The sequence below is a fragment of the Pseudomonas sp. B111 genome (assembly GCF_026428275.1).
Taxonomy (GTDB): domain Bacteria; phylum Pseudomonadota; class Gammaproteobacteria; order Pseudomonadales; family Pseudomonadaceae; genus Pseudomonas; species Pseudomonas aeruginosa.
On record NZ_CP097857.1, the window covers coordinates 394,445 to 505,251 of the forward strand.

Annotated in this window: 104 protein-coding genes, 1 tRNA gene and 2 pseudogenes (1 of these 107 cut by a window edge); 53 read left to right on the top strand and 54 right to left on the bottom strand. The window is 66.1% G+C overall.

From position 1 onward, the window contains the following. The 6 genes from glp to M6E97_RS01840 all read left to right on the top strand — a co-directional run. Positions 1-391, top strand: partial view of a gephyrin-like molybdotransferase Glp gene (glp, locus tag M6E97_RS01815; RefSeq protein ID WP_003114306.1) — the 3' end only. Its footprint begins 833 nt before the window's first position; 391 of the gene's 1,224 nt are visible here — the last part of the coding sequence; its start codon lies off the left edge, out of view; its stop codon occupies positions 389-391. 114 nt (positions 392-505) lie between these two features. Then, positions 506-1,501 carry a ubiquinone anaerobic biosynthesis protein UbiU gene (gene ubiU / locus M6E97_RS01820; protein WP_003132620.1) on the top strand — a complete coding sequence of 332 codons (996 nt, stop codon included), beginning with the start codon at positions 506-508 and terminating at the stop codon, positions 1,499-1,501. 11 nt (positions 1,502-1,512) lie between these two features. Next, positions 1,513-2,403: a U32 family peptidase gene (locus M6E97_RS01825; protein WP_003110916.1), complete on the top strand. Its 891-nt coding sequence runs from the start codon at positions 1,513-1,515 to the stop codon at positions 2,401-2,403. Continuing rightward, complete coding sequence (gene ubiT / locus M6E97_RS01830; RefSeq protein WP_009313406.1) at positions 2,397-2,909, top strand: ubiquinone anaerobic biosynthesis accessory factor UbiT; 513 nt, start codon at positions 2,397-2,399, stop codon at positions 2,907-2,909. The genes M6E97_RS01825 and ubiT overlap by 7 nt, the downstream gene beginning before the upstream one ends. 233 nt (positions 2,910-3,142) lie before the next feature. Further along, on the top strand, positions 3,143-4,705 hold the full coding sequence (locus M6E97_RS01835; protein ID WP_009313407.1) for an alkaline phosphatase D family protein: 1,563 nt from the start codon (positions 3,143-3,145) through the stop codon (positions 4,703-4,705). Between the two features lie 36 nt (positions 4,706-4,741). After that, positions 4,742-7,084 carry an endonuclease/exonuclease/phosphatase family protein gene (locus M6E97_RS01840; protein ID WP_009313408.1) on the top strand — a complete coding sequence of 781 codons (2,343 nt, stop codon included), beginning with the start codon at positions 4,742-4,744 and terminating at the stop codon, positions 7,082-7,084. A 320-nt stretch (positions 7,085-7,404) separates the two neighbouring features. On the opposite strand, the gene tsiT is transcribed toward M6E97_RS01840, so the two are convergent. The 6 genes from tsiT to M6E97_RS01870 all read right to left on the bottom strand — a co-directional run bounded on the left by tsiT (position 7,405) and on the right by M6E97_RS01870 (position 12,166). After that, positions 7,405-8,124, bottom strand: a complete 720-nt coding sequence (tsiT, locus tag M6E97_RS01845) for a type VI secretion system immunity protein TsiT (RefSeq protein ID WP_021265234.1) — start codon at positions 8,122-8,124, stop codon at positions 7,405-7,407. Further along, positions 8,121-8,906, bottom strand: coding sequence for a type VI secretion system effector protein TseT (tseT, locus tag M6E97_RS01850; RefSeq protein WP_003104240.1), 786 nt, complete (start codon positions 8,904-8,906; stop codon positions 8,121-8,123). The genes tsiT and tseT overlap by 4 nt, the downstream gene beginning before the upstream one ends. Then, a complete protein-coding gene (locus tag M6E97_RS01855; RefSeq protein ID WP_003104238.1) occupies positions 8,903-9,286 on the bottom strand; it encodes a hypothetical protein in 384 nt (127 codons plus the stop codon). The genes tseT and M6E97_RS01855 overlap by 4 nt, the downstream gene beginning before the upstream one ends. Next, on the bottom strand, positions 9,279-9,806 hold the full coding sequence (locus M6E97_RS01860; protein ID WP_003093008.1) for a DUF4123 domain-containing protein: 528 nt from the start codon (positions 9,804-9,806) through the stop codon (positions 9,279-9,281). Before M6E97_RS01860 ends, M6E97_RS01855 begins: the two co-directional genes overlap by 8 nt. Next, entirely contained in the window at positions 9,803-10,198 is a 396-nt protein-coding gene (locus M6E97_RS01865) for a PAAR domain-containing protein (RefSeq protein ID WP_003093006.1), read from the bottom strand. The genes M6E97_RS01860 and M6E97_RS01865 overlap by 4 nt, the downstream gene beginning before the upstream one ends. A gap of 384 nt (positions 10,199-10,582) precedes the next feature. Further along, positions 10,583-12,166, bottom strand: a complete 1,584-nt coding sequence (locus M6E97_RS01870; protein ID WP_003093004.1) for a peptide chain release factor 3 — start codon at positions 12,164-12,166, stop codon at positions 10,583-10,585. 220 nt (positions 12,167-12,386) lie between these two features. Between M6E97_RS01870 and ivy the strand changes: the two genes are divergently transcribed. Beyond that, positions 12,387-12,848: a lysozyme inhibitor Ivy gene (gene ivy / locus M6E97_RS01875; protein ID WP_003093002.1), complete on the top strand. Its 462-nt coding sequence runs from the start codon at positions 12,387-12,389 to the stop codon at positions 12,846-12,848. Positions 12,849-12,943: 95 nt separating this feature from the next. Here ivy and fecA read toward each other — a convergent pair whose 3' ends face one another. The 4 genes from fecA to mdrR1 form a co-directional block, all read right to left on the bottom strand. Beyond that, positions 12,944-15,298, bottom strand: a complete 2,355-nt coding sequence (gene fecA, locus M6E97_RS01880) for a TonB-dependent Fe(3+) dicitrate receptor FecA (RefSeq protein WP_033939656.1) — start codon at positions 15,296-15,298, stop codon at positions 12,944-12,946. A gap of 94 nt (positions 15,299-15,392) precedes the next feature. After that, positions 15,393-16,346 carry a FecR domain-containing protein gene (locus tag M6E97_RS01885; protein WP_009313412.1) on the bottom strand — a complete coding sequence of 318 codons (954 nt, stop codon included), beginning with the start codon at positions 16,344-16,346 and terminating at the stop codon, positions 15,393-15,395. Next, complete coding sequence (locus tag M6E97_RS01890; RefSeq protein WP_003092999.1) at positions 16,343-16,852, bottom strand: sigma-70 family RNA polymerase sigma factor; 510 nt, start codon at positions 16,850-16,852, stop codon at positions 16,343-16,345. Before M6E97_RS01890 ends, M6E97_RS01885 begins: the two co-directional genes overlap by 4 nt. A gap of 100 nt (positions 16,853-16,952) precedes the next feature. Continuing rightward, positions 16,953-17,834, bottom strand: coding sequence for a transcriptional regulator MdrR1 (gene mdrR1 / locus M6E97_RS01895; RefSeq protein ID WP_003132628.1), 882 nt, complete (start codon positions 17,832-17,834; stop codon positions 16,953-16,955). Between the two features lie 125 nt (positions 17,835-17,959). On the opposite strand from mdrR1, the gene M6E97_RS01900 reads away from it, so the two are divergent. Continuing rightward, positions 17,960-18,862 (top strand): DMT family transporter, encoded by a 903-nt coding sequence (locus tag M6E97_RS01900; protein WP_003092997.1) that lies wholly within the window; start codon positions 17,960-17,962, stop codon positions 18,860-18,862. 17 nt (positions 18,863-18,879) lie between these two features. Here the strand turns inward: M6E97_RS01900 and M6E97_RS01905 are convergent, their stop codons facing one another. Next, on the bottom strand, positions 18,880-19,857 hold the full coding sequence (locus M6E97_RS01905) for a 2-hydroxyacid dehydrogenase (protein ID WP_003137762.1): 978 nt from the start codon (positions 19,855-19,857) through the stop codon (positions 18,880-18,882). A gap of 94 nt (positions 19,858-19,951) precedes the next feature. After that, positions 19,952-20,905 (bottom strand): LysR family transcriptional regulator, encoded by a 954-nt coding sequence (locus M6E97_RS01910; protein WP_003092994.1) that lies wholly within the window; start codon positions 20,903-20,905, stop codon positions 19,952-19,954. A gap of 245 nt (positions 20,906-21,150) precedes the next feature. Between M6E97_RS01910 and M6E97_RS01915 the strand changes: the two genes are divergently transcribed. From M6E97_RS01915 to M6E97_RS01930, 4 genes are read left to right on the top strand one after another with little or no spacing between them, the layout of a single operon-like run. Further along, a complete protein-coding gene (locus M6E97_RS01915; protein WP_003108854.1) occupies positions 21,151-22,641 on the top strand; it encodes an efflux transporter outer membrane subunit in 1,491 nt (496 codons plus the stop codon). Beyond that, on the top strand, positions 22,638-24,833 hold the full coding sequence (locus M6E97_RS01920) for an FUSC family protein (RefSeq protein WP_033939653.1): 2,196 nt from the start codon (positions 22,638-22,640) through the stop codon (positions 24,831-24,833). The genes M6E97_RS01915 and M6E97_RS01920 overlap by 4 nt, the downstream gene beginning before the upstream one ends. Next, entirely contained in the window at positions 24,823-25,023 is a 201-nt protein-coding gene (locus M6E97_RS01925; RefSeq protein ID WP_003082823.1) for a DUF1656 domain-containing protein, read from the top strand. Before M6E97_RS01920 ends, M6E97_RS01925 begins: the two co-directional genes overlap by 11 nt. A 36-nt stretch (positions 25,024-25,059) precedes the next feature. Continuing rightward, entirely contained in the window at positions 25,060-25,968 is a 909-nt protein-coding gene (locus M6E97_RS01930; RefSeq protein WP_003113767.1) for an HlyD family secretion protein, read from the top strand. A 127-nt stretch (positions 25,969-26,095) separates the two neighbouring features. Here the strand turns inward: M6E97_RS01930 and M6E97_RS01935 are convergent, their stop codons facing one another. Genes M6E97_RS01935 through M6E97_RS01950 form a run of 4 tightly spaced genes read right to left on the bottom strand, consistent with a single transcriptional unit; the run spans position 26,096 to position 29,582 of the window. Beyond that, the gene (locus M6E97_RS01935; RefSeq protein WP_023111397.1) at positions 26,096-27,259 is read right to left on the bottom strand and encodes a betaine/proline/choline family ABC transporter ATP-binding protein; all 1,164 of its coding nucleotides are present in this window, start codon (positions 27,257-27,259) and stop codon (positions 26,096-26,098) included. 12 nt (positions 27,260-27,271) lie between these two features. Continuing rightward, complete coding sequence (locus M6E97_RS01940) at positions 27,272-27,934, bottom strand: ABC transporter permease (protein WP_003092985.1); 663 nt, start codon at positions 27,932-27,934, stop codon at positions 27,272-27,274. Continuing rightward, the gene (locus tag M6E97_RS01945) at positions 27,934-28,860 is read right to left on the bottom strand and encodes a glycine betaine ABC transporter substrate-binding protein (protein ID WP_031685398.1); all 927 of its coding nucleotides are present in this window, start codon (positions 28,858-28,860) and stop codon (positions 27,934-27,936) included. Before M6E97_RS01945 ends, M6E97_RS01940 begins: the two co-directional genes overlap by 1 nt. Further along, positions 28,860-29,582 carry an ABC transporter permease gene (locus tag M6E97_RS01950; protein WP_003092982.1) on the bottom strand — a complete coding sequence of 241 codons (723 nt, stop codon included), beginning with the start codon at positions 29,580-29,582 and terminating at the stop codon, positions 28,860-28,862. Before M6E97_RS01950 ends, M6E97_RS01945 begins: the two co-directional genes overlap by 1 nt. A 441-nt stretch (positions 29,583-30,023) precedes the next feature. Here M6E97_RS01950 and M6E97_RS01955 point away from each other — a divergent pair, with 441 nt between their 5' ends. Further along, a complete protein-coding gene (locus tag M6E97_RS01955) occupies positions 30,024-31,298 on the top strand; it encodes a cation:proton antiporter (RefSeq protein WP_003092979.1) in 1,275 nt (424 codons plus the stop codon). A gap of 58 nt (positions 31,299-31,356) precedes the next feature. On the opposite strand, the gene M6E97_RS01960 is transcribed toward M6E97_RS01955, so the two are convergent. From M6E97_RS01960 to narX, 10 genes and pseudogenes are all read right to left on the bottom strand, one after another. After that, positions 31,357-31,602: a YgjV family protein gene (locus M6E97_RS01960; RefSeq protein ID WP_003092978.1), complete on the bottom strand. Its 246-nt coding sequence runs from the start codon at positions 31,600-31,602 to the stop codon at positions 31,357-31,359. Between the two features lie 30 nt (positions 31,603-31,632). Then, positions 31,633-32,532 (bottom strand): TIGR01459 family HAD-type hydrolase, encoded by a 900-nt coding sequence (locus tag M6E97_RS01965; protein WP_019726670.1) that lies wholly within the window; start codon positions 32,530-32,532, stop codon positions 31,633-31,635. A 104-nt stretch (positions 32,533-32,636) separates the two neighbouring features. Further along, positions 32,637-33,293 (bottom strand): tyrosine phosphatase TpbA, encoded by a 657-nt coding sequence (tpbA, locus tag M6E97_RS01970; RefSeq protein WP_033939651.1) that lies wholly within the window; start codon positions 33,291-33,293, stop codon positions 32,637-32,639. A 94-nt stretch (positions 33,294-33,387) separates the two neighbouring features. Further along, positions 33,388-33,774, bottom strand: a complete 387-nt coding sequence (locus tag M6E97_RS01975; protein WP_009313425.1) for a hypothetical protein — start codon at positions 33,772-33,774, stop codon at positions 33,388-33,390. A 20-nt stretch (positions 33,775-33,794) separates the two neighbouring features. Then, positions 33,795-34,625, bottom strand: coding sequence for an SDR family oxidoreductase (locus M6E97_RS01980; RefSeq protein ID WP_014604019.1), 831 nt, complete (start codon positions 34,623-34,625; stop codon positions 33,795-33,797). Positions 34,626-34,712: 87 nt separating this feature from the next. Then, positions 34,713-35,462: pseudogene (locus M6E97_RS01985) on the bottom strand (class I SAM-dependent methyltransferase). A gap of 15 nt (positions 35,463-35,477) precedes the next feature. Then, a complete protein-coding gene (locus M6E97_RS01990; RefSeq protein WP_003092973.1) occupies positions 35,478-35,942 on the bottom strand; it encodes a hypothetical protein in 465 nt (154 codons plus the stop codon). A 160-nt stretch (positions 35,943-36,102) separates the two neighbouring features. Continuing rightward, on the bottom strand, positions 36,103-36,498 hold the full coding sequence (gene anvM, locus M6E97_RS01995; protein ID WP_003092971.1) for an anaerobic/virulence modulator AnvM: 396 nt from the start codon (positions 36,496-36,498) through the stop codon (positions 36,103-36,105). An 84-nt stretch (positions 36,499-36,582) separates the two neighbouring features. Beyond that, positions 36,583-37,242, bottom strand: a complete 660-nt coding sequence (gene narL, locus M6E97_RS02000) for a two-component system response regulator NarL (protein ID WP_009313427.1) — start codon at positions 37,240-37,242, stop codon at positions 36,583-36,585. Beyond that, on the bottom strand, positions 37,239-39,107 hold the full coding sequence (narX, locus tag M6E97_RS02005; RefSeq protein WP_033939647.1) for a two-component system sensor histidine kinase NarX: 1,869 nt from the start codon (positions 39,105-39,107) through the stop codon (positions 37,239-37,241). The genes narL and narX overlap by 4 nt, the downstream gene beginning before the upstream one ends. A gap of 174 nt (positions 39,108-39,281) precedes the next feature. Here narX and M6E97_RS02010 point away from each other — a divergent pair, with 174 nt between their 5' ends. From M6E97_RS02010 to moaA, 8 genes are all read left to right on the top strand, one after another. Next, positions 39,282-40,577 carry a nitrate/nitrite transporter gene (locus M6E97_RS02010; protein WP_016263131.1) on the top strand — a complete coding sequence of 432 codons (1,296 nt, stop codon included), beginning with the start codon at positions 39,282-39,284 and terminating at the stop codon, positions 40,575-40,577. 12 nt (positions 40,578-40,589) lie between these two features. Beyond that, positions 40,590-41,996: a nitrate/nitrite transporter NarK2 gene (narK2, locus tag M6E97_RS02015; protein WP_003092963.1), complete on the top strand. Its 1,407-nt coding sequence runs from the start codon at positions 40,590-40,592 to the stop codon at positions 41,994-41,996. Positions 41,997-42,071: 75 nt separating this feature from the next. Further along, positions 42,072-45,857, top strand: coding sequence for a nitrate reductase subunit alpha (locus M6E97_RS02020; RefSeq protein WP_003092960.1), 3,786 nt, complete (start codon positions 42,072-42,074; stop codon positions 45,855-45,857). Between the two features lie 11 nt (positions 45,858-45,868). Continuing rightward, positions 45,869-47,410, top strand: a complete 1,542-nt coding sequence (narH, locus tag M6E97_RS02025; protein WP_003092958.1) for a nitrate reductase subunit beta — start codon at positions 45,869-45,871, stop codon at positions 47,408-47,410. A gap of 5 nt (positions 47,411-47,415) precedes the next feature. Then, entirely contained in the window at positions 47,416-48,156 is a 741-nt protein-coding gene (gene narJ, locus M6E97_RS02030; RefSeq protein ID WP_003092956.1) for a nitrate reductase molybdenum cofactor assembly chaperone, read from the top strand. 2 nt (positions 48,157-48,158) lie between these two features. Further along, positions 48,159-48,842 (top strand): respiratory nitrate reductase subunit gamma, encoded by a 684-nt coding sequence (narI, locus tag M6E97_RS02035; protein ID WP_003092953.1) that lies wholly within the window; start codon positions 48,159-48,161, stop codon positions 48,840-48,842. A gap of 54 nt (positions 48,843-48,896) precedes the next feature. Beyond that, the gene (locus M6E97_RS02040) at positions 48,897-49,715 is read left to right on the top strand and encodes a peptidylprolyl isomerase (protein WP_003159377.1); all 819 of its coding nucleotides are present in this window, start codon (positions 48,897-48,899) and stop codon (positions 49,713-49,715) included. Between the two features lie 56 nt (positions 49,716-49,771). Then, positions 49,772-50,761 carry a GTP 3',8-cyclase MoaA gene (gene moaA / locus M6E97_RS02045; protein WP_003092949.1) on the top strand — a complete coding sequence of 330 codons (990 nt, stop codon included), beginning with the start codon at positions 49,772-49,774 and terminating at the stop codon, positions 50,759-50,761. A 6-nt stretch (positions 50,762-50,767) separates the two neighbouring features. Here the strand turns inward: moaA and M6E97_RS02050 are convergent, their stop codons facing one another. Both M6E97_RS02050 and M6E97_RS02055 read right to left on the bottom strand, forming a co-directional pair. Beyond that, a complete protein-coding gene (locus M6E97_RS02050; RefSeq protein WP_016253036.1) occupies positions 50,768-51,316 on the bottom strand; it encodes a molybdopterin-dependent oxidoreductase in 549 nt (182 codons plus the stop codon). Further along, positions 51,289-53,292 carry a TonB-dependent receptor plug domain-containing protein gene (locus M6E97_RS02055; protein ID WP_033939645.1) on the bottom strand — a complete coding sequence of 668 codons (2,004 nt, stop codon included), beginning with the start codon at positions 53,290-53,292 and terminating at the stop codon, positions 51,289-51,291. The genes M6E97_RS02050 and M6E97_RS02055 overlap by 28 nt, the downstream gene beginning before the upstream one ends. A gap of 444 nt (positions 53,293-53,736) precedes the next feature. Here M6E97_RS02055 and M6E97_RS02060 point away from each other — a divergent pair, with 444 nt between their 5' ends. Next, positions 53,737-54,528: an ABC transporter substrate-binding protein gene (locus M6E97_RS02060; RefSeq protein WP_033939644.1), complete on the top strand. Its 792-nt coding sequence runs from the start codon at positions 53,737-53,739 to the stop codon at positions 54,526-54,528. 23 nt (positions 54,529-54,551) lie between these two features. Here the strand turns inward: M6E97_RS02060 and dauR are convergent, their stop codons facing one another. From dauR to rhlB, 4 genes are all read right to left on the bottom strand, one after another. Further along, positions 54,552-55,184: a transcriptional regulator DauR gene (dauR, locus tag M6E97_RS02065; protein WP_009313430.1), complete on the bottom strand. Its 633-nt coding sequence runs from the start codon at positions 55,182-55,184 to the stop codon at positions 54,552-54,554. A gap of 62 nt (positions 55,185-55,246) precedes the next feature. Further along, a complete protein-coding gene (dauA, locus tag M6E97_RS02070; protein WP_003092942.1) occupies positions 55,247-56,374 on the bottom strand; it encodes an FAD-dependent catabolic D-arginine dehydrogenase DauA in 1,128 nt (375 codons plus the stop codon). A 22-nt stretch (positions 56,375-56,396) separates the two neighbouring features. Then, the gene (dauB, locus tag M6E97_RS02075) at positions 56,397-57,344 is read right to left on the bottom strand and encodes an NAD(P)H-dependent anabolic L-arginine dehydrogenase DauB (protein ID WP_003137803.1); all 948 of its coding nucleotides are present in this window, start codon (positions 57,342-57,344) and stop codon (positions 56,397-56,399) included. A gap of 160 nt (positions 57,345-57,504) precedes the next feature. Then, positions 57,505-59,028, bottom strand: coding sequence for an ATP-dependent RNA helicase RhlB (gene rhlB, locus M6E97_RS02080; protein ID WP_011666560.1), 1,524 nt, complete (start codon positions 59,026-59,028; stop codon positions 57,505-57,507). 283 nt (positions 59,029-59,311) lie between these two features. Between rhlB and M6E97_RS02085 the strand changes: the two genes are divergently transcribed. Continuing rightward, entirely contained in the window at positions 59,312-61,210 is a 1,899-nt protein-coding gene (locus M6E97_RS02085) for an acyl-CoA synthetase (protein ID WP_033939642.1), read from the top strand. A 15-nt stretch (positions 61,211-61,225) separates the two neighbouring features. Here M6E97_RS02085 and M6E97_RS02090 read toward each other — a convergent pair whose 3' ends face one another. Then, positions 61,226-61,873: an alpha/beta hydrolase gene (locus tag M6E97_RS02090; RefSeq protein WP_004355695.1), complete on the bottom strand. Its 648-nt coding sequence runs from the start codon at positions 61,871-61,873 to the stop codon at positions 61,226-61,228. A 296-nt stretch (positions 61,874-62,169) separates the two neighbouring features. Here M6E97_RS02090 and M6E97_RS02095 point away from each other — a divergent pair, with 296 nt between their 5' ends. The 9 genes from M6E97_RS02095 to M6E97_RS02135 all read left to right on the top strand — a co-directional run bounded on the left by M6E97_RS02095 (position 62,170) and on the right by M6E97_RS02135 (position 69,183). Beyond that, complete coding sequence (locus M6E97_RS02095) at positions 62,170-63,195, top strand: amino acid ABC transporter substrate-binding protein (protein WP_023095241.1); 1,026 nt, start codon at positions 62,170-62,172, stop codon at positions 63,193-63,195. A gap of 113 nt (positions 63,196-63,308) precedes the next feature. After that, a complete protein-coding gene (pcsA, locus tag M6E97_RS02100) occupies positions 63,309-64,025 on the top strand; it encodes a phosphatidylcholine synthase (RefSeq protein WP_003129573.1) in 717 nt (238 codons plus the stop codon). Between the two features lie 70 nt (positions 64,026-64,095). After that, positions 64,096-64,578, top strand: a complete 483-nt coding sequence (locus M6E97_RS02105; RefSeq protein WP_003092923.1) for a nuclear transport factor 2 family protein — start codon at positions 64,096-64,098, stop codon at positions 64,576-64,578. Between the two features lie 66 nt (positions 64,579-64,644). Continuing rightward, positions 64,645-65,346 carry a glutathione S-transferase C-terminal domain-containing protein gene (locus M6E97_RS02110; RefSeq protein WP_003092922.1) on the top strand — a complete coding sequence of 234 codons (702 nt, stop codon included), beginning with the start codon at positions 64,645-64,647 and terminating at the stop codon, positions 65,344-65,346. Further along, a complete protein-coding gene (locus tag M6E97_RS02115; protein WP_003119275.1) occupies positions 65,339-65,653 on the top strand; it encodes a GIY-YIG nuclease family protein in 315 nt (104 codons plus the stop codon). The genes M6E97_RS02110 and M6E97_RS02115 overlap by 8 nt, the downstream gene beginning before the upstream one ends. A 28-nt stretch (positions 65,654-65,681) precedes the next feature. After that, a complete protein-coding gene (locus M6E97_RS02120) occupies positions 65,682-66,371 on the top strand; it encodes a CatB-related O-acetyltransferase (RefSeq protein ID WP_003111880.1) in 690 nt (229 codons plus the stop codon). A 120-nt stretch (positions 66,372-66,491) separates the two neighbouring features. Then, the gene (locus tag M6E97_RS02125) at positions 66,492-67,427 is read left to right on the top strand and encodes a glutathione S-transferase family protein (RefSeq protein ID WP_034005000.1); all 936 of its coding nucleotides are present in this window, start codon (positions 66,492-66,494) and stop codon (positions 67,425-67,427) included. Between the two features lie 3 nt (positions 67,428-67,430). Then, positions 67,431-68,183 carry a VIT1/CCC1 transporter family protein gene (locus M6E97_RS02130; RefSeq protein ID WP_033939638.1) on the top strand — a complete coding sequence of 251 codons (753 nt, stop codon included), beginning with the start codon at positions 67,431-67,433 and terminating at the stop codon, positions 68,181-68,183. Positions 68,184-68,271: 88 nt separating this feature from the next. Further along, positions 68,272-69,183 (top strand): hypothetical protein, encoded by a 912-nt coding sequence (locus tag M6E97_RS02135; RefSeq protein WP_003092910.1) that lies wholly within the window; start codon positions 68,272-68,274, stop codon positions 69,181-69,183. A 42-nt stretch (positions 69,184-69,225) separates the two neighbouring features. Here M6E97_RS02135 and yejK read toward each other — a convergent pair whose 3' ends face one another. The 3 genes from yejK to M6E97_RS02150 all read right to left on the bottom strand — a co-directional run bounded on the left by yejK (position 69,226) and on the right by M6E97_RS02150 (position 72,222). After that, positions 69,226-70,230, bottom strand: a complete 1,005-nt coding sequence (yejK, locus tag M6E97_RS02140) for a nucleoid-associated protein YejK (RefSeq protein ID WP_003092908.1) — start codon at positions 70,228-70,230, stop codon at positions 69,226-69,228. Positions 70,231-70,322: 92 nt separating this feature from the next. Then, positions 70,323-71,678, bottom strand: coding sequence for a TAXI family TRAP transporter solute-binding subunit (locus tag M6E97_RS02145; protein ID WP_019485972.1), 1,356 nt, complete (start codon positions 71,676-71,678; stop codon positions 70,323-70,325). Positions 71,679-71,751: 73 nt separating this feature from the next. Beyond that, positions 71,752-72,222: a hypothetical protein gene (locus tag M6E97_RS02150; RefSeq protein ID WP_003092903.1), complete on the bottom strand. Its 471-nt coding sequence runs from the start codon at positions 72,220-72,222 to the stop codon at positions 71,752-71,754. A gap of 103 nt (positions 72,223-72,325) precedes the next feature. Between M6E97_RS02150 and M6E97_RS02155 the strand changes: the two genes are divergently transcribed. Then, positions 72,326-72,868: a hydrolase gene (locus M6E97_RS02155; protein ID WP_023097262.1), complete on the top strand. Its 543-nt coding sequence runs from the start codon at positions 72,326-72,328 to the stop codon at positions 72,866-72,868. On the opposite strand, the gene M6E97_RS02160 is transcribed toward M6E97_RS02155, so the two are convergent. Beyond that, entirely contained in the window at positions 72,858-73,754 is an 897-nt protein-coding gene (locus M6E97_RS02160; protein ID WP_003100573.1) for a LysR substrate-binding domain-containing protein, read from the bottom strand. The two genes, M6E97_RS02155 and M6E97_RS02160, sit on opposite strands and share 11 nt — an antisense overlap. Before the next feature lie 123 nt (positions 73,755-73,877). Between M6E97_RS02160 and M6E97_RS02165 the strand changes: the two genes are divergently transcribed. Beyond that, positions 73,878-74,489, top strand: coding sequence for a glutathione S-transferase (locus tag M6E97_RS02165; protein WP_003092897.1), 612 nt, complete (start codon positions 73,878-73,880; stop codon positions 74,487-74,489). Positions 74,490-74,645: 156 nt separating this feature from the next. On the opposite strand, the gene M6E97_RS02170 is transcribed toward M6E97_RS02165, so the two are convergent. Then, positions 74,646-75,638, bottom strand: coding sequence for a zinc-dependent alcohol dehydrogenase family protein (locus M6E97_RS02170; protein WP_034005001.1), 993 nt, complete (start codon positions 75,636-75,638; stop codon positions 74,646-74,648). Positions 75,639-75,703: 65 nt separating this feature from the next. Further along, positions 75,704-76,006 carry an ArsR/SmtB family transcription factor gene (locus tag M6E97_RS02175; protein WP_003092893.1) on the bottom strand — a complete coding sequence of 101 codons (303 nt, stop codon included), beginning with the start codon at positions 76,004-76,006 and terminating at the stop codon, positions 75,704-75,706. Positions 76,007-76,207: 201 nt separating this feature from the next. Between M6E97_RS02175 and M6E97_RS02180 the strand changes: the two genes are divergently transcribed. Further along, positions 76,208-76,693 (top strand): DUF2165 family protein, encoded by a 486-nt coding sequence (locus M6E97_RS02180; RefSeq protein WP_003111147.1) that lies wholly within the window; start codon positions 76,208-76,210, stop codon positions 76,691-76,693. Positions 76,694-76,984: 291 nt separating this feature from the next. Here M6E97_RS02180 and M6E97_RS02185 read toward each other — a convergent pair whose 3' ends face one another. The 6 genes from M6E97_RS02185 to M6E97_RS02210 form a co-directional block, all read right to left on the bottom strand. Beyond that, positions 76,985-77,335 carry a CesT family type III secretion system chaperone gene (locus tag M6E97_RS02185; protein WP_003092889.1) on the bottom strand — a complete coding sequence of 117 codons (351 nt, stop codon included), beginning with the start codon at positions 77,333-77,335 and terminating at the stop codon, positions 76,985-76,987. Between the two features lie 187 nt (positions 77,336-77,522). Beyond that, on the bottom strand, positions 77,523-78,533 hold the full coding sequence (gene rlmF, locus M6E97_RS02190) for a 23S rRNA (adenine(1618)-N(6))-methyltransferase RlmF (protein WP_034005002.1): 1,011 nt from the start codon (positions 78,531-78,533) through the stop codon (positions 77,523-77,525). 91 nt (positions 78,534-78,624) lie between these two features. Next, the gene (locus tag M6E97_RS02195; RefSeq protein WP_034005003.1) at positions 78,625-80,457 is read right to left on the bottom strand and encodes an SLC13 family permease; all 1,833 of its coding nucleotides are present in this window, start codon (positions 80,455-80,457) and stop codon (positions 78,625-78,627) included. A gap of 118 nt (positions 80,458-80,575) precedes the next feature. Next, the gene (locus M6E97_RS02200) at positions 80,576-81,370 is read right to left on the bottom strand and encodes an ABC transporter ATP-binding protein (protein WP_003092883.1); all 795 of its coding nucleotides are present in this window, start codon (positions 81,368-81,370) and stop codon (positions 80,576-80,578) included. A 2-nt stretch (positions 81,371-81,372) separates the two neighbouring features. Then, positions 81,373-82,263, bottom strand: coding sequence for an ABC transporter permease (locus tag M6E97_RS02205; protein WP_003092881.1), 891 nt, complete (start codon positions 82,261-82,263; stop codon positions 81,373-81,375). A gap of 83 nt (positions 82,264-82,346) precedes the next feature. After that, complete coding sequence (locus M6E97_RS02210) at positions 82,347-83,324, bottom strand: ABC transporter substrate-binding protein (protein WP_003100588.1); 978 nt, start codon at positions 83,322-83,324, stop codon at positions 82,347-82,349. Positions 83,325-83,875: 551 nt separating this feature from the next. Between M6E97_RS02210 and M6E97_RS02215 the strand changes: the two genes are divergently transcribed. The 6 genes from M6E97_RS02215 (at position 83,876) to M6E97_RS02240 (ending at position 88,636) form a co-directional block, all read left to right on the top strand. Continuing rightward, a complete protein-coding gene (locus M6E97_RS02215; protein ID WP_126620844.1) occupies positions 83,876-84,697 on the top strand; it encodes a putative adhesin in 822 nt (273 codons plus the stop codon). Between the two features lie 7 nt (positions 84,698-84,704). After that, the gene (locus tag M6E97_RS02220; protein WP_153574086.1) at positions 84,705-85,148 is read left to right on the top strand and encodes a hypothetical protein; all 444 of its coding nucleotides are present in this window, start codon (positions 84,705-84,707) and stop codon (positions 85,146-85,148) included. 828 nt (positions 85,149-85,976) lie between these two features. Then, positions 85,977-86,327 (top strand): hypothetical protein, encoded by a 351-nt coding sequence (locus tag M6E97_RS02225; protein ID WP_003159393.1) that lies wholly within the window; start codon positions 85,977-85,979, stop codon positions 86,325-86,327. Positions 86,328-86,649: 322 nt separating this feature from the next. Continuing rightward, positions 86,650-86,949, top strand: a complete 300-nt coding sequence (locus tag M6E97_RS02230; RefSeq protein WP_126620845.1) for a hypothetical protein — start codon at positions 86,650-86,652, stop codon at positions 86,947-86,949. A gap of 851 nt (positions 86,950-87,800) precedes the next feature. Further along, positions 87,801-88,184, top strand: coding sequence for a hypothetical protein (locus M6E97_RS02235; RefSeq protein ID WP_124136454.1), 384 nt, complete (start codon positions 87,801-87,803; stop codon positions 88,182-88,184). A 146-nt stretch (positions 88,185-88,330) separates the two neighbouring features. Beyond that, a complete protein-coding gene (locus tag M6E97_RS02240) occupies positions 88,331-88,636 on the top strand; it encodes a hypothetical protein (protein ID WP_052154485.1) in 306 nt (101 codons plus the stop codon). 46 nt (positions 88,637-88,682) lie between these two features. Here M6E97_RS02240 and M6E97_RS02245 read toward each other — a convergent pair whose 3' ends face one another. The 4 genes from M6E97_RS02245 to M6E97_RS02260 all read right to left on the bottom strand — a co-directional run bounded on the left by M6E97_RS02245 (position 88,683) and on the right by M6E97_RS02260 (position 93,948). Next, on the bottom strand, positions 88,683-91,535 hold the full coding sequence (locus M6E97_RS02245; protein ID WP_003092872.1) for a valine--tRNA ligase: 2,853 nt from the start codon (positions 91,533-91,535) through the stop codon (positions 88,683-88,685). A gap of 120 nt (positions 91,536-91,655) precedes the next feature. After that, positions 91,656-92,024, bottom strand: coding sequence for a hypothetical protein (locus tag M6E97_RS02250; RefSeq protein ID WP_003112023.1), 369 nt, complete (start codon positions 92,022-92,024; stop codon positions 91,656-91,658). Positions 92,025-92,035: 11 nt separating this feature from the next. Beyond that, entirely contained in the window at positions 92,036-92,464 is a 429-nt protein-coding gene (gene holC / locus M6E97_RS02255; protein WP_034005007.1) for a DNA polymerase III subunit chi, read from the bottom strand. Further along, complete coding sequence (locus M6E97_RS02260; protein WP_009313447.1) at positions 92,461-93,948, bottom strand: leucyl aminopeptidase; 1,488 nt, start codon at positions 93,946-93,948, stop codon at positions 92,461-92,463. The genes holC and M6E97_RS02260 overlap by 4 nt, the downstream gene beginning before the upstream one ends. Positions 93,949-94,284: 336 nt before the next feature. Between M6E97_RS02260 and M6E97_RS02265 the strand changes: the two genes are divergently transcribed. The 4 genes from M6E97_RS02265 to lptG all read left to right on the top strand — a co-directional run bounded on the left by M6E97_RS02265 (position 94,285) and on the right by lptG (position 98,474). Further along, a complete protein-coding gene (locus tag M6E97_RS02265) occupies positions 94,285-95,097 on the top strand; it encodes an AraC family transcriptional regulator (RefSeq protein ID WP_003129596.1) in 813 nt (270 codons plus the stop codon). An 83-nt stretch (positions 95,098-95,180) separates the two neighbouring features. Then, entirely contained in the window at positions 95,181-96,104 is a 924-nt protein-coding gene (locus M6E97_RS02270; protein WP_034005009.1) for an alpha/beta hydrolase, read from the top strand. Between the two features lie 191 nt (positions 96,105-96,295). Then, the gene (lptF, locus tag M6E97_RS02275) at positions 96,296-97,414 is read left to right on the top strand and encodes an LPS export ABC transporter permease LptF (RefSeq protein WP_003092864.1); all 1,119 of its coding nucleotides are present in this window, start codon (positions 96,296-96,298) and stop codon (positions 97,412-97,414) included. Then, entirely contained in the window at positions 97,407-98,474 is a 1,068-nt protein-coding gene (lptG, locus tag M6E97_RS02280; protein ID WP_003092863.1) for an LPS export ABC transporter permease LptG, read from the top strand. Before lptF ends, lptG begins: the two co-directional genes overlap by 8 nt. Before the next feature lie 131 nt (positions 98,475-98,605). Here lptG and M6E97_RS02285 read toward each other — a convergent pair whose 3' ends face one another. Next, positions 98,606-99,103, bottom strand: a complete 498-nt coding sequence (locus M6E97_RS02285) for an RDD family protein (RefSeq protein WP_003092862.1) — start codon at positions 99,101-99,103, stop codon at positions 98,606-98,608. 129 nt (positions 99,104-99,232) lie between these two features. Here M6E97_RS02285 and M6E97_RS02290 point away from each other — a divergent pair, with 129 nt between their 5' ends. Beyond that, positions 99,233-100,813: an EAL domain-containing protein gene (locus M6E97_RS02290; RefSeq protein ID WP_003092861.1), complete on the top strand. Its 1,581-nt coding sequence runs from the start codon at positions 99,233-99,235 to the stop codon at positions 100,811-100,813. Positions 100,814-101,349: 536 nt separating this feature from the next. On the opposite strand, the gene M6E97_RS02295 is transcribed toward M6E97_RS02290, so the two are convergent. Further along, complete coding sequence (locus M6E97_RS02295; RefSeq protein WP_023091068.1) at positions 101,350-102,333, bottom strand: hypothetical protein; 984 nt, start codon at positions 102,331-102,333, stop codon at positions 101,350-101,352. Continuing rightward, the gene (locus M6E97_RS02300; protein WP_016562225.1) at positions 102,330-102,689 is read right to left on the bottom strand and encodes a nucleotide pyrophosphohydrolase; all 360 of its coding nucleotides are present in this window, start codon (positions 102,687-102,689) and stop codon (positions 102,330-102,332) included. Before M6E97_RS02300 ends, M6E97_RS02295 begins: the two co-directional genes overlap by 4 nt. A gap of 197 nt (positions 102,690-102,886) precedes the next feature. Here M6E97_RS02300 and M6E97_RS02305 point away from each other — a divergent pair. Further along, positions 102,887-104,048 (top strand): annotated as a pseudogene (locus tag M6E97_RS02305) (IS3 family transposase). Positions 104,049-104,051: 3 nt separating this feature from the next. On the opposite strand, the gene M6E97_RS31100 reads toward M6E97_RS02305, so the two are convergent. Both M6E97_RS31100 and M6E97_RS02310 read right to left on the bottom strand, forming a co-directional pair. Further along, a complete protein-coding gene (locus M6E97_RS31100; RefSeq protein ID WP_016562224.1) occupies positions 104,052-104,237 on the bottom strand; it encodes an Arm DNA-binding domain-containing protein in 186 nt (61 codons plus the stop codon). A 164-nt stretch (positions 104,238-104,401) separates the two neighbouring features. Further along, positions 104,402-104,488: transfer RNA gene (locus tag M6E97_RS02310), tRNA-Leu, on the bottom strand. 102 nt (positions 104,489-104,590) lie between these two features. Here M6E97_RS02310 and queA point away from each other — a divergent pair. The 6 genes from queA to M6E97_RS02340 all read left to right on the top strand — a co-directional run bounded on the left by queA (position 104,591) and on the right by M6E97_RS02340 (position 110,732). Further along, positions 104,591-105,634 (top strand): tRNA preQ1(34) S-adenosylmethionine ribosyltransferase-isomerase QueA, encoded by a 1,044-nt coding sequence (gene queA / locus M6E97_RS02315; RefSeq protein WP_003110922.1) that lies wholly within the window; start codon positions 104,591-104,593, stop codon positions 105,632-105,634. Positions 105,635-105,646: 12 nt separating this feature from the next. Next, positions 105,647-106,765 carry a tRNA guanosine(34) transglycosylase Tgt gene (gene tgt, locus M6E97_RS02320; protein ID WP_003100607.1) on the top strand — a complete coding sequence of 373 codons (1,119 nt, stop codon included), beginning with the start codon at positions 105,647-105,649 and terminating at the stop codon, positions 106,763-106,765. Between the two features lie 43 nt (positions 106,766-106,808). Then, complete coding sequence (yajC, locus tag M6E97_RS02325) at positions 106,809-107,147, top strand: preprotein translocase subunit YajC (protein WP_003092856.1); 339 nt, start codon at positions 106,809-106,811, stop codon at positions 107,145-107,147. A gap of 59 nt (positions 107,148-107,206) precedes the next feature. Next, positions 107,207-109,069, top strand: coding sequence for a protein translocase subunit SecD (gene secD / locus M6E97_RS02330; RefSeq protein WP_023105985.1), 1,863 nt, complete (start codon positions 107,207-107,209; stop codon positions 109,067-109,069). Between the two features lie 10 nt (positions 109,070-109,079). Further along, positions 109,080-110,000 (top strand): protein translocase subunit SecF, encoded by a 921-nt coding sequence (gene secF / locus M6E97_RS02335; protein ID WP_003092852.1) that lies wholly within the window; start codon positions 109,080-109,082, stop codon positions 109,998-110,000. 183 nt (positions 110,001-110,183) lie between these two features. Next, positions 110,184-110,732: a glycine zipper 2TM domain-containing protein gene (locus M6E97_RS02340; protein ID WP_003092848.1), complete on the top strand. Its 549-nt coding sequence runs from the start codon at positions 110,184-110,186 to the stop codon at positions 110,730-110,732. Positions 110,733-110,807 lie beyond the last annotated feature (75 nt).

Here is a 110,807-nt window from a genome sequence, read left to right on the forward strand (position 1 = left end):
GCGCCTGGCGATCCAGCCGGGTAAGCCGTTCGCCTTCGGCTCCGTGGCCGGCAAGCCCTGGCTGGGGCTGCCCGGCAACCCTGCAGCGGCGCTGGTCACCGCATTGCTGGTGGCGCGTCCGTTCCTGCTTCGCCAGCAGGGACTGTTCGACGTAGTGCCGCGGCCGCTGGCGCTGCCGGCGGCCTTCGACTGGCCGCAACCGCGGGCGCGTCGCCAGTACCTGCGGGCGCGGCTCGATGAACGGGGGCGGGTGGAAATCCACCCCCAGCAGGGCTCGGCGATGCTGCTTGCCGCCAGTTGGGCGGACGGGCTGGCGGTGATCGAGCGCGGCGCCACCCTGGGCGTGGGTGATGCGATCGACTTTCTGCCGTTCTCCGCACTGATGGCCTGAGGCCTTCTTGATCCCGGTCAAGCGCCGACCGGGAGCGTCTTTCTAGAGTGTGGCGCTTGTGCCCCGGGGTTGCCCACTGCCGCGGAGCGCGTTTTTCGCCAGAGGAGCAACCCCATGCAACTGGTCTGTCCGGCGGGCAGCCTGCCCGCCTTGAAGTCGGCCCTGCGACAGGGCGCCGACGCCATCTACGTCGGTTTCCGCGACGACACCAACGCCCGCCACTTCGCCGGCCTCAACCTTGACGAACGCCAGTTGCAGGAAGGCCTGCGACGGGTCCACGAGGCCGGGCGGCAGCTCTACGTAGCGGTCAACACCTATTCCAGCGCGCAGGGCTGGGAGCGCTGGCAGCGCGCGGTGGACCAGGCCGCCGATCTCGGCGTCGATGCGTTGATCGCCGCCGACGTGGCGGTGCTCGGCTATGCCGCGAAACGTTATCCGCTGCTCAATCTGCATCTGTCGGTGCAGGGCTCGGCAACCAATGCCGCGGCCCTGGCCCTCTATCACGAACGCTACGGCATCCGTCGCGCGGTCCTGCCCCGCGTGCTATCGCTGGCGCAGGTACGCCAGGTGGCGGCCGGCAGTCCGGTGCCGGTGGAGGTGTTCGCCTTCGGCAGCCTGTGCATCATGGCCGAGGGCCGCTGCCACCTGTCCTCCTACGTCACCGGCGAGTCGCCGAACCTCTGCGGCGTCTGTTCGCCGGCCAGGGCGGTGCGCTGGAGCGAGGAACCGGAGGGATTGACCTCGCGCCTCAACGAAGTACTCATCGACCGCTACGCCGCCGGCGAGGCGGCCGGCTACCCGACCCTCTGCAAGGGCCGTTTCCTGGTCAATGGCCAGCGCTTCCATGCGCTGGAGGAACCGACCAGCCTGAACACCCTGGACCTGGTCCCGCAACTGGCGGAAATCGGCGTGGCGGCGGTGAAGATCGAAGGCCGCCAGCGCAGCCCGGCCTACGTCGAGCAGGTCACCCGGGTCTGGCGCCAGGCGCTGGACAGCTACGCCAGCGCGCCGGGCGCCTATAGCGTGCAGCCGCAATGGCAGCGCGCGCTGGCCGGACTTTCCGAAGGGCACCAGACCACCCTGGGCGCCTATCACCGTTCCTGGCAGTGAGGACCGCCGCGATGAAACTGAGCCTGGGACCGCTGCTGTTCTACTGGGACAAGCGGCAGATATTCGATTTCTACGCCGAGATGGCCGGCCAGCCGCTCGACGTCATCTACCTCGGCGAGACCGTCTGCGCCAAGCGCCGGGCGCTGTCCCTGAACGATTGGCAGGCGCTGGCCCGCGAGCTGGCGCAGGCGACCCGTGCCGAGCTGGTGCTCTCCGGGCTGGCGCTGATCGAGGCCGCTTCGGAGCTGTCCAGCCTGCGCCGGCTATGCGAGAACGGCGAACTCCGGGTCGAGGCCAACGACATGGCCGCCGTCTATTACCTCAGCCAGCGCGGCGTGCCCTTTGTCGGCGGTCCGGCGCTGAACCTCTACAACGGTCATGCCCTGGCCGAACTGTATTCCTGGGGCATGCGCCGCTGGATTCCGCCGGTGGAAGTCTCCGGCAAGCTGCTGCGCGGGGTGCTCGACCAGGCTGCGCAGCTGGGCCTGGAGCAATTGCAGACCGAGGTCTTCGCCTACGGTCACCTGCCGCTGGCCTACTCGGCGCGCTGCTTCACCGCGCGGGCGGAGAACCGGCCCAAGGACGACTGCCAGTTCTGCTGCCAGCAGTATCCCGAAGGTATCCCGCTGCTCAGCCAGGAGGGCGAGGCGCTGTTCACCCTCAACGGCATCCAGACCATGTCCGGCAAGGTCAGCAACCTGCTGGCCGACTACCGCTCGCTGGAACATAGCGGCGCCGACCTGCTACGCCTGAGCCCTCGGGCGCAGGGCATGGCCGAGGTGATCGCGGCCTTCGACCGGGTACGCAAGGGCGCCGCTCCGCCACTCGCGGTGGAAGGCTGCAACGGCTACTGGCACGGCCGGCCGGGGATGCTGCGGGCAGAGGAGGCGGGGCTATGCTGAACCGCCAACGCCTGCTCCTCGGCGTCGCCGGACGCCTGTTGCCGCTGGCGGCGAAGGTTCCGCGCGGGCTCCAGCACCTGGTCCTGCAACGGGTCGCCAACCGGCTGTTCGCCCAGCCGCTGGAGGAGGGCGCCTTCGACCTGCTGGAAGGTCGCTGGCTGCGCCTGGAAGTCAGGGACCTCGGCGTCGGCTGGTGCGTCACCCGGGTGCCCGGCGGCCTGCGCCTGGTCGAACGGCCACGGGCCAGCGTGACCATCCGTGGCGACTGGCGCGACTTCCTGCTGCTGGCCAGCCGGCATGAGGACCCGGATACCCTGTTCTTCCGCCGCCGCCTGGTGATCGAGGGTGACACCGAGCTGGGCCTGGCGGTCAAGAACCTCCTCGACAGCCTCGACCCGGAGCACCTGCCGCCCTGGTTGTGGAACGCCGTGGAACGGGCCGGGCGGGCCGTGCAGGAGGAGCGCGGCGAGGCGCCCCAGGCGGTCCAGGGTGCGCGGGGCGGCTGAGGTCGGTGGAAAGGGGCGTATAGCGACGCCAATGTCGCTGGGCGCGCCCCTCCGATTGGGTGTATTCCCTGAAGCCTGAAATTCACTGAGGCTCTTTTCAGCAAGGCAACGCCCGGAATACCCGTACCGGGCGTTCCCCCTGACCAAAACGGATAGCCTGTCTGTCCCCGTAACGCCCCTGTCAACTTGCCCCGGTAAACCGGACCTTCGTGAAGCCTGCGGAGAACTCCGGTATGAGTGGGATGGACCTCAAGCGCCGCCGCGTCGTGCAAGGCCTGGGCGCTGGACTGCTGTTGCCGGCGCTGGGCGCGCCGGCGGTGATCGCCTCGCCCAAGGCGCGGCCGAAGCTGACCGATGGCGTGCAATCCGGCGACGTGCAGGGCGACCGCGCGCTGGTCTGGAGCCGCACCGACCGCCCGGCGCGGATGATCGTCGAATGGGACACCCGTAGCGTCTTCAGCGAGCCGCGCCGGCTGGTCTCGCCGGTCACCGACGAGCGCCTCGACTACACCGCGCGCATCGACCTGCGTGGCCTGCCAGCCGACCAGTCGATCTTCTACCGGGTGCGCTTCGAGGATGCCCGCGACGGCAGCCTGAGCAAGCCCTGGTTCGGCCACCTGCGCAGTGCGCCGAGCGAGGCGCGCAATATCCGTTTCGTCTGGAGCGGCGACACCTGCGGGCAAGGTTTCGGGATCAATCCGGATATCGGCGGCATGCGTATCTACGAAGCCATGCGCCGGCGCCAGCCGGATTTCTTCCTGCACAGCGGCGATACCATCTATGCCGATGGGCCGATCCCCGAACGCATCGAGACCGAGAGCGGGCGCATCTGGCGCAACCGGGTGACCGAGGCCAAGAGCAAGGTCGCCGAGACCCTCGACGAGTTCCGCGGCAACTACCGCTACAACCTGCTCGACGACAACCTGCGCCGCTTCAACGCCGAGGTGCCGCAGATCTGGCAATGGGACGACCACGAGACCACCAACAACTGGTCCTCCAGCAAGCAGCTCGACGAGCGCTACCAGGTGAAGGACATCGACGTGCTGGCGGCCCGCGCGCGCCAGGCGTTCCTCGAATACGCGCCGCTGCGCTTCCAGCGCCAGGGGCGCGACGGGCGGATCTACCGCAAGGTCGCCTACGGCCCTTTGCTCGACGTGTTCGTCCTCGACATGCGCAGCTACCGCGGCGGCAACAGCGCCAACCTGCAGGCGCGGCGCAGCGCCGCCACCGATTTCCTCGGCCGTGAACAGTTGCAATGGCTCAAGCGTGAGTTGCGCGGTTCGCGCGCGCAGTGGAAGGTGATCGCCGCCGACATGCCGATCGGCCTCTGCGTGCCCGATGGTAAGGACGCCCAGGGTCGCGACCGCTGGGAGGCCATCGCCAACGGCAACGACGGTGCCGCCATCGGCCGCGAGCTGGAGATCGCCGACCTGCTGCGCTTCGTCCAGCGCGCCGGGGTGCGCAACACCGTCTGGCTGACCGCCGACGTGCATTACTGCGCAGCCCACCACTACAGCCCGGAGCGCGCCGCGTTCAAGGACTTCGCGCCGTTCTGGGAGTTCGTCGCCGGGCCTCTCAATGCCGGTAGTTTCGGACCCAACGCGCTGGATGGCACGTTCGGCCCGCAGGTGATGTTCCAGAAGGCCCCGCTGGTCCAGAACAGCTCCCCTTTCGCCGGCTACCAGTTCTTCGGCGAGGTGGAGATCGATGCGCAAAGCCGCGCGCTCACCGTCACCCTGCGCGACCTCGACGGCGAGCCGGTGTTTTCCCAGGAACTGCAGCCCGACGGCGCTTGAGCCGCGGCGACCCCATTCCGATAAAGGAGTATCCCGATGCACCCCTTGCGTAACGCCGCCCTGCTGGGCGGCCTGGCCCTGCTGGGCCTGCCGGTGGCCAACGCCGCCGAGCTGATCATCTCCGAGTATGTCGAAGGCAGCGGCAACAACAAGGCGCTGGAGTTCTACAACAGCGGCAGCCAGGTCCTCGACCTCTCCGCCTACCGCGTCGAGTTCTATTTCAACGGCGCCAGCGCGGCGGGCCGCAGCATCGACCTGAGCGGTAGCCTGGCGCCGGGCAAGACCTTCGTCCTCGCCAACGGCGTGGCCGACCCGGCGTTGCTGGCGCTGGCCAGCCAGCGGGTGGAGGGCAGCTGGTTCAATGGCAACGATGCGGTGCTGCTGCGCCGGCGCAGCGGCGAGATCCTCGACAGCCTCGGCCAGGTCGGCTTCAACCCCGGCACGACCTGGGGCAGCGGCGATGTGCAGACCCTCGACCGGAGCCTGGTGCGCAAGGCCGACATCCGCGACGGCGACAGCGATCCCAGCGACGCCTTCGACCCGGCGGCGCAATGGCTGGGCTACCCGCGCGACACCTTCGCCAACCTCGGCCAGCATGGCGCTGGCGAGCCCGGCGGCGGCGAGGAGGCCGGCCTGCGACCGATCCACGAGGTGCAGGGCGCCGGCGCCGAAAGTCCGCTGGTGAACCAGCGGGTCGCCATCGAGGGCGTGGTGGTCGGCGACTTCCAGAACGCCAGCGAGCTGAAGGGCTTCTACGTGCAGCAGGAAGATGCCACGGTGGACGGCGACCCGGCGACCTCCGAAGGCATCTTCGTCTACGACGGCGGCAACGGCAGCGACGTCAAGCTCGGCGACCGCGTCCGGGTGACCGGCCAGGTCCGCGAGTTCAACGGCCTCACCGAACTGGTCGGGCCGCTGCAGGTCAGCGTCCTGGCGAGCGGCGTGGCCTTGCCGACGCCGGCCGGCATCAGCCTGCCGCTGGCCAGCGCCGATGCGCTGGAGCGCTACGAAGGCATGCGCGTGCAGCTCCGCCAGACGCTGACCGTCAACGAGGTCTACAACCTCGGCCGCTACGGCGAGGTCCTGCTGTCCTCCGGCGGCCGCCAGATGACTCCGACCAACGTGGTGGCTCCCGGCGAACAGGCCAAGGCCATGCAGGCGCGCAACGACCTCGACCGGATTCTCCTCGACGACGGCCGCAGCGGGCAGAACCCCGACCCGATCCGCTACCCGGCGCCGGAACTGAGCGCCTACAACAGCCTGCGCGTCGGCGACCGCACCAGCGCCATCGACGGCGTGCTCGACTACTCGGCCGGCAGCTACCGTATCCAGCCGTTGCAGACGCCGACCTTCGAGGCGGCCAATCCGCGTCCGGCCCAGCCGGCGGTGGAAGGGCGCCTGCGGGTGGCCAGCTTCAACGTGCTCAACTACTTCAACGGCGATGGCAAGGGCGGCGGTTTCCCCACCTCGCGCGGAGCCAACACGGCCGAGGAGTTCCAACGGCAGAAAGCGAAGATCGTCGCGGCGATCCTCGCCTCGAAGGCGGACATCGTCGGCCTGATGGAGATCGAGAACGACGGCTACGGCGAGTTCAGCGCCATCGCCGACCTGGTCAACGGCCTCAACGCCAGCCTGCCCCAGGGCCAGCGCTATGCCTTCGTCAACCCGAACCGGGCGAAGCTGGGCAGCGACGAAATTGCCGTGGGGCTGATCTATCGCGGCGACAAGGTCCGCACCTATCGATCCGCGGCGGTGCTCGACAGTTCGGTGAACCCGGAGTTCGACGATACCCGCAACCGTCCGACCCTGGCCCAGACCTTCCAGGAGATCAATGGCGGCGAACGCCTGACCATCGCGGTGAACCACCTGAAGTCGAAGGGCTCGGCCTGCGACGGCGACCCGGACACCGGCGACGGCCAGGGCAACTGCAACCTGACCCGGGCGCGCGCCGCCCAGGCCCTGGTGGACTGGCTGGCGGGCGATCCGACGGGCGCCAAGGAACCTGACCGCCTGATCATCGGCGACCTCAATTCCTATGCCAAGGAAGACCCGGTGAACGTCATCCGCGGCGCCGGCTACACCGACCTGGTGGCGCGTCAGGCGGGCGCAGGAAAGGGCTACTCCTACGTGTTCTCCGGGCAGTCCGGCTACCTTGACCACGCCCTCGCCAACGCCAGCCTGGCGCGCCAGGTACGCGGCGCGGTGGAGTGGCACATCAACGCCGACGAGCCCCGGGTGCTGGACTACAACGTCGAGTTCAAGACCCCTCGGCAGCAGGACAGCCTGTACAACGCCGAGCCGTACCGGGCCTCCGACCACGACCCGGTGGTGATCGGTATCGACCTGCGCCGGGTGGCGATGAAGAAGCACCGCAGGTAGGCAGCGGATAGCGCCCGTGGCGTTGGTCGCCATGCAGAAAGGCCACCCGAGGGTGGCCTTTCTGCATGGCACATGGGCCTGGTAGGGCGAATAACTGCTTGCGGTTATCCGCCGTTGTGACGGGATATCGGCGGATAACGCCGGTGGCGTTATTCGCCCCACGGAACGGAGCCCCCTCCAGGGTGGCCTTCCAGTGTGGCACGTGGGCCTGGTAGGGCGAATAACCGCCTGCGGTTATCCGCCGTTGCGGCGGATGCCGGCGGATAACGCCGGTGGCGTATTCGCCCTACGGAACGCAGGCGCTTTTGCTTCGTACGTCGTCAACCGCGCAGCGGCGGCAGGTAGCCCAGTTCCATCAGCTTGATGTCCGCTTCACCGACGCGCTCGAAATGTTCGCGACGGGTTTCGTCCATCGGTTCGCGGCCGTTCAGCAGCAGGGTGCCACGGCTGGGAATGTCGACCAGCTCCGTAGCCGCCGGGAAGTCCGTGGCCCTTAGCGGATGCGGGCAGAAGCCGATCCAGCCGATGCTGCGGCGGTCCGGGAAGGTCCGCTGGTGTACGAAATACGTATGCGGAGCGAGCATGCCCCAGGTCGTTTCGGGCCAGATTTCCAGCGCCGCGAGGAAGATCGCGACGAAGGAGGAAGCCGGTGCGTCGAACACTTGCAGCAGGCTGCCGGCATCTTCCAACTGGAGCCTGGACGAGACGGCCCTGCCGCTGGCCTCGTAGTCCAGCGACAACCCGCCCTTGAGCGGATCCTCCTCGCCGTTCCATAGCACCAGTTCCACCGCCCGGGTGCGTCGGTCACGCGACAGGGCCTTGGCGAGATCCTGGCGGTGCTCGGTGACGTTGTGGCTGAGGGCATCGCGCAGGGAGTCGCCGCACAGGTACCAGTTCTCCAGCACCGGATGGAGGGGCGCGAGGGCATCGAGGAAGCGCTCTATCCGTTGCAGGTGCTGGTCGTCGTCCAGTTCGAGGAGCCGTGCCGGATCGAAGTACAGCTCGAATATGTAGCGCCTGAAAGCCTTGGCGTCCGTCATGCGCAATACCCCGGGTTCTCTTCGCAAAACCTTTTCATCTCTTCCTGTTCCTTCGCGCGGGTTTCCTGGTAGTCGTCGTGCTCGTCCGTTCCCGGCATCGGATTCCAGAATGCCTTCAGGTTGGCCAGTCCCATGCGCAGGTACTCCGCGGCGCAGTACTCGTAGACGATCCGCTGCAGGAAGTGCCATTCGACGAACACCGGCGGGGTCGGTCGGGCCTTGTCGCTGTGGACCTCGGCCTTCTGCAGCAGGTCCGACTTCACCTTGGCCCGCGCCCAGGGCCTGGGCACGCCGAGCAGCGGGACGAACAGGAAGGCGTAGTTGGCCTTCGCCTCCAGCAGGGTGCAGCGCGGCTCGTCGAAGCCGTCCCACCAGGTGCCGCTCCAGAACCATTCGTGGGGAAACGGGAAATTGGTCACCCACTGCTGGTAGCGCGCGGACAGGTCCGACATGCTGTGGCCCTTGCCGTTATTGGCGATGGCCATTTCGCCCCGGGACGGCGGGCACTCCACGCAGTCCTTGTCGCGGCCCTGGCTCTTGCTGCAATCGCGCTCGGCTTCCCGGGTCCGGTCGCGGCTCAGCGTGCCGGTCTCGGTCCTGGGCAGGGTCTGCGGCACCGGCATCGGACGCGGTACCGGCCTGGGCAGCGCGCCGGGGGCCGGTCGCGGCAGCGGGCGCGGCGCCGGCATCGGCAAGTGCGGCCGGGGCGGCGCGGGTAGCTCGAAGGGCAGCCGCGGGCCCATGCGGGGCAGCGGTCGGAAAAGCGCGCCTATGCCGCTCATGCCGGTCTCCCCGAGGTTTCGTACGCGCGCCATTTCTGGCTGGCCAGGCGAAACTCGACGATCCGTTCGTAGTCCTGGAAGCGTTGTTCCGGGCTGTCAGCCAGCGGCCGGCGCATGTGCGCGAGAAACGCCGGCGTGTCCTGGAAAGCGGGGAAGGCCAGGCCGTGCAGGAGAAAGCGTTCGATCGTCCCGGGCTCTTCGATACCCAGCTCCAGCGCCGTCGCGCGCAGCTCGCCGAGTTGCCGGATGGCGGGCAGCAGGCCGCGTCGTTCGAGCCAGGCGGGAGCCTCCCGGCGTACCTCCAGCAGGACCCGCTCGATGACTTCGTCGTCGCGGACCCGCTGCAGGCGATCCAGTTGGCCGGCATCCAGTTCAAGCATCGGCGGTCCGCTCCGTTTCCCGGTCATAGACGAGATAGCCGCCCTGCAGGGGCTGCCAGACCTGCCAACGCTCCAGCGGCGCCATCACTTGCGTCCATTGCCGCGCGGTCATGACCTGCTCCAGCGCCCGGCGCACTTCCGGGCTGTAGTAGCGCAACAGCGCCCGGCGGCCGTCGGGCATGCGGGTGAAGAGCAGCCCGGCGAAGTGTTTCGCGAGGTTTTCGAAGGACGCCCGGCTCCACAGCCAGGAGGTCATGGGCGAGCGGCGGTCCCAGTCGCGCAGCCAGCCGAGGAATTCGCCCGATGACGAAAGCGAGGCGCTGTCCATGAATTCGATCAGGACCGGCCCGGCATGGGCGATTTCGTCCAGCTCGCTCCCGGCCAGCAGCCAGCGCGAGCGGATTTCCCCCGCGGCCTTTTCCAGGCGGGTGTCCAGGGTCAGGTAGCGGGCGCCGTCCGCCAGGGCGAACAGACGGCTGTCCGGCGTAGGCGCCGCGAGCGCCGGCTGGAGCCGGCTCACGGTGCGCCGCCGAGGCTTTCCAGGGGCACCAGGGCCTGGTTGCGGCGTGCCGCCAGCAGCAGGCATTGCAGGCACAGCTTCGGTGGGGCGAGGGCGAGAGCGGGTGCGCCGCCGCCGCTGTTGCCGATCAGCACCGTGCCCGCGCCGCCGACCACCAGGTTGCCGTGGGTGCCGACGCTACCTACCACGGTGGCGGGCTTGCCGTTGATCAGTACGTTGGCGATGACGTTGGCGCTGAGGGTGGCGCCGCAGGCGGTGGCGTCGCCCTGGCGGGCGGCGGACCGATGGTCGAAGAAGACGTCGGGCGAGCCGCCGACGATCGGGTTGCTGCCGTGGCCCGGCAGCGGACACGCGGTCGGATCGCCCAGGCGCGCAGCGGGTTTGCCGCTCATGCTCAAGTCCCTATGAGATAAACCCTGGCACTCTGCCGTGCCACTCGGGGGCGGACAACCTATCTGAACTGCTCAGGAGGCACCTTCGGAAACGGCTTGGGCAACCGCGTCCTTGCCTGGTTGCGCTTGAAGGGATTTCCTACCTGGAAGTCTCGTCACCCGCCTGCGAAAGGCGCAGGCGTACGGAGCGATGGCGCGATGGGGAGGGGAGCCTGGGAGGAGGGAAGGAGGCGTTTCGCGCAGCGTCGCGTTCGCTTTGCCTGCGCAGGGGCTGTCCGCCGATACCGCGCTGGAGCGACGGATAGCCGCGATAGGGTTATCCGCCCTGCGCCGAGACCGCCGGGGGAGGAGCCAGGGAGGCTGTTCCTGGCTCCTCCCGTGCGATCAGTGATGCTCGCGCGTCGCGCGGAAGCGGATGTCCGGCCAGCGTTCTTCCATCAGGCTGAGGTTGACGCGGGTCGGCGCCAGGTAGGTGAGGTGCCCGCCGCCGTCCACGGAGAGGTTCTCGAAGGCCTTGTCCTTGAACTCCTTGAGCTTCTTCTCGTCGTCGCACTCGATCCAGCGTGCCGACCAGACGTTGATCGCCTCGTAGGCGCACTCGACCTTGTATTCCTCCTTCAGGCGGCTGGCGACCACGTCGAACTGCAGCACGCCCACCGCACCGAGGATGATGTCGTTGTTGCGCTCGGGGAAGAACACCTGGGTCGCACCTTCCTCGGCCAGTTCCTGCAGGCCCTGGCGCAACTGCTTGGACTTCAGCGGGTCTTTCAGGCGCACGCGGCGGAACAGTTCCGGGGCGAAGTGCGGGATGCCGGTGAAACCGAAGTTCTCGCCTTCGCTGAAGGTGTCGCCGATCTGGATGGTGCCGTGGTTGTGCAGGCCGATGATGTCGCCGGCATAGGCCTCTTCCAGTTGCTCGCGCTCGGAGGAGAAGAAGGTCAGCGCGTCGGCGATCTTCACGTCCTTGCCCAGGCGCACGTGGCGCATCTTCATGCCTTTCTCGTACTTGCCCGAGCAGATGCGCATGAAGGCGATGCGGTCGCGGTGCTTGGGATCCATGTTCGCCTGGATCTTGAACACGAAGCCGGAGAACTTCTCCTCGGTCGGCTCCACGCTGCGTTCGTGGGTGGCGCGCGACAGCGGCTGCGGCGCCCAGTCGACGATGCAGTCGAGGACCTGGTCGACGCCGAAGTTGCCCAGCGCGGTGCCGAAGAACACCGGGGTCATCTCGCCCTTGAGGAAGGCGTCCTTGTCGAATTCGTGGCAGGCGCCCTGCACCAGCTCCAGCTCCTCGACGAAATTGTCGTAGAGATCGCCGAGGTGGGCGCGGGCTTCGTCGGAGTCGAGCTTTTCGATGACCTTGGTCTCGATGCGCTCGTGGCCGTGGCCCGGGACGTAGACGATGATCCTGTCGTCGGCCAGGTGGTAGACGCCCTTGAAGTCCTTGTAGCAGCCGATCGGCCAGGTGATCGGCGCGGCCTTGATCTTCAGCACCGCCTCGATCTCGTCGAGCAGCTCGATGGGGTCGCGGATGTCGCGGTCGAGCTTGTTGATGAAGCTGACGATGGGCGTGTCACGCAGCCGGCAGACTTCCATCAGGGCGATGGTCCGCGGTTCGACGCCCTTGCCGCCGTCGAGCACCATCAGCGCCGAGTCCACCGCGGTCAGGGTGCGGTAGGTGTCTTCGGAGAAGTCTTCGTGGCCGGGGGTGTCGAGCAGGTTGATCATGTGCTCGCGGTAGGGGAACTGCATCACCGAGGTGGTGATGGAGATGCCGCGCTGCTTTTCCATCTCCATCCAGTCGGACGTGGCGTGGCGGTCGGACTTGCGCGACTTCACGGTACCGGCGACGGCGATCGCCTTGCCCATCAGCAGGAGCTTCTCGGTGATGGTGGTCTTACCGGCGTCGGGGTGGGAAATGATCGCGAAGGTACGGCGCTTCGCGACTTCGGCGGCCTGAGTGGTCATGGATGCGTGCCTGCTGGAATCCGTTGGCGTGGGCGCGGGACGGCCCGGAAAAACGCGGGATTATAGCGGTAAAACGCGGCGCGTCGGGATGCCTGTCATCCGGCGATCGATGGAATTGCCGGTGGACAGCGAACTTGTCGCAGTCGTGCCGTTCCAAGCAGCCAGCGGCGGCCACCGCCGGATAGACTGCTTTCATTTCACCCGATCGAAGGAAATCACCATGAACGGAGTATCCAGACTGCTCTCCCTGGCGTTGCTGGGCGCGGCGCTGCACTGGGCGCCGGCGCAGGCCGAGGAGCAGCCGCGGCTGTTCGAACTGCTCGGCCAGCCCGGCTACAAGGCCACCTGGCATGCCATGTTCAAGGGCGAGAGCGACGTGCCGAAATGGGTTTCCGACGCCAGCGGCCCGAGTTCCCCGTCCACCAGCCTGAGCCTGGAGGGCCAGCCCTACGTCCTGGCCAACAGTTGCAAACCCCACGATTGCGGCAACAACCGCCTGCTGGTGGCGTTCCGTGGCGACAAGAGTGCCGCCTACGGGCTGCAGGTGAGCCTGCCGGACGAGCCCGCCGAAGTCATGCAGACGCCGAGCAAGTACGCCACCTATCGCTGGTACGGCGAACCCTCCAGGCAGGTCCGCGAGCTGCTGATGAAACAGTTGGAGAGCGATCCGAACTGGAAGTGACGCCGGGCCTGAGGGGGACCAGGCCCGGCGGCGGGAAGGGCGGATGATCGCTGGCGATCGTCCGCCGTTGCGCCATGCGCTCCCGCAGTCTTCCTTCAGAAACCGACCGAGGCCTGTACGTACAGGGTGCGCGGCTGGCCGACGTAGAGGCCCTTGTTGTTGTCGTCGAACGAGCGGGTGTAGTAGCGGCGATCGAACAGGTTCTTCACCCCCAGGCCGAGCTTGAGGTCGTTCAGTTGCGGGCCGAAGTCGTAGGTGCCGCGCGCGCTCCAGACCATCCAGCCGGCGATCCGCCCGGTGCTGCCGTCGGCGCTTTCGCTCTCGGTGTTGGCGTTGTCGGCGTACTGGCTGGTCTGGAAGCTGCCGTCGAGGTTGTAGCTCCAGGCACCGGTGCGGTAGTTGGCGCCAAGGGTGCCCTTGTGCTTCGAGGAGAACGGCACCTGGTTGCCCTTGTTCGGCCCGTCCTCGCGAATGCTCGCGTCGACGTAGGCGTAGCTGGCATAGACGTCGAAGCCGGAGAGCAGCGGGTCGAGATCGGCCAGGTCGTAGGCGATCGCCGCCTCGATGCCCTTGTGCCGGGTCTTGCCGCGGGCGGTCACGCTGTCGGTCTGCTGGTTGCTCTCGTACTGGTTGTCGAAGTTGATCAGGAAGGCGCCCAGTTCGGCGCGCAGGATGCCGTCGTCGTAGCGGCTGCCGAGTTCCCAGGTGCGGGCCTTCTCCGGTTCGATGTCGCCGCTCTGCACTGCCTTGCCCATCTGGCTGTACTGCACGGTGCCGAACGAGCCCTCGGTGTTGGCGTAGAGGTTCCAGCTCGGCGTGAGGTGGTAGATCACGTTGAGCGCCGGCAGCGAGGCGTTGTAGCGGCCGCTGTCCTTGCTGTTCTTCAGCAGGTTCTTCTGTTCGGAGTCGATCTTCTCGTAGCGGATGCCAGGGGTGATGGTCCAGTTGCCGATGTCGATGCGATCGTCGATGTAGAACGCGTTGGCTTCGGTGCTGCCGCGGGTGTCGCGGTCGTTGCGGCTGCCGGTGCTGGGTAGCTGGCCGCTGTCGGCGCGGGTCCAGTAGCGCAGCTCGTGGCTGGCTTCGTTGACGTAGCGGTGGCCGATGCCCACTTCGTGGCGACTTTCGCCCAGCTCGAAGCCCTGGCTGAAGCGGGTTTCCAGGCCTCGCACCCAGTATTCGCGCGGCGACAGGGTGAGGTTGCGGCCCTGGTCGAGGTAGCCGCTGCGCAGGGTCTTGGTGAAGAAGCCGGTGACGTTGAGCTTCTGGCTGGCGTTGGGGGTGTATTCGTAGCTGGCGCTGGCCAGGGTACGGCGGCCCCAGAACTTGTCGTAGGGACGGGTCGACTGGTACGGATCGTCGCGGTAGGCCGCGGCGCTGAGGCCGCCGGGCATGTCGGCCTCGCCGTCGTAGTACTGGGTCATCGCCGAAAACGCGTGTTCGTCGCTGGGCTGGAAGCGGCCCTTGAGAATCAGGTCGTCGATCCGCGTATCGCTGTGCTCGCGCCAATCGCCGCCGCGGGTGCCGGAGTAGAGCAGGGCGCCGCCGAGGCCGTTGGTGCCGGTGCCGCCGATCAGCACGTTGTGGGTGGTCTTCAGGCCGTCCTGGCTGGAGCTGGGGCTGAGTTCGCTGTGCACGTCGAGCTTGGTGGCGAAGTCCTCGGGGATCGCCCGGGTCACGAAGTTGACGATGCCACCGACGTTCTGCGGCCCGTAGCGCACCGCGCCGCCGCCGCGGACCACGTCCACCGCGTCCATGTTGCCGATGGACACCGGCGCCAGCGACAACTGTGGCTGGCCGTAGGGAGCGAAGGGCACCGGGATGCCGTCCATCAGCACCGTCGAGCGCGACGCCAGGCGCGGGTTGAGGCCGCGAATGCCGAAGTTCAATGCCAGGTCGTGGCTGCCGGTGCCGTTGTTGAGCGGCGCGCTGACCCCGGGAATGCGCTCCAGCACTTCGCGGGTGCTGGCCGCGCCTTGGGCCTGGAACTGCTCGCGGCGGACCACGTCGCGCGCACCGGGATGCTCGAAGACGTCGGCGGCGCTGGCGTCGGCCAGCCAGTCGCCGACCACGGTGAGCGCCTGCAGGTTGGCCGGGTCTTCCACCGGCAGCGCCTCCAGGGTATAGGCGCCGTCGCCGCGGGCGCGCGCCTCCAGGCCGGAGCCGGCGAGCAGGGCGGCCAGGGCTTCCTCCAGGGTGTACTCGCCGTCCAGCGCCTGGCTGCGTCGCGCGGCGGTCTGTTCCGGGCTGAAGGCGATCAGCACGCCGGCCTGGCGGCCTAGGTGGTTCAGCGCCTGCTCCAGCGGCTCGGCAGGCAGGCGGTAGTACTGGCGGGCATCGGTGCGGATCTCGGCGGCGCAGGCGCTGCCGGCGGAAACCAGGACGGGACCGCCGAGGCAGGCGAGGAGCAGGGCGCGGCTGAGCGGCGACAGGGCGCGTGACGGGGACATGAGGGACACTCCAGTGGATCTTTCGAGGTTGGCTTTCCTCCTCTGTCACGCGAGGTGGGGAAAAAGGCTCAGGTACGCGGAAATATCTTTCCGCTCATTCGCGCGGGTGCACGCCGACCCAGTAGCGGGTGACGCGCCGTACCTCCACAGGCAGCACCGCCGGCAGGGTGGCGAGGATCCGCTCGCTATCGTCCAGCGGATAGCTGCCGGAAATCCGCAGGCCGCCGATGCGCGGGTCGCAGCCCAGCCGGCCGGGGCGGTAGCGCGCGACTTCGGCGAGGAATTCGTCCAGGCGCATGCCGGCGGCCACCAGCATGCCGTCGGTCCAGGCGCCGCTGCCGACCGGCAACGGCTGCGGAACGCCGAGTCGCTCGCGGTCGAAGTCCAACTGCCGGCCGCTGGGCAGCAGCAGGCCTTGGCCGGCGTGGTTCTCCACCTGCACCGCGCCTTCGTGGACGGCGACGCGGGTGCGTCCGGCGAACTGGCGCACGTCGAACCGGGTGCCCACCGGTCGCAGCCGGCCTTCCGCGCTGTACACGTGCAGCGGGCGCGGGTCCTGGCCGGTGCTGAGCTGGATTTCCCCGCGCAGCAGGAGCAGGCGCCGTTCGCCGGCATCGAAGCGTACATCCACCGCCGTGTCGCTGTTCAGCTCGAGGCGACTGCCGTCGGCCAGGGCCAGGCGCCGGCGTTCGCCGACGCCGGTGGCATAGTCGGCGCTCCAGCGCTGCAGGCTGCCGCTCTCGCGCAGGCCCCAGGCGCTGCCGCCGGCGGCCAGGACCAGCAGCAGGGTCTTCAGCGCGCGCCGGCGTTGCGGCGAATGCGGTGCGTTGATGGCGGCCAGGGCCAGTGGCGTGCCTATCCCGGCCAGGCGCTGGTTGACCGCCTCGATGTGGCGCCAGGCCTGCTCGTGTTCCGGGGCCGCCTGGCGCCAGCGCTGCCAGGCCTGGCGCAGGCGTTCGTCGTCGGCGCCGCCCTGCAGCTCGACCAGCCAGCGCACGGCCTGTTCGGCCACCTGCGGCGGCACCTTGGGTGCGGCGGGCAGGCTCATGGCAGCTCGGCGAAGTAGCAGCGTTGCGCAGCCTTGAGCATGTAGCGCTTGACGCTGCTCAGGGAGATGCCCAGCTGCGTGGCGATCTCGGCGTAGCCCAGGCCGTCGAGCTGGGCCAGCAGGAAGGTCTCCTTGGCCAGCGGCGGCAGACCGTCGAGCAGACGGTCCAGCTCGACCAGGGTCTCCAGGACGATGGCGCGGGTCTCTTCGCTGGGGACTTCCCGCTCGGGGAGGCTGGCCAGGGCTTCCAGGTAGGCGCGCTCGACGTCCTGGCGGCGGTAGTGGTTGCACAGCACGCGGCGGGCGATGGTGGTGAGGAAGGCGCGCGGTTCGTCGATGCGCGCGGCCTGGCGCGAAACCAGGACCTTGACGAAGGTGTCCTGGGCCAGGTCGGCGGCGTTCTGCGGGCAGCCGAGGCGGCGCCGCAGCCAGCCCGTGAGCCAGTGGTGGTGGTCGCTGTAGAGGGTATGCAACGCGGCCGCGTGGGCGAGGTCGGCGCTCGACACCTGGACATTCCCGGAGCAGAAGGATTAACGAATGATAATAGTTATCATTTTATGCTGCGGGAATGCCTGCCTACAACCGCAGGCTGTCGGCGCCTGGCTTTCAGGAGGCTTTCAGGGCGGCGCGGTACTGCCCCGGGGTGGCGCCATGGGCTTCGCGGAAGCGCCGGTTGAAATGGCTCGGACTGGCGAAGCCGCAGGCCAGCGAGACCTCCTGGAGCGACTGCGCGGAGTACGCCAGCAGGTCGCGGGCCCGCGCCAGGCGTCGTTCCAGCACGTAGCGGTGCGGCGGCAGGCCGAAGGAGACGCGGAACATGCGCGCGAAGTGGTACTCGGAGAGCGCCGCCAGCTCCGCCAGCGACCCCAGTTCCAGCGGCTGCTCCAGGTGGCTTTCGATGTAGTCGGCCAGGCGCCGCCGCACGTGCGCGGCCAGCCCGCCCTGCCAGCGTACGTCGGTACGCCTGCCGCACCCGGTGAGCAGCAGGTGGTCCACCGCCTGGTGGGCGAGGCTGGTGCATAGCAGGCGCTCGCCGGGTTCGTTCCAGTCCTGTCGTTCCAGGGTCCGGCACAGGGCGGCCAGCGGCTCGTCCTGGATGTAGGTGCGCTCCTCCAGTTGCAGGCTGCGCGGTTCGCAATCGAGGGTGCGTACCGCCGCGCCGGCCAGGCGTTCCGGGCTGATGTACAGGTGCATGAAGCCCAGGCCGCGTGTCACCGCCCAGTCGGAGTGGTGTTCGGCCGGCATCACGCAGAAGCGATCGGGGCCGCCATAGAGCCCGGGACGATCGCGGCGGAAGGTCTGCCAGCCGCCCTGCAGGTAGAGCGACAGGGTGTGATGGCCGGGGTCGCTGTAGCCGAGGATCTCCGCTTCGTCGCGGTACCAATGGGCGAGCGCCAGGCCGTCGCTGAGCGTGCTGCTGCGCAGCAGGCGCGCATTGGAGGTCCGGTCGAGGGTGCGGAATACCTGGAAATCGCTGGGTTGGTGCATGCCGGCCATGCTACCCGCGCCCGGACGCTGCCGCGAGAGGCGGCGGATGAAAAGCGCAAGAATGGACAATGGTCGCGCCCGGCCTCGCCCGCAGACTGACGGCATCCTGTCGTTGCGGAGTCGCCATGAATCTTTCGCTGTACCTGCTCACCGTGCTCATCTGGGGCACCACCTGGATCGCCATCAAGCTGCAGATGGGCCCGGTGGCGATCACCCTGTCGATCGCCTACCGCTTCGCCCTGGCGGCGCTGGTGCTGTTCGCCGTGCTGCTGCTCGGCCGCCGCCTGCAAAGGCTGGACGCACGGGGCCAACGCCTGTGCATGGCCCAGGGCGTATGCCTGTTCTGCCTGAATTTCATCTGCTTCTATACCGCCAGCCAGTGGATTCCCAGCGGCCTGGTGGCCGTGGTGTTCTCCACCGCCACCCTGTGGAATGCGCTGAACGCCCGCCTGTGGTTCGGCCAGCGCATCGCGTCGAACGTGATGGCCGGTGGCGGTCTCGGCCTGCTCGGCCTGGGGCTGCTGTTCTGGCCGGAATTGGTGGGTCACCAGGCCACCCCGGAAACCTTCTACGGCCTCGGCCTGGCCCTGCTAGGCACGCTGTGCTTCTCCACCGGCAACATGCTTTCCAGCCTGCAACAGAAGGCCGGCATCCGCCCGCTCACCGGCAATGCCTGGAGCATGCTCTACGGCACCCTGATCCTCCTGGCGCTGTGCCTGTTCCAGGGCGTGCCGCTGAATTTCGACTGGAGCGCGCGCTACGTCGGCTCGCTGCTGTACCTGGCGATCCCCGGCTCGGTGATCGGCTTCACCGCCTACCTGACCCTGGTCGGGCGCATGGGCCCGGATCGCGCCGCCTACTGCACCGTGCTGTTCCCGGTGGTGGCGCTGAACATCTCGGCCTTCGCCGAGGGCTACCGCTGGACCGCTCCGGCGCTGGCCGGGCTGGTCCTGGTGATGCTCGGCAACGTCTTGGTGTTCCGCAAGCCGAAGGCGCCGGCGCTGGCCGGGCCGGCGCGCTCGACCTAGCGGAGAGGGAGGCGCGCTCAGCCGCGTCGCCACACCTGCGGATTGACCAGGTCCAGCGGCCGCTCGCCGCGCAAGGCCGCCTCGAAGTTCTGCAGCGCCCGCTCGGCCATGGCCCGGCGGGTCTCGTGGGTGGCCGAGCCGATGTGCGGCAGGGTCACCACGTTGTCCAGGGCGAACAGCGGCGATTCGGCCAGCGGTTCCTTCTCGTAGACATCCAGGCCGGCGCCGAGGATGCGTTTCTCCCGCAGGGCGGCGACCAGCGCGGCCTCGTCGACCACCTGGCCGCGGGCGACGTTGACCAGGATCGCCGAGGGCTTCATCAGGCCCAGTTCGCGCGCGCCGATCAACCGCCGGGTCTGCGCTCCCAGCGGCACCACCACGCAGACGAAGTCGGCCTCGCCGAGCAGTTCGTCGAAGCCGAGGAAGCGCGCGCCGAGTTCCTGTTCCAGTTCCGGCTTGCGGTTGTTGCCGTGGTAGAGCACCTGCATGCCGAAGCCGAAACGGCCGCGCCGGGCGATGGCCGCGCCGATCCGGCCGAGGCCGAGGATGCCGAGTTTCTTGCCATGCACATCGGTGCCGAACTGCGGGGCATCGACGGTGCGCTTCCAGTTCCCGGCCTTGACCCAGGCGTCCAGTTCGGCGACCCGTCGCGCGGCGCTGATCAGCAGGGCGAAGCCGAGGTCGGCGGTGGTCTCGGTGAGGACGTCGGGCGTGTTGGTGAGGGCGATGCCGCGGCGGTTCAGGTAGTCCAGGTCATAGTTGTCGTAGCCGACCGAGACGCTGGAGATGACTTCCAGCTGCTTCGCCTGTTCCAGTTGCCTGGCGCCGAGCGGCCGGCCGACGCCGATCATGCCGTGGGTATCGGGCAGGGCGGCGGCGTACTGGGCGTCGATGTCGCCCTGTTTCGGTTCGAGCACGCGGACGTTGAACTGGCGTTGCAGGCGTTCGAGATGCTCGGGGGCGAGGCGACTGAAGACGAAGACGTTCTTTTTCATGACGGGACTCTGCAAGCGGGAGCGAAAGCGCCGACCATACCACCGCCATCGAAGCGGCGGGCAGGGGCCCGCCACTGGGCGGGCGATTATCGGCTCAGGAGGGTCTTCCGAGTTCCAGGCCCAGCTCCACCAGCGCCGCTTCGTCGCGCTGGAGCAGGCCGGGCAGGCTTTCCTTGAGGTATTCCACCCAGGTCTTGATCTTCGCGTCGAGATACTGCCGCGAAGGGTACAGCGCATAGACGTTGAGCTGTTGCAGGCGGTGTTGCGGCAGTACCCGCACCAGGGTGCCCTTGCCCAGGTCCTCGATGGCCGAATACACCGGCAGGATGCCGATGCCCAGCCCGGAGCGGATTGCCTCGGTCATGGCGTCGCCGACATTGACCTGGAACGGCGAGGCGCCGATGGAGACCATTTCCTGGCCGTTGGGACCGTCGAACAGCCAGCGATCCAGCGGCACCACTGGGCTGACCAGGCGCAGGCAGTCGTGGCTGGCCAGCTCCGAAGGCTCGCTCGGCGTGCCGTTCAGGCGCAGGTACTCCGGCGAGGCGCAAAGAATGCTGTAGGTCTCGCCGATGCGCTGGGAAATGAAGCCGGAATCGGGTAGCTCGGAGGCCACCACGATGGCCACGTCGAAGCCCTCGTCGAGCAGGTCCGGCACGCGGTTGGCCATGGTCAGGTCGAAGGTCACGTCGCGGTACTGCTGGCGGTAGCCGGCGATGGCGCGGATCACGTAGTGCTGGCCGATGCCGGTCATCGAATGCAGCTTCAGCTTGCCGGCGGGGCGGGCATGGGCGTCGCTGGCTTCGGCCTCGGCTTCCTCGACGTAGGCGAGGATCTGCTCGCAGCGCAGCAGGTAGCGCTGGCCGGCCTCGGTGAGGGCGATGCGACGAGTGGTACGGTTGAGCAGGCGGGTGCGCAGGTGCGTCTCGAGGTTGGCCACCGCCCGCGAGACATAGGCGGTGGTGGTGTTGAGCTGCTGGGACGCCGCGGTGAAGCTGCCGGTTTCCGCCACGCAGACGAAGGCTCGCATGTTTTGCAGGGTGTCCATCGACGGGGCCTCCTAGGCACGCGCAGAAGTGTGTCAGATTGTTGCGAGGGCGGATTATTTCACATTACGCAATAAACAATCGCACTTGAGCCAGCTTATCAGCAGCCGCCAGCCTCTTAAAATTCATCGGCCCCCGAGCGCACGAACGCTCGAGCGGGTTGAACGGCGCCCGTACCGTTCAAATTCCGTGCTTCGCCCCTCCAGGATCAGACAACGTGCCGCGTGCTCTCAGGAAGGAACTGACCTTGGTCGGCTCCTTCGTCGGTTTTCTCGTCGTTTTCTCCGCAATATCCGGTTGTGTCAGTACAGGCGATATCGCCCCCCAGGCCGCCACGCTCGACGCCAACGCCCTGGCCACCGACCATGCGATCCAGGCTGCCGCCCGCGAGGCCGGCTGGCCGCAGGCGCAGTGGTGGAAGGTGTATGCCGATCCGCAGCTGGACGCCTGGATCGAGAAGGCGCTGGACGGCAATCCAGGCCTGGCGGTAGCCCATGCGCGGGTACGCCAGGCGAAGTCCATGGCCGGGCTGGTGGAGTCCATCGAGTCGCCGCAGATCGAGGGCAAGGGCTCGCTGGTCCGCCACCGCTGGCCGGACGACTATTTCTACGGCCCCGGCGACCTGGCGCGGACCACTTCCTGGAACAACTCCACCGAGATCGGCCTGAACTACAAGCTCGATCTCTGGGGGCGCGACCGCAGCGACAGCGAGCGCGCCGTCGACCTGGCCCACATGGCCGCCGCCGAGGCGCGCCAGGCGCAGCTCGAGCTGGAGGGCAACATCGTGCGCGCCTACGTCCAGCTCTCGTTGCAGTACGCCGAGATGGACATCGCCAAGGCCATGCTGCAACAGCAGCGCGACATCCTCGCCCTGGCCCAGCGTCGCCTGCGCGGCGGCATCGGCACGCATTTCGAGGTCAGCCAGGCGGAAGTGCCGCTGCCCGAGACCGAGCGCCGCATCGAGGTGATCGACGAAGAAATCCAGCTCACCCGCAACCTGCTCGCCGCCCTGGCCGGCAAGGGCCCGGGCGAGGGCCGCACGATCCGCCGGCCAAGCCTGAACCTGGCGGCGCAGCCGAGCCTGCCCAGCGCCTTGCCGGCCGAACTGCTCGGTCGCCGCCCGGATGTGGTCGCCCGCCGCTGGCAGGTCGCCGCCCTGGCCAAGGGCGTGGACGTGGCGCGCGCCGACTTCTACCCCAACGTCGACCTGATGGCCTCGGTCGGCTTCAGTGCCGTCGGCGGCGGCATGCTGGAGTTCTTCCGCAGCGCCAAGTACACCTACAGCGCCGGCCCGGCGGTGACCCTGCCGATCTTCGACGGCGGCCGCCTGCGTTCGCAGTTGGGCGAGGCGGCGGCCGGCTACGACGCGGCGGTGGAGCAATACAACCAGACCCTGGTGGATGCGCTGAAGAACATTTCCGACCAGTTGATCCGCCTGCATTCGGTGGACATCCAGAAGGACTTCGCCGCGCAATCGGTGGCTTCCGCGCAGAAGACCTACGATATCGCCACCCTGGCCTACCAGCGCGGCCTCACCGATTACCTCAACGTGCTCAACGCGCAGACCCGGCTGTTCCAGCAGCAACTGGTCCAGGAGCAGGTGCAGGCCGCCCGGCTGGCCGCCCACGCCAGCCTGCTCACCGCCCTCGGCGGCGGCGTCGGGGCCGGCGCCGATACGCCGGCGCAGCGGAAGCTGGCGCCGGAGAACGTCCCGGTCAGAGCGGTATCTTCGCGATGAGTGGCCGCTCCGCTGGTTTCGCCCTGCCCAGCCGCGACGAGTGGCGGCGCGCGCTGGCCGAGTGGGCGCGCAGCGACGGGGCGACCTGGATCTACGTGTTCAAGGTGCTCTGCGCGGCCTTCCTGACCCTCTGGCTGGCGATGCGCCTGGAGTTGCCGCAACCGAGCACGGCGACCATCACCGTGTTCATCGTCATGCAGCCGCAGAGCGGCCAGGTGTTCGCCAAGAGCTTCTACCGCATCCTCGGCACCCTGGTCGGCCTCAGCGTGATGGTCACCCTGATCGCCCTGTTCGCCCAGGAGCGGGTGCTGTTCCTGCTCAGCTCGGCGATCTGGATCGGCCTCTGCACCGCCGGGGCCGCCCGCTACCGTGACTTCCGCTCCTACGCCTGCGTGCTCGCCGGCTACACCGCGACGCTGATCGGCATCCCCGCCACCAGCCATCCGGAAGGCGCCTTCATGCAGGCGATCTGGCGGGTCCTGGAAATCAGCCTGGCGATTCTCTGCTCGGGCGTGGTCAGCGCGGTGATCATGCCGCAGACCACCAGCGCGGCGATGCGCAATGCGCTGTACGTGCGCTTCGGCCTGTTCGCCGCGTTCGTCCTCGACAGCCTGCGCGGGGTCGGCGGGCGCGAGCGCTTCGAAAGCAGCAACGTGGCCTTCGCCGCCCAGGCCGTGGGCCTGGAGACGATGCGCGCGGCGAGCGCCTTCGAGGATCCGCACATGCGCCTGCGCAATGGCCGGCTGATTCGCCTGAGCAGCGAGTTCATGGCCATGAATACCCGTTTCCACGCCCTCCACCAACTGCTCGAACGCCTGCGCGCACAGGGCTCCACCCAGGTGCTGGATGCGTTCGAGCCGTGCCTGGAGGAAATCACCGGGCTGCTCGAGGAGATCCGTGGCCGCGCCGTCACCGACCATGACGCCGAGCGCTTCGCCCAGCGCCTCGCCGACTGCCGCGAACGCCTGATGGCGCGTATCCGCCAGGCGCGCGGCGAGCTGCTGGCGCGGGAGCCGGGCGAAGAGGCGCGGCTGGACTTCAATACCGCCGCCGAGCTGCTCTACCGTTTCGCCGAGGAGATGCACGACTACGCCCTGACCCATGCCTCGCTGGCCGCCCACCGCCACGAGCGCGAGCAGTGGAAGGACGCCTTCACCGCCAAGGCCAACGCGGTGGCGGCGGCAGTGGCGGGGATGCGCACCGGGTTGATGATCCTGCTGTTCGGCTGTTTCTGGATCTACAGCACCTGGCCCAGCGGCGGCACCTTCGCCCTCAACGCGGTGGCGGTCTCGGCGTTGGCCTCGGCGGCGCCGAACCCGAAGAAGGTCGCCATGCAGATGGCCCTCGGCACCATGGCGGCGGCGCTGCTCGGCTTCAGCGAGATGTTCTTCGTCTACCCGCACATCGACGGTTTCCCGCTGCTGTGCCTGGTGCTGGCGCCGGTGTTCGCCCTCGGCGCGTTCATCTCCTCGCGGCCGCAGTGGGCCGGCTACGGTCTCGGCCTGCTGGTGTTCTTCTGCTTCGGTTCGGTGCCGGCGAACCTGACCGTCTACGACCCGGCCCACGTGATCAACGAGTACATCGCCCTGATCCTCTCGATGCTGCTCTCGGCCGCGGCCGCCGCGGTCATTCTGCCGCCCAACAGCGCCTGGCTGTGGAAGCGCCTCGAGCGCGACCTGCGGATGCGCGTGGTGTTCGCCATCAGCGGCAGGAGCAGGGGGCTTGGCTCGGCCTTCGAAAGCGGTACCCGCGACCTGCTGAACCAGGCCTATGGCGTCGCCGCCGGGCGCCCGGACGTGCAGCGCGGCCTGCTGCGCTGGATGTTCCTGGTGCTCGAGGTCGGCCACGCGATCATCGAGCTGCGTCGCGAGCAGGAGCGCCTGCCGGACGAACCCTGCTACGCCGAGGCCATGCCCTGGCGCCAGGCGATCCGCGCCATGGGGCGGGCCCTGATCCGGCTGTTCGTGCGCCCCGGCGCGGAGAACCTGGAGCGCGCCCTGGCGGCCGTCGACCAGGCCATCCACGCGGCCAGGCACACCGACGAACCCTGCGCGCCGCACTTCGACAGCTCGCCGCTACGGCGGGTGCGCAGCTACCTGCACTTCATCCGTTCTTCCCTGCTCGCGCCGACCTCGCCGCTGACCGAACTGGCCGGTCGGACGAGCGGCCAAGGTACCGTCCATGCCTCGTGAAATCGCCATCCATGGGGTCTACATGCCGACCCTGACGCTGTTGTTCGTGATCGCCGCGGCGCTCACCTGGGGCCTCGACCGGATCTTCGCCTCGGTTGGCCTGTATCGCTTCACCTGGCACCCGGCGCTGTTCCGGGTCAGCCTGTTCGCCTGCCTGTACGGCGGCCTGTCCCTGACCATCTACCGCTGAGGCGGTAGCGCACCTCTTCGTTATCGTGAGCCGACCATGACCTTGAAATCCGTAATCAGCCTGCTGGCGACCCTGCTGATCCTGCTGGTCGCCGTATTCATCGGGCGGACCCTGTGGGTCAACTACATGGACACCCCCTGGACCCGCGACGGTCGCGTGCGCGCCGACGTGATCAATGTCGCCGCCGACGTTTCCGGGATCGTCGTCGACGTCCCGGTGCGCGACAACCAGTTGGTGAAGAAAGGCGACCTGCTGATGCAGATCGACCCCGACCACTACCGCATCGCGGTGAAGCAGGCCGAGTCGCTGGTCGCCTCGCGCAAGGCGACCCTGGAGATGCGCCAGCTGAACGCCCGGCGGCGCGCGGAAATGGATGAGATGGTGGTCTCCCGCGAAAGCCGCGACGACGCCCACAACACCGCCGCCGCGGCGATGGCCGACTACGAGCAGGCCAAGGCCCAGCTCGACGCCGCGCGCCTGAACCTGGAGCGCACCCGGGTGGTGGCGCAGGTCGACGGCTACGTCACCAACCTCAACGTGCACCGTGGCGACTACGCGCGGGTCGGCGAGGCGAAGATGGCGGTGATCGACAAGAACTCCTACTGGGTCTACGGCTACTTCGAGGAAACCAAGCTGCCGTACATCCGCGAAGGCGACCCGGTGGACATGCAGCTGATGAGCGGCGAACACCTCAAGGGCCACGTGGAAAGCATCGCCCGCGGTATCTACGACCGCGACAACCCGGAAAGCCGCGAGCTGACCGCCGACGTCAACCCCACTTTCAACTGGGTGCGCCTGGCCCAGCGCGTGCCGGTGCGGGTACACATCGACGAAGTGCCGGACGGCGTGCTGCTCTCGGCGGGGATCACCTGCACGGTGATCGTCAAGCCACAAGGGCGCGACGACCAGGCCTCGGCGGCGCAGGCGCCGGGGCGGGCCGGTTGAGTGGAAGAGGCATGGAGAAGCCCGGCGGATGCCGGGCTTTTTCGTTTCGGCGGGGCGGAAGAGGGCGCCACTCGCCAGGAATACGCTGCGGTTGGCGGCTGCCGGCGGTGAATATCCACCCGGCGGCCTAGGCTCCGACCTGTTCGGCCGGCGACACGATCAGGCCCTTGCCGCCGCGCGAGCGGCCGGAGCTGAGGTAGTCGGCGATGGACTCCTGGGTGACCTCGCCGAGGAACTGCTGGTCGGGGTCGAGCACCGGCAGCCAGGAGCTGTTGAACTCGTACATCCGCGACAACAGGATGCGCAGGTGCTCGTCGTGGCTGGCGGTGACCCGGAACGGGGTGACGAACGGTTCGCAGGTGCCTTCCTGGCGGCGCAGGTCCTTGCGTCGCACGTAGCCCAGGCCTTTGCCCTGGTCATCCACCACGATCAGGTAGCGCCGGTCGTTCTCGTCCATCAGTTCCAGCGCCTCGGCCACCGGGGTTTGCGGCCGGGCGGTGACCAGGCTGCTGTCGGCGGCGTCCTCGGCGCGCACCAGGAGCAGGCGCTTGAGCGTGCTGTCCTGGCCGGTGAAGGCGCTGACGAACTCGTCCGCCGGGTGCGCCAGCAGGGTATCCGGGTGGTCGTACTGGAGCAGCCGGCCGCTCTTGAACACCGCCACCTTGTCGCCCAGCTTGATGGCTTCGTCGATGTCGTGGCTGACCATGATCACGGTCATGCCGAGCTTGCGCTGCATCTCGAAGAACTCGTTCTGGATCGACTCGCGGTTGATCGGATCGACCGCGCCGAACGGCTCGTCCATCAGCAGCAGCGGCGCGTCCGCCGCCAGCGCGCGGATCACCCCGACGCGCTGCTGCTGGCCGCCGGAGAGTTCGCGCGGGTAGCGTTGCAGGTACTGCTTGGGCTCCAGCTTGACCATGCTCATCAGCTCGCGGGCCTTCTCCTTGCAGCGCGCCTTGTCCCAGCCGAGCAGGCGCGGCACGACCATGATGTTTTCCTCGATGGTCATGTTCGGGAACAGGCCGATCTGCTGGATCACGTAGCCGATGTGGCGGCGCAGGGTGACTTCGTCGAGGTCCGCGGTGTCCTGGCCGTCGATCAGTACGCGGCCGGAGGTCGGCGGGATGATCCGGTTGATCATCTTCAGGGTGGTGGTCTTGCCGCAGCCGGAGGGGCCGAGGAAGACGCAGATCTCGCCTTTCTCCACGGTCAGGCTGACGGAATCGACGGCGCGGAACTCCTTGCCGTTCTTCTGGGTGAAGGTCTTGCTGAGCTTGTCCAGTTCGATCATGTTCGGCTCCTGTCAGTGCGCGCTGGCGCGCAGTCCCTTGGGGGTGAGGATGCGTTGCAGCCATTGCAGCAGCAGGTCGGCGACGATGGCCAGGAGGCTGACCAGTACCGCGCCGACCACCAGCATCGGCATGTTGCTCTGGCTGATGGAAGTGAGGATCAGCACGCCCAGGCCGCCGGCGCCGATCACCGCGGCGATGGTCATCACGCCGATGTTCATCACCACGGCGGTGCGTACGCCGGCGAGGATCACCGGCACCGCGAGGGGAATGTCGACCATCCGCAGGCGTTGCCAGAATGTCATGCCGATGCCCTTGCCGGCCTCGCGGATGCCCGCTTCGACGCCGGTCAGGGCGAGGTAGGTGTTGCGCAGGATCGGCAGCAGCGAATAGAGGAACACCGCGGTGATCGCCGGCAGCGGCCCGAGGCCCTGGCCGAATACCGAGTAGACCGGCATCAGCAGGCCGAACAGGGCGATCGAGGGGATGGTCAGCATCACCGTGGCGGCGCCCTGCAACGGGCCGGCCAGCCACGTGAAGCGGGTCATCAGCACGCCCAGCGGCACGCCGACGAGGATCGCCAGGCCTACGGCGACCAGTACCAGCAGCAGGTGCTGGAGGGTGAGCTGGCCGACCTGGGACCAGTCGAGATGGGAAAGCACGCTGAAGAAGTCCATTACTGGCTACCTCCCTGGCCGTCGTCGAGCAGGCGGTGTTCGCGGAGGAAGTCGGCGGCGACCTTCTGTGGCGTCTGCTGCTCGATATCGACCCGCGCGTTGAGCGCCTGCATGGTGGCGTCGTCGAGCCGCTCGATGATCGGATCGAACAGCGTGGCGAACTCCGGATGGCGCTGCATGACCTCCTTACGCACCACCGGGGCGGCGTTGTAGAAGGGGAAGTACTGCTTGTCGTCCTTCAGCACGCGCAGCTTGAAATCCTTCAGGCGGCCGTCGGTGGTGTAGACGAGGCCGAGGAACACCTGGCGGTTCTTCAGCGCGGTGTAGACCAGCCCGGCGTCCATCTGGCGGATGTCGTTGCGGGTGAAGTGCAGGCCGTACAGCTCGCTCATGGGGCCGAGGCCGTCGGGGCGGCCGGCGAACTCCGGGTCCATGGCGAACAGGTGGGTGCTCCCGGGCTCGGCCTCCTGCTGTTCGGCGAGCACCCGCGCGAGATCGCTGACGCTCTGGATGCCCAGGCGCTCGGCCTGTTCCTCGGGCATGGCCAGGGCATAGGTGTTGTTGAAGCGGGTCGGCTTCAGCCAGACCAGGCCCTGGGCTTCGTCGAGTTGCTTGACCCGGCGGTAGGAAGCCGCGGCGTCGAGCTTCTCGTCGATGTGGTTGTAGACGATCAGCGACGAGCCGGTGTACTCCCAGACGATATCCAGTTGGCCGCTTTCCTGGGCGGCGCGGGCCAGGGTGCTGCCCAGCCCGGTGGTGACCGTCACGTCGTAGCCGCGCTTCTGCAGGAACTGCGCGGTGATGGCGGTGAGGATGCGCTGCTCGGTGAAGGTCTTGCCGCCGATGCGCAGGGTTTCCGCCTGCGCCAGGCCGGCGGCGAGCAGGCCGGCGCAGGCCAGGCAGAGTGAGCGGATCAGTCGGTTCATCAGGCCTCCTTGGCGGTCAGGCCGCGTTCCAGGAACATGCGGCTGAACAGCACCACCAGGGCGTCCAGCAGCAGGGCGAGGAGCGCCGTGCAGGCGGCGCCGAGCAGCAGTTGCTGGTGGTTGTTCAGGTAGATGCCGGGGAAGATCAGGCTGCCCAGGCTGTTGGCGCCGATCAGGAACGCCAGCGGCGCGGAGCCGACGTTCAGCGCCAGGGCCACGCGCACGCCGCCGACGATGATCGGCACCGCGTTCGGCAGTTCCACCCGCAGCAGCACCTGGTTGGGCGTCATGCCGATGCCGGTGGCGGCTTCCTTCAGCGCCGGCGAGACATTGCGCAGACCCTCGTAGGTGTTGCGCACGATCGGCAGCAGCGAGGCGAGGAACAAGGCGAGGATCGCCGGGCCGTTGCCGATGCCGATGATCGCCAGGGCGATGGCCAGCACCGCCAGCGGCGGGATGGTGTTGCCGACGTTGAAGACCTGCATCAGGCGTTCGGCCTGGGCCTGCATGCCGGGACGGCTGAGCAGGATGCCGGCCGGCACGCCGACCAGCAGGGCGGCCGCCATCGAACTGAAGACCAGCACCAGGTGGGCCTGCAAGTAGAACAGCAGGTCCTCGCGGTAGTGGAGGATGGTCGCGGGGGTGATCCAGTGGATCAGCAAGGCCAGTACGGCGGCTGCGGCGCAGAGGCCGAGCAGGGCCTTGCCACAGGTTTTCACCATGGTCGGGACTCCCTTCGGAATGAGCGTTGGCTACGCTGTCGGGCGCTTCGTCGAAGCGCGGAAACAGGCCGGAAATCAAAGGCTTCGGATGGGCACCGAATTGCCGGCCCTGAAAGGGTTGACCGTTCGTCGTTCGCGGAGGTTCAACGAAACGGCCATGCTTGTGCCATGACCGGGCCTGGGCAAGCGGCCGCAGCCGCCGTCTCGCCTGGGCTGGCGGCGAACGAAGAAATTTTCCCGGGGGAGCGGGCGAGAAGGGCGTTGCCGCGTCGGCGGCGCGCCATGCACCGTATCGGTGCGATCGACGCCCAGGGCTTTTCTGCGGTTATGATGCGGGTTCCGAAATTTTCTCGGGCTTTTCCAGACATTCGCACCCCACGGTTCACGGATCGGCCTTTTGGGGTAGGTGTTTTACCTTCTGCTAAGGGAGTACCCCGCGTCATGCTCGATCTCGTCGCGGCATTCATTGCCTTGACCACCTTGCTCACCTACGTCAACTACCGCTTCATCCGCCTGCCGCCGACTATCGGCGTGATGGCCACGGCGCTGGTGTTCTCGCTGATCGTCCAGGGGCTGTCGGAACTGGGCTATCCGATCCTCGAGGTGGAGATGCAGGAAATCATCCGCCGCATCGACTTCTCCGAAGTGCTGATGACCTGGTTCCTGCCCGCGCTGCTGTTCGCCGGCGCACTGCACGTCGACCTCTCCGACCTGCGCAGCTACAAGTGGCCGATCGGCCTGCTGGCCACCGCCGGGGTGCTGATCGCCACCTTCGTCATCGGTGGCCTGGCCTACTACACCTTCCCGCTGTTCGGCTGGCAGGTGGATTTCATCTACTGCCTGCTGTTCGGCGCGCTGATCTCGCCGACCGACCCCATCGCCGTGCTCGGCATCCTCAAGTCCGCCGGCGCGCCGAAACCGCTGGCGACCACCATCGTCGGCGAGTCGCTGTTCAACGACGGCACCGCGGTGGTGGTGTTCGCCATCATCCTCGGCATCCTCCAGCTCGGCGAGGCGCCCACGGTCAGTGCCACGGCGATCCTCTTCGTCCAGGAAGCCATCGGCGGCGTGCTTTTCGGCGCGGTGCTCGGCTACGGCGTGTTCGTGATGATGCGCGGCATCGACCAGTACCAGGTGGAGGTCATGCTGACCCTCGCCCTGGTCATCGGCGGCGCCGCGCTGGCCGCGCGCCTGCACGTATCGGCGCCGATCGCGATGGTGGTGGCCGGGCTGATCATCGGCAACCACGGACGCCACTACGCGATGTCGGACGAGACCCGGCGCTACGTGGACAAGTTCTGGGAGCTGATCGACGAGATCCTCAACGCCCTGCTGTTCGCCCTGATCGGCCTGGAGCTGCTGCTGTTGCCGTTCTCCTGGCTGCACGTGGCGGCGGCCTTCGCCCTCGGCGGCGCGGTGCTGGTCTCGCGCCTGCTCACGGTGGGTCCGGCGATCCTGGTCCTGCGCCGTTTCCGTGGCGCCAACCGGCAGGTACCGGCGGGCACCATCCGCATCCTGGTCTGGGGCGGGCTGCGCGGCGGCGTCTCGGTGGCGCTGGCGCTGTCCCTGCCGCTGGGGCCGGAGCGCGACCTGATCCTCAGCCTGACCTACATCGTGGTGCTGGTATCGATCCTGCTCCAGGGGCTTTCCATCGGCCCGCTGGTGCGTCGTATCTACGCCGGCCAGCCGCTGGAGAAAAGCGAGGGGGCGCACTGAGCGCGGCCTTCGCAAGGCGAGCGCCCGCCGTCATGGCGGGCGTTTTCGTTGGCGGCCATCAGGCGCTGTCCTGTGGCGCTTCGTTGCGATGGGTGCCGCGCAGGTTCATCGCCGCCAGGCAGACCTGCAGCAGGATCAGCGCATAGGCCTGGGCGTACAGGCCCCAGGCGATCCACAGCAGGTTGCTGGCGAGGAACACCCAGAAGCCGACCTTGCGTCGTCGCCGGTGCGCCGACGCCACCAGCCAGGCGGCCACCACCGTGACCAGCATGGCGGGCCATTGCAGGTAGTCCAGCCAATGCATGCGCGCATCCTTTTTCCGACCTTTGAGGGGTCAGACCAGCCCTGGCGCGGCAAAGTGCGGTCGGATCGGATAGCCGTGCAGCAGCGACCTGACCCGTTCCTCGTCGAGCGCCCCGTTGAACTCGGCGCCCAGGGCTTCGCGGTGGATGCCGGTGGCGCCCAGCCAGAGGGTATCGATGCGCGCGGCGAGGGCGCCGGGGACGTCGGTCACCAGCGAGTCGCCGACGAACAGGATGTGCCGCGCGCCGCGCGCTTCCAGTTGCCGCTGGGCGATGCGGAAGGCCGCCGGGTCGGGCTTGCCGTACCAACTGACCTGGCCGCCTTCCTCGCTGAACAGCTCGGCGAGCATGCCCGCGCCGTATACCGTGCGGCCGCCGGAAACCACCACGCGGTCCGGGTTGGCGCAGAGGAACGGCAGGTCGGTGGCGCCGCGCAGGGGCGCGAAGCGCTGTTCCAGTTCTTCCTGGGGAAAGCTGCCGACGCCGACGATCAGCGCCGCCTGGGCGATGTCCTCGACGAAGCGCTCGCGGATTTCCGCCGGCCAGCTCTGCTGGGCCAGGCCGACGCCGGCCAGGTAGATGCCGCCACGCCGGTAGTCGGCGGTTTGCAGCAGGGCGTCGATGGTCAACTGGCCGGAGGTGGTGATGCCGGCGAACCAGTCGCGCTGGATGCCCAGGCGCTCGAGCCCGGCGCTCATTTCCACCACGCTGCTGGACGAGTTGCTGAGGAACCAGACCGGGCGGCCTTCGGCGTGCCGCCGGGCGAGCCAGGCGAGGGCGCCGGGGAACGCCTCGGCGCCGTCCATCACTACGCCCCAGAGATCGAGAAGGAAGCCGTCATAGTCGGCGCAGAGCGCTTCCAGTTGCGCATGGTCGAGCAGGCGGGTGCTGGTGGCGGCGCTGAAGCGCGGGGAGGTCGGGGCATCGCTCATGGGAGTCTCGTCGCGGCTGTCGAAGTGGGCCGCCGCGTGCGGCGGCGAGCCCCAAGGGTGCCAAACTTGCGTGACGGGACCAAGCCTTTCGGCCCTGCGCGTGTTTACGGCCGGTCGAGCGCCTGGGCCATCCACTCGCGCACATGGCAGAGGGCGAAGCGCGATGGGCTGCATTCGCCGTTGGCCATCGCCAGGCGCAGGCCGTCGACGTCGGCGCCGCGCACATAGGCGCTGGCGTCGCGCATGTCGTCCTCGTCGCCGAAACCGCCGTGCTGCATTTCCTCCAGCGCGGCCTGCTTGTCCCAGCCCTGCACGACGATGCGGTACATGGCGGCGAACAGTCCGGTGCGGTTGTTGCCGTGCTTGCAGTGCATCAGTACCGAGCCTTCGCGCTCGGCGGCCTGCAACTGGCGGAGGACGCTGAGCACCTCGGCGTCGTCGACCCGGTCGGCGTGGGTTGGCAGGCTGAGCACCCGCACCGGAGCCTGGCCCAGCCAGGCGCGGTCGTCGTCCTTGATGAAGCTGACCACCGTCTTCACCTGCAGGCGTTGCAGCAGCGCGACGCTCTGTGCGTTGGGCAGCGCGCTGCGATAGAGGGTGGGGCTCATGCGGTAGAGGTTGATCGACGGGTCGACCGCTTGCGCCCAGGCTGGCGAACGCGTGGCGGCAGTCTCGGCGGCATGCAGCGGGCCGCCGAGCAGGAAGGCGCCGAGCACGGCGGCTAGGAGCAGGCGGAGCCAGGCGAGCGGTGAACGGTGCATGTCGGCCTCGTGCGGTGGGTGGCCAACACTAGGCGAGGGCGGGTCAAGCCGAGCTGAAGAGAATGTGAAGAATTCGTTGAGGCAGCCTCACCTGTCAGCGCAGGAAGAATCCATAGACCCTGCCGGAGAAGAACACCAGCAACAGCGCCGGATAGCACAGGTAGTGCAGCACCACGATGAGCAGTGCCGCCGGGCTGGGATCGCCTTTCAGCGAGGCGAGGCCGACCAGTAGCAGGTAAAGGATCCCGAGCACTCCGCCATACAGGGCGACCAGGCGCAAGCGCTCGCCCCAGGTCGGCCAGCGCCGCTGCGCGCGGGCGAACCACCAGGCCAGGCCGCCGGCGACCAGCGCGGCGATCAGCAGGCTGGCCGGCAGGCCGCCGAAGCGGACCACCCCGCGCAGCAGCACGTTGAGCAGGATCGCCGCGGCGATCCCGGCCAGGGCGTAGTAACGGATGGGTACGGCAAGGCGGTCGCCCATGGCGGTATCTCCTGGCGGTTTCAGAGGCGCGTGTCGAGGCCGAAGCGCTTCTTCAGCAGCCGCTCCAGCAGGCCGCGCGGCATCCAGCGGGCCAGCGCCGGCAGGGCCCGGCTGCCATTGCCGATGCGCACCAGCGGCGGGCGCGGACGGCGCTGCACGGCGGCGAGCAACTGGCGGGCGAAGTCTTCGGCGGGCGTGGGATTGTCCTGGGATGCCGCGGCGCGCGCCTGGATCTGCCGGCGCAACGGCCACCAGGGCGAGCGTTCGTCGACCACGCTGTCCATCTCGCGGCTGGCGCTGGCGCCGAAGTTCGAGGCGATGGCGCCCGGCTGCACTTCCAGCACCTCGACGCCGAACGGTGCCAGTTCCAGGCGCAGGGCATCGCTCAGCGCATGCACCGCGGCCTTGGAGGCGCAGTAGGCGCCGGCGAAGGGCGTGACCAGCACGCCGGAGACGCTGCCGACGTTCACCACCAGGCCGGACTTGCGCCTCAGCAGCGGGAACAGCGCGCGGGTCACGCCGACCACGGCGAACACGTTGGTCTCGAACTGCCGGCGCATGGCGTCGACGCCGCCGTCCAGCAGCGGACCCATGGCGCCGTAGCCGGCGTTGTTGACCAGGACGTCGAGGCCGGCGGCTTCGACTTCCAGCTCCTCGGCCAGACGGGCCAGCGCGGCGGCGTCGTTGACGTCCAGTTGCACCGCCTGGAAGCCGGCCTCGGCCAGGGCGCGCACGTCGTCTTCCTTGCGTGCGCTGGCCCAGACCCGGTAGCCGGCGCGCTGGAAGGCGTCGGCGAGGGCGCGGCCGATGCCGCTGGAGCAGCCGGTGACGAAGGCGACGGGTTGGCTCATGGGGCGGCGTTCCTTGGCTGGGAGTTGGAAGGAGGGCGGCCTACCGTACTGGATTCGCCGGCCGCGGAAAACCGCCCGAAGGCTCGGTCAGGCGTCCTTGCGCGCGATCCGCAGCGCCAGCGGCATGCGAACCCTGCGTGTCGAGGTCGGCTCGCCCCAGAGCGCGGCGACCCGTTGCAGGGCCTGGCGCACGAAAGCGTTGCCCTGCGCCTCGCGGCACAGGCGGCTGGCCGACTAGGTGGCCATGTAGTCGAACAACCGGGCCAGGCTCCATTGTTGCTCGATGACGAAGGCCGGCGCGGGGAGTTCGCCCAGCGGCAGCTCGACATCCCGGTAGGCGTTCCACAGCAGGCGGTTCTGTTGCGCCCAGTACGGGCCGATCGGGCGCAGGTATTCCTCGTCGATGGCGGCATCGATCTGCGCGTCGATGCTGAACCAGCCGTAGCCCCAGGCGGCGAACACGCCGCCGGGACGCAGCACGCGCAGCAGCTCGCGGTTGAAGCGCGAGTGGTCGAACCAGTGCCAGGCCTGGGCTACGCAGACCAGGTCGAAGGCGGCGTCGGGATAGTCGGTGGCTTCGGCGTCCTGCACGCTGTAGCGGATACCCGGATGGACAACGGCGTGTTCGATCTGCTGCGCGCTGGTGTCGCTGGCGAGGACTTCGCCGAAGTGCTGCGCCAGGCCGAGCGCGGCCTGGCCGGTACCGGTGGCGCAGTCCCAGGCGCGCCGGCGCTGGCCGCAGAGCCCGGCGAGATGGCGGTAGAGCGCATCGGGATAACGCGGGCGGGCGCTGGCGTAGGCAGCGGAGCCCTGGTCGAACAGACGGCGGGTTTCCATCGGGTCCTCCCTCGGTCAGTTGCCGAAACGCCCGTCCAGGCGTTCGGCGCGGAATTCCAGGGTGCTGGCGCGATAGCCCGGACGCAGCGGCGGCAGCGGCAGGCAGTCGTGCCAGCTGTCGCCGCCGAGCAGGGCGTTCGGCGCCCGGTAGCGCGGGCTGTCGAAGCTGGTGTCGGCCAGGTTGACGCTGTCGCCGGGGCGGTAGGCGGCGATCCTCCAGCGTAGCTCCAGCAACGGACGGTCGCTGCCGTTCTTCAGCTCGACCGCCAGCGGCCGGTCCACCGGACAGCGTTCCGGCGCATAGCTCAGGCGCAGTTCCTGGCGTTGCAGGTGGCGGCTTTCGTCGTTGTCCTGCCAGATCACCCAGGCCGCCACCAGGCCCAGCCCGGCGAGAGCCGCCAGGGAGACCGGCAGGGCCTTGGCCGGGTATCGGACGAGGAGGATGACCCAGGTGAGAACCAGCAGCGCACCGATCAGCATTGAAATGTCCTTTCTTCGAAGCCGAGGGGACATCCTAGCGCACTGCTGCGTATCGCAGGCGGTACGGGCACGCTTACGCGGCGGAGGAGCCGCGATATGCGCGAGGGAGGCCGAAAGGCGGGCGGCAGGCTGGGGATCGCCGCCGCCCCCGGCCTCGCCGTCATTCGCAGCGGCGCTTGCCGCCCGGCGTCAGCAGACGCTCCAGCTCGACGAACAGGCGCTCGGCGTCCTGCGCCTCGCAGTCCTCGCCGTAGCGCTTCTTCAGGCCGTGTTCGCTGAGGGTCAGGTGCAGGGTCGGGACTACCTCGTGGCGCGCCAGGCAGCCTTTCACGCAATGCAGCGGGCATCCGTCGAGGGCTAGGATCGGTCGCCCGGAGCGGGCCCGGCGGACCAGCAGCGGGACGTCGCCGCCGACTCCGGCGATGCAGGACATCTCCGCCAGCCGGGCGCGATCCAGGCGCAGCGCGAGATCGTTGGCCAGTTGCGCCACGTTGGAGCAGCCGGAGCAGGCGTAGACCAGGGGAAGGGGATCGTCGGGGCTGCGTTCGAACATCATGACGGGCGCCTCGTGGAAGGAAGCCGCCAGTATCGACGCAGCGCCGCGGTGGATTTCTTGACCGGAATCAAGCCCGCGCGCGGCTTACACCAGGTCGTTCTCCACCGCCCACACCGCGGCCTCGACCCGCGAACGCATGCCGAGCTTGTGCAGCACCCGCTTGACATGGACCTTCACCGTGCCTTCGGTGATGTCCAGCTTTCGCGCGATCATCTTGTTGCTGTAGCCGTGGGCGATCTGGCGGAGGATCTGCCGTTCGCGCTCGGTCAGCTCGTCGAGGCTCTTCGAGCGGTCGTCGCCCCGCAGGGCCTGGGCGAGGATCTGGGTCAACTGCGGGCTGAGGGTCATCTGTCCGGTGGCGGCCTGGCGGATGTGCTCGAGCAGGCGCTCCGGCTCCATGTCCTTGAGCAGGTAGCCGTCGGCGCCGGCGCGCAGGACGTTGACCACGTCGCCCTTGTCGTCGGACACGGTGAACACCACGATGCGTGCGTCGACTCCGGCCTCGCGCAACGCGCGCAGGGTGTCCAGGCCGTTCATGCCCTTCATGTTCAGGTCCAGCAGGATCATGTCCGGGTCCAGCTCGGCGGCCAGGTGCAGGGCTTCCTCGCCGCTGCCGGCCTCGCCGACCACGCTGAGGTCGTCTTCCAGTTCGAGCAACTGGGCGACGCCCTTGCGCATCATCGGATGGTCGTCCACCAGCAGCAGGCGAACCGGTTCGTCGGCGGTGGCTGGCATGTCCGTCATGGGGTCGGCTCCTTGGCGGCGGAGGGTTGCAGGGCGGTCGGCACGAAGCTGAAGAGCACTCGCGTGCCGTGGGGCGCGCGCGCTTCGAAGCGTAACTGGCTGCCGAGGGTCTGGCCGCGCTCCTGCATGATGGTAAGCCCATAGTGGCCGCTGCGGTTCTGCTGCGGATCAAAGCCGACGCCATCGTCCTCGACGGCGATGCTCACCTGGCCGTCGGCCTGGCTGCTCAGGCGCACCCAGGCCCGTTGCGCCTGCGAATGGCGAACCACGTTGGAGAGCGCCTCGCGGACGATCTGCAGGACGTGGATTTCCTCGTTGGGGCTCAGCGGCACGTGTTGCAGGCGGTTGTCCAGTTCGATCGCCACCTCGCCGCGCTCGCCGAACTCGGCCACGGCGTTCCCCAGCGCGGCTTCCAGGCTCGGCTCGTCGAGGCTGAGGCGGAAGGTGGTGAGCAGTTCGCGCAGTTGCCGGTAGGCGCCGTTGAGGCCTTCGCGCAGTTCGTCGAGGGTGTCCTCGATCTTCTCCGCCGGCGCCTCGCGCTTGAGCAGGGTGCCCAGGCGGCTGACCTGGATCTTCAGGTAGGACAGCGACTGTGCCAGCGAGTCGTGCAGTTCACGGGCGATGGTGCCGCGCTCGGCGAACAGGGCCAGGCGGCTTTCCTGTTCCTGTTGCAGGGACAGGGCGAAGGTGCGGGCGATGTTGTCGCAGAAGGTCTCGATCAGTTGCTGCTGCCAGTTCTCCAGGCGGCCGCTGCGGCTTTCGATGAACAGTTCGCCGAAACGGTGGCCGGCGATGGACAGGGGCTGCATCAGCAATGGCTGGGCCAGGGACGAGGGTTGGTCGCAGGCGCTGGCCTGCTCGCGGCAGCTACCGCAGTCGCCCTGCAGGCAGAAGTCCGCCGGGCGCTCGGTGGTGGTCAGCGAACTGTAGGCGCGCTCGACCCCGTCCTTGTTCAGGCAGAGGGTCACGCGGCCGGCGTCTAGCACTTTCTCCAACTGGTTCAGCAGCGGTTGCAGGGTGCGGCTGTCGTAGGGGTTCTCGCCCAGCCGGCGGGCGCTGGCGTAGAGCAGTTCGAGGCGCTGGTGGCTCTGCGAGAGGGCGCGGGTCTTGTCCTCCACGCGCTCTTCCAGGTCGCCGTAGATGCTCTTCAGCTCGCCGGCCATCTGGTTGAAGCGCTCGCCCAGTTGCGCCAGTTCGTCCTCGCCGCTGTAGGTGACCCGCGCGTCCAGCTCGCCGCGGCCCAGGCGGCGGGCGGTGCTGGTGAGTTCGCGCAGCGGGCCGATGACGTGGTAGCTGAGGTCGTAGAGGGTGACGAACACCACCAGCAGGCTGAGGAACAGGCACAGGCCCTGCACCGTGCTGAGCAGTTGCGAGCGGCGCTCGGCCTTGGCCTGGAGGATGCCGACGAAACGGTCGATGTCGCCGACGTAGGCGTCCAGCACGGCGCGTCCGGGCAGCGCGCGCGGGTCCAGGCGCGCCAGGCCCTCGCGCAGCTCCTGGTGCAGCTGGCGGATCGGGTCGTCGGCGTCCTGGCGTTGCAGCAGGCGGCGGATGTCGCCGCTGTCGAGGCGTTCGCCGAGGGTCCCGAGCAGCGCCTGGCGGCCTTCCAGGCTGGGCTCCAGGGCGACCCGGTAGGTGAGCATGCGCAACGAGCCGGCGTGGTTGATCACCGCGGCGTCCTGGTGCGTGTAGTCGGCGAAGAGCAGGGCGCTGAACATCCCGATCAGCGCCAGCGATACCAGCAGGGTGAGGTAGCAGCCGAAGCGGACTACCAGGGAGCGGCGCAGGATCGGCTTTCCGGCCCTGTCACTACCTCCAAAGAATCTGTCCCGCTGGTCAGCGTCCGGCGCGGTCGCCTTGCTCATGTGAAAAGCCTTTTAAAACAGTGGGTTGCGCAATAATTCAGACCATACCTCTTTCGAGGTAGGGGCGCGCATCTAGGCACGGAACGGCCGGTATTTCATTGATTCCTATCAAATTTGCATAGGAACACCTTCCCTAGGCTCTCGCTGAACGCTGTCCGTGCAGAGAGTTTAGCCATGGCTTCCCTACGTCAGAAACAGTACTCCGTCCTCGGCATGAGTACCTTGTCCTTCGCGGTGAATTTCGCCGTGTGGACGATGTTTTCGATCATCGGCATCCGCATCAAGGACGAGCTCGGCCTGAGCGAATCCCAGTTCGGCCTGATGGTCGCCCTGCCGATCCTCACCGGCTCCCTGGTGCGCCTGCCGCTGGGCCTGATCACCGACCGCTTCGGCGGCCGCATCGTGTTCTTCATCCACATGCTGCTGGTGGCCATCCCGATCTACGGCCTGGCCTTCGCCAGCCAGTACTGGCACTACCTGGTGCTCGGCCTGTTCGTCGGCCTGGCCGGCGGCTCCTTCGCGGTCGGCATCGCCTACACCTCGGCCTGGTTCGAGAAGGAGCGCCAGGGCACCGCGATGGGCATCTTCGGCGCCGGCAACGCCGGCGCGGCGATCACCAACCTGGTGGCGCCGATGATCGTGGTCGCCTTCGGCTGGCGCATGGTGCCGCAGGTCTACTCGGTGGCCATGCTGGTCACCGCCGTGCTGTTCTGGCTGTTCACCTGGACCGATCCGGCGCACCTCAAGGGTGCCGCCGAGGCCAGCCAGCGGCCGACCCTGGCCAAGCAACTGGCGCCGCTCGCCGAGCTGCGCGTCTGGCGCTTCGGTCTGTACTACTTCTTCGTCTTCGGCGGCTTCGTCGCCCTGGCCCTGTGGCTGCCGAAGTACTACATCGCCGAATACGGCCTGGACCTGAAGACCGCGTCCTTCATCACCATGCTGTTCACCCTGCCGTCCGGCCTGATCCGCGCCCTCGGTGGCTGGTTCAGCGACCACTACGGCGCGCGCTCGGTGAATTGGGGCGTGTTCTGGGTCTGCCTGGTGTGCCTGTTCTTCCTCTCCTACCCGCAGACCACCATGACCATCCACGGCATCCAGGGCGACCTCAGCCTGGGCATCGGCCTGAACGTCTGGCTGTTCACCTTCCTGGTGTTCGTCGTCGGCATCGCCCAGGGCTTCGGCAAGGCCAGCGTGTACCGGATCATCCACGACTACTACCCGAGCAACATGGGCACCGTCGGCGGCATGGTCGGGGTGATCGGCGGCCTCGGCGGCTTCTGCCTGCCGATCCTGTTCGGCTACGCCGCCGACCACATCGGCGTGCGCTCCTCCTGCTTCATGTTGCTGTTCGGCCTGACCGTGGTCTGCATGGTCTGGATGCACTACGCGATCAAGCAGCAACGCCGCATCGACGGCCAGGCCGTCTCGGCCGACGTCGACCTTCCTCCCACCCTTCCCACCCACTCCTGAGGTAATGCCGTCATGGGCATGATCGCCAATACCCAACTGAAAGCCGCACGGGGACCGCTGCTGCTCGACTGGCGCCCCGAGGACCCCGAGTTCTGGGCGCGCAACGGCAAGCGCATCGCCAGCCGCAACCTGTGGATCTCGATCCCCGCGCTGCTGCTCGCCTTCGCCGTGTGGATGATCTGGAGCACGGTGACCGTGCGCCTGAACAGCGCCGGCTTCGCCTTCAGCAACGACCAGCTGTTCCTGCTCGCGGCGCTGCCGTCGATCTCCGGCGCCACCCTGCGGGTGTTCTATTCGTTCATGGTGCCGATCTTCGGCGGCCGTCGCTGGACCGCCCTGAGCACCGCCTCGATGCTGATCCCGTGCATCTGGCTGGGCTTCGCCGTGCAGGACCCGAGTACCCCGTACTGGGTGTTCGCCCTGATCGCGCTGCTCTGCGGCTTCGGCGGCGGCAACTTCGCCTCGAGCATGTCCAACATCAGCTTCTTCTATCCGAAGAGCCAGCAGGGCACCGCCCTCGGCCTGAATGCCGGGCTCGGCAACCTCGGCGTCTCGGTGATGCAGTTCGCCGTGCCGCTGGCGGTGGCCGGCGGCCTGTTCGGCGCCTTCGGTGGCGAGCCGCAGCAGCTCGGCGACGGCGGTCGCCTGTGGCTGCAGAACGCCGGCTGGATCTGGGTGCCGTTCATCGCCGTGGTATCGGTCGCGGCCTGGTTCGGGATGAACGACATCGCCGACGCCAAGGCCTCGTTCCGCGACCAGGCGGTGATCTTCAAGCGCAAGCACAACTGGCTGATGTGCTGGCTGTACGTGGCCACCTTCGGCTCGTTCATCGGCTTCTCGGCCGGCTTCGCGATGCTCAGCAAGACCCAGTTCCCCGACATCAACCCGCTGCAATACGCCTTCCTCGGTCCGCTGGTGGGCGCCCTCAGCCGGCCCCTGGGCGGCTGGCTGGCGGACAAGTTCGGCGGCGCGCGGATCACCCTGTGGAACTACGCACTGATGATCGGCGGGGTGTTCACGGTGATCGCCTTCCTGCCGGGCGACGGCGGCCAGGGCAACTTCTTCGGCTTCCTTGGCGCCTTCATCCTGCTGTTCTTCTTCGCCGGCATCGGCAACGGTTCCACCTTCCGCATGATCCCGGTGATCTTCCGCAACGAGTGGGCCCGGCGGGTGCGCGACGGCCAGGCCGACGAAGCCGGCGCGGCGCGCAACGCGAGCATGGAGTCGGCCGCGGTGATCGGCTTCTCCGCCGCCATCGGCGCCTTCGGTGGGTTCTTCATCCCGAAGGCGTTCGGCACCTCGCTGCACATGACCGGCAGCGCCGAGGGCGCCCTCTACGTGTTCATCGCCTACTACCTGAGCTGCATCGTCGCCACCTGGTGGTGGTACGCGCGCAAGGGTGCGGAGAGTCCCTGTTGAGTCCGTCGGCAGCAGCCCGCGGCAACCCCTGATTAGCGTTGTAACGCCCGGCACAGACCGGGTGAGGAGATCAAGATGAGTCACCTGCTCGACCGCCTGCAGTTCTTCAAGAAGAAGCAGGGCGAATTCGCCGATGGCCACGGCGAGACCAGCAACGAGAGCCGCGCCTGGGAAGGTGCCTACCGGCAGCGCTGGCAGCACGACAAGATCGTGCGCTCCACCCACGGGGTGAACTGCACCGGCTCCTGCTCCTGGAAGATCTACGTGAAGAACGGCCTGATCACCTGGGAAACCCAGCAGACCGACTACCCGCGCACCCGTCCGGACCTGCCCAACCACGAGCCGCGCGGCTGCCCGCGCGGGGCCAGCTATTCCTGGTACATCTACAGCGCCAACCGCCTGAAGTACCCGAAGGTGCGCAAGCCGTTGCTCAAGCTCTGGCGCGAGGCGCGGGCGCAGCACGGCGACCCGGTGAACGCCTGGGCCAGCATCGTCGAGGACGCCGCCAAGGCGAAGAGCTACAAGAGCCAGCGCGGCCTGGGCGGCTTCGTCCGTTCCAGCTGGGACGAGGTCACCGAGATCATCGCCGCGGCCAACGTCTACACCGCCAAGACCTACGGTCCGGACCGGGTGATCGGCTTCTCGCCGATCCCGGCCATGTCGATGGTCAGCTACGCCGCCGGCGCCCGCTACCTGTCGCTGATCGGCGGGGTCTGCCTGAGCTTCTACGACTGGTACTGCGACCTGCCGCCGGCCAGCCCGCAGATCTGGGGCGAGCAGACCGACGTGCCGGAGTCGGCCGACTGGTACAACTCCAGCTACATCATCGCCTGGGGCTCCAACGTGCCGCAGACGCGGACCCCGGACGCGCACTTCTTCACCGAGGTGCGCTACAAGGGAACCAAGACCGTCTCCATCACCCCGGACTATTCCGAGGTGGCCAAGCTCACCGACCTCTGGCTCAACCCCAAGCAGGGCACCGACGCCGCGCTGGGCATGGCCTTCGGTCACGTGATCCTGAAGGAATTCCACCTCGACCGGCCGAGCGCCTACTTCGTCGACTACTGCCGCCAGTACACCGACATGCCGATGCTGGTGTTGCTGGAAGAACACGCCGGCGGCGCGTTCAAGCCGACCCGCTACCTGCGCGCCGCCGACCTGGCGGACAACCTCGGCCAGGACAACAACCCCGAGTGGAAGACCATCGCCTACGACGAGCGCAGCGGCGGGCTGGTCTCGCCCACCGGCGCCATCGGCTATCGCTGGGGCGAGTCAGGCAAGTGGAACATCGCCGAGCTGGACGGCAGGAGCGGTGACCAGACGCGCCTGCAACTGTCGCTGCTCGATGGCCCGGAACATGCCTGCGAGGTGGCCTTCCCGTATTTCGCCGGGCAGGAGCACCCGCACTTCAAGGGCGTCGCCAACGACGAGGTACTGCTGCGCCGGGTGCCGTTCCGCGAGATCGTCGCGGCGGACGGCAAGCGCCTGCGGGTGGCCACCGTCTACGACCTGCAGATGGCCAACTACAGCATCGACCGCGGCCTGGGCGGCGACAACGTGGCGACCTCCTACGAGGACGCCGACACGCCCTATACCCCGGCCTGGCAGGAGCGCATCACCGGCGTTCCGGCGGCGCGCGCGACGCAGGTCGCCCGCGAGTTCGCCGACAGCGCCGACAAGACCCGCGGCAAGGCGATGGTGATCATCGGCGCGGCGATGAACCACTGGTACCACATGGACATGAACTACCGCGCGGTCATCAACATGCTGATGATGTGCGGCTGCATCGGCCAGAGCGGCGGCGGCTGGGCGCACTATGTCGGCCAGGAGAAGCTGCGCCCGCAGACCGGCTGGGCGCCGCTGGCCTTCGGCCTGGACTGGAGCCGGCCGCCGCGGCAGATGAACGGCACCAGCTTCTTCTACCTGCACAGCTCGCAATGGCGCCACGAGAAGCTGTCGATGCACGAGGTGCTGTCGCCGCTGGCCGACGCCAGCCGCTTCGCCGAACACGCCCTGGACTACAACATCCAGGCCGAACGCCTCGGCTGGCTGCCGTCGGCGCCGCAACTGAACCGCAACCCGCTGCGCATCGCCGCCGAGGCCGAGGCCGCCGGCCTGCCGGTCGCCGACTACGTGGTGCGCGAACTGAAGAGCGGCGGCCTGCGCTTCGCCAGCGAATCGCCGGACGATCCGCAGAACTTCCCGCGCAACATGTTCATCTGGCGCTCCAACCTGCTGGGCTCCTCCGGCAAGGGCCACGAGTACATGCTCAAGTACCTGCTCGGGGCGAAGAACGGGGTGATGAACGATGACCTCGGCAAGGCCGGCGGTCCGCGTCCCACCGAGGTCGACTGGGTCGACGACGGTGCCGAGGGCAAGCTCGACCTGGTCACCACCCTGGACTTCCGCATGTCCTCCACCTGCATGTACTCGGACATCGTCCTGCCGACCGCTACCTGGTACGAGAAGGACGACCTCAACACCTCCGACATGCACCCCTTCATCCATCCGCTGTCGGCGGCCACCGATCCGGCCTGGGAAGCCAAGAGCGACTGGGAGATCTACAAGGCCATCGCCAAGAAGTTCTCCGCCGTCGCCGAAGGCCACCTCGGCGTGGAGCAGGACCTGGTCACGGTGCCGCTGCTGCACGACACCCCCACCGAGCTGGCGCAGCCGTTCGGCGGCGACGGCCATGACTGGAAGAAGGGCGAGTGCGAGCCGATGCCGGGACGCAACCTGCCGACGCTGCACCTGGTCGAGCGCGACTACCCGAACGTCTACCGCAAGTTCACCTCGCTCGGTCCGCTGCTGGACAAGCTGGGTAACGGCGGCAAGGGCATCGGCTGGAACACCGAGAAGGAAGTGAAGCTGGTCGGCGACCTCAACCATCGCGTCGTCGAGAGCGGCGTCAGCCAGGGCCGGCCGCGCATCGACAGCGCCATCGACGCCGCCGAGGTGGTCCTCGCCCTGGCTCCGGAAACCAACGGCCAGGTCGCGGTCAAGGCCTGGGAAGCGCTGTCGAAGATCACCGGCCGCGAGCACGCCCACCTGGCGCTGCCCAAGGAAGACGAGAAGATCCGCTTCCGCGACATCCAGGTGCAGCCGCGCAAGATCATCTCCAGCCCGACCTGGTCCGGCCTCGAGGACGAGCACGTCAGCTACAACGCCGGCTACACCAACGTCCACGAGCTGATCCCGTGGCGCACCATCACCGGTCGCCAGCAGTTCTACCAGGACCACCCGTGGATGCAGGCGTTCGGCGAAGGCTTCGTCAGCTACCGGCCGCCGGTCAACACCCGGACCACCGAGAAGCTGTTGAACAGGAAGCCCAACGGCAACCCGGAGATCACCCTGAACTGGATCACCCCACACCAGAAATGGGGCATCCACTCCACCTACAGCGACAACCTGCTGATGCTCACCCTGTCGCGCGGCGGTCCGATCATCTGGCTCAGCGAGCACGACGCGGCCAAGGCCGGGATCGTCGATAACGACTGGGTCGAGGTGTTCAACGCCAACGGCGCGGCGACCTGCCGCGCGGTGGTCAGCCAACGGGTCAAGGACGGCATGGTGATGATGTACCACGCCCAGGAACGCATCGTGAACGTACCCGGCAGCGAGACCACCGGCACCCGTGGCGGCCACCACAACTCGGTGACCCGCGTGGTGCTCAAGCCGACCCACATGATCGGCGGCTACGCCCAGCAGGCCTGGGGCTTCAACTACTACGGCACGGTCGGCTGCAACCGCGACGAGTTCGTCGTGGTGCGCAAGATGAGCAAGGTCGACTGGCTGGACGAACCCCGCCACGGCGGACTCGGCGGCGACGCCCTGCCGCAACCGCTGCCCCAGGACATTTGAGGAGAGACGCCATGAAAATTCGTTCGCAAGTCGGCATGGTGCTGAACCTCGACAAGTGCATTGGTTGCCACACCTGCTCGATCACCTGCAAGAACGTCTGGACCAGCCGCGAAGGCATGGAGTACGCCTGGTTCAACAACGTCGAGACCAAGCCCGGGATCGGCTACCCGAAGGAATGGGAAAACCAGGAGAAGTGGAAGGGCGGCTGGGTGCGCGCGGCGGACGGTTCGATCCGCCCGCGCATCGGCGGCAAGTTCCGCGTGCTGGCGAACATCTTCGCCAACCCGGACCTGCCCGAGATCGACGACTACTACGAACCGTTCGACTTCGACTACCAGCACCTGCATACCGCGCCCAAGGCCGAACACCAGCCGGTGGCGCGCCCGCGCTCGCTGGTCTCCGGGCAGCGCATGGAGAAGATCGAGTGGGGCCCGAACTGGGAGGAGATCCTCGGCACCGAGTTCGCCAAGCGGCGCAAGGACAAGAACTTCGACCAGGTCCAGGCGGACATCTACGGTGAGTACGAGAACACCTTCATGATGTACCTGCCGCGCCTCTGCGAGCACTGCCTGAACCCGGCGTGCGTGGCGTCCTGCCCGAGCGGGGCGATCTACAAGCGCGAGGAGGACGGCATCGTCCTGATCGACCAGGACAAGTGCCGCGGCTGGCGGATGTGCATCTCCGGCTGCCCGTACAAGAAGATCTACTTCAACTGGAAGAGCGGCAAGTCCGAGAAGTGCATCTTCTGCTACCCGCGCATCGAGGCCGGCCAGCCCACCGTCTGCTCGGAGACCTGCGTCGGGCGCATCCGCTACCTCGGCGTGCTGCTCTACGACGCCGACCGCATCCACGAAGTGGCCAGTTGCGAGAACGAGCGCGAGCTGTACGAGAAGCAACTGGAGATCTTCCTCGATCCGTTCGACCCGGCGGTGATCGCCCAGGCGCGCAAGGACGGGGTGGCCGACAGCGTCATCGAGGCGGCGCAGAAGTCGCCGGTGTACAAGCTGGCGATGGACTGGAAGCTGGCCCTGCCGCTGCACCCGGAATACCGCACGCTGCCGATGGTCTGGTACGTGCCGCCGCTGTCGCCGATCCAGAACGCCGCCGCCGAGGGGCACATCGGCAGCGACGGGGTGATCCCGGACGTCGAGTCGCTGCGCATCCCCGTGCAGTACCTGGCCAACCTGCTCACCGCCGGCGACACCGCGCCGGTGCTGCTGGCGCTCAAGCGCCTGCTGGCGATGCGCGCCTACAAGCGCGCCGAGCACGTCGAAGGCCGCCAGGACCTGGAGGTGCTGGCCAAGGTCGGGTTGAGCGTGGAGCAGGTGGAGGAGATGTACCGCTACCTGGCCATCGCCAACTACGAGGATCGCTTCGTGATCCCCAGCGCGCACCGCGAGGAAGCGCTTTCCGATGCCTTCGCCGAGCGTTCCGGCTGCGGCTTCAGCTTCGGCAACGGCTGTTCCGGCGGCAGCAACTCCGCCGTCAACCTGTTCGGCGGCAAGCCGACCAACCGCCGCGACGTGATCCAGGTCGTGCAGATCCAGGAGTGAGCGCCATGAACGATCACAGCCAACTGTTCCGCCTGCTCGCCCTGCTGCTCGACTATCCACGCGCCGAGCTGCGCGAGGAGAGCCTCGGCCTGCATGCGCTGATCCGCACCTGCGAACTGCCGGAAGCGCTGCGCGACGGCCTCGCGGCGCTGCTCAACGAGCTCTGCCAGGGCGACCTGCTGGACGTCCAGGCGCGCTACGACGGTCTCTTCGAGCGCGGCCGCTCGGTCTCGCTGCTGCTCTTCGAGCACGTCCACGGCGAGAGCCGCGACCGTGGCCAGGCGATGGTCGACCTGCTCGACCGCTATACCGGGGCCGGCCTGCAGATCGACGTACCGGAGCTGCCGGACTACCTGCCGCTGTACCTCGAATACCTGTCGCTGCTGCCGTTCGCGGCGGCCAGCGAAGGGCTCGCCGAAGTGGCGCACATCCTCGGCCTGCTGGCGCTGCGCCTGGAGGAACGTGGCAGCGCCTACGCGGCGATCTTCGAGGCGTTGCTGGAACTCGGCGGCGAGCGCCCGGACCTCGGCGCGTTGCGTCGCGACCAGGCCCAGGAACAGCGCGACGACAGCCTGGAGGCCATCGACCGGGCCTGGGAGGAAACCCCGGTGAGCTTCACCGACCCTGCCGGCGGTTGCCCGTCGAGCAGCGGCCGCCGTCCGACGGCGTCCACCGAACAACCATTGCAATGGGTCGCCCAGCCGGTACCGCAGATGCAGTACCGCGCGGCCCGCGAAGGAGTCTGAGCATGTCGACCAATCTTCTGTTCTTCGGGATCTATCCCTATGTCGCGCTGCTGATCTGCCTGGTCGGCAGCTGGGCGCGCTTCGACCTCTCGCAGTACACCTGGAAGGCCGGTTCCAGCCAGATGCTCAGCAAGAAGGGCATGCGGGTATACAGCAACCTGTTCCACGTCGGCGTGCTGTTCATCCTCGCCGGCCACTTCGTCGGCCTGCTGACCCCGGCCTCGGTCTACCACCACCTGATCAGCACCGAGAACAAGCAACTGCTGGCGATGGTCTCCGGCGGCTTCTTCGGCGTGCTCTGCTTCATCGGCCTGAGCGGACTGATCCTGCGCCGCCTGACCGACGCGCGGGTGCGCGCCACCGGCAACGCCTCTGACCTGATGATCCTGCTGGTGCTCTACGCCCAGCTGATCCTCGGCCTCTCCACCATCGTCGCCTCGACCCATCACATGGATGGCTCGGTGATGGTGATGCTCGCCGACTGGGCCCAGGCCATCGTCACCCTGCGTCCGCTGGCGGCGGCCGAAGCCATCGCGCCGGTGGGCCTGGTCTACAAGCTGCACGTCGGCCTGGGCCTGACCCTGTTCGTGCTGTTCCCCTTCACCCGCCTGGTGCACATCGTCAGCGCGCCGGTGTGGTACCTGGGCCGGCGCTACCAGATCGTGCGCCAGAAACGTCCTGCCTGAACCCTGGGCGGCCGGCGCATCCGGCGCCGGCCCGCCGAACCGAGGTGATCGATCATGAGTTGCTCCCACTACGAAGAACGCGTCGAGAAGGTCGAACTGCCGCAACTGAAGGTCAACGGCGTGGCCATCGGCGAAGACCTGCTGGCCCGCGAACTGCAATACCACCCGGCGGACAGCTACGCGCTGGCGCTGGAGGCCGCCTGCCGTGCGCTGATCGTCCGCCAGTTGCTCCTGCAACGGGCCGACGCGCTGGGCATCGAGGCCCGCTGCGAAGACGGCGAGACGCCGGAGGAAGCGCGCATCCGCCAATTGCTGGAGGAAGAGGTGCAGGTCCCGGAAGCCGACGAAGACGCCTGCCGGACCTGGTACGCGGCCAATCCGGGACGCCTGCTCGGCCCCTGGCGCCTGCAATTGCGCCATGTGCTGCTGGCCTGCGCGCCGGACGACCTGGAAGGCCGCGAGACGGCGCGCAAGCAGGCCGCGGAGCTGCTCGACGAGTTGCGCGGGCATCCCGAGCGCTTCGTCGACCTGGCCCGGCGTTTCTCCGCCTGTCCGTCGAAGGAGGCGGGCGGCGACCTCGGCTGGATCGAGCCGGGGCAGACCGTCCCCGAATTCGAGAAGCGCCTGCTGCGCCGCGCGCCCGGGCTGCTGGAGCATCCGCTGGAAAGCCGCTATGGCCTGCATGTGGTGGAACTGCTGGGGCGCGAGGGCGGCGAGCCGCTCGACTTCGACGCGGCCCGCGCGCAAATCGCCGCGCACCTGCAAGCGCAAGTGTTGCAGCGGGCCGTGGGGCAGTACATCGGCGTGCTGGCGGGAGACGCCTGCATCGAGGGCTTCGCCTTCGAGGGCGCGGATGGGGCGCTGGTGCAATAGGTTTCGGCGCCGTTGTTTCCCTCTTCCTCCCGCACATCAATCGGAGTACCCAGGACATGACCGACTGGATCGATGGCCAAGGCCGACAGATCGACTACCTGCGCCTGTCGGTCACCGACCGTTGCGACTTCCGCTGTGTCTACTGCATGGCCGAGGACATGCGCTTCCTGCCGCGCCAGCAGGTGCTGACCCTGGAGGAGATCGAGCGGGTCGCCCGGCTGTTCGTCGCCGGCGGCGTGCGCAAGCTGCGCCTGACCGGCGGCGAGCCGCTGGTGCGGCCCGGCATCGTCGGCCTGTGCGAGCGCCTGGCGGCACTGCCGGGGTTGCGCGAACTGTGCATGACCAGCAACGGCTCGCAACTGGTGCGCTACGCCCGGCCGTTGTACGACGCCGGCCTGTCGCGTCTCAACATCAGCCTCGACACCCTCGATCCGCTGCGCTTCCGGGCGATCACCCGCAACGGCGAGCTGGACAAGGTGCTGGCCGGCATCGACGCCGCCCAGGCCGCCGGTTTCCGCCGGATCAAGCTGAACGCGGTGGTGATGAAGGGGCGCAACGCCGATGAGGTGCCGGCGCTGGTGGACTTCGCCATCGCCCGCGGCCTGGATATCAGCTTCATCGAGGAGATGCCGCTTGGCCAGGTCGGCCGCGAACGTGGCGAGAGCTTCTGCTCCAGCGACGAAGTACGCGCGCTGATCGCCCAGCGCCACGCCTTGCTCGACAGCGCCGAGCAGAGCGGCGGGCCGGCGCGCTACGTGCGCCTGGTCGAGCATCCGCAGACACGCATCGGCTTCATCTCGCCGCACTCGCACAACTTCTGCGCCACCTGCAACCGCCTGCGCCTGACCGTCGAGGGCCGCCTGCTGCTGTGCCTCGGCCACGAGCATTCGCTCGACCTGCGCGCGCTGCTGCGCCGCCACCCGCTGCACGACGGGCCGTTGCTGGAAGCGATCGGCGAGGCGCTCCAGCGCAAGCCGGCGCGCCATGAATTCAGCGCCGCCGGCGAGGTGCAGGTGCTGCGCTTCATGAACATGAGCGGCGGCTGAGGCGACTCAGGGCGTAGCCAGCGGGCCTCGTGGCAGGCGCACCACCTCGAGGCCGTCGAGCCACTTGACGTGGCGCGGGCCGCTGCGCAGATCGCTTGTCGAGACCAGCGCCAGCGGGCCTTCGCCAGGATCCAGGGCGAGGCCGTTCTTCTGGTAGGCCACCAGGATATCGTCGCCGGCCTCGCTGTTGTACAGCTCGCCCCAGGAAAACACCACGGCATAACCGTCCCTGGAACTGCGCGCGACCACATAGCTGCGCCGCGCGTCCTGGTGGCCGGGCATGTCCAGCCCGGCCTGGTCCAGCACGTCGCTCAGGCGCACCCCCCGGTACTCGCGCTCGGCGCCGACCTGGGCGCCAGACTGGCAGACCATCGCCAGCTTGCCGCTGTCTTGCGCCGGTAGCTGGCGTAGCGCGGCGAGGTCGAGGCGCAGCTCGCGCTGCACCGCGCCGTACACGTGCAGCGAGGCGTCCGCGGCGACGCCGAGGGCGGGCAGGGCCGTGCACAGGGCGGCCAGTGCGAGGCGTTTCAATAGCGGTATTTCATGCCGAGCCATAGGGTGCGTCCTTCTTCGATGAATCCTTCGTTGTAGGCGTATCGGCGATCCGCCAGGTTGTTCAGCGCCAGGCTCAGGGCCAGTTCGCGGCTGGCCTGGTATTCGCCATGCAGGTTGAGCAGCGCGAAGCCGGCGGCGCGCCGGCTGCCGCCGGTATCGCTGTAGGTCCGGGAACGGGCTTCGCCGCTGAGCACCAGGTGCAGCGGCTCCAGGGCTTGCCAGTCGGCCCAGGCGAACAGTTTGTGGCGCGGCAGGCCGGTGACCACGCCGGCCTCGCTGCTGCGCCAGTCGCTGTCGATCCAGCTGTAGTTGGCGCCCAGCTCCAGGCGCTGCGCAGGCCTGCCGCGCAGGCCCAGGTCGAGGCCCTGGTAGACGATCTCGCCGACATTGCGGTTCTGCGCCAGGTTCGGCCCGAGGTCGGTGGCCTGGATGGCATCGCGCACCCGGTTGTGGAACAGCGCGAGGTCCAGCGTGGTGTCCTGGCCGAAGGCGCGGCGATAGCGCAGTTCGACCAGGCGCGCGCGCTCCGGGTCGAGGTCGGGGTTGACCAGCACGGTCTGGCCGACGGCGGGGCGGAAGGTGGTGTAGCGGTCCTTGAGGGTGGCGAAGCGGCTACGGTCGGCCAGGTTCAGCTGGACTTCGCTGGCTTCGTCGAGCGGATGCACCAGGCTCCATTGCCAGTTGAACGCCTCGGCGTCGTTGTCCGGGTAATCCTTCTCGCTGGTCCGGCCCTGGCGGTCGGTCTTGTACTCCCGTGCCTCCAGGCTTTCCCGCCAGTCGTAGCTGACTCCGAAGATCATCCGCGTGGCCGCGTCGAGGGCCCACTGGTATTCGCTGGAGAGCGACCAGGTGCGGTCTTCGAAGCGTCCCCAGGGCCCGCGGTCCTGGCGTTCGCGGTGGACGTCCTGCTTCCAGTGCAGGGCGAAGGCCAGGCTGTCGTCCTCGCGCAGGCCCTGGCTGAGTTCCACCCCGGCGCCGTCGGACCAGTCGTCGTACTGGCTGCGACTGCCCTTGCGGGCCTCCAGGTCGGCGCGACTGTTGTACTGCTCCAGGGTGTTCTGGAAGGTGTCGCGGTAGAGGCGCGTACGCAGGCGCGTGCGTTCGCCGAGCTGGGTGCTGGAGTTGAAGTACAGGCCTTCCTTGTTCCAGTCCGGCCAGCGCCAGTAGCAACTCTGGAACGACGGATCGCTGCCGGCGTAGGGTGGCGACTGCTTGTCGCCGTCCTGCTTGAAGTAGGTCAGCACGTATTCGTCACTGGCATTGGGCGTCAGGCCCAGCTTCAGGGTGCCGCGGGCGTCGCGGCTGGCCGAGTTGGCGCGTTCGCCGTGGCTACCCAGGTCGTCGCTGTCGCGCAGGCCGCCGGGGAGGGCGCGGGCGTCGCGGTCGAGCCAGGCGCCGCTGGCCTGGAAGAAGCCCTGGCGGCCCTTGCCGCCGAGGGAGAAATCCGCCGCCCGGCCGACCCGCCCTGCGTCGCGCGCCCAGCCCTGGCTGAGGCCGGAGCCGGCCTCGAAGGGGCGGGTCGGGCGACGGGTCGCCAGGTTGATCGCCCCGCCGAGCATGTTCGGCCCCTGCAACAGCGAGGCGTAGCCCTTGGACACTTCGATGCCGGCCAGGTCCGAGGTGAGGAAGCGGCCGAGGTCGATGTTGCCGTCGTAGGGCACGTAGACCGGCACGCCGTCGATGAACAGCGGCACCTGGCGCGAGTCGAAGCCGCGTACGCTGACCTGGCGTTCGTTGCGGTTGCCGCCGCCTTGCAGGTAGACACCGGGGAGGGTGTTCAGCGCCTCGCCGACGTCGCGGCGGTCGAAGCGCTGGAAGTCTTCGCGGGCGACGCTGTCCGGCGGGCTGAGGGAATTGCCCCAGGTGCTGACTTCCATGTCGGGAAGCGCGATCGGCGTCTCCGCCTGGGCAGTGGCAGCGCCCACCAGGGACAGTGCCAGGCTGGGGACCAGCCGGTTGGAAAGAAGGTTTTGCATGGTAGCGGCGATCTCGTTATGTATTTTTTTACATAACGATCTATGAAATATTCATCAGGGTAAATACCCATTAAGAGCAATTCGGAATTATTTATCTATATAGCGAATTCGGAAGGGCGGCGGCGGGACGAAAAAATCCCCGCGGCATGAGCGTGACGCGGGGATCCAGGCGTAAATAGAGCCTTAACCGTGATAGCTGAAATGGAGCAAGGGGGTGATGTCTGCGTAGCGGAACACCTCGCGGGTGGCTGTGTATGGCTCAAGACTAAGTCCCGCGGGCCGGCGGGCCTATTCCTCGAAGGAGGTAAGGAGGGGTAGCGGAGGAGGGACGGCGATTGACGATGTATACTTTTTGGTCCAGATTGGACGAAAAGTATAAAAGCGGATCACCGTCTGTTTCCCGCCCGGGCCGCGGGCGCACCTTCGTCACCCCTGGAGTCGTCCATGATCAAGTCGCTGAACACCAAGAACCTGCTGGGAGGCCTGCTGCTCGGCGTGCTCGCCAGCGGATCCGCCGTCGCCGCCGATGGCAACCTGCGAATCGGCATCGAGGCCGCCTACCCGCCGTTTTCCTTCAAGACCGCCGAAGGCGAACTGGCCGGCTTCGACTACGACATCGGCAACGCGCTGTGCGCGCAGATGCAGGTGAAGTGCCAGTGGATCGAGCAGGAGTACGACGGCCTGATTCCCTCGCTGAAAGTTCGCAAGATAGACGCCGCGCTGTCCTCCATCACCATCACCGAGGAGCGCCGGCGCTCGGTGGACTTCACCCACAAGTACTACTTCACGCCGGGCCGCCTGGTGATGAAGGAAGGCGCCCAGCTCGACGACAGCTTCAGCCAGTTGGCCGGCAAGCGCATCGGCGTGCAGCGCGGCGCTACCGCCGACCGCTTCGCCAGTGCGGTGCTGGCCAAGGTCGGTGCCGAAGTGGTGCGCTACACCAGCCAGGACGAGATCTACCTGGACCTGGTGGCCGGCCGCCTCGACGCCACCTTCGCCGACTCCATCCCGTTGCAGACCGGCTTCCTCGATACCCCGCGCGGCAAGGGCTACGCCTTCGTCGGGCCGGAGTTCAAGGACCCGAAATACTTCGGCGAGGGCGCCGGGATCGCGCTGCGCAAGGGGGACGCCGAGCTGGTCGGCAAGCTCAACGCGGCGATCGACGCGATTCGTGCCGACGGGACCTACAAGCGCATCGAGGGCAAGTACTTCAAGAGCGACATCTACGGCGACTGACCGCTCGCCGGCGGCGGCTGCCGTCAGTCGCCGCCTTCCTTCAGCTCCTTGAGGTGCTTGTAGACCGTCGCCCGGCCCATGTTCAGCACGTTGGCCACATAGTTGGCGGCGCTCTTGCCCTTGAACGCGCCCTCGGCGTGCAGGGCCAGGACCAGTTCGCGCTTGTGCTCGCGGGTCAGCAGGTTCAAGCCGAGCTGGCGCTGCCGCAGCCAGCCGTGCAGGAAGGTGTTGATGCGCTCCTGCCAGTCGTCGCGGAACAGCGCGTCCGGTTGCGGGATCAGCTTGCTCGGCGAGAGGAACAGGTCGAGCGCCGCCTTGGCGCTCTCGAACAGGCTGATGTTCAGGTTGATGCACAGCACCGCCAGCGGCTGGCCGGTGGCGTCGCGCAGCACGGTGCTGACCGAGCGGATCTTCTGCCCGTCCCAGTTGAGCTTCTCGTAGGGACCGATGTTGCGCTCGTCGCTATCGCCTTCGAGCATGTCTTCCAGCGCCGAGTCGTCGCCGACCTCGCGCTTGGACAGGTTGTTGGCGATGTAGTCGACCCGCTGGCTGCGCAGGTCGTGCAGGACCACTTCGGCGTGGGGGAAGAACAGGGTGGCGATGCCGTCGGCGATCGCCCGGTAGTTCTCCAGGCTGGGGTCTTGGCTCGGGCTCATGCGCAGGAACTCTCGTGGGACGGCGGGCGAGGCGAGTGTGCCGCAAACCCGCCGCCGGGTCATCAGGGAGACAGGCGGCGCGGCGACAGCATCGCCTCGTCCAGGCCGTGCTCGCGCAGGTGCGCCGGCAGCGGCTGGTGGCGGATCAGCGCGGCGCTGGCCTCGCCCATCGCCGCCGAGGTCTGGATACCGTAGCCGCCCTGGGCGGCGACCCAGAAGAAGCCTTCCGCATCGGCGGCGTAGCCGGCCACCAGGTCGCCGTCGGCGACGAACGAGCGCAGCCCTGCCCAGGTGTGTTCCGGACGGCGAATGGTGAGGGTGGTGGCTTCTTCGATCAGGTACATGCCGGTGGCGATATCCAGTTGCTCGGGCTGCACGTCGTGGGCCTCGACCGGATCGGCGTTGGCCGGCGAGCCGAGCAGCATGCCAGCGTCCGGCTTCAGGTAGAAGGATTCGTCGAGGCTGACCAGCATCGGCCAGTCGTGGCAGTCGATGCCCGGCGGCGGGGCGAAGATGAAGGCCGAGCGGCGCTTGGGTTGCAGGCCCAGCGGGCGGACGCCGGCCAGCCCGGCGATGGTGTCGCACCAGGCGCCCGCGGCGTTGACCAGCACCGCCGCGCGGTAGCTGCCGGCGGCGCAGCGGACTTCCCAGGCGCCGTCGACCCGGCGGATCTCCAGCGCTTCGTGGTTGCACAGGACCTGCCCCTGGTTGCGGCGGATGCCGCGCAGGTAGCCCTGGTGCAGGGCGTCGGTATCGATGTCGGCGCCGGTGGGGTCGTAGGTGGCGCCGAAGACCTTGTCGCGACGCAGCACCGGCACGATCGAGCAGGCCTGTTCCGCGTCCAGCAGGCGCATCTGCGGCACCAGCGCCTTGCCGCTTTCGTATTGACGGCGGAGTTCTTCCGGATCGTCGCTGAAGTCGACCACCATTTCCGGACGCGGGCTGAGCAGCGGATGCTCGCAGAAGCCGGCCGGCGGGTTGTCGAAGAAGGCCCGGCTGGCGGCGGTGAGCGCGCGCACCTGGGGTGTGCCGTAGGCCACCGTGTAGTGCGCGGCGGAGCGGCCGGTGGAGTGGTAGCCGGGCTGCGCCTCGCGCTCCAGCACCACGACCCGGCCGTGGGCCGACAGCCAGTAGCCGGTGGATGCGCCGGCGATGCCGGCACCGATGACGAGGTAATCCGCTTCGATCATGCTGCTCTCCTGCATCGCGCGATCAGCCTGCCTGGCGCAGGCGGTAGAGGGCGTTGGCCAGGGCTACGTCTTCCAGGCCCAGGCCGATCGAGCGGAAGAACGCCGGGCGCCGGTATTCCGGACGTGGCGCCTGGCCGCTGAGCAGCTCGGCGAGGTCGCCGCGGATCGCCTCGGGGCTCCAGCCATGCTGTTCGGCGGCGATCAGCATCTCGCCGGCGGAGCCTGGGGTGGTGTGCCGGTAGTCGCAATAGACGTCCATGGCCGCCAGGCTTTCCGCCGGTACCTCATGGGCGCGGGGCGCGTTGGTGCTGATCGAGGTGACCAGCGCCGGGCGCTCGAGTTGGCGCGGGTCGATCACCGCTCGGGCCGAGGAAGTGCAGAGCAGGATCACATCGGCTTCGTCCAGCGCTTCCTCCAGACTGCCGGCGGCTTCGGCGCGCGGGTCGATGGCGCGCAGGCTTTGCAGGCGGCGCTCGTCCAGGCACGGCGAATGGACTCGCACGCCCTGCCAGTCACGCAGGCCCTTCACGTATTGCAGGTGGGCATGGGCCACCGGTCCGCTGCCGATCAGCGCCAGGCGGCCGGCCTCGGCCGGAGCCAGGGCATCCACCGCCACCGCGGTGGTGGCGGCGGTGCGCGCGGTGGTCAGCCGGGCGGCATCGCAGAGCAGCAAGGGCTGGCCGGTCTGCATCGACATCAGCAGGGTCCAGGCGGTGACCAACGGGCCCTGTTCGCGGACGATGTAGGGCGAAGTCTTGACCCCGTAGACCTGTTCCTGGGCGAGCACGCCGAGGTAGTTGATGAAGTCGCCGCGACCGGCGGGGAACTCCACCAGTTGCTGGGCCGGCTGGAGCGCCTGGCCGGCGGCCAGGTCGAGGAACAGCTGGCGCATGGCCTGGAGGACGTCGATACGGGCGAGCAGTTGCTCGGCTTCGGCCTGCTGGACGATCAGGGGAGTGGCGGCGCTCATGCGATCTCCGGAATGGATGTAAACAATTTGTCCATTCTGGACTTTAAGGTATTGCCGGGCAAGCGCCGACCCGCCTCGATGACCGACGGCGGCACCTGCGTGTCGCAGAAACGAAAAAGGCGAAGCCGGATGGCTTCGCCTTTTTTCTCCACGCCTGCGTTCAGTGCTTGCGCGGTACCGGCTTGAGCAGTTCGGCCGGCGGCATCTCGCAGGTGATCTTGCGGCCCAGCAGTTCTTCGATCGGCGGCAGGGCGAAGGCATCGTCCTCGCCAGCGAAGCTGATCGAGGTACCCGAGGCGCCGGCGCGGCCGGTACGACCGATACGGTGCACGTAGTCGTCCGGGTCTTCCGGCAGGGTGAAGTTGATCACATGGCTGATGCCGTCGATGTGGATGCCGCGGCCGGCCACGTCGGTTGCCACCAGGACGCGGATCTTGCCTTCGCGGAAGCCTTCCAGGGTGCGGATGCGCTTGTGCTGCGGTACGTCGCCGGACATCTGGGCGGCGCTGATGCCGTCCTTGGTCAGGCGTTCCTCGATGCGGCGGACTTCGTCCTTGCGGTTGGCGAAGACCATCACCCGTTCCCAGTTGTTCTGTGCCACCAGGTTGTACAGCAGCTTGTACTTGTCGCTACCGGCCACGGCGTAGACATGCTGCTCGACGGTGTCGCTGGCGACGTTCTCCGGCTCGATCTCGACGATCGCCGGATCGACGGTCCACTGCTTGGCGAGGTTCATCACGTCGTCGGTGAAGGTCGCCGAGAACAGCAGGGTCTGGCGTTCGCCCTTGTGCGGGGTCTGCCGGATGATCTGCCGGACCTGCGGGATGAAGCCCATGTCGAGCATGCGGTCGGCTTCGTCGAGGACCATCACCTCGACCATGTCCAGGTGCACCTCGCCACGCTGGTTGAAGTCCAGCAGACGGCCGGGGGTGGCTACCAGGATGTCGCAGAAGCGCGCTTCCAGCTGCTTGAGTTGCTTGTCGAAGTCCATGCCGCCGACGAAGGTCATCACGTTCAGCCCGGTGTACTTGGTCAGCGCCGCGGCGTCTTTGGCGATCTGTACCACCAGTTCGCGGGTCGGGGCGATGATCAGCGCGCGCGGCTCGCCCATGTAGCGCTCTTTCGGCGGCGGGGTCTGCAGCAACTGGGTGATGATCGAGATGAGGAACGCGGCGGTCTTGCCGGTACCGGTCTGGGCGCGGCCGATGGCGTCCTGGCCGCGCAGGGTGAAGCCCAGTACCTGCGCCTGGATCGGCGTGCAGTAGGGGAAGCCGAGGTCATGGATGGCGTGCATCAGGCTCGGGGCGAGGTTGAAGTCGTGGAAGCGGGTCTTGCCTTCCTGCGGTTCGACCACGAAGTCTTCCAGCTTCCAGTTGTCCACCGGCTTCGGCTTGCGTTCGCGGCGCGGCTTGTCGCTGCGCGGCTTGGCGTCCCGGCCTTCTTTGGCGGCGGGTTTGGCGGGCTTTTCGCCTTTCTCGGCCTTTTCAACGGCGCGCGGGGCGCCGGACTCGTTGTCGGCGCGAGGGGCGCGCGGTTTGCGTGGGCGTTTCTCGGTCGGCTTTTCGCCGGTGGGGGCGGTACCTTTCGCGGTAGCGCCGGCAGGGCCTTGCGGGACCGGGGAGGAACCGCTCTGCGGCTGGGTTCCGTCGGCCTTGCCGAAGATTTTCTTGAGTGCTTTGAGCACGGCGATCTCGTAGTGGTTAAGGAATGAACGGGCGCCAGTGTAAAGCATGTTGCCAGCGGGGAGAAATCCATGCTTGGCCGGCGCCTTCCAGGCCTGGCCGGACGGGGCCTGGAGGCGGCTGCGCGAAGCTCCCGGGGCAGCCTCCGGGAGGGTTCGTGCGTGCGACCGGCGGCGCGCTACAAAAAGACAACGGTAGGGCGACGACGGGGGTGGCATCTTCGGGACGGTGCCGGAGCGATCCGGCGAGTGTCCGCCCACTCACCAACGGAAGAACAAGAAAACCATGAATCCGTCCCCATCGATCGCCGGGCTGAGCGATATCGAAGCCCTGGAACGCGTGCCGCTGGAACAGCGCGACCTGCCGTCCAGCACCTACGAACTGTTGCAACGCTCGGCCCAGCGCCACGGCCAGCGTATCGCCCTGAGCTGCCTGCTGCATGGCAGCGCCGCCGAAGAACCGTTGCGGATCAGCTATGCCGAGCTGTTCGCCCGCGTCACCCAGACCGCCAACGCCTTGCACCGGCTGGGCCTGGAAAGCCACCAGGCGGTGTCCTTCCTGCTGCCCAACCTGCCGCAGACCCACTACGTGATCTGGGGCGGCGAGGCCGCCGGGATCGTCAATGCGATCAACCCGCTGCTGGAGCCGGAGCACATCGCCGAGCTGATCCGCGCCTCCAACACCCGGGTGCTGGTGACCCTGGCGCCGTTCCCCGGCACCGACCTGTGGCAGAAGGTCGCCGGCCTGCGCGCGCAGCTGCCGGGGCTGTACGCGATCGTCGTGGTCGATCCGGCCAACCTGTTGCCGGCGCCGCAGCGCGAGGCGCTCAAGGCCCAGCGCGGGCCGCTGCCGGAGGGCGTGCTGGACTTCGATACGCTGATCGCCGACTGCCCGGCAGACCGCCTGGAGAGCGGACGGGCGATCCATCCGGACGACGTCGCTTCCTATTTCCATACCGGCGGCACCACCGGCACGCCGAAGCTGGCGCCGCACAGCCACTTCAACGAGGTGGCGATGGCCGAGATCATGGGCCTGAACGCCGACTACGGGGTGGACGACGTGCTGCTCTGCGGCCTGCCGCTGTTCCACGTCAACGGCGTGATGGTTACCGGCCTGGCGCCCTTCCATCGCGGCGCCCAGGTGCTCCTGGCCGGGCCCCAGGGCTACCGCAATCCGACCCTGATCCAGGACTTCTGGAAGCTGGTGGAGCGCTACCGGGTCACCAGCTTCAGTGGCGTGCCGACCATCTACGCGGCGTTGCTGCAGGTCCCCAGCGATGGCCGCGACCTGTCCAGCCTGCGTTTCGCCCTGTGCGGCGCGGCGCCGATGCCGGTGGAGCTGATCCGCCAGTTCGAGGCGCGTACCGGGCTCAAGGTGATCGAAGGCTACGGCCTCACCGAAGGCACCTGCGGCACCAGTTGCAACCCGCGTGGCGGCGAGCGCCGGCCGGGTTCGATCGGCCTGCGCCTGCCGTACTGCCAGGTGAAGGTCGCGGTGCTCGACGGCGAGGGCAATTACCTGCGCGATGCCGCGCCGAACGAGGTGGGCAACCTCTGCCTGAAGGGCCCGACGGTGTTCAAGGGCTACCTGCAACAGGACCGGAACCGCGATATCTGGGTCGGCGATGGCTGGTTCAATACCGGCGACCTCGGTCGTATCGACGAGGACGGCTACATCTGGCTCACCGGGCGCAGCAAGGACCTGATCATTCGCGGTGGCCACAACATCGACCCACAGATGATCGAAGAAGCGCTGCACCGGCATCCGGCCGTGGCCCTGGCGGCGGCGGTGGGCAAGCCGGACGCCAAGGCCGGCGAGCTGCCGGTGGTGTATATCCAGCTCAAGCCCGGCGCCAGCGCCAGCGAGGAAGAGCTGCTGGAACACGCCAGCCGCCACGTACCGGAGCGCGCGGCGGTGCCCAAGGATGTCTGGCTGATCGAGAGCATGCCGGTCACCGCGGTGGGCAAGACCTTCAAGCCGGCGCTGCGCCTGGACGCGATCCGCCGGGTGCTGGAGGAGGAAAGCCGGAGGATCGCCGAGGATATCCGCGTGGAGGTGGTCGCCGACGAGCGCCACGGCCAGCTCGCCCACCTGCACGTTCCCGCGCTCGACGAAAGACGCCGGGCGGCGCTGGAAGAGCTGCTCGGCGGCTACGCGCTGAACTACCGGCTGCACGCCGTCTGAGAGAAGCTGCGCGCGTCAGAGGCGCTTGCGCAGCCAGGCGCCGATGTCGTGGATTTCCTCCAGGGACACCTCGTGGCCCATCGGGTAGTCGTGCCAGTCCACCTCCACGCCCTGCGCCTGCAAGGCGTCATGGGCCGCGCGGCCGAGCGCCGGGTCGACCACGTCGTCCTGGCTGCCATGCAGGTGCAGGACCGGAATCCGCTTGTGGCGCTCGTCCAGCGCCAGGTCGTCGAAGGTCGGCGCGTAGGTGGATAGCGCCAGCACCCCGCCGAGCGGCTGGGCGTAGCGGCGGAAGGCGGTATGCAGGACCACCGCGCCGCCCTGGGAGAAACCGGCGAGGATGATCCGCTCGGCGGCGATGCCCTTGGCGCGCTGTTCATCGATGAGGGCGATGACCTGGTCGGCGGAGGCGTTCAACTGGTCTTCGTCGATCGCCCGCGCCGGACTGAAGGCAAGGATGTCGTACCAGCTCGGCATGACCCAACCGCCATTGACCGTCACCGCCTGGCTCGGCGCCTGGGGGAGGATGAAGCGGGTGCTCGGCAGGACCACCTGCAGGGCTTCGGCCACCGGCTTGAAGTCGGTACGGTCGGCGCCCAGGCCGTGCAGCCAGATGATGCAGGCGTCGGCATTCGGGGCATCGAGGATCAGGGGTTCGCTCATAACGGCTCCAGGCAGGGGGCATATGCGTTCGGAATGGGAGGACCATTCGACAACAGGCGCTTTCCCGCTCGCAAGTCGGCCAGATTGTCGCAGATCATGCATTCGCCAATTTCCCGCGGATGCGCTTTGCTAAGGGAAGTGCGCCGGGCACGCCGTTCGTCGCCCGCCGCCGTCGCACCGCCGGCTGCCCCTGCCGGTGCCGCGGCGCTTGCGGTTACAGTGCGGCGACCGGCCCGGGAAGCGACCGGCGCGGGGCCGGCGGTTCACCCAGGGGCGGCGAAGGGAGTGGCGAACAGATGACAATAATGAAAGGTACCTGGCTGCTGCTGGCCGCCGTCTGCCTCGGCGCCAGCGCCACGGCCGAGGCCGGTGCGACGCTGGATGCGGTGAAGCGCAAGGGCTACGTGCAGTGCGGCGTCAGCGACGGCCTGCCGGGGTTCTCCTACGCCGACGCCAAGGGCCGTTTCAAGGGGCTCGACGTCGACATCTGCCGGGCGCTGGCCGCCGCACTGTTCGGCGACGCCGGGAAGGTGCGCTTCACCCCGCTGTCCGCCACCGAGCGGTTTTCGGCGTTGCAGTCCGGCACGGTCGACCTGCTGTCGCGCAACACCTCATGGACCAGCTCGCGGGATACCGCGCTGGGCATCCACTTCACCGGCGTCACCTATTTCGACGGCCAGGGCTTCCTGGTCAATCGCAAGCTCGGCGTGTCCAGCGCCCGCGAACTGAAGGACACGACGGTGTGCATCCAGTCCGGCACCACCAACGAGCTGAACGTGGCGGACTACTTCCGGGCCCACGGCATCCGCTACAAGGCGGTGCTCGACGACAGCTACGAGAAGAGCGCCCGTGCCCTGGAGGCGGGGCAGTGCGACGTGCTCAGCTCCGACCAGTCGCAGCTCTACGCCCAGCGCCTGAAGCTGGCCAAGCCGGACCAGTACGTGGTGCTGCCGGAAGTGATCTCCAAGGAGCCGCTCGGCCCGGCCGTGCGGCAGGGCGACGAAGCCTGGTTCAACATCGTCCGCTGGACCCTGTACGGCCTGCTCAACGCGGAGGAGCTGGGGGTCACCTCGAGCAACGTCGAGCGCCAGGCCAGGGACAGCCGCAACCCGGACGTCGCCCGCCTGCTCGGCAGCGAGGGCGACGCCGGCAAGGACTTGCAACTGCCGCGCGACTGGGTGGTGCAGATGGTGCGCCAGGTCGGCAACTATGGCGAGATCTTCGCCCGCAACGTCGGCGACGGCAGCCCGCTGAAGATGCCGCGCGGCCTCAACGCGCAATGGAATCTCGGCGGCCTGCACTATGCGCCGCCGATCCGCTGACCGGCGGGGGGCTGGCTGAACTCTCGCCAGCACCGACAATCCGATAACAGACAGACGCACCGGTGCCGGTGCACTATAGAGCGACGCGTCATGCCGAACACCGAACAAGAGAATTGCCCGTGAACCTATCGATGACTCCCATCAACAAAGCCAAGGCCTGGGGCGTCCACGCCGTCACCGCCAGCGGCGTGATCCTGGCCTTGCTGGCCCTGCTCGCGCTGGTCGACAACAAACCCCAGGCCTGCCTGCTCTGGCTTGGCCTGGCCCTACTGGTGGACGGCCTCGACGGCACCCTGGCGCGCAAGTACGAAGTCAAGGAAATGCTGCCGCATTTCGACGGCTCGGTGCTCGACCTGGTGATCGACTACCTGACCTACGTGTTCATCCCGGCCATCTTCATCTACCGCTACATCCCCCTGCCGGAGCATTTCGAACTGCTGGCGGTGGGCGTGATTCTGGTTTCGTCGCTGTTCTGTTTCTGCAACGTCAACATGAAGAGCACCGACAACTACTTCGTTGGCTTCCCGGCCGCCTGGAACGTGGTGGCGGTGTACTTCTACGTGCTCGACCTGCACCCCTGGGTCAACCTCGTCACGGTGCTGGTGCTGGCCGCCCTGACCCTGACCCGGATGAAGTTCCTCCACCCGTTCCGCGTGCGCCAGTTCATGCCGTTGAACATCGCGGTGACCTTCGTCTGGCTGATCAGCAGCGGTCTGCTGATCGTCCAGCAGCCGGCCGATCTGCCGATCCTGCTCGGCCTGTGGTTCGCCGCCTCGGCCTATTTCGTCGGTATCTGCCTCTGGCGCAGCGCCCGCGAGTGGTTCGGCTGAAACGACCCGGCGCGACGGCGTTCCCGCCTGGGGACGCCTGGCAAGTCCCTCTCATCGCAAGGAACCCCGCATGGCCCACCCCAACGCCGAACTGATCGAGCGCTTCTACCAGGCCTTCCAGCGCCTCGACGGCGAGGCCATGGCGGCCTGCTACGCCCCCCAGGCGACCTTCCACGACCCGGCCTTCGGCGAACTGCGTGGGCGCGAGGTGGGCGACATGTGGCGCCTGCTGACCAGCCGGGCGCGGGACTTCCGCCTGGACTACGCGAACGTCCGCGCCGACCAGAACGAGGGGCGTGCGCAATGGGTGGCCCACTACCTGTTCACCCAGACCGGGCGCAGGGTGGAGAATCGCATCGAGGCCCGTTTCCGCTTCGCCGACGGTTTGATCGTCGAGCATCGCGACCAGTTCGATCTGTGGCGCTGGAGCCGCCAGGCGCTTGGCGCCAAGGGCCTGCTGCTGGGCTGGGCGCCGCCGGTGCAGCGGGCGATCCGCGGGCAGGCGCGCAAGGGCCTGGCCGCCTACCAGGCTGCCCATCCGGCGGCCGGCTGAGGCTGTCGGTGGCCGAAGCGCGGATAATCTCCTAAGCTCGCCGCGGACAACCCGCAGGACGCCGCGATGATCACGCTCTTCCAGTTTCCCGCCGCATTCAACGTACCCAATGCCAGTCCCTACTGCCTGAAACTGGAAACCTGGTTGCGCCTGGCCGGCCTGGAGTACCAGGTGAAGGTCGTCAGCGACCCGCGCAAGGCGCCCAAGGGCAAGCTGCCCTACGTGCGTATCGAGGGCGAGGCGATCGGCGACAGCGAGATCGTCATCCGTACCCTCGGCGAGCGCTACGGGGTCACTCTCGACGCTGGCCTGGACGCCCGAGGCAAGGGCTGGGCACGGGCGATCACGCGCCTGTGCGACGAACACCTGTACTACCTGATGCTGTATTTCCGCTGGTTCGACGAGGACAGCTGGCGCGTGCTCAAGCCGGTGTTCTTCGGCTCGCTGCCATTCGGCGTGCGCGACGCGGTGGCCTGGGCCATGCGCCGCAAGGTCCGCGCTACCCTCAGGGCGCAGGGACTCGGGGTCCACGGCAGGGACGAACTGCTGGCCTTCGCCCGCGACGACCTCGATGCCCTCGACGGCCTGCTCGGCCAGGTCCCGTACTACGGCGGCGAACATCCGTGCAGCGCCGATGCCGCCGCTTACGGTATCCTCGCCAACCTCATCGAGGCGACCCTGGATACCCCGCTCAGCCATGTGGCGCGAGGCTATCCGCGCCTGGTGGCGTATTGCGAGCGGATGCGGGAGCGGGTCTGGAGTGAGTGAGGCGACGGCCGCCACGGCGGCGATCGGGAAGTGTTGGTCGGTCTACCTGGTGAGGGCGGAAAACGGCGCGTTGTACTGCGGCATCAGCGACGATCCGCTGCGCCGCTTCGACACTCATTGCAGCGGCAAGGGCGCGCGGTTCTTCCATTCCAGCCCCGCCCGCGCGCTGGTCTACGTCGAGGCCTGCGCCAGCAAGGGCGACGCCCTGCGCCGCGAGCGGGCGATCAAGGCCCTGAGCAAGCGCGCCAAGGAGCGCCTGTTGGTCGGCGTACCGGTGTTGCGCGAGGTCGGTGAGCCGGCAATCTAGGACGTTCATCTGCGGTCATGGGGTATTCGTGGGTTATCTGAAGAATCATTGGTGGAAACGCTGGATCCGCCGCCGCGGCTGCAAGCTGGCCGGCGGCCCGGCCAGTGTCGGCAAGCGCACCACGCTGGTGCTCGAGGAGCAGGTCGAACTCGGCCACCTGCGCATCGTCCCGCCGAGGCTGGAGATCGGCGCCTACAGCTATGTGCGCAGCGGCACCGACCTGTCCCTGGTGGCGTCCATCGGGCGTTTCTGCTCGATCGGCTCGGACTGCTTCATCGGCCAGGAAAAACATACCCATCCCAGCGACTGGGTGAGCAGCCACCCCTTCCAGCACACCGGCACCGCGCTGCGCTACGAGCCGGCGCTGAGCTACGCGGAAATCGGCCACGACGTCTGGATCGGGCACAGCGCGATGGTGATGGAAGGGGTCAAGGTCGGGACTGGGGCGATCATCGCCACGCGCGCCGTGGTCACTCGCGACGTGCCGCCCTACGCCATCGTCGCCGGCACCCCGGCGCAGGTGATCCGCTACCGGCATCCGCCGGAGATCATCGAGGGTCTGCTCGCCTCGCGCTGGTGGGAGCTGGATAGCGCCTTCCTCACCGGCCTGCCGCTGGACCGTCCCCGGGAGTTCCTCGCCGCCCTGGAGACGCGCGAGGCGCCGCGTGCGGCGTACCGGCGGATGACCATCACCCGCCAGGGGTGCCGGCTGGATTGAGCGCGCCCATCGCCAGGCCCATCGGGCCAGGCGATGGGGTGCCCTTCATGTCCCGGATTGTCATAGGCGTGTTTTCCCTGCCGCGCTAAGCTGGTGCCTCACATCCGCCCGGAGGCGCCCATGTCAGAGCTGATCCTGCATCACTATCCCACTTCGCCCTTCGCCGAGAAGGCGCGCCTGCTGCTCGGTTTCAAGCAACTGTCCTGGCGCTCGGTGATGATTCCGCCGGTGATGCCCAAGCCGGACCTGGTGGCGCTGACCGGCGGCTATCGGAAGACCCCGGTGTTGCAGGTTGGCGCCGATGTGTATTGCGATACCGCGTTGATCGCCCGTCGCCTGGAGCAGGAAAAGGCGGTCCCGGCGCTGTTCCCCGAAGGCCAGGAGATGGTCGCCGCGAGCTTCGCCCAGTGGGCCGACGCGGTGCTGTTCCAGCACGCGGTAAGCCTGGCGTTCGCCCCGGAGTCCATCGCCGTGCGTTTCGGCAAGCTGCCGCCGGAATTCCTCAAGGCCTTCATGGCCGATCGCAGCCAACTGTTCAGCGGCGGCAGCGCCGGCCGCCTGCCGCTGGAACAGGCGCGCCACCAGTGGCCGGCGTTCATGGCGCGACTGGAGCGCCAGTTGTCGCGCGAGGACGGCGACTTCCTGTTCGGCGAAGCGTCCGTCGCCGACTTCGCCGTGGCGCACTGCCTGTGGTTCCTCAAGGGCACGCCGGTCACCGCGCCGCTGGTCGACGACTACCCGCAGGTGCAGGCCTGGCTGGGCCGGGTGCTCGGCTTCGGCCACGGCGCGCCAGCCGAGATGAGTGCGGAGGAAGCCCTGGAGGTGGCTCGCGGCAGCCAGCCCGCGGCATTGCCGGACGAATCCTTCAGCGACCCCAACGGTTTCCTGCCCGGCCAGGCGGTCGCCATCGCCGCCACCGACTACGGTGTCGACGCGCTACAGGGCGAACTGCTCTTCGCCGGCAGCGAGGAACTCATCCTGCGCCGCGAAGACCCGCGGGCGGGTACCGTGCATGTGCATTTCCCGCGCCTGGGCTTTCGCATCGAGGCGCGTTGAGGCATGCCGGCGGAGACCCCGCCGCCGCGCCCGGACGCCGATCCGCCGCAGTGCGCGTTGCCCGAGGCGAGGCCGGACCGCGACGCTGGCACCAAGCTGCGCGCCGCGGTGCTCGGCGCCAACGATGGCCTGGTGTCGAACCTGTGCCTGGTGATGGGCGTGGCGGGTGCGAGCATGGCGCATTCGTCCATCGTCCTCACCGGGATGGCCGGACTGGTGTCCGGGGCCTGCTCGATGGCCCTCGGCGAGTGGCTGTCGGTGACCAACGCCCGCGAGATGGCGAGCAAGCGCATCACCGAGGAAGAACGCTTGCTCAGGCTCTGCCCGGACACCGAGACCCAGGAACTGATCGATATCTTCACCGCCAAGGGGCTGAGCGAGGTATCCGCCCGGCGCGTGGCCCTGCAACTGATGAACGACGGTCGTGGCGCGCTGGACACCTTGTCCCGCGAGGCCCTCGGCATCGATCCGACGGAGCTGGGCGGCAACCCGTGGAACGCGGCGGGCACGTCGTTCCTGCTGTTTTCCCTTGGCGCCCTGGTGCCGGTGGCGCCGTTCCTGTTCCTCGACGGCGCCGCGGCGCTGGTCGCAAGCCTGCTGTCCAGTCTGCTTGCGCTGCTGTTCAGCGGCGCGGTCACCGCCCGTTTCACCGGGCGGCCGCTGGCGTTCTCGGCGTTGCGCCAGGTGCTGGTCGGTACCCTTGCCGCGGCCTTCACCTATGGGTTGGGTACCGCGCTCGGCGTGGGCCTGGGCTGAAAGTCCTTCGCCTGCGGGGGACTCCGTTTTACACTGCGACACCCGGCCGGCGTGGCCGGGAACAGGAAAAACCGACCAGGGAGTGGCCATGAACGCCTACGACATCGAAATCGTCAACGACGCCGCGCACGCCGGCGAAGCCAACCACGGCTGGTGCTTCGGCCTGCCGCCGGGCATCCGTCCGGAGCAGTGGCCGCTGGATCCGGACACCGGCTATCCGCTGATGCACGGCTTCACCCTGCTGCTGCCGGAGGACTACCGGGTGCATGGCCCGGAGATCGTCGCGCTGAGCTTCTTCTCCCTCGCCCCGGACCAGAACGACGGTGGACCGACCAGCGTCGACGGCATTCGCGAGATGCTCATCGATCCGCCCGCGCAACCGCCGGCCGACGCGGAACTGCGGCCGTTCTGGGAGGCCGGGCGCAATAGCCATCCGCGTCTGCATCGGATGGAGGACATCCTTGGCGGCGCCTATGCGTTGATCCTGCTCGACGCCGCTGAATTCAGCGGCGCGCCCTGCCAGCCGCCGGCGCTGCCGGCGGGCAACCCGCTGTTGGCGCAGACCGAGCCGCCGCAGTGGCTGGAGGCTGGTTCGGCGGCCAGCTTCGTGCCGGACTGGGCGGAGGACGACTACTACCTGCTGCGCGCCCTCGGTGGTCGCCCGGCGGCCGGCCACCAGCAGCGCTACCCGCTGCGCTGGACGGCGCGGGCGCAAGACCCCAACGCCGGGGTGGTGCCCAGCGAATACGGCGACGGCGGTTACCAACTGCCGCACTATTGGCTGGACGGCAAGATCGAGCGCGACAACTACCGCGAGCATCCCTGGGTGGAAGGGCACCTGCCGAACCATATCGGCGGCACCATGCGTCCGGTGCAGGGCGTGCCGGAAATGAGTCCCTTCTACGTAGAGTTCGAGGAATACCTGGGCGGCTACAACTTCGGCGGCGGCAACGCCCAGCTCGATTTCCGCGACATGCGCTTCGACTGGGCCTGCGGCTGAGGAGGGAAAGGGAGCGCCGGCGGCGCTCCGGGGCGGCGCGGGTCAGTCCTTGCGCCGCTTGAGCTGGTCCTTCAACTGGGTCGGCAACTGGCGGATGATCAGCATGTCGCGCTCTTCGTCGTATTCCACCTTGGAGCCCAGCAGGTGCGCCTCGAAGCTGATCGACAGGCCTTCGGCGCGGCCGGTGAAGCGGCGGAACTGGTTGAGGGTGCGCTTGTCCGCCGGGATTTCCGGCGACAGGCCGTAGTCCTTGTTACGGATGTAGTCGTAGAACGCCCGCGGTTGCTGGTCGTCCATCAGTTCCGAAAGCGCGTCGAGGGTCATCGGCTCGCCGATGCGCGCCTGGGAGGTGGCGTAGTCGACCAGCGTCTCGGTCTTCTCGCGGGCCTGTTCCTCGGCCATGTCCTCGCTTTCCACGAAATCGCTGAAGGCTTTCAGCAGGGTGCGCGTCTCGCTCGGCGAATCCACCCCTTCCTGGCAGCCGATGAAGTCGCGGAAATAGTCGGAGACCTTCTTCCCGCCCTTGCCCTTGATGAACGAGATGTACTGCTTCGACTGCTTGTTGTTGCGCCATTCGGAAATGTTGATCCGCGCGGCCAGGTGCAACTGGCCGAGGTCCAGGTGGCGCGACGGGGTGACCTCCAGCGACTCGTTCACCGCCACGCCTTCGCTGTGGTGCAGCAGGGCGATCGCCAGGTAGTCGGTCATGCCTTGCTGGTAGTGGGCGAACAGGACGTGGCCGCCGGTGGAGAGATTGGACTCCTCCATCAGCTTTTGCAGGTGCTCGACCGCTTCGCGGCTGAAGCCGACGAAGTCGCGGTCGCCCTCCAGGTACTCGCCGAGCCAGCCGCTGAACGGGTAGGCCCCGGACTCGCCCTGGAAGAAGCCCCAGGCCTTGTTCTTGGCGTTGTAGCTTTCGTTGAGGTCGGCCAGCAGGTTCTCGATGGCCTGGGAGTCGCCCAGCTCGGCGTCGCGCGCGTGGAGCACGGCCGGGGTGCCGTCGGGCTTCTTCTCGATCAGGTGGACGATGGCGTGATGGATCGGCATGTCAGGTTCGACCTTTCAGGTAATCGGCGGCGCCGCGCAGGTTTCCGCGATGCTGCGGGACACGCCGCTGGCGCGCCCGCGGATCGGCCAGTTTACCCGAGGTTGCCGGCTTCTGCCTGCGTCGCCTGGCGTTCCTGCAGACCGTGCAGGCGCTTGATCACGAAGTTCAGGTGCAGGTGCAGCTCGTACAGCTCGTGGTAGTAGGAGAGCGGCACCTCCACGGTGTTCAGCTCGCTCTCCAGTTTCTCCAGCCGCTCGATCTCGCTTCTCAGTTGCTCGGCGTCGGTGCCGCTGTCGAGCTTGCGGTCGATGTCGCGGATGTAGCGGTACCAGCGGTAGATGCGCGCGCGGATGCGCCAGCGATACAGCGGGCCGATGGACTTCATCAGCGGGATGAGGATGGCGATGAACGGGATCAGCAGGATGATGTAGCGGTCCGCCAGGGAGGCGATGCGGAACGGCAGGTAGCGCTGCAGCAGCGGCAGGCCGCTCTTGTAGTAGCGCTCGGCGTCCTCGTGCAGGCGCAGGGTGCGCGGCTCGGCGCTGGGGAAGGCGCCGGGCTTGTCGAGCAGGCTGCCGTCCTTCATCACCTCGCGGGCGGCTTCCAGCACCAGCGGGATCAGCGCCGGGTGGAAGCGCTCGTTGATCACCAGGGTGGCCACCGGCGACAGGGTGCTGATGTTTCGTTCCGGCACGTTGCGCGGCAGGTTGAGCAGGCCTTCGCCGACCTCGACCCGCTTGAGGAACGGCAGGCGCGCCTCGTAGGCGGCGCTGCGGCGGAAGTTGACCAGGCGAAGCTGGTCGCTGTCGGCCAATTTCTGGATCGCCGGGTTCTCCGCCGGGCCGACGATGAACGCCGCGTCCAGCTTGCCGGCCAGCAGGTCGTCGACCACCGCGTTGCCGCCGCGGGCTTCCCAGGTGATCGGATAGTGTCCCGGGGCGATGTCGTTGGCCTGCAGGATCGCCTCGGTGGCGGCGCGGGTGCCGCTGCCGTCGCTGCCGATGGCCAGGCGCAGGTGCAGCAGGTCGCTGAGCTGGTCGATGTGCACGTTGCTGCGGTGGAACAGCCAGAGCGGCTCCTGGTAGACCGCGCCGAGGGTCTGCAACTGGCGCGCCTGCCCGGCTTCGAGCTGGCGCTCCTGGCCGCTCTGGACCAGGGCGATGTCGACCTCGCCGGTGCCGAGCAGGCGCTCCAGGTTGTCGCGCGAGCCGGCGCTGGGCACCAGCTTCAGTTCGAAGCCCTGCTCCTTGAGCTTTTCCCGGAGCTTGCCGGCGAACACGGCGTAGCCGCCGCCCTCGGCGCCGGTGGCCATGGTCGCGCTCATCGGCGGCGGCGGGGCGACGAAATAGAACACCGCGGCGACCAGGGCGGCGATCACCGGGATCAGCCAGAGGTTGGCGCGGATCAGGATGGCGAGGTCCTTGAGCAGGTGCTTGATGCGATTCATGAGCGGTCCTTGTGCTGCTCTCCAGAAGGGTATGGCGGATGCGGGCGGGCGCACTCCTCAGCGTAGCCGAGGGTCACCGGCGGTCCGTGCGGAACTGCCGGCAGAGCACCCGGTGGCGATGCCGGAAGATGCGGGTGAGGAACCAGCGTACCAGCCCGGCGGCGAATAGCGGGCGTACGGTCAACTGGTCGACCAGCAGGCATTCCCCGGCCTCGCCCGGTGCCGGCAGGATGCGTCGCTCGTGGCGCCAGAGGCGCATGCCGGTCATCGGCGACTGTTCGATGAAGCCGCGGCCGGGCGTCAGCTCCAGCAGGGTCAGTTGCGAAGTGCCCAGCGGCAGCAAGCCGAACAGGCGCATGTGGCTGCGGAACAGCGGGCGCCGGGGCACCACCTCCAGGTCTTCGAGGCTGCGGATACCGGGCGGTACGCTCATGCTCAGCAACGGGCGTATCTCGCGGAGTATCCCGTCCACCGAGGTGATCCACCGCCAGAGCTGTTCGGGGCTGGCCTGCAGGCGCGATTCGAAATGCAGGCTGATATTCATCGCAGGCTCCTGCTAGGGTTGTGGGAGGACGCGCTGTCCATGGCGCCCGTGCCGTGCAAGCCTAAGCCAGACGAACCGAGACGTCGAACCGAAGGAGGACGCCATGCTGATCCGCGCCGCAACCTCGACCCTGCTGGTGGTCGATATCCAGGAACGCCTGCTGCCGGCCATCGACGACGGCCCGGCGCTGGTCGAGTACAGCCAGTGGTTGTTGCGCGTGGCCCGCGCACTGGACGTGCCGGTGCTGGCCAGCGAGCAGTACAGCAAGGGCCTGGGGCCGACGGTGGCGGCCCTGCGCGATGAGCTGGAGCCCTCGCAGATCCTCGAGAAGCTGGACTTCTCGGCCGCCGCCGACGGCGCCCTGCTGCGCGCGCCCGGCGGCGACCGCCGGCAGTTCGTGGTTTGCGGCAGCGAGGCGCATGTCTGCGTGCTGCAGACCGTGCTCGACCTGCTTGGCCGTGGTCGCGAAGTGTTCGTCGTGGAGGAGGCGATCGGCTCGCGGCGGCCGAGCGACAAGGCGCTGGCCGTGGAGCGGATGCGCCAGGCCGGGGCGATGATCGTGTCGCGGGAGATGGTCGCCTTCGAATGGATGGAACGCGCCGGCAGCGACCGCTTCCGCGAGATCAGCCGCAACTTCATTCGCTGAGCGGCGGTTGCTCGGCCTGGTAGCGCCGGGCCTCCTCGCGCAGCCAGTCGGCGAAGGCCTGGTGGCGGTCGCTCGGCGGCTCGCGCTGCGGCCAGACCAGCCAGTAGGGATAGGGGTAGGGCACGCGGATGTCGCCCAGTTGCACCAGGCGGCCCTCGGCGAGGGCGCCGGCGACCAGGCTGCGACGCTCCAGGGCGATGCCCTGGCCCAGGCGCACGGCTTCCAGCAGCAGGTTCGAGTCGTTGATCAGCAGTCCGTGCTGCGGTTCCGCCACGCCGGCGCGCTGGCACCAGAGCGCCCAGGATTCGGTGGAGCGCAGGGTAGGGCAGGCGACGATCTCGCTCGGCGTGCGCGGCAGGCGGCCGCCGTTGAAGTCGGGCGCGGCGACCATCAGCAACTCGTCGTCGAACAGGCGTTCCCGACCGACCCCTTCCCAGTCGCCCTTGCCGATGCGTACGCCGAGGTCGGCCAGGCCCTGGCGCAGGTTCTGCACGTCGAGACTGGCCACCAGCCGCACGCGACAGTGCGGATGGCGCTCGCGAAAGCGCGGCAGGCGCGGCAGCAGCCAGTTCAGGCCGAAGGACGGCATCACCGTGACCACCAGCTCGCCCTCCCGCGGACGCGCCCGCACCACCCGCGTGGCGTCGGCGATCTCGCCCAGCGAGGCGCGTACCTGCAGGGCGTAGAACCGGCCGTTCTCGCTCAGGCGCAGGCCGCGCCCCTCGCGGACGAACAGGGCCAGGCCGAGGAGGTTTTCCAGCAGCTTGATCTGCTGGCTGATCGCCGAGTGGGTGACGTGCAGCTCGCTGGCGGCCTGGCTGATGCTGCCGAGCCGGGCGACCGCTTCGAAGCTGCGCAGCGCGGTGAGGGGAGGGAGGTCGCTCATGTAAGTTTTTCTAAAGAGTTCGCTGAATTTATCTCGATATTTTTCGCGTTGTGCAACGACTAGAGTGATTTCCCCAGGCGCCACCCTCTTAGCGGCGCTTAATCATCGACAAAGGATGCCGCGATGCAACTGATCGGTATGCTGGATTCGCCTTTTGTGCGCCGGGTCGCCATCGCCCTGCGCCTGCTGGACCTGCCCTACGAGCACCGGCCGCTGTCGGTGTTTCGCAATTTCGAGGCGTTCAGCCTGTTCAACCCGATGGTCAAGGCGCCCACGCTGGTGCTGGACGATGGCACCGTGCTGATGGACTCCAGCCTGATCCTCGATTACCTGGAGTGCCTGGCCGGCCGCGAACGCAGTCTGCTGCCGCAACGGCCGCAGGCCCGTGCACGGGCGCTGAGTCTGATCGGCGCGGCGCTGGTGGCCTGCGAGAAATCCGTGCAGATCTACTACGAACTGAACCTGCGTCCCGAGGAACGCCGCCATGGCCCCTGGCTGGAGCGGGTGGAGGGGCAGTTGCTGGCGGCCTACGACTGGCTGGAGGCAGCGCTGCGCCAGGAGCCGCTGGCACGCGACGGCGGCATCGACCTGGTCGGGGTGACCGTCGCGGTGGCCTGGCGCTTCAGCCAACTGGTGGTCGCGGAGCGGGTCGCCGCCAGCGAATACCCGGAACTGGCAAGCTATTCGGATTATGCGGAGGGGTTGCCGGTGTTCCTCGAGACGCCGCCGGTCTGAGCCCGCGAGGGGCCAGGCTGGCGCCCCTCGAACGGCTCGTTTCCGCCTGCGCCCGGCCCCGGTTCGTCGGCTGGTCGCCCCGACCTGGGCGCTGCGGGTCGGTACCGGGCACATGCCGGGGCGGGCCGCGATCGGGGCCCGTTCCGCGCCGTGGCGTCAGCGGGCGAACGCCTGTGCGGGATCGACCGACGGATCGACCGCGATCGCGATTTTTCCCCGGATGCCATTGTCGCGACTCTCCAGGCGGGCGTGGGCGAGGGGGATGTCGGCAAGCGAATAGACGGCGCCGACATGCGGGCGCAACCGGCCGCGCTCGACCAGGGCGCTCAACTCGTCGAGCTTGCCGCGGTTCTGCCGGGTGAAGACGAAGTGATAGCTCGCGTTCCTGCCCCAGGCCTGGAGGAGGTTCTGCGGCTGGGCGAGGTCGACGATGCTGACCACGCGGCCGAGCTGCGCGAGCACCTCGGGGCTGCGCGACAGGGTGTCGCCGCCGATGCTGTCGAACACCACGTCGACGCCGCGGCCTCCGGTTTCCCGCAGGATGGCCTCGACGTAGTCCTGCTTCTGGTAGTCGATGAGCACATCGGCGCCCATCTGGCGGGCGAACTCGAAGTTGACCTCGCGCACTGTGGTGAAGACCCGGGCTCCCATGGCCTTCGCCAACTGGATCGCGACATGCCCGACGCCGCCGGCGCCGCCGTGCACCAGGATGCTTTCGCCGACCCTCAGCGCCGCGCGTGCGACCAGCGCTTCCCAGGCCGTGCCGCCGACCAGGCTGAGGCTCGCCGCCTCCAGGTGGCTCAGCGCGGCGGGCTTCCTGCCGATGATGCCTTCCGCTGCCAGGTGGTACTCGGCATAGCTGCCCTGGCCTTCGAAGATCTGCGGGGTGTACCAGACCTCGTCTCCCGGTGCGACGGCGGTCACTCCCGGCCCTACCGCTTCGACGACGCCGGACACGTCATGCCCGGTGATGGCCGGAAGCGCTACCAGGTCGGGGTAGTCGCCGCGACGGACCTGGTAGTCCAGCGGATTGATCGAGGTCGCATGGACCCGCACCAATACCTGTCCCGCCTGCGGCACCGGTTTGGGCACTTCGCGCAGCTCGAAGGATTCCGGACCGCCAAACGCCTTGAGTATCAACGCTTTCATTGCATATCCTCGTTTCGGTAAAAAGGGATATCGGGAATTTTCGATATATTGTGGTGTAGAAAGAACTACAGTTCCGCGCCGATCAGCTCGACGAGGGCACGGATATTCGCTTCGTTGCGCTTGTAGTAGGTCCATTGGCCGATCCGCCTGACTTCGACCAGGCCCGCCCGTTGCAGGATCGCCAGGTAATCGGACACGGTCGACTGCGACAGGCCGACGCCCTCCTGGATACTGCTGACGCAGACGCCCACGGTGTCGACGTCGCCCTCGTCCTGCGGAGGAAAGTTCTTCGCCGGGTCCTTCAGGCCTTTCAGGATTTCCAGGCGTGTCCGGTTCGACAGGGCTTTGAATGTTTCGAGCAGGTCCATGGCGGCGAGGATATCGGGAATTTCCGATTTGTCAATCCGGGACGACGGAGACCTGCCGTCGCTGTTGACCTCAAGTTAGCTTCAGGTCCTAGAGTGCCATCCGGCGTTCCCGCCGTTCCTCCCGATCAGCGCAGGCCCTGCGCTCGTTGGCGCCGGAAGGGCGTCGAGCGACGACCGCCCGTACTCTGCAAAGGACCCGGAATGGACACCCAGACTTCATTGATGATCTTCCAGCTCACCTGCTGCCTCGGCTTCGCCCTGTGGCTGAGCCTCGCCCTGATCAACAACCTGCAGGCCTTCGCCAGCTCGGTGGGGGCGATCGGCGTGACCATGTCGATGGCTCCCCTGGCCCAGCCGCCCGCGATCGACATGCCCTTGCTGGCGCGGGCGGTGCGCTCGCCGCTCATGCACCGCCTGGCCTTGTCGATCATCGTCGCGCTGCAGGTCGCTGCCGTCGTCACGGCCTGGACCGGCTGTTACGAACTGCTGTTCGGCGCCGGCCTGGAGACGGCCCGGCCCTGGCTCAACCTGGCCCTGAGCGCGGCCCTCGGCTTCCTCTTCGGCATGCTGCTGGGCGGGCTCTGGTTCGGCTACTGGATCCGCCAGGAGGGATTGCAACTGACCCACCTGCTGCTGGTGGTCTGGGTGCTGGCGAACTTCTTCGTGCTCAACGTCCGCTGGAGCTGACGGGGACTGCCGGTACGAGGGAGCAGGGCGCGAGGACGGCGACGGTGGAGCGAGCCGGACGCCCGTCGATAGCGCGAAGTCGCATCTCGCTCCTGCCACCCGGTCCCTCGGCTCCCCTCTGTTCGCACGCGCTGCATGGGCTGACGCAGCTGGAACTGCCCCCGGGCAGTGGCAGCCGGCTGCCTCGAGGACAGGTGCTCCGGCTGGCTCGGCATGGTCACTGGAGTTCAGCCCCGGGGTTCTTCGAGGAAAGCAGAACCTGCGGCATCGGCTCCTTTCGCCCGACTGGGCTCAGCGCAGCTCTTCGGCGGCGGCGACCAGTTGTTCGAGTTGATGGTGGATCTGGGCCCTGTCCAGCAACTGCAAGGGCTGGCGGTTCCAGAGCAGCCGTTCGCCGCTTTCGGGGTCGCGGCCCAGGATCGGCTTGCAAGGGTCCTGGCTGAACAGGTTCTGCTCGCTGGCCGTAGCGTCTCCTTGTCCTTCCAGGCGGGTGAACATCAACAGGTGATCGGTCGGATGTTCTGCCAGATGGCAGAGATGCGGGCCCACCTGCAGGCTGAGTACGCTCTCCTCGTCATTGGGCGTCGGGAGATCGAGAGCGAGAAAAAGCTGGTGGATGGTGGCGCGGTAGAGTGGATTCATGGCGTGTTCCGAGTCACTGGAGGCAGCCATTAGAGCAGTGCCAGCACGGAGAGACTGTTAATCGTGGTTCTCTTTTTTTAGGTTTTGCCGCTGCCGATTCCAGTGGAAAAACGGTGGCCGATCCTGATAGGCGATGGGGTGTCCGTTTTTGGGCTCGGCAGCGGAGCCGAGTGGCGAGGCGTGCTGGCTATTCGCCCAGTGGTTCCAGGAGGGCTGCTGTCCAGCGCTCCTTGCGCCAGGCCCGGCGCTGCTTCTTGTCGAGGTAGGTCCAGGCGACGAAGCGGCTCTGCTTCTGTCCCTGGGCCATGTCCACCACGCGGATATCGCTGGCGCCCAACGTCTTCAGGCGCTCCTGGAGGTTCGGCAGGTTGCTCGCCTTGGATACCAGGGTGGTGAACCAGAACACCTGCGTGGCGAACGCCCGGCTTTCCTCGGCCATGCCGGCCAGGAAGGCCGCTTCGCCGCCCTCGCAGTACAGCTCGGCGCCCTGGCCGCCGAAGTTCAGTCGCGGCAGGGTACGGGTCGGGTCGAGCTTGCCGAGGTTCTTCCACTTGCGCCGGCTGCCGCGCGTGGCTTCGTCCAGCGAGGCGTGGAAGGGTGGGTTGCAGAGGGTCATGTCGAAGCGCTCGTCGACACCGATCAGGCCCTGGAATATCTGCCTGCGATCAGGCTGCCGGCGCAACTCGATGGCAGCGGCGAAGCGTGGGTTGGCGGCGAGGATCGCAGCGGCCGAGGCCAGCGATTGCGGGTCGATGTCGGCGCCGACGAAGCGCCAGCCGTATTCGTGGTGGCCGAGCAGCGGGTAGATGCAGTTGGCTCCGGTTCCGACGTCCAGCGCACGCAGGCCGGGACCGCGTGGAATCAGGCCATCGTGGCTGGCGCCGAGCAGGTCGGCCAGGTAGTGCAGGTAGTCGGCGCGACCGGGAATGGGCGGGCACAGGTAACCATCGGGTATATCCCACTCGCGTACGTCGTAGAACTGTTGCAGCAGCGCGCGGTTGAAGGCTTTCACCGCCGCCGGATCAGCGAAGTCGATGCTCTGCCTGCCGTACGGATTGAGGATGACGAAGCGCTCCAGTTCCGGGCTGCCGGCGATCAGGCGCGGAAAGTCGTAGCGTCCCAGGTGGCGATTGCGCGGGTGCAGCGGGCTGGCGCTCTTGCGCTCGGCGTCGGGATGCGGGCTGGTCGGGCGGGGCATGTTCTCGGTTTCCGTGACGGCGAGGCGGGCATTATTCACATCCGCCGGAGGCTGGCCAGTGTTTCTGCCGAGCGGCGCGCTCCTGGCCCGGTCACAATGGAAACAGCCACGGAATCACCAGCACGCAGACGAACATCACCAGCAGGGTAAATGGCACGCCGATCCGGACGAAGTCGCCGAAGCGGTATTGGCCAGGGCCCAGCACCAGGGTGTTCACCGGCGAGGAAATCGGCGTCATGAAGGCTGCCGAGGCCGCCACCGCCACCACCATGGCGAAGGGGTAGGGCGAGGCGCCGATCTGGTTGGCGGTGGCGATGGCGATCGGCGCCATCAGCACCGCGGTAGCGGTGTTGGAAATGAACAGGCCGATGGCCGCGGTGAGCAGGAACAGGCTGGCCAGCAGCACGCGCGGGCCGGCGTCGCCGAGGGCGTCGACCAGCAGCGAGACCACCAGGTCGATACCGCCGGTCTTCTGCAGGGCCAGGGCGAAGGGCAGCATGCCGACGATCAGGACCAGGCTTTGCCAATGGATGGCGCGGTAGGCGCCGTCCATGTCGATGCAACGGAACAGGCCCATCAACAGGCAGCCGACCAGTGCCGCGACCACGTTGGGCACCACCCCGCTGACCATCAGCGCCACCATCACGGCCAGGCTGAGCAGGGCGTGCGGCGCCTTGCTCAGGGCCGGCGCCACCTCGTCGATCTCCGCCGGCAGGCTGAGCACCAGGAAATCGCGGTTGCGTCCCTGCAACTGGCGGATCGCCTTCCAGGCGCCGATCACCAGCAGGGTATCGCCCAGGCGCAGCTTCTCTTCCAGCATGCCGTCGGTGAGCGCTTCGTGGTCGCGACGCAGGCCGACCACGTTGAGCCCGTACTGCGAACGGAAGCCCAGCTCCAGGACGCTCTTGCCGAGCAGGGTGGAGTCCGGCGGCAGAGTCACCTCGGCCATGCCGACCTCCCGCGACTGGTCGATGAAGTAGCTGGCGCGGAACGGCAGGCGCACCAGGTTCAGCTCGGCGCAGCGCCGGTCCATGTCCTCCGGAGGGGCGAAGACGTCCAGCAGCAACACGTCGCCCGCCTTCAGCTCGGTGCTGCCGCCGACCTTGACCACCTCGCTGTGGAACTTGCGCACCCGCTCCAGGCCGACCACGTTGGCGCCCAGGCGGGTGCGCAGTTGCAGTTCTTCCAGGGTGCTGCCGATCAACGGCGAGCCGAGCTGGACCTGCAGGCGCCGCTCGCGGCCGGCCAGGCGATAGTCGCGGATCAGGTCGCGCAGGGTCCGCCGTGCCCTCGGCGCGCCGACTTCCGCCGGGCTGGCGGCGTTCAGCCAGTTGCGCGTGAGCAGCATGTAGGCCACGCCGATGGCGAGCACCATCAGGCCTATCGGGGTGAAGGCGAAGAAGCCGAAGCCGGCATGACCCTCGCGCGCCAGCTCGCTGTTGACCACCATGTTCGGCGGTGTGGCGACCAGGGTCATCATGCCGCTGATCAGTCCGGCGAAGGCCAGCGGCATCATCAGCCGGCCCGGAGGGATCTTCAGCTTGGCGGCGATGCTCAGGACCACCGGGATGAAGATCGCCACCACCCCGGTGGAACTCATCACCGAGCCCAGCCCGGCCACCGCCAGCATCAGCAGTACCAGCAGGCGCGCTTCGCTGCTGCCGGCGCGGGCGATCAGCCAGTCGCCGACCTGGTAGGCCACCCCGGTACGCACCAGGCCTTCGCCGATCACGAACAGCGCGGCGATCAGTATCACGCTGGGATCGCTGAAGCCGGCCAGGGCTTCGTTGAGGGTAAGGGTTCCGCTGACGCTGAAGGCCATGATCACCAGTAGGGCGATCACGTCCAGGCGCAGGCGGTTGTGGATGAAGAGGGCGACGGTGGTGGCGAGCAGGCCGACCACCCAGAGCAGTTCGAGGTTCATGCGGGCATCTGAGCGGGAGGATGCCTGCGAGTGTGGCAGACGGACGCGGATCGCGCCTTGATCTGCTGCAGGTCGACGGCGCCTCCCCGCTTCGCCGCGGAGAGGCGCAGCGGCCCTGTCAGCCGAGGAGGAGGGCGTCGTCGGCGAGCTTCTCGCCGCGCACCTTCTCGAACATCGCCAGCAGGTCCGGTACGTCGAGGCCCTTGCGTTGCTCGCCGGAGACGTCCAGCACCACCTGGCCCTGGTGCAGCATCACCGTGCGCTCGCCCACGTCCAGCGCCTGGCGCATGCTGTGGGTGACCATCATGGTGGTGAGTTTCTTCTCGGCGACGATCCGTGCGGTGAGATGCAGGACGAAGTCGGCGGTGCGCGGGTCGAGCGCCGCGGTGTGTTCGTCGAGCAACAGGATGCGCGACGGCTGCAGCGCCGCCATCAGCAGGCTGACGGCCTGGCGCTGGCCGCCGGAGAGCAGGCCGATGCGGTCGCCGAGGCGGTTCTCCAGGCCGAGGCCGAGGGTCGCCAGGCTTTCCCGGAAACCGTCGCGCATCGATGCCTGCACCGCCCTGCCGAGACCGCGACCGGCACCGCGACGCTGCGCCAGGGCCATGTTCTCCTCGATGGTGAGGTCCTCGCAGGTACCCGCCATGGGGTCCTGGAACACTCGCGCGACGCGGTTGGCGCGGGCCCAGACCGGCTTGCGGGTGACGTCTTCGTCGTCGATCAGGATCTGCCCGCTGTCGATCGGCAGGTCGCCGGAGACTGCGTTGAGGAAGGTCGACTTGCCGGCGCCGTTGGAGCCGATCACGGTGACGAACTGGCCGGCCGGGATGTCCAGCGACAGGCCGCGCAGGGCGCGGGTCTCGATGGGGGTGCCGGGGTTGAAGGTGATCTTCAGGTTCTTCGCGCTGAGCATGGTCAGGCTCCCTTCTTGCCGAGCAGGCGTTTCTTCATCATCGGAATCACCAGGGCGACGGTGACCAGCACCGCGGTGACCAGGTTCAGGTCCTGGGCCTGCAAGCCGATGAAATCGCTGTTCAGCGCCAGGGCGATGAAGAAGCGGTAGACGATGGCACCGAGGATCACCGCGAGGGTCGCCAGGATCAGCCGGCGCGAGGGCAGGATGCTCTCGCCGACGATCACCGCGGCCAGGCCGATGACGATGGTGCCGATACCCATGGAGATATCGGCGCCGCCCTGGGTCTGCGCGAACAGCGCGCCGGCCAGCGCCACCAGCGCGTTGGAGATGGCCATGCCGAGCAGGATCATGCCGCCGGTGTTGACCCCCTGGGCACGGGCCATCCGCGGGTTGGAGCCGGTGGCGCGGATCGCCAGGCCTTTCTGGGTGGTGAAGAACCAGTCCAGCAGCAGCTTCGCGGCGATCACGATGAACACCAGCAGCAGCGGGCGGAACACGTAGTCGCTGAGCCATTCCGGCTGCAGCAGGGTGAACAATGTCGGCTCGGCGATCAGCGGTACGTTGGGCTTGCCCATGATGCGCAGGTTGATCGAGTAGAGCGCGATCATCATCAGGATGCTGGCGAGCAGGTCCATGATCTTCAGCTTGACGTTGAGCAGGCCGGTGGCCAGCCCGGCCAGTGCGCCGGCTGCGGTGGCCGCCAGGGTCGCGCTGTACGGGTCCCAGCCAAGGGCGATGAGGGTCGCGCAGACCGCGCCGCCGAGCGGGAAGCTGCCGTCCACCGTGAGGTCGGGGAAGCGCAGCAGGCGGAAGGAGATGAACACGCCGAGTGCCACGAGGCTGAAGATCAGGCCGATCTCCAGGGCACCGAACAGGGAAAACAGAGACATGACTTCGTAACCGAGTGCGTGAAGGCAGGATTATCGTGCCGTCCGGCCACGGGCGGGACGCCCGCGGCCGGCGGCCGCTTTTTTTACTTGATGACTTCCGCGGCCGACTTGAGCAGTTCGTCGGACAGGGTCACGCCCTGCTTCTGCGCGGCCCCGGGATTGACGAACAGCTGCAGGTTGTCGCTGGTCTCCGGCTTGATCTCGCCCGGCTTCTCGCCCTTGAGGATGCGCACCACCATGCGGCCGGTCTGCTTGCCCATCTCCTTGTAGTTGATGCCGAGGGCGGCGATGGCGCCGCGCTTGACGCTGTCGGTGTCGGAGGCGATCAGCGGGATCTTCGCGTCGTTGCCGACCTTGACCAGCGCCTCGTAGGCGGACACCACGTTGTTGTCGGTGTTGGTGTAGATCGCGTCGACCTTGCCGACCAGGCTGCGCGCCGCCGAGCTGACGTCCACCGAACGCGGGGCCGAGGCTTCGACCAGGCTCAGGCCCATCTTCGGCAGCAGCTCCTTCAGCTCCTTGACCACCACCACGGAGTTGGCTTCGCCCGGGTTGTAGACCATGCCGATGCGCTTGGCGCCCGGCACCACTTTCTTGATCAGCTCGATCTGCTTGTCCAGCGCGAGCATGTCGGAAACCCCGGTGACGTTGGTGCCGGAGGCTTCCCAGCTCGGCGTCAGGTGCGCGCCGACCGGGTCGGTGACGGTGCTGAAGACGATCGGGATGCTCTTGGTCGCGGCCACCAGCGCCTGGGCCGACGGAGTGGCGATGCCGACGATCACGTCGGGCTTGTCGCCGATGAACTTGCGGGCGATCTGCGCGGCGGTGCCGGTGTTGCCCTGGGCGCTCTGGTACTGCCACTTGAGGTTCTTGCCGTCTTCGTAGCCGGCCTCCTGGAGGGCCTCCTTGACCCCGTCGCGAGCGGCGTCCAGCGCCGGGTGCTCGACGATGGCGGTCACGGCCACCGACTTCTGCTCGTCGGCGTTGGCGCCGAAGGACAGGGCCATGCCAAGGGCCAGGGCACTGAGGGGCAACCATTTATTCTTATAGGCCTGCATCATGCGGCGATCTCCTGATTGTATTGGCGCGCTGTAGCGAATTGTTCTGATTGGGCGGTGCGGGTACAGCGTGGCCGAAACATCGCATTTTTCGCGCAAGTCGTCAGCAGGTTTGATGTTTTTTCTTGCGGCGGGATTACCGCTGGGGGGCGGGCAAGGGGGAGTGCCTGCCCTTTGCGAAAATTCGATGAGGCCCCGCGTGGCCTCCGAACAGAAGGTCATCGGTTTCGAGCCCAACCAAAGATATGTGGCCAATTGATGGCCTTGTGGTACACGTCTCCCGAGTTGCAAGGACGCGTACCGCACCGCCTGCCTGGGAGCGGTGCTTTGCGCCCGGTCTGCGTGCCTGCCATGGGGGTGGGCTCTGGGGGATGCATGGTGGGGCGTTGGAGTGCGTGGATCGTCGCCGTGGCGATCTGTCTCATGGTCGGGGACGCGACCGCCGCTGGCTGGCGTTCGGCAAACTTCCGTGTCTATAGCGGCGCAGGCCTACAACCGTTACTCCTATGGCTGGAATAATCCGATCGCCAGTGTGGATCCGACGGGGGTATGCGTTGGAGGAGATTTCTTCGTCCAAAAGTTGGTACTCGCCAGTTATTGATAATAGTTGGTTGTTCTTGAGCAACTTGTGGATGGGGAATGGTCCGGAAAGTGGCTTCGAATTTGGCCTGGGCATTTTAAAAGGAGGGCTATCCTTTTCTCAGTCTATGTCATGGGTCAATCCAGTTGCCGGAGGTGTTCAATATCTTTCGAATAACTGGGCTTCTCAAGCTATTTGGGGTGAAGGGTTTAGTGAGTTAATATCTTATAAAAATATCGATCAGCGTGCTGGCGGTGGCTTGTTTGATGTTGGCAGTGTCTTTCTTCCTGTCGGGCGCGCAAGAGTTTCTGTAGGTTTTGACTTTATGTTCGGGGCCGTCTCGGGAGCGGAGCGCGGGCTAGGAGGGCGTGGTGGCCATAAATATGCTGCTGGTATACTTTCTAGGGGTAGTGGGAAAGCGTTCGCAGGGCACGGTAAATATGTTTTCGGTAGCGGGGATTTTTGGGTGCCTGATGGGACGTACATAACTCTTCCAAGGCCTGGAATTAATATTGTGGATGAAACCGGTCGATTTATTGAATTGGGTGATTGGGCTGGTTTGGCGCAGACTGCAAAAATTAATCCGAGACTTGCAGGTGATATTGAAGGCATGGCTACTTATTTGCCGCGTGCTGAGATTCCTAACTATACTCTAAGTGCTCAAACTGCTAGAGGTCCAGCATTGCATATCTATGGAAACTCAACGACTGTTGAGTTCAGTACCCCCTTGGAAAAACTATTACAGCCTGGGATGGGATGCGTGCAGTGGGCTGCTTGTACAACATTTGCGAGGTAGGTGATTTATGTATTTCCCAGACATGTCTTTTTATTCGTATTTTCTTTTGAGGCCGTTAGGTAGTGTAAGAAACATAGGTTGGTTAGGAATAGGGCAGCAGTACTCCAGGGGGCGGGTAAGTTCTGGATTGCTTGATAAATTGAAGTTGATAATTATGTCGGAGGGAGCGGTTGATTTCCACGTTAATAGAGTAATGAGCGCACATGAGTGTGTAGTCGCTGGATGTCGGGATTTGTTCGTGGGAGATGTTGGTTTGGGTTTTACTGAAATATGGATTCCTGGAGTTGAGAAAGGAGCATATTTTGCATCTCCTTCGTTGATACTTCATTATATTGAAGAGCATGATTATTGCCCTCCACAGATGTATTCGGAAGCGGTGATGGCTGTTGATTTGGAAGTTGGCTATAAAGCCCAGGAGGTATATGTGGGGCTTGTAGCTGGCCATTTTTAGATTTATAGAGTCTTGCGGTTATTAGGTCTGTTCCAATCTATTGATAAGATTTTTCTGAAAGTTTTTCAGGCTTTAGGGGCCAAGCTAGGGTTCTTTGTCAATGAGGGGCTGGAAGGTTATGGGGAGGTCGGTCAGAAAAAGCATAAGTTTTTTGGGTTCAGTCAGGAAGTATGACGTGAAGGTTGAGCACCAGAGAGGGATGTGATGGCTGATTTTGAATATTATATTAAAGGTGATATGGCGCTACGGTGTAATTCAGAAGGGTTGTGGTATTTGTCCGTGGGGGATCAGGTTTTTTTCTCCAGGAGGAAGAGAGTTTTTGGAGGGTTCTGGTTTTATTGGAGAAACCTTACGAAGAGGTTAGGGAAAAGCTTGGGGGGGATTTTGTTACTTAAATGTTGTTTTGGCGGGACTAGATAGTGAGTCTGACTACTGGATTGGTTTGGCACTTTCTTGGATAGAGCAAGGAGGAGCAGAAGCCAGTGATGTACTACTAGCACGCTTGAAGGGGGTGGTTGAGGGGCGGAGCGCCAATCAAAAAAACAGGCATAAAGCTTTTTCAGTATTGAGAAAAATAGGTGGGTAACTACTTGGGTATTGGTTTTTCTAAAAGCATAGTTGCTTTAGTTGGTTGATAGAGCGGGTTTTTAAGTTTTTGCAGTGAGTGTTGTTATTGTGTTTTTTTTGTTATGGCTGGTTTGAAACTTTTTGTTGGTGTTTTCTGTTTCTAGATTTAAGACGGTTTCTATGGCCAGAGTACTGATTTTTTTAGTGGGGTGGTGAAGAAATGCTTTGTATATCGTTGAAAAATGACATTTAGAAGGTTATATGGGCAAGAGAGTGGTTGTATTGCTATGGCTGCTATTCACATCAATGTCAGCCCACGCCATCGATAAAAAAGTCAACAACGTCACCATCATGCGCGTGGGCTTCATGGTGGACGCGAATTCTCCGGGTGGAGGCTGGGGCTTCATCGTCAGCAAGCCGGGAGCGGCGGATTGCGGCTTTGGCCTGATGCGCCTGCCGCCGATGAATACCGATGCCGGCAAGGCCATGCTGTCGCTGATGCTGAGCGCCCAGGCCACACAGAACAAACTGCCGGAGATCGCCTATTCGGCCAGCGCCACGGTGAACGAGGTATGCCAGATCACTTCGGCGCAGATAGACAGCGGCACTTGAGGGAGAGGATGCAAGGCGCTGTTAGTGGGGGGATAGGAGGGTTAACCGCTCCAATGGTTCAATTCGGCGACGGCAGCCAAGCCTCCGCGACCGCCTTTTCACCGGCCATGAGCAACTGGAGGAGTCCGGACTCGTTCGTATGAACGGGCGCTTTTATGACCCGGTGATCGGGCGGTTTCTATCAAGGCTGTTAGAAATATGGGGGGAGAGTTGATAGGGCTCCATCCATTTTTTAGAAAGTGGAGTAGTAGCCGTCAAAGTGGGGGTATGGATTTACTGAATGGAAGTATAAGACCAATTAATCATGAATTCTCGGTGGTTTATGAAAATGTACGATATTTTAGCTTTGGTAGAGTTGTCTGAGGAAGTGCCTAGGCCTAAGGTAAAAGGTGTTGTGAGTGGATACTCCCCGCATCATAAATTTCATCAGGTGGAATACCTTGCTAGCGGGGTTCACACCTATTCTGACGATAAAGCTCACTATCCGGGGGAGGCTATTGTGACTAGGATAAAGTTTGCTAGCTGGGAGTTTTTCGGTAATGAAATAAAGGTTGGGGATGATTTTGAAGTCAGGGAGCTTGATCGAGTCGTCGGGACGGGGGTGGTTAAGGAAATATTTTGATTTTCTCTAACTTGAGAAATTGGTGCGGTTGTTTAAGTGGTTATTTATGAGGGTGTGCAAGTTTATAGGGAGGCTTATGTTGTCTGAGAGAGTTGGTTTGAGCGGCTGGGCTGGGAGAAGTAGTTCTCCTGTTGCCGTTATAAGTAGGTCCCTGGATGAAATGGTTGGTATCTGTGATGAGTTTGAATTGAGTGAGGATGGTTTGGATGAATTTCATTTTGCTGTTTATAGATATGTCGGTAAGTATTTCCTTTTGTTGAGATATTTCAATTACCCTGGTGAGGGGCGTTTTCATGCGTGATGGGGAGTTTGACTCTGAGGCTCTTTTCGGATTTTTAAGCGGTATTGGATTAAGTGAAAGCGATGTCTCTTGGATGCTGGGAGAGGGGAATGGTTAATGGAAGCGCATCAGGATGTTTTGAAATTTATATTCCCTCCGAGAGTCCAGCGGATACTGAAGTAATTAGCCGTGCTCGATTGGGTCGAAGAGCGGGAGAAGTAAGTGTTGAAGTCTTTCTGAGTGGCTTTTCTTGATATAAATTAAGAGTGGAGCTGCTGTTTATGGTGTTCTGTAGGAAAGGTTCTCTAGGTTTTGGGGTATTTTTAATCTTTTGAAAGCTTGAGTTTTAATGTGCGAGAGTTATAAATAGGCTGAGGTCGTAAGTAAAGATTTTATACCTTTGGTCTTGCTGGTTTTGTCGCGTCGTAAAATCTTGGCATGGTCAAGATGGTGTGAATCTTCACCAGTTAGCATATTAGGCGTTACTGGGATAGTCAGAAGAAAATCGCAAGGTATTTGTTGATGTGATGAGTAAATATAGTGTAAAGGTTGAGCGCCAGAGAGGAATGTGATGGCTGATTTTGAATATTATATTAAAGTTGGTATGGCGCTACGGTGTAATTCCGAAGGGTTGTGGTATTTGTCCATGGGGGATCAGGTCTTTTTTCTCCAGGAGGAAGAGAGTTTTTGGAGGGTTCTGGTTTTATTGGAGAAACCTTACGAAGAGGTTAGGGAAAAGCTTGAGGGGGGATTTTGTTACTTAAATGTTGTTTTGGCGGGACTGGATAGTGAGTCTGACTACTGGATTGGTTTGGCACTTTCTTGGATAGAGCAAGGAGGAGTAGAAGTCAGTGATGTACTACTAGCACGCTTGGAGGGGGTGGTTGAGGGGCGGAGCGCCTCTCAAAAAAATAGGCATAAAGCTTTTTCAGTATTGAGAAAAACAGGTGGGTAACTAATTGGATATTTATTTTTCTAAAGGCATGGTTGCTTTAGTCAGTTTATAGAGTGGGGTTTTGACGTTTTGCAGTGAGTGTTGTTAATGGTTTCTTGTTTTTTAAGGTGTTATTGTTTTTTTTGTTATGGCTGCTATTCACATCAATATCAGCCCACGCCATCGCCAAGAAAGTCAACAACGTCACCATCATGCGCGTGGGCTTCATGGTGGACGCGAATTCTCCGGGTGGAGGCTGGGGCTTCATCGTCAGCAAGCCGGGAGCGGCGGATTGCGGCTTTGGCCTGATGCGCCTGCCGCCGATGAATACCGATGCCGGCAAGGCCATGCTGTCGCTGATGCTGAGCGCCCAGGCCACACAGAACAAACTGCCGGAGATCGCCTATTCGGCCAGCGCCACGGTGAACGCGGTATGCCAGATCACTTCGGCGCAGATAGACAGCGGCGCCTGAGGGGAGAAAGGTACGAGGCCGCAGCCCCGTACCTTGGCGAGAGTGCTTAGAGCGCGGCGATCTTCTGCCGTTGCTCGGCCAGCTTGGCCAGGGCCTGTTCGGCCTCGGCGAGCTTGGCGCGTTCCTTCTCGATCACGTCGGCCGGGGCCTTGGCGACGAAGCCTTCGTTGGACAGCTTGCCGCCGACGCGCTTGACCTCGCCTTCCAGGCGCTGGATCTCCTTGTCCAGGCGCCCCAGTTCGGCGCTCTTGTCGATCAGGCCGGCCATCGGCACCAATACTTCCATGTCGCCGACCAGGGCGGTGGCGGACATCGGCGCTTCCTCGCCGGCTTCCAGCACGCGGATGCTTTCCAGCTTGGCCAGTTTCATCAGCAGCGGCTCGTTGTCGGCCAGGCGGCGGTGGTCGCTGGGCGAGGCGTTCCTGAGGATGATGTCGATGCGCTTGGCCATGGAGATGTTCATCTCGCCGCGGATCTGCCGTACTCCGAGCATCAGCGCCTTGACCCACTCGATGTCGCCTTCGGCGGCGGCGTCGATCCTGCCTTCGTCGGCCACCGGCCAGGGTTGCAGCATCAGGGTCGGGCCTTCCTTGCCGGCCTGGCCCTTGATGCGTTGCCAGATTTCCTCGGTGATGAACGGCATGAACGGGTGCGCTAGGCGCAGGGCCGTCTCCAGCACGCGGATCAGGGTGCGACGAGTGCCGCGCTGGCGCTCGATGGGGGCGTTCTCGTCCCACAGCACCGGCTTGACCAGCTCCAGGTACCAGGCGCAGTACTCGTCCCAGATGAACTCATAGAGGGCCTGGGCGGCCAGGTCGAAGCGGAAGGCGTCGAGCTGGCGGGTGACTTCCTGCTCGGTGCGCTGCAACTGGGAGATGATCCAGCGGTCGACGGAGGACAGCTCGACCGGCTCGCCGTTGACCCCGGTGTCCTGGCCATCGGTGTTCTCGATGACGAAGTTGGCGGCGTTCCAGATCTTGTTGCAGAAGTTGCGGAAGCCTTCGACGCGGCCCATGTCGAACTTGATGTCGCGGCCGGTGGAGGCCAGCGAGCAGAAGGTGAAGCGCAGGGCGTCGGTGCCGTAGCTGGCGATGCCTTCGGGGAATTCGGCGCGGGTCTGCTTGGCGATCTTCTCCGCCAGCTTCGGCTGCATCATGCCGCTGGTGCGCTTTTGCAGCAGGGTATCGAGGTCGATGCCGTCGACGATGTCCAGCGGGTCGAGCACGTTGCCCTTGGACTTGGACATCTTCTGGCCCTGGCCGTCGCGCACCAGGCCGTGGACATAGACGGTCTTGAACGGGATCTGCGGGGTGCCGTCGGGGTTCTTCACCAGGTGCATGGTGAGCATGATCATCCGCGCGACCCAGAAGAAGATGATGTCGAAGCCGGTGACCAGCACGTCGGTGGGGTGGAAGGTCTTGAGGAACTCGGTCTGCTGCGGCCAGCCGAGGGTGGAGAAGGTCCACAGGCCGGAGCTGAACCAGGTGTCGAGAACGTCTTCGTCCTGGCGCAACTCGACCTCGTTGCCGAGCTTGTGCTTGGTGCGCACCTCGACCTCGTCGCGGCCGACGTAGACGTTGCCGGCCTCGTCGTACCAGGCCGGGATGCGGTGGCCCCACCAGAGCTGGCGGCTGATGCACCAGTCCTGGATGTCGCGCATCCAGGAGAAGTACATGTTCTCGTACTGCTTGGGCACGAACTGGATACGGCCGTCTTCCACGGCGGCGATGGCGTCTTCGGCCAGCGGCTTGGTGCTGACGTACCACTGGTCGGTCAGCCAGGGCTCGATGACGGTGCCGGAGCGGTCGCCCTTCGGTACTTTCAGCGCGTGATCGTCGACCTTCTCGAGCAGGCCCATGGCCTCGAACTCGGCGACGATGGCCTTGCGCGCGGCGAAGCGGTCCATGCCGGCGTAGCTCTGCGGCAGGCTGGGGTCGAGGTTCGGGTTGACGCTGCCGTCGAGGTGGAACACCTGGGCCTGGGCCAGCACCGCGGCGTTCTTGTCGAAGATGTTGATCAGCGGCAGGTCGTGGCGCTTGCCCACTTCGTAGTCGTTGAAGTCGTGGGCCGGGGTGATCTTCACGCAGCCGGTGCCGAATTCGCGGTCGACGTACTCGTCGGCGATGATCGGGATGTGCCGGCCGACGATCGGCAGTTCGGCGAACTGGCCGATCAGCTTGGCGTAGCGCTCGTCTTCCGGGTGCACCGCGACCGCGGCGTCGCCCAGCAGGGTTTCCGGACGGGTGGTGGCGACCACCAGGTAATCCAGGCCTTCGCTGGTCTTCGCGCCGTTCACCAGCGGGTAGCGCAGGTGCCAGAGGTGGCCCTTCTCGTCGTGGTTTTCCACTTCCAGGTCGGAAATCGCGGTGTGCAGCTTGGTGTCCCAGTTCACCAGGCGTTTGCCGCGGTAGATCAGGCCGTCTTCATGCAGGCGCACGAAGGCTTCCTTGACCGCTTCGGAGAGGCCGTCGTCCATGGTGAAACGCTCGCGCGACCAGTCCACCGAGGAGCCCAGGCGACGAATCTGCCGGGTGATGTTGCCGCCGGACTGTTCCTTCCATTCCCAGACCTTCTCCAGGAACTTCTCCCGGCCGAGGTCGTGGCGGCTCACGCCCTGGGCGCCAAGCTGGCGCTCGACCACCATCTGGGTGGCGATGCCGGCGTGATCGGTGCCCGGTTGCCACAGGGTGTTGCGGCCCTGCATGCGGCGGTAGCGGATCAGCGCGTCCATGATCGCGTTGTTGAAGCCATGGCCCATGTGCAGGCTGCCGGTCACGTTCGGCGGCGGGATCATGATGGTGTAGGGCTGGCCTTCGCCGCTCGGAGCGAAGTAGTCGTTGGACTCCCAGGTCTCGTACCAGGAAGTCTCGATGGCGTGCGGCTGGTAAGTCTTGTCCATGCGAAAGGGGACCAAAGCTGAATATGGCTGGGGAAAATGCGAAGAAAGTCCGGGAGTATAGCGGGGATGGCGGCCCGGGGGTAAGGCCGCGGGCCGCGGCGGGCGCCCGCCGCGTCCGGATCAGCCGTTGCGTTGGCCGAGCAGGCGACCCAGGCGGGCTTGCAGGCGGCGGCGCAGTTCGGCTTCGATCTGCGGGGCGAAGTCGTCGATGACTTCCTGCAGGATCAGTTCGGCGGACGCTCGCAACTCGTCGTCCAGGCGCTCCTGTTCGGCGGGCGCCAGCCCTGCCGTGGTGGCTGCCGCGGCCTGCGGCTCTGGCGCGCGCGGGGCGGTACCGGGGGAGACGACGTCGGAGAGCAGGGGAATGTTGTCCGGCTCGAAGGATTCGGTCAGCAAGGGCGGCTCGTTCCGTTCGTAGAGCAGGTCGTGGATCGACTCCAGGTCATCGAGCAACTGCTCCGGGGGTTGTGTCGGTTTGTGGCTGTCCATGGTCGTGCACTTCAGATACGCGGCAGGCGATGGTCCTGTAGAGGATAGCCCTGCTCCCGGTAGAAGCGGAATTTATCCCGTGCCGCCTGGCGGATCGCCGGCTCCTCGACCACCAGTTCGGCCACCCGCGAAAAGTTCGCGACGAAGCCGGGGGCCTCGAGGGTCAGGTTGATCAGCAGGTCGCGATGGTTCCCCGGGGTCTCGCCCAGGCCCAGGACGACGGGCGCCTCGGCGTCTTCCTCGGCCAGGCTGTGAGGAATGAAAGCCTCGCCGCGGAAGCTCCACAGGCGGCCGTCCAATTCGCTGCGCTGCGCCTCGTCGGCGCAATGCAGGTAGACCCGCATGCCCTGCCGCCAGGCCTTCTCGGCCAGGCGGCAGGCGACCTGCAGGCGCGCCGACGGATCGGCGCTGGGGATCACGTAGAAATCGACCCGGGTCACTTGGCCCGTTCCAGCAGGTACTGGGTCAACAACGGAACCGGGCGGCCGGTGGCGCCTTTGTCCTTGCCGCCGCTGATCCAGGCAGTGCCGGCGATGTCCAGGTGCGCCCAGTGGTATTTCTTGGCGAAGCGCGAGAGGAAGCAGCCGGCGGTGATGGTGCCGGCCTTCGGCCCGCCGATGTTGGCGATGTCGGCGAACGGGCTGTCCAGCTGTTCCTGGTATTCGTCGAACAGCGGCAATTGCCAGGCGCGGTCGTCGGCGAACTCGCCGGCCTTGAGCAGTTGCCTGACCAGCGCTTCGTTGTTGCCCATAAGGCCCGAGGTGTTGCTGCCCAGGGCGACGATGCAGGCGCCGGTGAGGGTGGCGATGTCGATCACCGACTGAGGCTTGAAGCGCTCGGCGTAGGTCAGTGCGTCGCACAGCACCAGGCGCCCTTCGGCGTCGGTGTTGAGGATCTCGACGGTCTGCCCGCTCATGGTGGTGACGATGTCGCCCGGACGGGTGGCTCCGCCGCTGGGCATGTTCTCGGCGCAGGCGAGCAGGCCGACCAGGTTGATCGGCAACTGCAGTTCGAGCACCGCGCGGAAGGTGCCGAAGACGCTGGCGGCGCCGCACATGTCGAACTTCATCTCGTCCATGCCCTGGCCCGGCTTGAGGCTGATGCCGCCGGTGTCGAAGGTGATGCCCTTGCCGACCAGCACGTGCGGGGCCTGGTCCTTCTTCGCGCCGTTGTATTGCAGGACGATCAGCCGCGGCGGCTGGTCGCTGCCCTGGGCGACGGCGAGGAACGAGCCCATGCCCAGCTCGCGCAGTTTCTTCTCGTCGAGGACCTCGACCTTCAGGCCCTTGAACTCCTTGGCCAGGCCCTTGGCCTGCTCGCCGAGGAACGTCGGATGGCAGACGTTCGGCGGCAGGTTGCCGAGATCACGGGTCAGGGCCATGCCATTGGCGATGGCCTGGGCTTCCTTGCTGCCTTGCTCGACGGCGGCGCTGTCGGCCTTGTCGGCGAGCAGGGTCAGCTTCTTCAGTTTCAGCGGCTCGGCTTTCTGGCTCTTGTAGCGATCGAACACGTACAGGCCATCGGCCAGGGTTTCCACCAGCAGACGCGCCTTCGCGTGGGCATCGCGGCCTTTCACCGCGAGATCGCCGAGGGCCAGCGCGGCATCGGCGCCGGCCAGGCCCTTGAGGGTCGACAGCACGGCGGAGGCCAGCTTGCGGTACTGGCGGTCGCCCAGTTCGCGCTCCTTGCCGGCGCCGACCAGCAGCACGCGCTCGGCCTTGAGATTGGGCAGGCTCTGCAGGAGCAGGGTCTGGCCGACCTTGCCGGCCAGGTCGCCACGCTTGAGCACTGCGCTGATGGCGCCGCCGGTGGCGTCGTCGACCGCCTTGGCGCTGGCGCCGAGCTTGCGGCCTTCGCCTACGGCGAGCACCAGGGTGGCGGTTTTCAGGGTTTCCGGGCGTACGCTTTTAACAAGGAATTCCATGGAAGAGGTCCCCAATACAGACAGTCGGGATGGCGCAAGGGGCGGCATCCGTTAGCGGTAAGCGATTGTTCCGAGCACGATTCGTCCCGAGGACTGACGGTCGCCGCCGGGGCGGTGACGCAGGCAGCGACAGCTTAGTCGTTGCGGCGGGGGTCGTTCCATGCCGAGGATGGCAACCGAGGTTCTACAGCGCCGGAGCCGGGTTGGCGGTGCCTCCCGGCCGTTGCCGCACATGGTCGCATAACTGCGGCGTGTCTGGCACGACTGTGTACGCACGGGAACCCGCGGCCATGCCGCGTCCCTATAATGAACGTTTCGTTCCGCAGGAGTCGCACCGTGCCCGCCAGCAAACCAGTCGCGGATCCCGCCCGGAGTACCGATCCGCGCGATTACCAGCGAGTCGGCCGGCCGCTCGGGGTCATGGCCAAGACCTTCCCGGCGGGTTTCGTGGTCGCCGAGCATCGGCACGAGCGGGCGCAGTTGATCCATGCCCTGTCGGGCGTGATCGAACTGCATGTCGGTCGCACGCTATGGCTGGTCCCGCCGCAGCGCGCGGTATGGATGCCGGCGGGGATGGCGCACGCGATGCTGGCGCGCGGCGAGGTCCGCTTGCACACCGTCTATGTCCGGCCGCAGTCCTGCCCGCCGGAATTCCCCCGGGTGCCGCGCGGAGTGATGGTCAGCCCATTGTTGCGCGAGTTGATCGTGCGCGCCGCCGGCCTGCCGTTGTTGTACGACGAGCGCGGCCGGGAGGGGCGGTTGATGGCGGTGCTGCTGGACGAACTGGAGTGGTCGCGGGAACAGCCCCTGGCCTTGCCCGACCCCGCGGACCGACGCCTGGGAAGAATCTGCCAGGCGCTGCTGGAGAACCCGGCCGACCCTCGCGGGCTGGAGGAGTGGGCGCGCTACGTGGGGGCGTCCTCGCGGACCCTGGCACGGCTGTTTCTCTCCGAGCTGGGAGTGACCTTCGTCCATTGGCGCCACCAGGTGCGCCTAGCCGCCGCCCTGCCACGCCTGGCGGCTGGCGAAGCGGTGGCGCGGATCGCCGTGGATCTCGGCTACCAGACGCCCAGCGCATTCAGTGCCATGTTCCGACGCCTGACCGGGAGCACGCCGAGCCGCTACTTCGCCTTGTCCGATTCGGCGTAGCCTTCGTCCGTTGGCGGGCGGCGCCGACGCGGCAGGATTCCTATGCTGGGCCCGTTTCCAGACGACTGCCCCGGGAGGCAAGCATGCAACGACTGAACGTGGAATTCCGCTCCGAGGGTGTCGCCCTGCGCGGCTGGCTGTATTTGCCGGAGGCGCGTGCCGAGCGGCCGGCGATCGTCATGACGCACGGTTTTTCCGGGGTGAAGGAGCAGTACCTGGACCGTTACGCCGAGGTATTCGCCGCCGCCGGCTTCGTCGTGCTCCTCTACGATCATCCGAACTTCGGCGACAGCGACGGCGAACCGCGTCAGGAAATCGATCCGGTGATGCAGCGCCGTGGCTATCGCGACGCGATCACCTGGTTGGGCGCCCAGGCCCGGGTCGACGCCAGCCGCATCGGCATCTGGGGAACCAGCTACAGCGGCGGACATGTGCTGGAAGTGGCCGCACTGGATCGGCGGGTGAAATACGTGGTGGCGCAGGTGCCGACCGTCAGCGGCCATGCCTCGGCGTTGCGCCGGACCCGCGCCGAGCAGTTGCCGGCATTGCTGGCAAGCTTCGACGCGGACCGCCAGCGGCGCTTCGAGGGCTTGCCGCCAGCGCTGTTGCCGGCGGTCGCCGCGGGCCCCGACGAGCCTTGCGCGATGGCCGGCGCGGACGCCCACCGGTTCTTCACCGACAGCGCGGCGCTGGCGCCGAGCTGGTGCAACCGGGTGACCCTGCGTAGCGCCGAGCTGGCGCGAGAGAACGAGCCGGGCATTCACATTGGGCGGATCAGCCCCACGCCGCTGCTGATGATCGTCGCCGATCGGGACCTGCTCACGCCCACGGACCTTTGCCTGGAGGCCTACCAGCGGGCATTGCCGCCCAAGCGGCTGCTGATGCTCGCCGGCGGCCATTTCACGCCGTACATCGAGCATTTCGACGCCACCAGCCAGGCCGCGGCAGACTGGTTCGTCCGTCATCTCGGAGAGGGCGGCGAGCAATCAGCGACGGTCGTCGAATAAATCGGCAAGCGCTGAACGAGCGTTCGCCTCGACGGTCTATCGGGCTCTTGGTTCGGCCTGCGCAGTGACAGGCCCGCCGAATCGCAGGATAATGCCGGCTATTTTCTCCGCGCCATGCCGCCATGGCCGGAAACGCGTGATGACGGGGCCGACGGGCCCCGTCAGAGCCTGGCAACCCAGGAGTGTCCGGATTGATCGTTTTCCGTTATTTGTCCCGTGAAGTGCTGGTCACCATGAGCGCCGTCAGCGCCGTGCTGCTGGTGATCATCATGAGTGGCCGTTTCATCAAGTACCTGGCGCAAGCGGCGCAGGGGTTGCTCGACCCCGGTTCGCTGTTCCTGATCATGGCGTTCCGGATTCCCGGCTTCCTGCAGCTGATTCTGCCGCTTGGCCTGTTCCTCGGCATCCTGCTGGCCTACGGGCGGCTCTATCTGGAAAGCGAGATGACCGTGCTCTCGGCGACCGGCATGAGCCAGAAGCGCCTGCTCGGCTACACCATGGCCCCGGCGCTGCTGGTGGCGATCCTGGTGGCCTGGCTGAGCCTGTTCCTGGCGCCCCAGGGCATCAACCAGTTCGCCCTGCTGTTGAACAAGCAGGATACCCTGACCGAGTTCGACACCCTGGTCCCGGGCCGTTTCCAGGCAATGCGCGACGGTACCCGGGTGACCTACACCGAGGAACTGTCGAAGGATCGCGGCGAACTGGCCGGCATCTTCATCTCGCAGAAGGACCTCAACAGCAGCAACCAGGAACGCGGCATCTCCATCCTGGTGGCGGAGAAGGGCACCCAGAACATCCAGGCGGATGGCAGCCGTTACCTGATCCTGCACAACGGCTACCGCTACGACGGCAATCCCGGGCAGGCCAACTACCGGGCGATCCAGTACGACACCTATGGCGTGATGCTGCCCAAGCCCGAGGCCAGCAGCGAGGTGAGCGAGCGCGACGCGGTGCCCACCGCCGATCTGTTCGGCAGCGACAACCCACGCTACCAGGCCGAATTGCAGTGGCGCCTGTCGACACCGCTGCTGGTATTCGTGGTGACCCTGCTGGCGGTGCCGCTGTCGCGGGTCAACCCACGGCAGGGGCGCTTCCTCAAGCTGCTGCCGGCGATCCTCCTTTATATGGGCTACCTGGCCCTGCTGATCGCTGTCCGTGGCCAGTTGGACAAAGGCAAGATCCCCATGGCCATCGGCCTGTGGTGGGTCCACGGACTATTCCTGGCAATCGGTCTTCTTCTGTTCTATTGGGAACCCTTGCGCCTGAAGCTGGCGTCCTCCCGTGCCGGTCGCGAGGTGGCGCATGGTTAAGCTCGATCGTTACATCGGTGTCACCGTCTTCGTCGCGATCCTCGCGGTGCTCGGGGTGATCCTCGGCCTGGCGCTGCTGTTCGCCTTCATCGACGAACTCAACGACATCAGCGCCAGCTACGGCATCGGCGACGCCCTGCGCTTCATCTTCCTCACCGCGCCACGGCGCGCCTACGACATGCTGCCGATGGCGGCGCTGATCGGCTGCCTGGTCGGCCTCGGCACCCTGGCCAGCAACAGCGAACTGACCATCATGCGCGCGGCCGGGGTATCCCTGTCGCGGATCGTCTGGGCGGTGATGAAACCGATGCTGGTGCTGATGCTGGCCGGCATCCTGGTTGGCGAGTACGTCGCGCCCTGGACCGAGAACATCGCCCAGAGCGGCCGTGCCCTGGCCCAGGGCGGCGGCGATTCGCAAAGCTCCAAGCGCGGTCTGTGGCATCGCCAGGGGCGCGAGTACATCCACATCAACGCGGTGCAGCCCAATGGCGTGCTGTACGGCGTGACCCGCTACCGCTTCGACGAGCAGCGTGGCCTGGAATCGGCCAGTTTCGCCAAGCGCGCGCGCTTCGAGACCGATCACTGGCAACTGGAAGAGGTCACCACCACCTTGCTGCATCCGAGGGAAAAGCGTTCCGAGGTGGTCAAGCTGCCGACCGAACGCTGGGATGCCCAGCTCAGCCCGCAACTGCTGAACACTGTGGTGATGGAGCCCGAGGCGCTGTCTATCAGCGGTCTCTGGCAGTACATCCACTATCTCGCCGACCAGGGCCTGAACAACAACCGCTACTGGCTGGCGTTCTGGACCAAGGTCCTGCAACCGCTGGTGACCGCCGCGCTGGTGCTGATGGCGATTTCCTTCATCTTCGGTCCGTTGCGCTCGGTGACCCTGGGCCAGCGGATCTTCACCGGCGTGCTGGTGGGCTTCGTCTTCCGCATCGCCCAGGACCTGCTCGGACCCTCCAGCCTGGTGTTCGACTTCCCGCCGCTGCTGGCGGTGGTGATCCCCGCCTCGATCTGCGCACTGGCGGGTGTCTGGCTGCTACGCCGGGCGGGCTGACAGGCCCGGCAGGCCGGGTATGAAAAAAGGCCACCCACGGGTGGCCTTTGTGCTTCCTTGTCGCGTCGGGCTGTAGCCTGGCCGCCGGCGCGACAAAGGCCAAAACAGCGCGTTCTGCGGACCTGTTTCGCTCACTTCTTGTGAGTGTTCTTCGGCAGCCTGACCACCTGGCTCTCCGAATAGCGGTCGTGCCAGGTACGCTTGTCCTTGTCCCAGAGCATCCAGAGGAAGCCGAGGCCGAGGCACAGCCAGGAGGCGATGGCGATCATGAAGCGCAGCAGCGCCTGGAGCAGGCTGATGGCGCTGCCGTCGCGGTTCTGCACGCGCAGTCCCCAGACCTGCATGCCCAGGGTCTGGCCGTTGTGGGTCCAGAATTTGGCGAAGAAGCCGAACAGGGCGAACACCAGCAGGGTCGAGAGCAGCGGGTCGCCGATCAGCGCGCCGCGGTCGGCCAGTTCGCGCAGATGCTCGCTGCCGTAGATCAGTCGAAGGATGCCTTGCTGGTAGACCAGGGTGACCACCATCATCAGCGCCACGCAGAGCAGGAAGTCATAGAACATCGCCGCCAGGCGGCGGACCAGACCGGCAGGGGCATAGTCGCCCTGGGGAGAAAGCATGTGTTTCGGCATCGGCGTGTTCCGTGCGGGGCAAAGCCGGGGATTATACGTCCATCCGCAGCTTGCGCCGCCCACCCGGGCAACGCTTTTCCCCGGCTGTTCTAGTCTTTGCGCAGACCCCAATCATTACGAGTCTTTTCTATGCCGATTCCGGTGAAGCGAGCCAGGAGAAAGGCGCTCCGGCTGTCGTTGTCCGTGCTGGTCGGGGTGATGCCGATCGTCCTGGGGCTGCTCATCCTCTACTGGCAGGCCGAGCGAAGCCTCCAGGAGACGTCCGAGCAGGCAGCCGGGAATGCGGTGCGGCAGTTCGAACGGATGCTCGACAACGCTGCGCTGGCGGCGCGCAAGGTCATGCCGGTGGCGGGGCGCCCCTGTCCCGAGGCCGAACTGGCGCTGCGCGAGCAAGTGGCGATCATGCCGTTCGTACGCTCGGTCAATTTGACGCGCGACAATACGATCTATTGCACGTCGTTGTTCGGCGGCTTCGACGAGCCGGTGCGGATCGAGAACTATGTCGACGGACGCCTCTTGCTGATGCCCGGCAACCAGGTCACGCCGGACGCCGCGCTGCTGGTCCTGCGGGACTCCGACGGCAAGCGCGGGGTATTGGCGGCGATCGACGGGCGCTACTTGAGCTACGTGCTGGACCTCGTCGACCGACGTAGCCGACAGGTGCTGGTGGTCGGTCCCAATTGGCTGGATGCCGAGGGCCGCACCCACCGCGACGCGCCGCCCACCTATGAGGTCGCCGCCGTATCGCTCGCTTCGCAGCGTTATCCGTTGCGGGTGCTGTCGGGCTTCCCCGAGGGCGAGGAATGGCGATCGATCCGCTCGCAGAACCCGGCGATGTTCGGCCTGCTACTGTTCTTCGGACTGCTGGCCGGCACTCTGTGCTACTGGCTATCCAGGCGGGTCGCCTCGCCCAGCAGCGAACTGCGCCGGGCCCTGGAGGCCAACGAGTTCATTCCCTACTACCAGCCGCTGAGTCCCGGCCAGGGCGGACGCTGGATAGGCGTCGAGGTGCTCATGCGCTGGCGTCATCCGCGCGAGGGACTGATCCGGCCCGACCTGTTCATACCTTTCGCCGAGCGCTCGGGACTGATCGTACCGATGACGCGCGCGCTGATGCGCCAGGTCGCGGAAGACCTGGGCGGGCATGCCGGGAAGCTGGAGCCAGGCTTCCACATCGGTTTCAACATCAGTGCCACCCATTGCCACGAACTGGCCTTGGTGGACGACTGTCGCGAGCTGTTGGCGGCGTTTCCGCCCGGGCACATCACCCTGGTCCTGGAACTGACCGAGCGCGAGCTGATCGAGTCGAGCGAAGTCACCGACCGCCTGTTCGACGAATTGCATGCCCTGGGAGTGAAGATCGCCATCGACGATTTCGGCACTGGACATTCCAGCCTGGCCTACCTGCGCAAGTTCCAGGTGGACTGCCTGAAGATCGACCAGAGCTTCGTCGCCCGCATCGGCATCGATACTCTTTCCGGGCATATTCTCGACAGCATCGTCGAGCTGTCCGCCAAGCTCGACCTGGATATCGTCGCCGAAGGCGTGGAGACCCCCGAGCAGCGTGACTACCTGGCCGCCCGCGGGGTGGATTACCTGCAGGGCTACCTGATCGGCCGGCCGATGCCGCTGGAGAGTCTGCTTTCCAGCCTGACTGTGCAGGAAGGGCAGGGGGCTTCCGTCGTCGCACTTCCGGCAGATCGAGGCTAGCGGCTACCAGTCCCTCGGCGGGGGCAGCCTCTCAGCTTCTTCGTTACGGATGAGACAAAAGGCCCGCAGGTCGAGCAGGTGCAAGCCCTGCATCGCCTCTGGCACGACAAAATGCCTCGCATCCGCGGGGCTATTTTTTTGCTTCGGCTGTGGTAGATTTTTTTCGCCGAGCTGGGAAGACAGCAGTTCGGGTAAAGGCAGCGTCTCGACTCCAGCGCTGCCTTTTTTTATTTGCAGGCCGGATCAGATCGCAGACAACAAAAAACCGGCGCGAAGGCCGGTTTCTCTGCTGTCCTGTGCTCCCCCTGGAAACGCTTGGGAAGTCAGGATGGTGCTCGGGAGGGAACCGAACTTATGGCCGAAGATGCTGATTCTTTAGAACTGTGTTTCCTTGCGCTCTTTTTGATGCCCCCAATAATGCCCCAAAAGAAATTGCACTCCGACTTTTCTCCTGCGAGGCCTTTTTGAAGGCGTTAGAGCAATCATAGTTGCCATCAGCGCCTGACTGTGCTCCTTTGATCAGCAGTGTCACGCCGTCAATTTATGTTTGCCAGCTCTGCAGGTTCAAACCCATGAGCATTGAGATGCCAGTCAAAGTACTTTCTGTTCTTTTTGTTCCATACCGACACTTGCTTGCCCAGCACGCTATTGACATAGCTAGCTGTAGCCTCGGTCATTTCGCGAGAAGGATGCATGACGACTTCTCCGTTTCTCACAGAAATGTAGCCATGCTCGAACAATGGATCACAACCAAGCCGGCACATGGGGGCTGCAATATTTTCGATGTCGAGCTTCTCGTCTGAGCTACAAGCAGACCGCCTCTTGATATGTGCCGCTACCAGCAAATGCCGAGGGTATTCCTTAAGGCAAATGCAACAGGTACTGGTGAGTTTGTTTTGGAATAAGTGCCGTACGATGTACTTATGTTCTAATCGAGTGGCACGGTTCGCGACTCCGTCAGTAGGTTGGTTTTGGATGTCATAACGGGCATCCTCCAAGGTGACGTCGTTGTCGCCGTAGTCGTGGTCAAGCTCTGCAAAACCTTCAAGGATCGCTGCGCTCTGCTCCTCGTTGTATCGATAGAAGGAGCGGTCATGTTGGCTGCCGATATGCGCTTGTATGGATTTGAAGCGAATTGCGTGGTGGCGTACATCAGTTACGAAGTAGATGTTTTCCCATGTGATGCCAGATGAGGCATCTGCCCAACCCCATAGCTTCAAGGCAAGATCGCGATTATGCGTACGATGAGTAAAGCAGGCACTGACTGTGACGACTGCTTTAGTGTTGAAGATGACGGTGTCACCTGGCTCCATGGTAAGCCAGGCATTTCTTGTTCTAGGTGATGCAAGTCCCCAGATGAAAAGCTTGCCGTCGGGGTATGCGGAATGCAGCTCAGCTCGCAACTCTGGCTCTAGCAAGTCTTCGACTTCACTGAGCTGCACTGGGTTGAGAATGGTGGTCTGTAGATTCTTGCGTGCAGTATCGTCCGAGCAGGGTTGGTAGACTACTCGGGCAGTCATTTGCTTCTCCTCGAGTACTTGACTGCGTTTCCCTTGGCTTGGTCGATGGGGTACTTCTCCGCGTTCCTTTTAAGCTTAGTTTGGGCGGCAGTTGCCAAGTTTATATTGAGGCGATCAGCTAGCCGAATTAGGTAAAGCAATACATCGGCCATCTCTTCTTCGATGCCTTCCAAGGCTTCACTCGACAAAGCTACCCGCTCGCTTTGCTCTGGGGTCAGCCATTGGAAGCGTTCAAGTAACTCGCCCGCTTCGCCAGATAGCGCCATAGCGAGATTCTTGGGGGTGTGGAATTGGTTCCAGTCACGTTCGGAGGCGAACTTGGCTAGCTCCGTCTGCAGATGCTTCAAGACGTCCATGAGGAGAGATTCACGAGTATTGCTGTAGGAATTTGGACGTTAGCTTGTAGGGTCTTTCGTGTCTAGGGCGGTCAATAGAGGATATCTGGGTGAAATAGCTTCGGGCTGACTGCTGTATCGATGAGGGGCGGTTGTGGTGGTCTACTGATCCCGGACACCGATTTAGGCGAGAATCCTCGCCGTGAAAGAGGTGTCTGATGAGCAAGCAACGACGTACGTTTTCCGCCGAGTTCAAACGAGAGGCCGCGGCACTGGTGTTGGACCATGGCTACAGCCATATCGACGCCTGCCGTTCGCTGGGGGTGGTGGATTCGGCCTTGCGCTGTTGGGTGAAACAGCTCCAGCAGGAGCGCGATGGCGTGACCCCGAAGAGCAAGGCGCTCACCCCCGAACAGCAGAAGATCCAGGAGCTGGAGGCTCGGATCAACCGGCTGGAGCGGGAGAAAGCGATTCTAAAAAAGGCTACCGCTCTCTTGATGTCGGACGAACTCGATCGTACGCGCTGATAGAGCAGTTGAGTAAGCAGGAGTCGGTGGAGGTGGTCTGTTCAGCTTTCGATGTGGCGCGGTCTTGCTACTACGTCCACCGTCTTCGACGTCGTCGGGTCGATGCGCGCCGCGTGGCGCTACGCAGCCAGGTCAACCAGTTGTTCAGCCAGAGTCGGGGCTCGGCCGGCAGCCGCAGCATCCTGGGCATGCTGCGCGAAGAGGGCGTGACCATCGGTCGTTTCCGGGTACGTCGGTCGATGCGTGAGCTGGGCTTGGTCAGCAAGCAACCGGGCTCGCACGCCTACAAACAGGCCACGGTTGAGCGGCCGGATATCCCGAATCGGCTGAACCGCGAATTCGCGACCGAGCATCCCAATCAGGTGTGGTGTGGCGACATCACCTACGTCTGGGCGTAAGGCCGTTGGCACTACCTGGCCGCGGTGCTGGATCTGCATACCCGGCGGGTGATCGGCTGGGTGTTCTCGGCCAAGCCGGATGCCGAGCTGGTGATCAAGGCCCTGGACATGGCCTACGAACAGCGCGGCAAGCCACAGCAGGTGCTGTTCCATTCAGACCAAGGCAGCCAGTACGCCAGCCGCCTGTTTCGGCAACGGCTCTGGCGCTATCGGATGCAGCAGAGCATGAGCCGCCGGGGCATTGCTGGGATAACTCGCCGATGGAGCGCCTGTTCCGCAGTCTGAAGTCGGATCGGGTCCCGTCAACGGATTACCTGATGGCGCGGGAGGCCCAACGGGACATCAGTCATTACCTGATGCACCGCTACAACTGGATCAGGCCGCATCAATTCAACGACGGGCTACCGCCTGCGGTGGCCGAAGAAAAACTCAACCCACTGTCCGGGATGGGTTGACCACTACATCGTTGGATAGGTGCCGAGCGCCAACCCTTTCTCAGTCCCTCTCACTAGGTATTTGAGTCGCCACAGTTTCGAACCGTGGGGATTCACCTTCAGGAAGAGGCTGGCGCCGGCACTTACCTTGTAGGGACGGTCTTTGGGCTGCAGGGCTGAGAAGCCCGAGTCGTCGAGGGTTGCGCTCATTCTGGGGGAATCGTCCTTGACCGAACTCAGATCCCCCCATATATGCCCCCAAATCGATGGGCTTACAAGGGTTTGGTTGGGAATCGCAGGCAACAAAAAACCGGCCAGAGGGCCGGTTCTTCGTGGGTTTCGGGATTTCTTGGGAAGTCCTAGAAACAATGTGGTGGTGCCTCGGGAGAGACTCGAACTCTCACTCTGTCGCCAGAAACGGATTTTGAATCCGCCGCGTCTACCGATTCCGCCACCGAGGCAATGGCGGCGCAGTATAGGGAGGCGCCTACCGTTGGTCAATCGGGTTCGTGGCGGGGAAAACACATTTCCGGTAAGCTACGCGGCCTTTCGAGAGTCTCCCCATGCGTGTCGCCGATTTTCATTTCGACTTGCCCGAGGCCCTGATCGCCCGTCATCCCCTGCCTGAACGCCGCGCAAGCCGCCTGTTGGCGCTGGATGGCCCGACGGGAACCCTCGCCCACAGACAATTCGCCGATCTCCTGGACTACCTGCGTCCGGGCGACCTGATGGTGTTCAACAATACCCGGGTGATCCCGGCGCGCCTGTTCGGCCAGAAGGAGTCCGGTGGCAAGCTGGAAGTCCTGGTCGAGCGCGTGCTCGACCAGCACCGGGTGCTTGCCCACATACGCGCCAGCAAGGCGCCCAAGCCCGGTACGCGGATCCTCGTCGAAGGCGGTGGCAGCGCGGAGATGCTGCAACGCCACGACGCTCTGTTCGAACTCGCTTTCGCCGAGCCTGTGCTGCCTTTGCTGGAGCGGGTCGGGCACATGCCGTTGCCTCCCTATATCGACCGACCGGACGATGCGGCCGACCGCGAGCGCTACCAGACCGTCTACGCCCAGCGCGCCGGTGCGGTGGCGGCCCCGACCGCCGGCCTGCACTTCGATGAGGCGCTGCTCGAGGCGATCCGCGCGAAGGGGGTGGATACCGCCTTCGTTACCCTGCATGTCGGCGCCGGTACCTTCCAGCCGGTGCGTGTCGAGCGCATCGAGGACCATGTGATGCACCGCGAATGGCTGGAGGTCGGCCAGGACGTGGTGGACGCGGTTTCCGCCTGCCGGGCCCGCGGCGGCCGGGTAGTCGCCGTCGGCACCACCAGCGTGCGCTCGCTGGAAAGCGCGGCACGCGACGGTGAGCTGAAGCCCTTCAGCGGCGACACCGACATCTTCATCTACCCGGGCCGGCCGTTCCATGTGGTCGATGCCCTGGTCACCAACTTCCACCTGCCCGAATCCACCCTGCTGATGCTGGTCTCGGCCTTCGCCGGCTACCCGGAGACCATGGCCGCCTACGACGCGGCGGTGGCGCAGGGCTATCGCTTCTTCAGTTACGGTGATGCCATGTTCATCACCCGCAATCCCGCGCCCCGCGGACCCGAGGACTGATCCATGAGCTTCATGAACTTCGAGCTGCTGGCGACCGACGGCAAGGCCCGTCGCGGCCGCCTGACCTTCCCCCGCGGCGTGGTCGAGACCCCGGCCTTCATGCCGGTGGGCACCTACGGCACGGTGAAGGGCATGTTGCCGCGCGACATCGAGGACATCGGCGCGCAGATCATCCTCGGCAACACCTTCCATCTCTGGTTGCGCCCGGGCACCGAGGTGATCCAGCGCCACGGCGACCTACACGACTTCATGCAGTGGAAAGGCCCGATCCTCACCGATTCCGGCGGTTTCCAGGTGTTCAGCCTGGGAGCCATGCGCAAGATCAAGGAGGAGGGCGTGACCTTCGCCTCGCCGGTGGACGGCGCCAAGGTCTTCATGGGGCCGGAGGAGTCCATGGCGGTGCAACGCGCCCTGGGCTCGGACATCGTGATGATCTTCGACGAATGCACGCCTTACCCGGCCGACCATGACGTCGCCAAGCGCTCCATGGAGCTGTCGCTGCGCTGGGCCAAGCGTTCGAAGATCGCCCATGGCGATAGCCCGTCGGCGCTGTTCGGCATCGTCCAGGGCGGTATGCACGAGGACCTGCGCCTGCGCTCGCTGGATGGCCTGCAGGAGATCGGCTTCGACGGCCTGGCCATCGGTGGTTTGTCGGTGGGCGAGCCGAAGGAAGAGATGATCCGCGTGCTCGATTTCCTGCCGCCGCAGATGCCGGCCGACAAGCCGCGCTACCTGATGGGCGTGGGCAAGCCGGAAGACCTGGTGGAAGGCGTGCGCCGCGGCGTGGACATGTTCGACTGCGTGATGCCGACGCGCAATGCGCGCAACGGCCACCTGTTCGTCGACAGCGGGGTGATCAAGATCCGCAACTCGGTACACAAGCACGACGACTCCACGCTCGACCCGACCTGCGACTGTTACACCTGCAAACATTTTTCCCGCGCCTATCTGCACCACTTGGACAAGTGCGGGGAAATGCTCGGTAGCATGCTCAATACCATCCACAACTTGCGGCATTATCAGCGGGTTATGGCTGGTTTGCGCGAGGCAATCCAACAGGGTACATTGGCCGCCTTTGTCGATGCCTTCTATGCCAAGCGCGGCCTTCCCACGCCGCCGCTGGATGCCTGACTTTCCTTTATCCAACTCTATTGCTTTGTGACAGGAGTGCTACATGAGCTTTCTAATTCCCGCTGCCTACGCCGACGCAGCCGCTCCGGCAGCCGCTGGCCCGGCCGGCACCGGTTTCGAGTGGGTCTTCCTGGTCGGTTTCCTGGTCATCTTCTACCTGATGATTTGGCGTCCCCAGGCCAAGCGCGCCAAGGAACACAAGAACCTGCTGGGCAACCTGCAGAAAGGTGACGAAGTCGTCACTTCCGGCGGTATCGCCGGCAAGGTGACCAAGGTCGCCGACGATTTCGTCGTGGTCGAGGTCTCCGACAACGTCGAGCTGAAGTTCCAGAAGGCCGCGATTGCCGCGACCCTGCCGAAAGGCACCCTGAAGGCGATCTGATTTTCACCTAAACACATGACGGGGCGCGCAAGGCGCCCCGCGTCATAACGGGCGGTGTCATGCTCAACAAGTATCCTCTGTGGAAATATCTGCTGATCCTGGCGGTCCTCGCCGTCGGGTTCATCTATTCCGCACCCAACCTCTACCCGGACGACCCGGCGGTGCAGATCAGCGGCGCCAGCACGGCGCTGCAGGTCACCCAGGCCGACGTCGACCGCGCTGCCAAGGCGCTATCCGACGCCGGTATCGCGGTGAAGGCCGACAGCCTGTCGAAGAAGGGCGGCCTGATCCGCCTGGTCAAGCAGGACGACCAGCTTCCCGCCAAGGAAGTGGTGCGCCGGACCCTGGGCGACGATTATGTGGTGGCGCTGAACCTGGCCCAGACCACTCCCGAGTGGCTGCGCAAGCTGGGCGGCAGCCCGATGAAGCTTGGCCTGGACCTGTCCGGCGGCGTGCACTTCCTGCTGGAAGTGGACATGGACAAGGCGGTCGATGCCCGCCTGAAGGTCTATGAAAGCGAAGTGAAGAGCCTGCTGCGCAAGGAGCGCGTGCGCTACCGCAGCCTGCCGATCCAGGATCGCGCGATCCAGCTCGGCTTCACCGACAGCGAATCCCTGGACAAGGCGCGCAGCCTGATCGCCAAGGACTTCCGCGATTTCGAGGTCGTGCCCGAAGAGCGCAACGGCCTGCAGGTCCTGCGTGTCGCCCTGACCCAGGCCAAACTGGCGGAAATCCGCGAATACTCCATCAAGCAGAACCTCACCACCGTCCGCAACCGGGTCAACGAGCTGGGCGTATCCGAGCCGCTGGTGCAGCGCCAGGGCGCCAATCGCATCGTGGTCGAGCTGCCGGGCGTGCAGGACACGGCGGAAGCCAAGCGAATCCTCGGCAAGACCGCTAACCTCGAATTCCGCCTGGCCGCCGAGCCGGACGCCCTGAAGTCCGCCACCGAGACCTTCGAGTTCCGCGAGCCGCGCCGTCCGCCGGTGCCGCTGGAGCGCGGGGTGATCATCACCGGCGACCAGGTCACCGACGCCAGCGCCAGTTTCGACGAGAACGGCCGCCCGCAGGTGAACATCCGCCTGGATGGCCACGGCGGCGAGCTGATGAACCGCGCCACCCGCAACAACGTCGGCCGCAGCATGGCGGTGGTGTTCATCGAGCAGAAGCCGGTGACCCGCTACACCAAGCAGATGGTCGATGGCGTCGAGAAGGAGGTCGCGGTTCCGGCGTTCAAGGAAGAGAAGCAGATCATCAGTCTGGCGACCATCCAGTCGCCGCTGGGCAACCAGTTCCGCATCACCGGCCTCGATGGCCCGGGCGAGTCCTCCGAACTGGCCCTGCTGCTGCGTGCCGGCGGCCTGGCTGCACCGATGTACTTCGCCGAAGAACGCACCATCGGCCCGAGCCTGGGGGCGGACAACATCGCCAAGGGTGTCGATGCGTCGCTCTGGGGCATGCTCTTCGTATCGCTGTTCATCATCGTCATCTACCGTTTCTTCGGCGTGATCGCCACCGTTGCGCTGGCCTTCAACATGGTCATGCTGGTAGCGCTGATGTCGATCCTCGGCGCGACCCTGACCCTGCCGGGCATCGCCGGTATCGTGCTGACCATGGGCATGGCGGTGGACGCCAACGTGCTGATCTTCTCGCGGATACGCGAGGAGCTGGCCAATGGCATGTCGGTCCAGAGGGCGATCCACGAAGGCTTCAACCGTGCCTTCACCGCGATCCTCGACGCCAACCTGACCTCGCTGCTGGTCGGCGGCATCCTCTACGCCATGGGCACCGGCCCGGTGAAAGGATTTGCCGTGACCATGTCGCTCGGCATCATCACCTCGATGTTCACGGCCATCATGGTCACCCGCGCAATGGTCAACCTGATCTTCGGCGGGCGTGACTTCAAGAAGCTGTGGATCTAAGGGGACTGAGATGAATATCAAGATCGGTACCATCAACTTCATGGGCATCCGCAACATCGCGTTTGCCGTCACCCTGATCCTGACCGTCATCGCCCTGGGCAGCTGGTTCACCAAGGGCATCAACTTCGGCCTCGACTTCACCGGCGGTACGCTGATCGAGCTGACCTACGAACAACCGGCCGATCTCGGCAAGGTGCGTGGTCAACTGGTCGGCGCCGGCTACGAGGACGCCGTGGTGCAGAGCTTCGGCGACGCCCGCGACGTGCTGGTGCGGATGCCCAGCGAGGACCCGGAACTGGGCAAGAAGGTCGCTACCGCCTTGCAGCAGGCCGATACCGGCAACCCGGCGAACCTGAAGCGGGTCGAGTACGTCGGCCCGCAGGTGGGTGAAGAACTGCGCGACCAGGGCGGCCTCGGTATGCTCCTGGCGCTGGGCGGCATCCTGCTGTACGTCGGCTTCCGCTTCCAGTGGAAGTTCGCCCTCGGGGCGATCCTCTCGCTGGTGCACGATGCGATCATCGTGATGGGCGTGCTGTCGTTCTTCCAGGTGACCTTCGACCTGACCGTCCTCGCCGCTGTGCTGGCGGTGGTCGGTTACTCGCTGAACGACACCATCGTGATCTTCGACCGGGTGCGCGAGAACTTCCGCGTGCTGCGCAAGGCCAGTCTGATCGAGAACCTGAACATCTCCACCAGCCAGACCCTGTTGCGCACCATCGCCACCTCGGTCTCCACGCTGCTGGCCATCGCCGCGCTGCTGTTCTTCGGCGGCGACAACCTGTTCGGTTTCTCCATCGCCCTGTTCGTCGGTGTAATGGCGGGTACCTACTCGTCGATCTACATCGCCAACGTGGTCTTGATCTGGCTGAACCTGACCAGCGAGGACCTGATCCCGCCGCAGGCCAAGGACACCGTCGACGATCGCCCCTGAGGCGCTCTGGTTCGGCACTCCGGCGCCTGCCGGTCACTCGAGGACTCCCGCTTTTGGCGGGAGTTTTCGTATCTGCGCCAACGAAACGTTTGTCGGGAGCCTGGAACTTGGTGGTTTTTGCCCAGTCCTAGGCAAGGCAAAGGGCGAACATAGCCCGCATTGGATGAAAGCCAGGAGGTACATGTGAACAAGTCGATGCTCGTCGGGGCCGTTCTGGGTGCCGTAGGCGTGACCGCAGGTGGCGCGGTAGCCACCTATAGCCTGGTGGATCGCGGTCCCGACTACGCCGAGGTCGTCGCTGTCCAGCCGGTCAAGGAAACCATCAAGACGCCGCGCCAGGTCTGCAAGGACGTGGCCGTGACCCGCCAGCGTCCGGTCAAGGACCAGCACCAGATCGCCGGTACCGCCATCGGTGCGGTGGTCGGCGGCTTGCTGGGCAACCAGATCGGCGGCGGTACCGGCAAGAAGATCGCCACCGTGGCCGGCGCCGTCGGCGGCGGCTACGCCGGCAACAAGGTGCAGGAAGGCATGCAGGAGCGTGACACCTACACCACAACCGAAACCCGCTGCAGCACCGTGCACGACAGCAGCGAGAAGGTCGTCGGCTATGACGTGAAGTACATGCTCGACGGCAAGGCCGGGCAGATCCGCATGGAGCGCGATCCGGGCAGCCAGATCCCGGTCGACAAGAATGGCCGGCTGATCCTCAGCCAGGGCGAAACGCTGCGCTGAGCCTGACTGTCGCAATGATGCACAAGGGCGCCCGCGGGCGCCCTTGTGCATTTTCATGGAGATGAAAAACCCGGC

Bases quoted from the DNA above. Each gene is read 5' to 3' on its own strand.
- ubiU (WP_003132620.1), top strand. From the start codon at position 506: ATGCAACTGGTCTGTCCGGCGGGCAGCCTGCCCGCCTTGAAGTCGGCC.
- M6E97_RS01825 (WP_003110916.1), top strand. From the start codon at position 1,513: ATGAAACTGAGCCTGGGACCGCTGCTGTTCTACTGGGACAAGCGGCAG.
- ubiT (WP_009313406.1), top strand. From the start codon at position 2,397: ATGCTGAACCGCCAACGCCTGCTCCTCGGCGTCGCCGGACGCCTGTTG.
- M6E97_RS01835 (WP_009313407.1), top strand. From the start codon at position 3,143: ATGAGTGGGATGGACCTCAAGCGCCGCCGCGTCGTGCAAGGCCTGGGC.
- M6E97_RS01840 (WP_009313408.1), top strand. From the start codon at position 4,742: ATGCACCCCTTGCGTAACGCCGCCCTGCTGGGCGGCCTGGCCCTGCTG.
- tsiT (WP_021265234.1), bottom strand. From the start codon at position 8,124: ATGACGGACGCCAAGGCTTTCAGGCGCTACATATTCGAGCTGTACTTC.
- tseT (WP_003104240.1), bottom strand. From the start codon at position 8,906: ATGAGCGGCATAGGCGCGCTTTTCCGACCGCTGCCCCGCATGGGCCCG.
- M6E97_RS01855 (WP_003104238.1), bottom strand. From the start codon at position 9,286: ATGCTTGAACTGGATGCCGGCCAACTGGATCGCCTGCAGCGGGTCCGC.
- M6E97_RS01865 (WP_003093006.1), bottom strand. From the start codon at position 10,198: ATGAGCGGCAAACCCGCTGCGCGCCTGGGCGATCCGACCGCGTGTCCG.
- M6E97_RS01870 (WP_003093004.1), bottom strand. From the start codon at position 12,166: ATGACCACTCAGGCCGCCGAAGTCGCGAAGCGCCGTACCTTCGCGATC.
- ivy (WP_003093002.1), top strand. From the start codon at position 12,387: ATGAACGGAGTATCCAGACTGCTCTCCCTGGCGTTGCTGGGCGCGGCG.
- fecA (WP_033939656.1), bottom strand. From the start codon at position 15,298: ATGTCCCCGTCACGCGCCCTGTCGCCGCTCAGCCGCGCCCTGCTCCTC.
- M6E97_RS01885 (WP_009313412.1), bottom strand. From the start codon at position 16,346: ATGAGCCTGCCCGCCGCACCCAAGGTGCCGCCGCAGGTGGCCGAACAG.
- mdrR1 (WP_003132628.1), bottom strand. From the start codon at position 17,834: ATGCACCAACCCAGCGATTTCCAGGTATTCCGCACCCTCGACCGGACC.
- M6E97_RS01900 (WP_003092997.1), top strand. From the start codon at position 17,960: ATGAATCTTTCGCTGTACCTGCTCACCGTGCTCATCTGGGGCACCACC.
- M6E97_RS01905 (WP_003137762.1), bottom strand. From the start codon at position 19,857: ATGAAAAAGAACGTCTTCGTCTTCAGTCGCCTCGCCCCCGAGCATCTC.
- M6E97_RS01910 (WP_003092994.1), bottom strand. From the start codon at position 20,905: ATGGACACCCTGCAAAACATGCGAGCCTTCGTCTGCGTGGCGGAAACC.
- M6E97_RS01920 (WP_033939653.1), top strand. From the start codon at position 22,638: ATGAGTGGCCGCTCCGCTGGTTTCGCCCTGCCCAGCCGCGACGAGTGG.
- M6E97_RS01925 (WP_003082823.1), top strand. From the start codon at position 24,823: ATGCCTCGTGAAATCGCCATCCATGGGGTCTACATGCCGACCCTGACG.
- M6E97_RS01930 (WP_003113767.1), top strand. From the start codon at position 25,060: ATGACCTTGAAATCCGTAATCAGCCTGCTGGCGACCCTGCTGATCCTG.
- M6E97_RS01935 (WP_023111397.1), bottom strand. From the start codon at position 27,259: ATGATCGAACTGGACAAGCTCAGCAAGACCTTCACCCAGAAGAACGGC.
- M6E97_RS01940 (WP_003092985.1), bottom strand. From the start codon at position 27,934: ATGGACTTCTTCAGCGTGCTTTCCCATCTCGACTGGTCCCAGGTCGGC.
- M6E97_RS01945 (WP_031685398.1), bottom strand. From the start codon at position 28,860: ATGAACCGACTGATCCGCTCACTCTGCCTGGCCTGCGCCGGCCTGCTC.
- M6E97_RS01950 (WP_003092982.1), bottom strand. From the start codon at position 29,582: ATGGTGAAAACCTGTGGCAAGGCCCTGCTCGGCCTCTGCGCCGCAGCC.
- M6E97_RS01955 (WP_003092979.1), top strand. From the start codon at position 30,024: ATGCTCGATCTCGTCGCGGCATTCATTGCCTTGACCACCTTGCTCACC.
- M6E97_RS01960 (WP_003092978.1), bottom strand. From the start codon at position 31,602: ATGCATTGGCTGGACTACCTGCAATGGCCCGCCATGCTGGTCACGGTG.
- M6E97_RS01965 (WP_019726670.1), bottom strand. From the start codon at position 32,532: ATGAGCGATGCCCCGACCTCCCCGCGCTTCAGCGCCGCCACCAGCACC.
- tpbA (WP_033939651.1), bottom strand. From the start codon at position 33,293: ATGCACCGTTCACCGCTCGCCTGGCTCCGCCTGCTCCTAGCCGCCGTG.
- M6E97_RS01975 (WP_009313425.1), bottom strand. From the start codon at position 33,774: ATGGGCGACCGCCTTGCCGTACCCATCCGTTACTACGCCCTGGCCGGG.
- M6E97_RS01980 (WP_014604019.1), bottom strand. From the start codon at position 34,625: ATGAGCCAACCCGTCGCCTTCGTCACCGGCTGCTCCAGCGGCATCGGC.
- M6E97_RS01990 (WP_003092973.1), bottom strand. From the start codon at position 35,942: ATGCTGATCGGTGCGCTGCTGGTTCTCACCTGGGTCATCCTCCTCGTC.
- anvM (WP_003092971.1), bottom strand. From the start codon at position 36,498: ATGATGTTCGAACGCAGCCCCGACGATCCCCTTCCCCTGGTCTACGCC.
- narL (WP_009313427.1), bottom strand. From the start codon at position 37,242: ATGACGGACATGCCAGCCACCGCCGACGAACCGGTTCGCCTGCTGCTG.
- narX (WP_033939647.1), bottom strand. From the start codon at position 39,107: ATGAGCAAGGCGACCGCGCCGGACGCTGACCAGCGGGACAGATTCTTT.
- M6E97_RS02010 (WP_016263131.1), top strand. From the start codon at position 39,282: ATGGCTTCCCTACGTCAGAAACAGTACTCCGTCCTCGGCATGAGTACC.
- narK2 (WP_003092963.1), top strand. From the start codon at position 40,590: ATGGGCATGATCGCCAATACCCAACTGAAAGCCGCACGGGGACCGCTG.
- M6E97_RS02020 (WP_003092960.1), top strand. From the start codon at position 42,072: ATGAGTCACCTGCTCGACCGCCTGCAGTTCTTCAAGAAGAAGCAGGGC.
- narH (WP_003092958.1), top strand. From the start codon at position 45,869: ATGAAAATTCGTTCGCAAGTCGGCATGGTGCTGAACCTCGACAAGTGC.
- narJ (WP_003092956.1), top strand. From the start codon at position 47,416: ATGAACGATCACAGCCAACTGTTCCGCCTGCTCGCCCTGCTGCTCGAC.
- narI (WP_003092953.1), top strand. From the start codon at position 48,159: ATGTCGACCAATCTTCTGTTCTTCGGGATCTATCCCTATGTCGCGCTG.
- M6E97_RS02040 (WP_003159377.1), top strand. From the start codon at position 48,897: ATGAGTTGCTCCCACTACGAAGAACGCGTCGAGAAGGTCGAACTGCCG.
- moaA (WP_003092949.1), top strand. From the start codon at position 49,772: ATGACCGACTGGATCGATGGCCAAGGCCGACAGATCGACTACCTGCGC.
- M6E97_RS02050 (WP_016253036.1), bottom strand. From the start codon at position 51,316: ATGGCTCGGCATGAAATACCGCTATTGAAACGCCTCGCACTGGCCGCC.
- M6E97_RS02055 (WP_033939645.1), bottom strand. From the start codon at position 53,292: ATGCAAAACCTTCTTTCCAACCGGCTGGTCCCCAGCCTGGCACTGTCC.
- M6E97_RS02060 (WP_033939644.1), top strand. From the start codon at position 53,737: ATGATCAAGTCGCTGAACACCAAGAACCTGCTGGGAGGCCTGCTGCTC.
- dauR (WP_009313430.1), bottom strand. From the start codon at position 55,184: ATGAGCCCGAGCCAAGACCCCAGCCTGGAGAACTACCGGGCGATCGCC.
- dauA (WP_003092942.1), bottom strand. From the start codon at position 56,374: ATGATCGAAGCGGATTACCTCGTCATCGGTGCCGGCATCGCCGGCGCA.
- dauB (WP_003137803.1), bottom strand. From the start codon at position 57,344: ATGAGCGCCGCCACTCCCCTGATCGTCCAGCAGGCCGAAGCCGAGCAA.
- M6E97_RS02085 (WP_033939642.1), top strand. From the start codon at position 59,312: ATGAATCCGTCCCCATCGATCGCCGGGCTGAGCGATATCGAAGCCCTG.
- M6E97_RS02090 (WP_004355695.1), bottom strand. From the start codon at position 61,873: ATGAGCGAACCCCTGATCCTCGATGCCCCGAATGCCGACGCCTGCATC.
- M6E97_RS02095 (WP_023095241.1), top strand. From the start codon at position 62,170: ATGACAATAATGAAAGGTACCTGGCTGCTGCTGGCCGCCGTCTGCCTC.
- M6E97_RS02105 (WP_003092923.1), top strand. From the start codon at position 64,096: ATGGCCCACCCCAACGCCGAACTGATCGAGCGCTTCTACCAGGCCTTC.
- M6E97_RS02110 (WP_003092922.1), top strand. From the start codon at position 64,645: ATGATCACGCTCTTCCAGTTTCCCGCCGCATTCAACGTACCCAATGCC.
- M6E97_RS02125 (WP_034005000.1), top strand. From the start codon at position 66,492: ATGTCAGAGCTGATCCTGCATCACTATCCCACTTCGCCCTTCGCCGAG.
- M6E97_RS02130 (WP_033939638.1), top strand. From the start codon at position 67,431: ATGCCGGCGGAGACCCCGCCGCCGCGCCCGGACGCCGATCCGCCGCAG.
- M6E97_RS02135 (WP_003092910.1), top strand. From the start codon at position 68,272: ATGAACGCCTACGACATCGAAATCGTCAACGACGCCGCGCACGCCGGC.
- yejK (WP_003092908.1), bottom strand. From the start codon at position 70,230: ATGCCGATCCATCACGCCATCGTCCACCTGATCGAGAAGAAGCCCGAC.
- M6E97_RS02145 (WP_019485972.1), bottom strand. From the start codon at position 71,678: ATGAATCGCATCAAGCACCTGCTCAAGGACCTCGCCATCCTGATCCGC.
- M6E97_RS02150 (WP_003092903.1), bottom strand. From the start codon at position 72,222: ATGAATATCAGCCTGCATTTCGAATCGCGCCTGCAGGCCAGCCCCGAA.
- M6E97_RS02155 (WP_023097262.1), top strand. From the start codon at position 72,326: ATGCTGATCCGCGCCGCAACCTCGACCCTGCTGGTGGTCGATATCCAG.
- M6E97_RS02160 (WP_003100573.1), bottom strand. From the start codon at position 73,754: ATGAGCGACCTCCCTCCCCTCACCGCGCTGCGCAGCTTCGAAGCGGTC.
- M6E97_RS02165 (WP_003092897.1), top strand. From the start codon at position 73,878: ATGCAACTGATCGGTATGCTGGATTCGCCTTTTGTGCGCCGGGTCGCC.
- M6E97_RS02170 (WP_034005001.1), bottom strand. From the start codon at position 75,638: ATGAAAGCGTTGATACTCAAGGCGTTTGGCGGTCCGGAATCCTTCGAG.
- M6E97_RS02175 (WP_003092893.1), bottom strand. From the start codon at position 76,006: ATGGACCTGCTCGAAACATTCAAAGCCCTGTCGAACCGGACACGCCTG.
- M6E97_RS02180 (WP_003111147.1), top strand. From the start codon at position 76,208: ATGGACACCCAGACTTCATTGATGATCTTCCAGCTCACCTGCTGCCTC.
- M6E97_RS02185 (WP_003092889.1), bottom strand. From the start codon at position 77,335: ATGAATCCACTCTACCGCGCCACCATCCACCAGCTTTTTCTCGCTCTC.
- rlmF (WP_034005002.1), bottom strand. From the start codon at position 78,533: ATGCCCCGCCCGACCAGCCCGCATCCCGACGCCGAGCGCAAGAGCGCC.
- M6E97_RS02195 (WP_034005003.1), bottom strand. From the start codon at position 80,457: ATGAACCTCGAACTGCTCTGGGTGGTCGGCCTGCTCGCCACCACCGTC.
- M6E97_RS02200 (WP_003092883.1), bottom strand. From the start codon at position 81,370: ATGCTCAGCGCGAAGAACCTGAAGATCACCTTCAACCCCGGCACCCCC.
- M6E97_RS02205 (WP_003092881.1), bottom strand. From the start codon at position 82,263: ATGTCTCTGTTTTCCCTGTTCGGTGCCCTGGAGATCGGCCTGATCTTC.
- M6E97_RS02210 (WP_003100588.1), bottom strand. From the start codon at position 83,324: ATGATGCAGGCCTATAAGAATAAATGGTTGCCCCTCAGTGCCCTGGCC.
- M6E97_RS02220 (WP_153574086.1), top strand. From the start codon at position 84,705: ATGTATTTCCCAGACATGTCTTTTTATTCGTATTTTCTTTTGAGGCCG.
- M6E97_RS02225 (WP_003159393.1), top strand. From the start codon at position 85,977: ATGGGCAAGAGAGTGGTTGTATTGCTATGGCTGCTATTCACATCAATG.
- M6E97_RS02230 (WP_126620845.1), top strand. From the start codon at position 86,650: ATGAAAATGTACGATATTTTAGCTTTGGTAGAGTTGTCTGAGGAAGTG.
- M6E97_RS02235 (WP_124136454.1), top strand. From the start codon at position 87,801: ATGGCTGATTTTGAATATTATATTAAAGTTGGTATGGCGCTACGGTGT.
- M6E97_RS02245 (WP_003092872.1), bottom strand. From the start codon at position 91,535: ATGGACAAGACTTACCAGCCGCACGCCATCGAGACTTCCTGGTACGAG.
- M6E97_RS02250 (WP_003112023.1), bottom strand. From the start codon at position 92,024: ATGGACAGCCACAAACCGACACAACCCCCGGAGCAGTTGCTCGATGAC.
- M6E97_RS02260 (WP_009313447.1), bottom strand. From the start codon at position 93,948: ATGGAATTCCTTGTTAAAAGCGTACGCCCGGAAACCCTGAAAACCGCC.
- M6E97_RS02270 (WP_034005009.1), top strand. From the start codon at position 95,181: ATGCAACGACTGAACGTGGAATTCCGCTCCGAGGGTGTCGCCCTGCGC.
- lptG (WP_003092863.1), top strand. From the start codon at position 97,407: ATGGTTAAGCTCGATCGTTACATCGGTGTCACCGTCTTCGTCGCGATC.
- M6E97_RS02285 (WP_003092862.1), bottom strand. From the start codon at position 99,103: ATGCCGAAACACATGCTTTCTCCCCAGGGCGACTATGCCCCTGCCGGT.
- M6E97_RS02290 (WP_003092861.1), top strand. From the start codon at position 99,233: ATGCCGATTCCGGTGAAGCGAGCCAGGAGAAAGGCGCTCCGGCTGTCG.
- M6E97_RS02295 (WP_023091068.1), bottom strand. From the start codon at position 102,333: ATGACTGCCCGAGTAGTCTACCAACCCTGCTCGGACGATACTGCACGC.
- M6E97_RS02300 (WP_016562225.1), bottom strand. From the start codon at position 102,689: ATGGACGTCTTGAAGCATCTGCAGACGGAGCTAGCCAAGTTCGCCTCC.
- M6E97_RS31100 (WP_016562224.1), bottom strand. From the start codon at position 104,237: ATGAGCGCAACCCTCGACGACTCGGGCTTCTCAGCCCTGCAGCCCAAA.
- queA (WP_003110922.1), top strand. From the start codon at position 104,591: ATGCGTGTCGCCGATTTTCATTTCGACTTGCCCGAGGCCCTGATCGCC.
- tgt (WP_003100607.1), top strand. From the start codon at position 105,647: ATGAACTTCGAGCTGCTGGCGACCGACGGCAAGGCCCGTCGCGGCCGC.
- yajC (WP_003092856.1), top strand. From the start codon at position 106,809: ATGAGCTTTCTAATTCCCGCTGCCTACGCCGACGCAGCCGCTCCGGCA.
- secD (WP_023105985.1), top strand. From the start codon at position 107,207: ATGCTCAACAAGTATCCTCTGTGGAAATATCTGCTGATCCTGGCGGTC.
- secF (WP_003092852.1), top strand. From the start codon at position 109,080: ATGAATATCAAGATCGGTACCATCAACTTCATGGGCATCCGCAACATC.